The organism is Kitasatospora sp. NPDC059160 (genome assembly GCF_042755465.1).
Classification (GTDB): domain Bacteria; phylum Actinomycetota; class Actinomycetes; order Streptomycetales; family Streptomycetaceae; genus Kitasatospora.
In genome coordinates this window covers 1-115,343 of record NZ_JBHZCN010000003.1, presented here as the reverse complement: position 1 = coordinate 115,343, position 115,343 = coordinate 1, and the positions used below count along the sequence as shown (strand labels likewise).

Sequence of the window (115,343 nt, the reverse complement as noted above, 5' to 3'; positions counted from 1 at the left end):
GCGCGCAGCAGCCGCCAGAACGCCTCCGGCCCGTCCGCCTGCGGGAAGCGGCAGCCGATCCCGACCACCGCGACCGCCCGGGGCGGGAGACCGTCCGCTTCGCGCCCAGCCATGCCCTGCATCGATGCACCCCCGTGAACCCCGGACAGTCGGACCGCAGGCGACCGGGCACGGCACAACGGGCCACTCCCTCAAGTGGCCTGATGTACCGTCACCCGGTCCAGCCCCGGCCCCCGCCGACCCGTTCCCCGTAGTCGGCATGCACCCCTGAGCTGTCTGCGTGATCGACAGAGTATCAGCGTCCTTAGTCGCGTCAACACCTCATCGAGTATCGGAACCGTCAGGAATGGACGCGCCCGGGCCGTCGGGTCGGGGGCCGCCGGGCCGGAAGTCGGCCGCCACCGCACGAATCCGGCCACTGCGTGAACCGACGCTTCCGGGTCCGGGAGACTGGGGATTACCCGAACAGGCGGCTGGTCATGCGGCATTGTAAGGACCGTGCGATCTGTTGAGGCAGACATGTCTATTCGGGAGGGGGCGGTTCCGGTGCTGGATCTGCGCGAGGTACGGACACTGTTGACACTCGGGGAGGAACTGCACTTCGGGCAGGCCGCCAAGAGACTGCGCGTGTCGCAGTCCAGGGTCAGCCAGACGCTGCGGGACGTGGAGCAGCGCATCGGCGGCCAGCTGTTCGAGCGGACCAGCCGTCAGGTCAGGCTGACCAAGCTGGGGGTGGGCCTGGTCGACCGGTTGAAGCCGCTCTACCAGGAGATGACCGCCGCGTACTCCGAGACGGTGGCCCAGGCCTGCGGCGTCGACGGACAGCTGCGGCTGGGCTTCACCGGCGCGGCCGGCGGATCGTACGCGGCGGGCCTGATACGCGCCGGGCAGGCGTACGCGCCGGAGTGCGACATCACCCTGCACGAGGTGGCCTGCAGCGACCTGCTCGGCCCGCTGCGCCGGGGCGAGGTGGACGCCCTGGTGGTGCGGCTGCCGATCGAGGAGCCGGACATCACGGTCGGGCCGGTGATCGGCCTGGAGTCGCGGATGCTGGCGGTCGCCCTGGACCACCCGGTCGCCGGGCGGCAGTCGATCTCGATCGAGGAGATCGCGCGCGAGACGGTGTTCGCCCTGGCGAACACCGCGCCCGACTATTGGCGGGACTTCCACCTGCCGGTGGCGACGCCCTCCGGGCACGTGCTGCGCCGGGGGCAGGAGGTGCAGACCTGCCAGGAGATCCTGTCCCTGGTGGCCGCCGGGAAGGGGGTCGCGCCGCTGGCGGAGTCGGTGGCCCGCTACTACGCCCAGCCGGACGTGGCGTTCGTCGCGATCCACGACCTGCCACCGGCGCCGGTGGCGCTGATCTGGCGCACCGCCGAGGAGAACGCCCGGATCCGGGCGATCGCGGACTGCGCGGCCCGACTGGCGGACGCCACCGTTCCCGGTCAGGTCCGCCGACGGGTCCCGGTCCCCGCGTCGGCCTGACCGGGCTGCGAGGGGCCGGGCCGCGCGGGGCCGGGCTGCGACTCCCCCAGCGGCACCCGACCCGACCGGGGCCGCCCGGGCCGCGCCCGCGCCGCGGGCAGCACCGCGGCCACCGCGACGGCCGACAGCAGGAAGGCCCCACCCACCCCGACCAGCCGGGAGGCGACACCGACCAGGAGGGAGCCGGCCCCGGTGCCCACGTCGTACGCCATGTTCCAGGCGGTGCTGGCCATGCCGCGACGGGCCGGTCCGGTCCGGGCGAACACCAGCACCAGGGTCTCGTTCTGCAACGCCCCGAACCCCGCCCCGCAGACCGCGGCCGCCAGGGCCGCCGGGACCGTCGCCGCAGCGGTGAGCAGCACCGCCGCGGCGATGCCGCCCGTGCCGAGGGCCGCGGCGATCACCGCCGGGACCAGCGTGCGGCCCTCACCGAACCGGTCGGCGAGCCCGCCCGCCGCCAGCCGGCCCAGGATCATCGCGGCGGACAGCGCGAACAGCACCACCGCCGCCGCTCCCGGGGCCGGCAGCGCGAAGGCCACGAACGAGGTGACGCCGCCCACCGCGGCCGCACTCGCGGCCAGCAGCGCCAACAGGCCGACCAGCGGGGCGAATCCGCCGGCCGGCGGGTGCGGTGGAGCCGTCGGCACCGGCCCGGACGCCGCCACCGCCGCGGGCTCCACCCCGGACGGCTCCACCGCAGCAGGCCCGTCGTCAGGCGCCGCAGCGGGCACCACGGCCGGCACCACCAGCGCCCACGCGAGCGGTACCGCGAGCCCGCCCAGCACCGTCGCCCCCAGGAACACCACCGGGAAGCCGAAGGTCTGCGCGCACCACACCCCCAGCGGCAGGCAGACCACCTGCGGGAGCCCCGCGGCGGCCCCGTACCAGCCGACCACCGCGGCCCGCCGGCCCGGCGGGGCCAGTTCGGCGGCCAGCGCGCTGCCCGCCACGGCGGCCATGCCGAACCCCGCGCCCCGGACGGCCGAGACGGCCAGCACCCACCCCAGCGCGGGCGACAGCAGGTAGGCCGCCGTCGGCAGGCTGAGCAGCAGGGAGCCGGTCACCAGCAGCCGGCGCAGACCGAGCGCCGGGACCAGCCGGCCCATGCACAGCTGCACCAGGATGCCCGCGCCCATGGTCACCCCGGTGGCCGCCCCGGCGCCGACGCCCGAGGAGCCCCCGGTCGCGGACCAGAGCGGCACCACCGAGAGCAGCGGCGCGTAGTCGGAGAAGACGGCGAAGGTCGCGGCCAGCAGCAGGGGGAGGTTGCGCGCGCGGGTCACGCCCCGGCGCCCGGCTCCCCCGGCCCCGCGGAGCCGGACAGCGGTGCGGCCGCGTCGGCCGGTTCGCCCGCTTCGGCCGCGTCGCCCGCGTCGGCCGGTTCAACCGCTTCGACCGGCCAGCGGGGCGAGCGTCCGAGCATCGCCAGGATCCGGTCCAGCCGGTCGGTGCTGGCGGTGGCCAGCCCCGGCCGGAAGGAGGACCCGGGCTGGAGCCGGTTGCTCCCGTCCGGCACCTCCTCGACGTACGGGAGCACCGCGTCGAGCAGTTCCGCCTCGTACGCGGCGGGCACCCCGATCGCGGCGGCCACGTCCCAGCCGTGCACCACGTAGTCGACGAAGTGGAAGCCGATCGCCGTACGGGCCGGGAACATCTGTCCGCCGCGCACCTCGGGCAGCCAGAACTCGGTGTCCAGCACGCCCTCCCGGGCGAAGGCCCGGGCGACCCGGGCCGAGGAGTCCCGGAAGGCACCGGCCCAGTCGTCGCCGAACTCGCGGTCCGCCCAGTCGGCGCGCTCGGTCCGCACGCCTTCGGCGGCGGCGGCGAAGCCGTGGTTCTGGCCGATCATGTGGGCCAGCAGCTTGTGCAGCGTCCACTCCGAGCAGGGGGTCGGCCGGTCGAGGTCGGTGGCCTCGACCCGGTCGACGATCTCCTCGGTGATCCGGAGCGCCCGCCGGTCCCAGGGCCGGATGTCGGGTGCGGTGGTGTCGGGCGCGGTGGTGTCGGGCGCGGTGTCGATGGGGATCACCTGTCCTTCGACTGCGGGCCGGACGACGTGACGCGCTGCCCCGGCAGCGACTGGCTCTGGCCGCGGAACTCGGCGATCACCTTGCCGTCCGCCCGGCGCACCGTGACGTCGTAGATCCCGCTGCGGCCGAACCGGGAGCGCTCCACCGCCTCGGCGGCGAGTTCGTCCCCGGCCGAGGCCGGGCGCAGGAAGGTCACCTGGGCCGCCTGGGCCACGGTGGCGACGTCGTGGGTGTTGCAGGCGTAGGCGAAGGCCGCGTCGGCGAGCAGGAACAGGTACCCGCCGTGCGCCGTGCCGTGGCCGTTCACCATGGTGTCGGCGAGCTTGAGGTGCGCGGTGGCGCGGCCGGGGCCGACCTGGTCGATGGTGATGCCGAGCGACTGGCAGGTCCGGTCGTCGGCGTACATGGCCTCCGCGCAGCGCCGGGCGGTGGCCTCCGCCTCCGACGCCGCCGAATCACTGGTCATGGGTGGGCTCCTGGGGCTGTCGGGTCCTGGGCGCGGGTGGGTGCCGGTACCGCGATCGGTACCGGCACCCACCACAGCGATGTGACGATATATCAGTCGCTCGGGGCCGGTCAGCCGGCCGGAGCGATCTCCTCCGCCGCCCGCAGGCCCGAGCGGATCGCGCCCTCCATCAGGCCGAAGAACTCGGTGCTGGTCTCCGTGCCGGCCCAGTGCACCCGGCCGAACGGCTCGGTCAGCTGCGGGCCCTGGGCGAGCCAGTCGCCCGGCCCGAACAGCGCGGCGTAGCAGCCGCGGCTGTACTCCTCGTTGACCCAGTCGGTGACGTGGTAGCCGATCGGCTCGGGCAGCTGCGGGAAGAGCCGCCGGGCCTGGGCCAGGACGGCGCTGCGCTGCTCCTCGGCGGGCAGGGCCGCGAAGGTCTTGGCCTCGCTGCCGGTGACGAAGCCGGTCAGGATGCCGACGCCCTCGCCGGGGGGCGAGTCGTCCACGGTGGACAGCAGCGGCCCGTCGGAGCTGACCGACCAGCCGGACAGCCCGTGGTCGCGCCAGAGCGGCTTGGGGTGGATCAGGTGGACCTTGACGGCGCAGCCCCGCGCGGTGACCTCGCTCGACCGCGGCGCGGGCAGCTCCGGCCGGAACTCGACGGTGTCGGCCAGCAGCGGCGGCAGCGCGATGACCACGCTGTCGCCCTCGTGCACGCCCTGGTCGGTGTGCACCCGGACCCGGTCGCCGATCTGCTCGACCAGGCGCACCGGCCGGGAGAGCAGCACCCGGTCGCCGAGCTTGTCGGCCAGCAGCTCGCTCAGCCGGTGCGCGCCGCCGTCGACCCGCTCCTCCTGGGCGCCGCCCTGGAAGGCGTTGAGGTAGCGGATGCCGCCGCCGGAGTTCAGGTAGAAGGCCATGTGCAGCACCGACACGTCGGCCGGGTCGGCGGCCATCATCTCGCCGAGGAACAGCGGGAAGAACAGCCGGGCGTCGGGGTGCTGGACGTTCTGCTCGATCCACTCGGCCACGGTGAGCCGGTCCAGCCGCTCCGCGTCCGGGGTGAGGTGCGGGGCGTCCGCGCGGACCGCCTTGGTGACCTCGTCCAGCAGGTCGAACATCTCGCCGAGGGCGATCGGGCTGAGCGGCGGGAAGCGGCCGTCGGTGCTCTCCGGGTCGCCGCCCAGGGAGAACCGGCTCTGGCCGACCATGGTGGTGGGCGCGGTGGCCAGGCCGAGGCGCTCGATCAGCGCCTTGAGCTCGGTGTGGCGCTCGCCGAGGTAGGCGGCGCCGGCGTCGGCCCACTGGCCGGGGGCGACCTCGAGGCCGTGGGTGCGGCCGCCGACCCGGTCGCGGGCCTCCAGGACGGTCACCTCGACGCCTCTGGCGGCCAGTTCGGTGGCGGCGGTGAGTCCGGCCAGGCCGGCTCCGACAACGATGACGCTCATCGGGCCGCACCTTCGATCAGCTTGGCCAGGGCGGCCGGGGTCGGGGCGTCGATGAACTCGGCGATGCCGAACTCCGCGCCGAACTCGCGGGCGACCCCGCTGAGCACCCGGGTGGCGAGCAGGGAGTCCCCGCCCAGGTCGAAGAAGTCCGAGTCGGCGGTCACCTGGTCGGATTCCAGGACCCGGCCGAAGATGCCGATCACGCTGTCGACGGTACCAACGGTGGACACGGTCATTCTCCTTGCGTCAGTTGCTGGTTGTGTACATCTGGTGGGTCCGGCGCCGGTCGACCTTGCCGCTCGCGGTGAGGACGAGTTCGGGCACGACGGTGATCCGGGACGGGACGAGGTGGCTCGGTCCCGACGTGCGCAGGTACCGGGCGAGCCCGGCCGCGAGGGTGTCGGCGTCGGCGTGCGGACGGGGTGTCACATAGGCGACCAGGACGGTGTGGTCGCCCAGCGCGGCGCCGGTGGCGGCGGCGGCCGCCACGTCCGGGTGGGCGCAGATCCGGGCCTCGACCTCGCCCGGGCTGACCCGGATGCCGCGGACCTTGAGCTCGTCGTCCAGGCGGCCCTGGTGGACGAGGACGCCGTCCGGCTCCCGGCGGACCCGGTCGCCGGTGCGGAAGTAGCGCCCCGGCGCGCCGGGCAGGTCGAGTTCGGCGAACCGCTCGGCGGTGACCTCCGGCAGGCCCCGGTAGCCGAGCGCCAGCCCGTCCCCGCCGATCAGCAGCTCGCCGTCCTCGCCGATCTGCTCCCGGACGTGCGGCAGCGCCCGGCCGATCGGGACGACCCGGGCGGCCCCCGCGGCGACGGCCGGGCCGGCGAGCGGTCCGTGCAGGTCGATCGCGTGGGTGACCAGGGTGGTCTCGGTGCAGCCGTAGGTGTTGACCAGGCGGACGGCGTCGGCGCCGGGCAGCGCGCACCAGTCGTCGATCCGGGCCGGCCGGGCCGCCTCGCCGCCGATGACGACGGTGCGCAGGCTCTCCGGCAGGGCGGCCCGCTCCTCGGTCAGGTGGTTGACGAACTCGTGCCAGAACGCCGTGGGCAGGTCCAGCAGGGTGATCCGGTGCCGCTCGACCATCCGCAGGAAGCGCGGGAAGGAGGCCGAGTAGGCGTCCGCGTCGAAGACCAGGGTCGCGCCGACGGTGAGCGCGGGCAGGATCTCCTCGAAGCAGGTGTCCCAGTTGAGTGAGGCGAACTGGAGCACCCGGTCACCGGGGGCGACCGCGAACAGGGTGGCCAGCGAGGCCACCGAGGCGCCGATCGCCCGCCGCGGGGTGACCACCGGCTTGGGCTGCCCGGTGGAGCCCGAGGTGAAGAGCAGGTAGGCGGGGGCGGCCGGGTCGGGCTCGGGCAGCCGGCCTTCCGGGAAGCCCTCGGGCTCCTCGCCGCCCGCGGCGTCGGACGGGTCCAGCACCGGCACCCCGGCGGCCGCCAGCAGCGCGGCCGTGCGCTCCGGCGGGAACGCCGGGTCGATCGGGCAGTAGGTGCCGCCGGCCGCGAGCACGCCGAGCAGCGCCGCCACGGTGTCCGCGGAGCGGGAGGTCAGCACGGCCACCGTGCCGCGGTCCGCGCCGAGCCGGGCGGCGATCCGCCGTACCCGGCGCTCCAGTTCGCCGTACGTCACGGTCGACGTGTCGTCGACGACGGCGACGGCGTCCGGGTCGCGCCGGGCGGTGAGCAGGAACCGGCGGAGGACGTCCACCTCGGCCGGGTCGTAGCCGGCCGGCCGGTTGTCGTCAGTCATGGGAAGCACCTCGGGTAGACGTGAACCTGGACGTGAACCTGGACGTGAGCGGGGCGCGTGGACGGTCGGTCAACGGCGCGCCGACCCGGAGACGGGCACCGGCTCGCTCCCGTCGCGCTGCCGGCGCTGCTCCTTGCGCTGCTGCACCTGGAGACCGGCGGTGGCGGCCACCGCGAGCACCATCACGGCGATGCCGTACACCGTCGCGGTGGACTTCAACCCGATGTGGCCCACGGCCACCCCGGCGGCGACGGCCGGCAGGCTGAACCCCAGGTAGCAGACGACGTACATGCTGGCGATCAGTTCGGCGCGGACCTCCGGTCCGGCGAGCGGCCCGACGGTCTGGAAGGCGCTCAGGAAGCCCGTCCCGAAGCCGTACCCGGCGATCACCGTGCCGACGAAGAACAGCGGGGTGGAGGCCGTGGCCAGGGCGCCCAGGGTGGCGCCGACCCCGACGAAGAAGGCCACGAAGCCGAGGGTCATGGTCTGCCGCGGCGGGTGGTTGCGGCGCAGCAGCGAGCCGACCGCCCCCGTCCCGGTCAGCGCGAAGATGACCAGGCCGCCGATGACGTGGTTGGAGATGTGCAGGATGCCGGCCGCGATCGACGGGCCGAGCGACATGTAGAGGCCGCCCAGCGCCCAGACCGCGAACAGGCAGGGCACCACCACCAGGAACATCGGCCTGGCCGCGCGCGGGATGCCCGTCCGCGGCATCAGCGAGGCCACCGCGCCCGGCCGGCGCGGCGAGGTCTCGGCGAGCGCGGGGACGCCCAGCGCGCAGAGCACGAAGGCCGCGAGCAGCAGGGCGTACACCAGGGTCTGCGGGTGCGGCGCGTACTGGACCAGCAGGCCCGCGCCGAGCGCGCCCAGCGCCAGGCCGACGATCGGCGCGGCGCTGTTGACCAACGGGCCGAGCCGGGGCCGGTGCTGCGGGGCGAGGTCCAGCATCGCGGCGCTGGTCGCCCCGGTCGCGGCGCCGGTGGCCAGGCCCTGGGCGATCCGGGCGGCCATCAGCCAGGCGACGCCGTCGGCGCGGATGAACAGCGCCATGCTGGCCACCTCGACGACGAGCGCGCCGAGCAGCACCGGCTTGCGGCCGATGTAGTCGGACAGTCCGCCGACCACGAGCAGCGCGACCAGCAGTGCGATCGCGTAGGCCGCGAACACCTCGGTCAGGGTGATCGAGGAGAAGCCCCACTTCGCCTGGTAGACCACGTAGAGCGGGGACGGCGCGCTGGAGGCGAACAGCAGCAGGCACTGGGTGGTGGCGATCAGCCAGAACGCCACCGGGCCGTGCAGCCCGCGGGGGCGCACCGCCGGGGAGAGGTGGTCACTCATGCTGGCTCCTTCACGCGTGGTTCTCCTGGTGGCGCCGCAGCACGCGGTCCACCAGCTGTTCGGCGGCACCCAGGTAGCCCTCGGGGGCCAGCAGGTCCTGGACGGTGACGCCGGCCGGCAGCTTGGCCACCAGGTCCGAGCGGGCCTCCATCACCTCGGTGAACGAGGCGGTGCCGGAGGCGGACCGGCGGGCGCACTCGGCCAGCAGCTTCTTCGCCTCGGCCTTGCCCAGCAGCGGGGCGAGGGCGACGTTCAGCCGCTCGGAGACGATCGAGCCGCCGGTGAGCGCCAGGTTCTCCCGCATCCGCTCCGGGAAGACCTCCAGGCCCTCGGCGAGCTCCACGGCCGTGTAGGCCGCGCCCGAGGCCAGCCGCAGCGCCTCGCGCAGCGGCTGCCACTCGGCGTGCCAGGCGCCGGGCGCCCGCTCGTCCTCGGCCACCATGCTCTGGGCCAGGATCAGCGCGTGGGCGGGCAGTTGACGCGCGGCCGCCATGATGAGGGTGGCCAGCACCGGGTTGCGCTTCTGGGGCATCGCCGAGGAGACGCCGCGGCCTGCGGCGGCCGGTTCGGCGACCTCGCCGACCTCGGTGCGGGACATCCCCTGGACGTCCAGGGCGAACTTCCCCAGCGTCCCGGTGACGGAACTGAGCACCCAGCCGAGGTCGTTCAGCGGGACGCGCAGGCTGTGCCAGGGGGCGGAGGGCTCGCGCAGGCCGAGTTCGGCGGCGAAGCGCGCCGCGAGCTCGATCCCGTGGCCGGGCCGGTCGGCCGGGGTGGCCCTGGCGTACTCCTGGTAGGCCGCCATCGTGCCGGCCGCGCCGCCCAGTTGGGCCGGCAGCAGGGCGGCGGTGCGGTCGACCCGCTCAAGGGTGTCCAGCACCGAGTCCAGCCAGCCGGCCGCCTTCAACCCGAAGGTGGTGGGCACGGCGTGCTGGGCCAGGGTGCGGGCGGCCATCGGGGTGGTGCGGTGCTCGTCGGCGAGCTTCGCCAGCGCCGCGGCCACCCGGGAGAGGTTCTGCCGGATGTCCGCCAGCACTCTCGCGCCGAGCAGCATCGCGGCCGAGTCCAGGATGTCCTGGCTGGTGCTGCCGAGGTGCACGTACCCGGCGGCGGCGGGGTCGACGGCGGCGACCGCCGCCGTCAGTTCCCGGACCAGGACGACGACCGGGTTGGCGGCGCCGCGGGCCTCGGCGGCCAGCTCGGCGACGTCGATCCGGGCTCTCGCGGCGCCCTCGGCGATCGCTCCCGCCGTGTCGGCGGGTATCACGCCGAGGGACGCCTGGGCACGGGCCAGCGCGACCTCGGTCTCCAGCATCGCGGCGACCCATGCCTCGTCGCCCAGGGTTCGGAGCGCGTCGGTGCCCGCCCAGACCGGTGAGAGCAGTCCGGCGTCGACGCTCACCGGTGCGCGGTCACTGCCGCTCGGTCGGCGTACGGTCGAATCGGACGCGGCCTGTTCGGGCACTGCGCGGTCCTCCTTCTGGATGGTTCAACTCAGGACTTTCTCAAGGAACTTGTCGGTACGACCGGCGGCCGGGGCCACCGGGTGGTGCGGTGGAGCCCGGCGCTCAGAGGGTGACCCGCACCCGCGCCGCCGACGGCGAGCGCTGGCCCGGTTCGGCCGACAGGCAGGCCCGGGCGATCGCGTCGGCGTCGCCGAGGATCACCGAGTCGACCCCGGGCCGGATCCCGGCCGCAGTCGCCCAGTGCACCGTCTCGGTCGGCACCCCGAAGGCGTAGCGGTACGGGTGCACCCGGCCCGCCGCGTCGACCAGCCGGTACGGGCGCTCGGTGACCGTCAGCCCGCCGGTCTCGACGTGCCCGTCGGTGCCGGTGGGGATCAGGTACGGCCGGCAGGCCCGGCGGTCCACCAGGTTGCGGACCAGCGGGTCCTCGGTGGTCCGGATGTCCACCTCGGGCAGCCGCGCCTCGATCAGCGCGGTCACCTCGACCTCCCCGCCCGGGACGGACGTGGAGTCGACGGTGAACCCGGCCCCCGCCGGTGCGGGCGTGACCCGCATGCCGGGGGCGAGCATGGTCACCACGCCCGCCTCGACCAGGGCGATCAGCTCCTCGATCCGTCTGGGCGGCGGACCGATCGAGACGTAGGCGTTGAGCGGGGTGTACCAGGACTGCAGCTCGTCGCGGTAGGACTCGCCGGTGATCCCGGCGTGGTCGACCAGCAGGCGGACCTCGTTGCGCAGGTCGCGCATGACGTCCAGGGCCGCTTTCAGCGCCCCGCCGACGTTGCCGCGCCGGGCCTCCACCAGGTCCTGCCGCAGGTGGCCGAGCAGCCAGTCCTGGAACTCGACCCGGCCGAGGAACTTGCGCTCCCCGTACGGCCGGGCGATCGCGTCCCAGTCCCAGCGGTCGGCCGGCCCGAGGCCGAACCGGCCGAGCAGCTCCTCGTCGTCCGCGCCCGGCGGCCGGTCGCCGTACTCCCGCAGGAAGGCGTCGGCCTGCTCGCCGCCGCGCCGCTCGGAGATCAGCGCGTGGTAGTAGACCCCGGTGACCTCGCGGTCGACCAGCGGCCAGATGTGCCGGGTGAACTCGACCTCCGCGCCCAGCCGGCGCTGCTCGCGCAGCACGTTGATCCGTTCCATGGTGCGGGAGCTCGGCCAGTGGCGGCCGAAGGCGCCCTTCTGGTTCTCGCCGCGCGCGTGGTACGGGATGCCGCGCCGGGAGCCGGCGTACATCAACGGCTCCCGGCCGGACGGGCGGTAGCGCAGCCGCTCGCCCTCCCGGACGAAGGTGCCGCCGCGGCCGGCGGTCAGCAGCGTCAGGTAGTCGAAGAAGTTGAGCCCCAGTCCCCGCAGCGCGACCGGCTGGCCGGGGGCGACGAAGTCCAGGTCCGCCTCGGCCGGGTTGGTCGGCGGCAGGTAGCCGAGGCCCTGGGCCCGGGCGTAGCCCTCCAGGCCCAGTTCGCCGGCGCTCGGCGGCATGTCCAGGTGCCCCTGGGCCAGGACGACGCTGTCCAGCAGCAGTCCGCTGCCGTCGTCCAGGGTGACGATCTGCGAACCGTCCTCGGCCTCGGTCAGGCTGACCGCGGTGTTGCGGTGCAGCCGGATCGAGACGTGGTCGGGGGCCGTGCTGATCAGGCGGTCGAGCACCCAGACCAGGTAGTGGCCGTAGAAGGCCCGGGAGGGGTAGGAGTCCGGGCCGAGCTCCGCGGCCTCCTCGCTCACCCACCCCGGGTACTCGAGGGGCGCCAGCTCGATGTCCAGCTTCGCCCACTCGTACAGGCTCGGTCCCGGACGTATCGGGCCTTCGCAGGTGACGCTCGGGTCGGTGAACATGGTGACCTGCGACGCCACCGTGTTCATCAGCAGTTCGGTCGGCTGCGTGATGTCCCAGACCCGACCGCCGCTGCCGACGAACGGATCCACCACGTGGATCACGACCGGGTGGCCGCCCTCCGTCGCGTTGACGGTTAACCGTTCCACGACGGAGAGCCCCCGGGGACCGGCACCGATGACGCCGATCACACGTGTCTGCTTCTCTCCTGACATAGCTCTTCCTGGTAGCCGTGAAGGAGTGGAGGTGGAGCCGGACTACTGCTGGGCGGCATCGGCCGTCAGCGCGGTGGCGTAGCGGGTGCGCAGCTCGCGCTTGAGCACCTTGCCGGTGGGGCCGGTCGGGAAGTCGCCCTCCTGCTCGGCCACGAAGACCGCGGCCAGCTCGGCCAGGCCGGCCGCCGCCATGGCCTTGTTCGCCGCGTCGAGGATCCTGGCCGGGTCGGTGCCGAGCGCGCCCTGCTGGAGCCGGACCACGGCGATCGGCTGCTGGCCGTCACCGAGCGCGCCGGGCACGCCGATGACCGAACAGTCCATCACCAGGTCCTCGCAGTCGGCGATCAGCACCTCCTCCAGCGGGAGGCTGTAGACCGGGCCCGCGGCGGTGTTGATCACGTCGACCGTGCGGTCCAGGTGGTAGAACCGGCCGTCCTCGGTGCGGCGGGCGATGTCGCCGGTCAGCCAGTAGCCGGCCAGCTCGAAGCTGCTGGTCAGCTCCGGGTCGTTCCAGTAACCGGGGGTGCGGGACGGGGTCTTGACCGCGAGGTAGCCGACCGTGCCGTCCGGCACCTCGTTGCCGTCGTCGTCCAGGACGGCGGCGTGCTCGACCACCTCGACCGGCAGGCCGACGCAGCGGTCGTCGCGGGGCGTCTCCGGGGTGGTGACCTGGCCGAACAGCGCCATGCCCATCTCGGAGGAGCCCAGGCCGTCGACGAACCGGGAGCCGGGCAGCACCGCCTGGCCGGCGGCGCCCTCGGGGAGCAGCCAGGGCTGGATCAGGCCGGAGGGCCGCTCACCGAGCCGCACCAGCCGGCGGATGTGGCCGAAGTGCGCCGAGTCGCCGGTGTTGAACCAGGTGTGCACCTTGGCGGCGGCCTCCACCGGGGCCTCGCCGGTGGCGAGTTCGACGAAGGTGCGGGCGAACGAGGCGACCATGGTGGGCTGGAAGGCCTTCATCACCGGCTCCACCGCGGTGCGCCGCCAGTCGCCCATGGTCAGGGTGGGCAGGCCCAGCAGGATCGTGGTGAGCAGGTAGCTGAGACCGCCGGCGTGGGTGTGCGGCATCAGCGACAGCAGCCGGTCGTACGGCTCGGCCGGGAAGCGCACCATGCGCGTCTCCTTGCCGACCCAGAACTGGCGGTGGGCCACCATGGTGGACTTGGGGGTGCCGGTGGTGCCGGAGGAGTGGATCAGCCCCACCACGTCCTCGGCGGCGTGCCGGAACGGGTAGACGTCCGGGAGCGTGCCCGACTCGGGGTCGTGCGCGCGGATCTCCGCAGACGGCACGATGAACCGGGGCCGCGGCTGCCCGGGCTTGTAGGCCGCCGAGATCAGCCGCGGGTCGTCCGCGACCAGGCCGACCACGCCGACGTGGTCCAGGTAGCGCTTGGCCGTCGCGATCGGCATCGCGTCGTTGACCAGCGCCGGGACGGCGCCGAGCGCGGTGAGCGCCAGGAAGTGCAGGATCGGCTGGAGGCCCTCGGCGATGTAGAGCGCGACCGGCTCGCCGGGCCGCACGCCGTTCGCCCAGTACCAGCGGGCGTACTGGTCGCGGATGGCCGCCAGCTCGTTCAGGCTGTACCCGCGCAGCGCGACCTGCCCGCGCTCGTCCGTCCGGTGGCTGTAGACCAGCGGCACGTCGGTGTTCGGGTTGTACTTGAGGGCGTACTCCAGGAAGTTGCCGGCCCCCAGGTCGGGATCGACCAGGAACTTCTGCCGCACCGGGAGCGGCGCGATGGGGCTGAGGTCACTCATGGGAGCTCCTGGTGCTCGGGACGGTTTCCGACACTGCGACGTGGGAGCGCCACCACTCGCGCCCCGCCTCGCCGAGGGTCTGGATCGGGTCGTAGTACTCGTACGACTTGGCGAGCGCGTACGGGTCGTCCTGTTCCAGTGAGGTCACGTAGTTCTTGGACCAGTACGAGATGCCGCGCTCACGGTCGTAGTGCTCGGTCTGGTGCACCCAGCGCTTGCCGACGAACGGCACGTCGCAGACCAGCCGGGGCGTGGCGAAGCCCGGCAGGTACCCCATGACCGCCTGCTGCAACGCCTGGGTCTCCCACAGGGCGAGGCGCCAGTGCTCGGCGTTCGGGATCATGTCGCAGAGGTAGAAGTAGTACGGCATCACCCCGGCGCCGTCGAGCAGCGCGAAGCACAGGTCGAGCAGCGACTCGGGGGTGTCGTTGACCCCGCGCAGCATGACGCCCTGGTTGCGCACGTCGCGCACGCCGAGGTCGAGCATGCTCCGGGCGGCCCGCGCGTTCAGCGGGGTCACCTGCTGCGCGGAGTTGGTGTGGGTGTGCACGGCCAGGCTGACGCCGCGCTCGCGCGCGGTGGCGGCCAGCCGGCCCATGGTGCGCTGGGCGTCGTCGCTGAGCCAGTGCTGCGGCAGGTCCATCAGCGCCTTGGAGGCCAGCCGGATGTCCCGGATGTGGTCCAGCTCCAGCAGCGCCGAGACGAAGGACTCCAGCCGGGGCCACGGCACGTTGGCCACGTCGCCGCCGGAGACCACCACGTCGCGGACGGACGGCGTCCGGCGCAGGTAGTCCAGCATGGCGTCGTGGCGGTCGGCCTGCTTGACCGTGAACTTCAACTTGAGGATCTGCGGCGTCGAGTTGCCGACCAGGTCCATCCGGGTGCAGTGCCCGCAGTACTGGGGGCAGGTGGAGACCAACTCGGCCAGCACCTTGGTCGGGTAACGGTGGGTCAGTCCCTCGACCACCCACATCTCCGCCTCGTGCAGCGAGTCCCGCGAGGCGTAGGGGTGCGAGGGCCACTCCGGGTCCCGGTCGGAGAACACCGGCAGCATGTGCCGGCGCACCGGGTCCGCGTACATGCTCTCGGCGTCCGGTTCGGCGTGCGGCACCATCATGCTGAGCACGTACGGCGGCAGCAGCAGCGACATGGTCGCCCGCTCCGCCTGGTCGCGCTCCACGTCGAGGTAGAACTCCTCGGACAGCAGGTCGCCGTAGGCCGCCCGGAGCTGGCGGACGTTCTTCACGCAGTGCACACGCTGCCACTGCGGATCGTGCCACTCCTGCTCGGTCACCTCGCGCCAACCGGGGATCCTCCGCCAGTCGGGCTCCACCAGGGCTCTGTACCGATATGAGTAAGGCTGTTGCAACACACTTCCCCCGCAACATCGGTGTAGTGGGAAAAACCGGCGCGGTCGTGACATGGGAAGGAGCGGCCCGAAGCCGCCCGTCGGAAATCCCGTCAGGAAAGTGAGTGAAAGTCGCTCGGAGCCGAGGAGATACGGCTCGCTCAATCCCCCGTGTCACGGCACAGCTCGGTGCCTTGCCGGGATTGATCCTGCGCCGTCCGGGAGCGGCGATCAAGCACGATTCCCGAATCGATCCATCAGCCCACCAGATCGTTGCAGGTCAGCGGTTCTGCGCCGCTCCCCCCTCCGTGAGCGACAGCACATACTGTTCACATTCGCCCACTCCCGCCCTCCCGGGGAGCTCCTGACGGACAGTGCGGCCGCCGCCACCGGGTGGCCTACCCGTTCGGGTACCCCCGTAGTACAGCCCGCCCGGGCGCACCACCGACCTGCCCGAACACGCCTGTTCCGCGCCGTCGGCGACCAGAAGACTCCAGGTGTCAGGTCAACGGCTGGCCGCCGGGTTCGGCGGGGCGGTGAGGAGAGGGCGGCATGGTGACTGCGGGCGGGGCCTGGTGGTCGGACGCGGGCGGCTACGTGCCCGAGGTGCTGGAGGCGCTGGCGGCGCACCCCGACAAGGTGGTGCTGCGCTACCCGGGTACGGAACTGACCGCGGCGGACTACCTGCGGGCCGTCACCGGCACCTACCGCACCCTGCGGGCGAACGGCGTCGGGCGCGGCACCGTGGTCGCCGTGCTCACCGCGCCCAACAGCCCGGACATGCTCGGCGTGCGGCACGCCGCCCACCTGGCCGGCGCCGCGGTCTGCTACCTGCGCTCCACCAACCCGGGCACCAGCACGGCCATGCTGCCGCTCGCCGACCAGCTCGGCATCGTGCGGGACACCGGGGCGAGCGTGCTGTACGCCGACCGGACCAGCGCGGCGCGGGCCGCCGAACTGGCCGAGCGCTCCGGCGCGGTCCTGGTCGGCCCCGGACAGGACGGGTCCGCCGGGACGGCGCCCACCGACGACCCCGGGGCCGTCGCCCCGGCGTGCGGGGAGCCCGACGACCTGGCGGTCATCATGTTCACCAGCGGCAGCACCGGTCGCCCCAAGGGGATCCGCAAGTCGCTGCGGTCCTGGGAGGGCACCGTGCGGATCGCGGTCGACACCCCCGCGGAGGCCCCCGAGATCACGGCGCTGTTCAGCACCCCGCTGAGCCACAGCGCCGGGCTCCTGGTCGACGGCGCCCTGGCGGTGGGCGGCAGCGTCGTGCTGCTGCCGGAGTTCGACGCGCGGCAGGTGGTGCGCGCCGTCGTCGAGCACCGCGTCACCCGCACCTTCATGGCCACCACCCAGCTGTACCGGCTGCTCGACCACATCGACGACCTGGGCCACCGCGACGCCTGGTCGGCCGGACTGGCCGGCCTGCGGAGCCTGAGCTACAGCGGGACGTCGGCGGCGCCCAGCCGCCTCGCCGCCGCGCACGAGGTGTTCGGCCCGATCCTGCTGCAGCTCTACGGCACCACGGAGAGCGGCCGGATCAGCTACCTCGACCCGGCCGGGCACGCCGACGCCGGCCTGGCCGCCACGGTCGGCCGGGTCTTCCCCGAGGTCGAGCTGGAGGTGTGGGACCCGGACACCGGGGTGCGGCTGGCCGACGGCCAGGTCGGCGAGATCCGGATGCGCTCCCCGCAGCTCATGGACGGCTACCTCGACCCGGCCCTGGACGCCGGCGTGCTGCGCGACGGCTGGTACCGCACCGGCGACATCGGCTACCGCGACGACCGCGGCCACCTCCACCTGCTCGACCGGGTCTCCGACGTGGTCAAGGTCGACGGGGTGAAGATCTACCCGGCCGTGGTCGAACGCGAGTTGCTGACCGTCCCCGGCGTCGCCCTCGCGGCCGTCTACGGAGTGCGCGACGCCGACGGCACCGAGCACCTCCACGCCGCCCTGACCTGCCGCCCCGGCACGCCCGTCGACCCCGAGACGGTGCGCAAGCACATCAGCGCCGACCTCTCGCCGGCCCTGGCCCCCGAGCTGGTCCTGGTGCTCGACGAACTCCCCATGAACCCGACCGGCAAGCCCGACAAGGCGCGGCTGCGCGAGTACAGCGCCGCCGCCACCGCCTGAGGCACCGCGCCGGCCCGACTCCCGTACCGGTCAACCCCCGTACTGATCAAGCCACTTTCACGTCGTGTCGAACGAGAGGAACTCCCATGCCCCGGCACCTCGACTACTTCACCCAGCAGCTCACCGAGGAGCAGCGCCGCACCCGCACCTTCCTGGAGATCGGCCGCCGCGCCGGCAACTTCCCCAGCGCCATCGCCCGCACCGCGGACGAGGAGAACGAGATCACCGTCTGGTGCAGCAACGACTACCTCGGGATGGGACAGCACCCCTCCGTCCTGGCCGCCGTCCACGACGCCGTGGCCCGGTTCGGCGCCGGCTCCGGCGGCTCCCGCAACATCGGCGGCACCAACCACCGCCACGTGGAGCTGGAGCGCGAACTCGCGGACTGGCACCGCAAGGACGCGGCACTGCTCTTCGCCTCCGGCTACACCGCCAACGACGGCGCGCTCGCGGTGATCGCGGGCAACCCCAAGGGCACCGTCGTCTTCTCCGACGAGCTGAACCACGCGTCGATGATCGACGGCCTGCGGCGCAGCGGCGCCCAGAAGCGCATCTTCCGCCACAACGACGTCGCGCACCTGGCCGAACTCCTCGCGGAGACCGACCCGGAGGCGCCCAAGCTGATCGTGCTGGAGTCGGTGTACTCCATGTCCGGTGACGTGGCGCCGCTCGCCGAGATCGCCGACCTGGCCGAGCAGTACGGCGCGACCACCTTCCTCGACGAGGTGCACGCCATCGGCATGTACGGCCCCGAGGGCGCGGGCATCGCCGCCCGTGAGGGCATCGCCCACCGGTTCGACGTCATCATGGGCACCCTCGCCAAGGGCCTCGGCACCGCCGGCGGCTACATCGCCGGGCCGCAGGACCTGGTCGACGCGGTGCGCACCATGTCGCGGGCGTTCGTCTTCACCACCTCGCTGCCGCCCGCGACCGCGGCAGGCGCCCTGGCCGCGGTGCGCCACCTGCGCGGCTCCGACGCCGAGCGGGAGAGCCTGGCCCGCAACGCCCAGCTGCTGCACCGGCTGCTCCAGGAGGCCGACGTGCCGTTCCTGTCGCCCGACTCGCACATCGTCTCGGCGCTGGTCGGCGACGACGCCCTGTGCAAGGAGGCCTCGGCGCTCCTCCTGGACCGGCACAAGCTGTACGTCCAGGCCATCAACGCCCCCAGCGTCCGGGCGGGCGAGGAGCTCCTGCGGATCGCCCCGTCGGCGACCCACACGGAGGCCGACGTGGAGAAGTTCGCCGAGGCCCTGGCGGGCATCTGGCAGGAGCTGGGGATCGCCACCGCCTCCGACCGCGCGGCCGGGCACACCACCGCGAAGGAGCTTGTGTGACCCGCTCCCTGGCCGCCGTGCTCGCCGATACGGCGGCACGGCGGCCGGACCGTCCGGCCCTGGTCCAGGACGACACCGTCGTCACCTACGGGCAGCTGTGGGACCGGGCCCGCCAGTACGCCGCGGTGCTGCGCCACCACGGCGTCGGCCCCGGCGACCGGGTGGTCCTGCTCCTGCCCAACTCCCCCCGCTTCCCGGCCGCGTACTACGGGGTCCTGGCCCTGGGCGCGGTCGTGGTGCCGATGAACGCGCAGTCCCGCACCGCCGAGGTGGAGTTCGTCCTCAAGGACTGCGACGCGCGCGCCCTGGTCTGCGAGGGCACCGTCGTCGGGCAGGGCGGGCCGGCCGCCTCGGCCGCCGGGATCGCGCTGTTCACCGTGGCGGACGACCGCTCCGGCGGGATCGACCTGGACGCCCCCCACCCGGGGCAGCCGGTCGACGGGCACGTGGCGGTCGCCCCGGACGACCTGGCGGCGATCCTCTACACCTCGGGCACCACGGGCCGCCCCAAGGGCGCGATGCTCACCCACCGCAACGTCGTCACCAACATCGAGGTGACCGCCGTCTCCCCGTTCGGGGTCCAGGACGACGACGTGCTCTACGGGTGCCTGCCGCTGTCGCACACCTTCGGGCAGGTCTGCGTCATGGGCACCTGCTTCCTGGCCGGCGCCACCCTCGTCCTGGCGCCCCGGTTCGCCGCCGAGCAGGCCCTCCAGGAGATGGCGCGCCACGGCTGCACCGTCTTCATGGGCGTGCCGACCATGTACCACGCGCTGCTGGAGGCGGTGGCCGCGGGCGCGCCCGCGCACCGGCTGCGGCGCGCCTACAGCGGCGGATCCGCCCTGGCCGTGCCCGTCCTCAACCAGGTGCGGACCGTCCTCGGCTGCGAGGTGTACGAGGGGTACGGCCTGACCGAGACCTCGCCCTGCGTCTCGTACAACCACCCGGGGACGCCGCCGCGGCCCGGCACCGTCGGGCTGCCGGTCACCGGTGTGGAGGTGGCCGTCGCCCGCGCCGACCTGGAGGGCCGCGTCGAACTGCTGCCCGTGGGCGAGGTGGGCGAGGTCGTCGTCCGGGGCCACAACGTGATGGCCGGCTACCTCGGCCTGCCGAAGGCCACCGCCGAGGTGCTGGTGGACGGCTGGTTCCGGTCCGGGGACCTCGGGCGCCTGGCACCGGACGGCTACCTCACGCTGGTGGACCGGAAGAAGGACGTGATCATCCAGGGCGGCTACAACGTCTACCCGCGCGAGGTCGAGGACGTGCTGCTGCGCCACCCGGGCGTCGAGCAGATCGCGGTGGTGGGTGTCCCCGATCCGGCCCGCGGCGAACAGGTCTGCGCCGTCGTGGTGCGCCGGGACGGCTTCGGCACCGACCCCGAACTCGTGGACGGACTCGACGAGTTGGCCCGCCGGGAGTTGACCGGCTACAAGCGGCCGCGCCGGGTGGAGTTCGTCGAGCGGCTGCCGCTCGGCCCCAGCGGCAAGGTCCTCAAGCGCGAGCTGGTCACGCTGCTGCTGGCTTCGCCAGCAGGCCGAGTTCCATCGCCCTGACCACGGCGAGGGTGCGGTTGGGGCTGTTGAGCTTGGCGAGGATGTTCCCCATCAGCCGCTTGACACCGTTCTCCGAGATGCCCAGTGCGCGGGCGGCCTGCTTGTTGCTCAGGCCGCCCGCGACCAGTTCCAGGACCTGGGTCTCCCGCGCCGTCAGCGCGACCGCGGGGCCGGGGTCGGCGGGCACCAGCAGGCGCCGCGCCAGGCTCGCCGACACGTGGAAGCGCCCGGCGGACACGTCGGCGACCGCCTCCCGCAGCAGGCTGAGGTGGAGGGCCGACCGGTCCACGAAGCCGTGCACGTGCGGGGCCCAGGCCGGGGTCATCCGCTCCTCGGGGCCGACCAGGACCACCAGCCGCACGTCGTGGTCGCGCAGCCGCCGGGCCGGCGCCGCGTCCGGGGCCTCCGCCAGCTCGGCCGCGGAGGTGAGCAGGAGGTCCGGCGACAGCTTCGGCGCCGCCTCCGCGGCGTCGGCGACGGTCGGGTAGCTGAAGATGCTCGCGATCGACTCCAGGGAGTGCAGCATCCCTTCGAGCCCGTAGCGGTGGATGTCCTTGCGGACCGCCAGGGCCACGGTGAGGCCCGGCGAGGACGGAAGCGTCGGAAGGTGCATGATCTCCTTCTCCTGTGCGTACGAGGGTGGGGCCTCGGGTCGTGCGAGGGTGGCCGCCCCGGACGGGGCGGCCACCCTCCTTGCTTGTCAGGACCGGTCGGTCAGGACCGGCTCGCCCTCGGGCCGGGGAGCGGCCGTCGGGACGCTCTGCGGGACGACGGCCGCGGGGGCCTGCTGCCGCACCAGCCAGAGGCCGGTGAACACGGCGCTCACCAGGGTGACGACCCCGGCGGTGAGGAACGCGGTGTTCAGACCGCTGCTGTAGGAGGCGCCGTGCTCCTGACGCGTGCGCACGATGGCGCCGAGCACCGCGACCCCGAAGACCGCGCCGATCTGCCGCGTGGTGCTGCTGATCCCCGAGGCGAGGCCGCCCTCCTGGACACTGACCGAGGATATGGCCGCCCCGGTCAGCGGGGACATGGTGAGGCCGAAGCCGACACCGGTGACCGCCAGGCGCCACCACACGTTCAGGTACGGCGTGTCCGTGTGCACGGCGGCCATCGTCACCAGCCCGGCCCCGGCCAGGACCAGGCCCACGGTGACGACGCTGCGGAAGCCGAACCGCGCGGCGATCCGGGCGGCGTACGGGCTGCAGACCACCATCGCGAGCGTGCACGGCAGCGTCTCCATCGCCGAGCGCAGCACCGAGTGGCCCTGCACGGTGGCGAAGAACTGGGTGAAGAAGAAGCCCGAGCCCATCAGACCGAAGCCGACCACGATCATCGCCGCGTTGGAGACGGTGAACAGCCGCAGCCGGAACAGGCGCAGCGGCAGCATCGGCCTGGCCGAGCGGGCCTCGACGACCAGGAACAGCACCAGCAGGACGACCGACGCGGCGAAGCAGGACAGGATCAGCGGCGCCGTCCAGCCCTTGTCACCGGCCTCGGTGAGCCCGAAGGCCAGCGTGCCGACGACCAGGAGCGCCAGCACCTGGCCGGGCACGTCGAGCGGGGGTGCTTCGGGGTTGCGCCGGTCCGGAAGGGTGCGCGCGCCCACGATCAGCGTCACCACGCCGATGGGGATGTTGATCAGGAAGATGGCACGCCAGTCGAAGGCCTGCACCAGCAGGCCGCCGGCCGCGGGCCCGACCGCGAGGCCGATGCCGCTGAACGTGGCCCACTGGCCGATCGCCTTCACCCGGTCCCCCGGTGCGGGGTAGCCGGAGGCGAGCAGCGCGAGGCTGGCGGGGCTGAGCGCCGCGGCCCCGATGCCCTGGAGGATGCGGGCGGCCAGCAGCCAGCCGACCGAGGCGGACAGGCAGCACGCCAGCGAGGCGAGCGTGAACACCGCCATGCCGCCCAGGAAGACGCGCTTGCCGCCGAAGCGGTCCGCGAAGACGCCGCCGGCCAGCAGCAGCATCGCCACCGCGAGCACGTAGGCGTTCACGATCCACTGCAGCCCGGTCAGGGTCGTGTCCAGGCGCTTCTGCATGTCCGGCAGCGCCGCGCTGGTGATGGTGTTGTTGAGGAGGACCATGAACTGCCCGATGCAGGTCACGGCGAGTAGGGCGACCCTGTTGTGGGGACGGATCCCGTCGGACACAGGGGTGGCTCCTTATCGAGAGTCGGGGTTCTGGGACGCGGGGAAGGAAGGGTCGGGGTCGGACGGGTGGTCAGGTGCTCGGCCGGTCGGGCGGGGGCGGAGCCGGGTCAGTCCGCGCCGTACATCGACTCGATGGCGTCCGCGTGCAGCTCGGCTATCGCCGTCCGGCGCAGGCTGAGCTTCGGCGTCAGCTCACCGCTCTCCGGCGTCCACGGGCCGGGCAGCAGGCGGTACTTCTTGATCTGTTCGACCCGGGCGAGGACGGCGTTGGCCTCGGCGACGGCCTGGTCGAGGGCGGCCCGGACGGCCGGGTGGCGGGCCGGGTCGGCCAGCTCCGCCGCGTCGACCCCGTTGGCCCGCGCCCAGGTGGGCAGGGCGTCCTCGTCCAGGACGAGCAGCGCGGTGACGTACCGTCGGCGGTCGCCGATGGCGGCGGCCTGGCCGATCAACGGGTGGGCGCGCAGCAGGGATTCCAGTCTGGTCGGGGCGATGTTCTTGCCCCCAGCGGTGATGATCAGCTCCTTCTTGCGGTCGGTGATGGTGACCAGGCCGCGGTCGTCCACGGCGCCGACGTCGCCCGTGGGCAGCCAGCCGTCGGCGTCGGTGGCGGGGTCGAGGCCGCCGTCGGCGCGCAGGTAGCCCGCGCACACCACGGGGCCGCGCAGGAACAGCTCGCCGTCGGCACCGGTCCGGATCTCGATACCGGGCCCCGGACGGCCGACCGCGCCGAGCGCGAAGACCTCCGGCGTACTGACGGTGGCGGCCCCAGTGGTTTCGCTGAGCCCCCACACCTCGTAGACGGAGAGCCCGAGCCCGGCCAGGAACTCGAGCACGGCGGTGGGAATGGGCGCCGCGCCGCTGAGGGCGCGGTGACAGTCGTCGAGCCCGATGGCGGCTCGCAGCGGCTGCAGCACGACATCGTCCAACTTTTCATACTGGGAAGCAAGTTCGTTCGGGACCGACCGCCCGGCCGACCGCAGCCGGTACACCTCGACGGCGGTCTCCCGCGCCTCGTCGACGGCCGCGGCCTCCGCGGGCGGCAGCGCCGCGAGCCGGGCGCGCGCCGCGACCGCCAGCTTCTCCCACACCCGCGGCACGCCGAAGAGCGCGTGCGGGCGCACCGCCCGCAGGGCGGAGGCCAGTTGGGCCGGGTCGTCGCAGATGGTGACGTGGCCCGCGTTACAGATCGGCATGTAGATGCCCAGCACCCGCTCGGCGATGTGCGCCAGCGGCAGGTGGGCGATCGTGCGCGGGTGCGCGGGCACGGGGACGAGGCGGTCCTGCATCATCGACTCGTGGATGACGTTGCGGTGCGAGAGCACCACGCCCTTGGGGTCGCCGGTGGTGCCCGAGGTGTAGACGACGGTCAGGGGCGTGTCGGGCGTCGCGGTGTCGGTCAGCTCGTCGAAGGCGCGCTCGTCGGGCAGTTCGCGGGTCAGCTCGGCGTACGTGACGTACCGCGGGTCACCCGCGGGGACGGCCGCCGGCTCCACCAGCACGACCGCGCGCAGCCCCTGCATCTCCGTCAGCACCGGCTGCCAGCGCCGCAGTTGCTCGGCACCCTCCAGGACCACGACGGTGGCCGCGCTGTGCCGGGCCACGAAGCGCAGCTGTTCGGTGCTCAGCGTGTCGTAGGGGGTGCAGGCCAGCGCGCCGAGGTGGACGGCGGCCAGGTCGGTGATCCAGTGCTCGGGCCGCTTGGACATCGCGATCAGCACCCGCTCGCCGCGGGACAGGCCGAGCCCGGCCAGGCCGTGGGCGAGCGCGGCGGTCTCGGCGCGCAGCTGCGACCAGGTCCGGGTGGTGGCGTCGGGGCCGGTGCCGCCGGTGAGCGCGGGACGGCCGGGGAAGGCGCGGGCGTTGCGGCGCAGCAGCCGGGTGATCGTCAGGTTCCCGGTGTCGACGGACGGTCGGGGCGGTGTCGCCGATGCCACGGCGGGCTCCTTCGGTTGCGGGGGTCGTTCCTGGGTCACTCGGCACCGTCGCGGCCGCGCGGGCGCACCACCAGGGGGAGGCTGCGCGGGTACGGCAGGGAGCTCGTCGCCATCCGGATCCGGGCGCCGGGCGCGATGCGCAGCTGCCAGCGGGCGGCGAGGGTGGCCAGGGCGACGGTCATCGTGGTCGCGGCGAGGTGCTCCCCGATGCAGCGGTGCGCTCCGACGCCCCAGGGGACGTAGGCGCCGGGCGGCGGGGCCTGCTCGGGGTCGGCCGCGGCGCGCTCCGGGTCGAAGCGGTGCGGGTCCGGGTAGACGGCCGGGTTGCGGTGCACGGCGCGCGGGCTGTAGCCGACCTCCGCGCCGGCCGGGACGAGGGTTCCGGCGAGGACGACGTCGTGCCGGGCGCGCCGGGTGGAGAGCATCGGCGCGTGCAGCCGCAGCGTCTCGTCCACGACCTTGCGGGTGTACGAGAGCTCCCTGACCCGGTCGTAGCCGAGCGGCCGACCGTCCAGGACGCGGGCGGCCTCGTCGTGCAGCCGCTGCTGGACCTCGGGCCGGACGGCCGTCTCGAAGACCGCCCAGGTCAGCGTGGTGCTGGTGGTCTCCAGGCCGGCGAAGACCAGGATCAGGGCCTCGCCGCGGATCTCGTGGTCGGTGAAGGGGCGTCCGGTGTCCGGGTGGGTCGCCTTCAGCAGGATGTCGAGCACGTCGGGCACCGGGCCGGGGTTGGCCCGCCGGTCCCGGATCAGCGCGTCGATGACGGCGTGGAAGCGGCCCATGGCGGCCTGGAAGCGCCGGTTGGCTGGGGTCGGCAGGGTCGTCAGGGCCTCGGGGAAGACGGTCCCGGCGAGCAGCTTGCCCGAGATCAGGCTGAGGGTGTGCCGGATGTCGCGCACCACGGCCGGGGCGAGGTCCGCGCCGAACAGGGAGCGCAGCACCACGGCGGCGACGAAGTCGGAGACCTCCTCGTCCGCCCGGACCGGCGTGCCGGGCCGCCAGGCGCCGAAGCGCCGCTGCGCCTCCTCGACGATGGCCCCGGTGTGGTCGCGCACGCTGGTGCGGCTGAACGCGGGCTGGAGGGTGCGCCGCTGGTGCCGGTGGCCCGCGCCGTCGGAGGCGATCGGCGGGTTCCCGAAGTGCCCGGCCAGGACGTCGAAGAAGCGGCCGCGTTCGAAGGCCGCGGTGTCGACCTGGATGCGGTGCACCAGGGCCGGGTCGTTGGCCAGGTACAGGCCGACGGGCCCGAACCCGACCCGCACCAGCGGGTCCCCGGTCCTGGTGGACTCGAAGAAGGACAGCGGCCGGCGCAGCAGTGCGGGCACGTGGCCCAGGACGGGTACCCGGCCGGGGGCCGGCGGGCAGGGGGCGGTGGTGGTCGCTGGCATGGTGCTACGGGCTCCTCGTCGTTGCCTGGGCGGCGGGTTCCGCGGTCAGTGGGAAGCGCCGGGCACGGTGCCGACGGCGAGCACGTTGCCCTCGCTGACGTAGCCGTCGGGGTCGTCCAGCGGGTGGGCGGGGTCGGCCGGGTCGGCGAACCGCCGCCACCCGTCGTCGAGGCCGAGGGCCAGGGCCTGCCCGGCCAGTTGCGCGCACGCGGCCTTGTAGAAGTCCTGGGCGGCGGGGGCCAGGGGGGCGTGGTGCTCGATCAGGACGGTCCGCCCGCGCACCCCGGTGAGCCCGGCGCTCCTGAGGTGCCGCTGGAGCTCGCGGGTGCGCAGGAGTTGCCGGGCGTAGCCGGGGCGCGCGCCCGCGGCGCGGAAGAAGTCGGTGAACAGGTAGGGGTCGGCGGGCCGGGCGGTGATCAGGTGAGCGTCCAGGTCCTTGACCGCGACGGTGCCGCCGGGGCGGACGACCCGGATCAGCTCCGCGAGCGCCCGGTCGAGTTCGTCGTCGTCGAGGTACTGGACGGTGTTGGCGCACCAGACGGCGTCGAAGCCGTCGTCCGGGAAGGGCAGGTCCAGCAGGTCCGCCGTGCGGACCTCGGTGGGGCAGGGCAGCCGCCAGGCGGCCGCGCGCTCGGCGGCGAGCGCGGCGTTCTCCTCGGCCAGGTCGACGGCCGTGATCCGGCCGCCGGCGCCGACCAGCGCGGCCAGGTGCGGCAGGAAGTCGCCGGGGCCGCAGCCCGCGTCCAGGACGTGCTGTCCGGGGCGCAGGCCGGCCCGGCCGAGCAGGTCCAGATAGGTCTCCTCGCAGGCGCGGAAGTGCGCGTCGACGATGGCGTGGTGGGTGAAGCCGAGGCCGGTCGAGGAGGTGTGCCCCCAGGCCTCGTGGTCCTCGGTCAGCACGCCCGGGCCCCGCTCCGGGCGTCCGCCGTGGCGTCGACCTCGGCCAGCAGGCCGCGGAGGGCGTCGGTGACCGCCTCGGGGGCCTCCAGGGGCTGGAGGTGGCCCGTGCGGGTGAGGGTGATCAGGCGCCCCTGCGGCAGCGCGTCCGCGACGTACCGGGACTCCTCCGGGGCGACCAGGGCGTCCTGCGCGCCGGCGATCACCAGGGCGGGCACCCGGGCCGCCCGCAGGACGTCGGTGGAGTCGGGGCGGGCCGCGATCGCCCGCTGGGCCCAGGCCAGCGCGGCGGGGTCGGCGGCGCGCGCGTCGGCGAGGACCCGGGCGAGCAGGTCGGGGCGCTCGGCGCAGGTGGAGTCGGCGAGCAGCAGCGGGGTGACCCGCTCCACCAGCACGGGCCGGTGGGCCGGGTCCTGGACCAGTTCCGCGAAGCGGAGCCGCTGGGCGGCGTCCTCGGGGTCGTCGGCGGTGGCGCGGGCGGAGAGCAGGGCGAGCCCGGCGACCCGGTCGGGGTGGCGGCGCAGGAACGCCATCGCCGCGTAGCCGCCCATGGACGATCCGGCCAGGACGACCCGGTCCAGGCCGTGCCCGTCGAGCGTGCGGGCCAGGTCGTCGGCGACCACGTCGAGCGAGGGCGGGGCGTCGCCGAGCGGGGCCGATCCGAAACCGCGCTGGTCGACGGCCAGGACGGTGCGCCCCAGGGCGCGCAGGGCGCGCTCCTGGGCCGCCCACATCGAGGCGTGCAGGGAGAGCGCGTGCAGCAGGACGACGGGCGTGCGGGCGCCGGGCCTACGGGTGGCGGGTGTCCGGGGGGCGGTCACGGTCACCGGGAGGCCTCCGCCTCGGCCGTGGTGATGAACTCCCGCACGTGGTCGTGGACCTCGGCGCCGCGGACCCACGCCAGGGTGACCGGGGCGGGCGGCAGGTCGTGGATCGGCACCACCGCGATGCCGGGCGGCGCGAGGTCGGCGAGCGAGACCAGCGAGATGTGCACGGCGTCGCCGGCGGCGACCGTGCGCATCATCTCCGGGACGGTGCGCACCCGGCGCACCCGGCGGATGGGCCGCCCGGCGGGCGTGCGCGCCGGGACCACGTCGTCCCACACGTACGCGGGGAAGTCCCCGGGCGGGGCGAAGGCGTCGTAGTCGGCGAGCTCCTCGATGGAGACCGACGCCCGGCCGGCCAGCGGGTGCCCGGAGCCGACGACCACCGCGCGGGCGTCCTCGGTGAGCACCCGGCTGGTGACCAGGTCGGGTTCGTGGATGCCGAACTTCACGATCATCACGTCGAGTTCGCCCGCCCGGACGCCGCGGAACGGGTCGGCGATGTCGTACTCGACCAGCCGCACGTCGGCCCGCTCACGGCCGGCGAGCCGGACGATGCGGTCCACCACCTCGGTGGAGCCGTGGTAGCCGAACCGGACGGTCGGGGGGTTCCCGGCCGTCGGGATCCGCTCGGGGGTGGGGGTCTGCTCAGGCAACGCGTGCCTCCTCGGTCAGTCCGGCGGCCGCCTTGAGCCGTCCGGGAAGGTGCTTCTCGGTGGTCACGCGCACGGTGACCAGGTGCGCGGGGGCCCCGACGATCCGGGGCACCTGGTGCACCACCAGGTGGTCGCCGGGCGCGATGTGGCCGTCCAGGACGGCTTCCGCCAGCACGTGGTTGACGTGCACCAGGGCCTCCGAGATGGTGCACTCCGCGGTGGCGACGTACAGGTCGCGGCGGGCCCGCGGCCGGCCCGGCGGGTGGGGCCCGCCGGGGATCTCGACCAGGGTGTCCGGCCGGTCCGGCAGCCGGGCGGGCGCGTCGAAGGCCTTGAGCAGCCTGCGCAGCGCGGAGGTCCGGGCGGCGGGCCCGGGCGCGGTCCAGGCCGCGGAGCCGTCGGCGGCGGTGTGCGCGAAGCGGAACCGCTCGCGCAACTGCTCCGGGTTGCCGGCGAGGAAGACGGTGCGGGTGAAGGAGGTCCGCCAGTCCGCCGCCTGCCGGGGTTCGACGCCGAGGGCGAAGACGCAGGTGTCGCGCACCCACCGGGCCAGGTCGAAGGCCTTGAGCACCACCACGACCGAACTGCCCGTGTCGCCCTCCGCGGTGATGTCGCCGCGGGCGGCGGTCAGGCCGTCGTACGAGGTCAGGTCGTGCCGGGCGGCGAGGTCGGGACGGGCCGCGCGGATCCGCATCGCCTCCTGTTCGCGCAAGCAGTCCTGCGTGGTGGAGGCGGCCCCGGCGCTCACAGGAACACCGCCCGCAGCAGGTCCTCGGCGGGCGCGGCGCGGCGCCTGCCGAGGAGGTGGGAGGTCAGCCGGTAGGGGTTGACGTACACGTGGTCCTTCCGGTGCTGTGCCAGCTGCTCCCGGAGCGCCGCGGCGTCCGCCTCCGGACCGGCCTCCTCCAGCAGGCGTTCGGCCCGCCGGAGGCACTGCGCCAGCAGGTCGGAGCGGAACGACTGCTGCCGGCCGGGGCCGAGCACGGCGATGAAGTACAGCCGCATGCCCAGGCGTACGGCGTCCTCGTGGTGCTCGGCGCGGGCGGCGTCGATCAGCGTCCCGGCGTGCAGCCCCCGCCAGCCGCCCTGCCGCGCGGAGCGGATCCGGCCCTCGATGGGCACCCGGCCGACCGGCACCCGCCGCACGCGCGGGCCGAACTCGCTCAGCACCCGCTCCAACTGCTGGTAGTCGGAGTCGAGTTCGTGGTCGTAGAGGAGCACCAGCTCGTCGAAGTCCGGGGCGAGCGGGATGAGTTCCCGCAGGGCGCAGGCCAGGTAGTTCGGCCGCCCGTCCGCGGTGACCAGCCGGCGCAGCGGCAGTCCGAAGCGGGTGAGGTCCAGGTAGACGGGGCCGCCGACCTCGCGCTGGTCCAGGCACATGCCGAGCGCGGTGAGCCGGTCGAGGACGGCGTCCAGGCCCAGGCCGGGCGGCTGGTGCCGCAGCAGTCCCGGGTCGTGCAGGCCGAGGGCCGCGTAGTGCCCGGACCACAGCTGGAGGACGCGGGTGCCCACCGGGTGCACCCAGCCGCGTTCGACCGCCTCGGCGTACGGGAGCAGGGCCTGCGCGGGGGCGCGCTCGGCCGCGCGGAAGGCGACGTACAGCTCGCCGATCCGCTCCTCGGTGAGGTCGCCGTAGTCGGTGGCGCCCCGGCTGCGGTCGAGGAACTCCCAGAAGCCCAGGGTCTGTTCGGTGGCGTGGTAGGTGGTGTGGCTGTAGCGGTAGGCGACGTCCGCGAGGGGGCGGGTGGCCCGGTACATCACGTCCGTCCACAGCAGCCCCTTGAGGTGGCTCGGCGTGAGCGGCTTGGACGGGGTGATGGTGACGGGCGCGAGGAGCACCCGGGGGCGGTCCGCCGCGTCCGGTCGCGGGCGGGGGCCCGCCACCGGGAGGGTCGTCGTCATGCGCGAGTCCCTTCTGTCGCGGTGACCCGGCGCAGGAGCTCGTCCCGGCCGGGCGGCGGGGTCGGCGCGGGGCCGGCGGGGGCCGCCTGCCGGACCCGGGCCAGGAACTTGTCGTCGGCGAACAGCTGCGCGGGCGTGCGCAGGGTCATCAGCATCCGGGTGAGCCCCCGCCAGACCGTGCCGTCGGTGCGGGCCGCGGCGGCGATCTCCGCGCCGGAGGGCAGCCCGCCGGTGGGCGGCACCGGCACGGCGGGGCGGCCGTCGACGGCGGCCTGCCAGCGGGCGCTGCGCAGCCGGTCGGCCCCGGCGGCCTGCTCGTACCAGGGCAGGAACAGCTCGTGGGTCATCCGGGCGACGGCCAGGCGCTGCGCGGCGTCGACGTCGGGCTGCTCGGCCAGCAGGTCGGCGAGCCGGAAGGCGTGGTCGAGGGCGAGCGACATGCCGCGGCCGAAGAGCGGGTTGGTGATGCAGGCGGCGTCGCCGACCTGGAAGAGGCCCGGGACCGGGACCTGCCGCGGGCCGGCCGCCCCGCGCAGGGTGTTGGGCGGGCTGGAGATGACCCGTACCGGCGAGATCGGGGAGCTGACGCCCTCCTCCAGCCAGGGGGCGAGGCCCGGGGTGGCGCGGGCGGCCGCGGTGAACCCGGTGCGGGTGCGCAGGCCGGCCTGGAGGACGCGGTCGCCCGGCAGGGAGCCGAGGGCGATGGAGAAGGTGCCGTCGTCGCCGGGGTGCAGCACGCCCGCGTAGTGGTCGTAGACGTCCCCGACGCCGTGGCCGCGGTTGAGCGGCCCCGGCAGGGCACGGCCCCGCAGCCGGTAGAAGCGGGTGTGGCCGACCAGCCCGGACGCGCTGGTGCGGTCGGCGGTCACCGGGATGCCGGCGTGGTGCAGCCAGCGGCGGGACAGCGCCCGGCGCCCGGTCGCGTCCACCACGATGTCGGCGCGCACCCGCTCGCCCGCGCCGGTGACGACGGCCGCCACGCCCCGGTGCCCGGGGTGGAGTTCGAGGCCGGTGACGGTGGTGTCGTGCCGGACGGTGACGTCGGGCGTGTCGCTGACCGTCCGGTGCAGCAGCAGCTCCAGGGTGGAGCGGCGGCAGCCGAGCGCGACCAGGTCGCCGTCGCCGGGCTCCGGGGCGCTGTCGGCGGCGTCGGCGGGCAGCGCCCGGGTGAGGTCGAGGACCGTCGCGCCCGCGGCCCCGGCGTCGGCCAGCAGCCGCGGTGCGCGTTCGCGCAGGACGCGGACGCCGAGCGAGGTGAGGGTGTGCGACTGGAGGCCCTGGGGCGCGGTCGGGCGCCGCCACCCGGAGCCGGGATCCGCGGTGGACCACTGCGGCGGTCCCGGGGCGCGCTCCAGGACCAGCACGCGGTACCCGGTCCCGGACAGGGCGAGCGCGCTCGCCAGCCCGGCGACGCTTCCGCCGACGATCACTGCGGTCGGCATGTCAGCGCCGCCGCCCGTGGACGAAGAAGACCCGCCGCACGTCGCGCTCGCTGCGCGGCGGCACCGGGTCGGGCCAGCGCCCGAAGTCGGCGCCCGCCTCGCCGGGCTGGGTCGCCCGCACGTCGAAGCCGTGCCGGTCGAAGAGCTCCTCCGGCTCGTCCGTGCCGAACAGCCAGGGGCAGCCCCAGCCGCTGAACACGTCGAGCAGGCCGCGCATGTGGGGCAGGGTCAGGGCGGCCGCGTTGACGATGTCGGCGGCGATCCGGCTGCCGGGGGCCGAGATCGCGGCCACCCGCTCCAGGACGCGGTGGGCGTCGGGCGCGGGGACGTAGTAGAGGAGCCCTTCGAGCAGCCAGGTGGAGGGGACGGCGGGGTCGTACCCGGCGGCCTCCAGACGGGCCTCCCAGTCGGGCTCGGTGAGGTCGACGGCGACCGTCCGGTGGTCGGTGCGCGGCTCGGTCGCCCCGAGCCGCTCGGCCTTGTGGGCGAGCACGGCCGGCCGGTCGACCTCGAACCAGCGCACCCGCTCGGGCCAGTCCAGCCGGTAGGCGCGGGAGTCCATGCCGGCCGGGGCCAGCACGATCTGGGTGGTGTCCTGGTCCTCGGCCGCCGCCCGGAGGTAGTCGTCGAAGAACCGGGTGCGGATCGCGTTGTAGTCGGGGGTGCTCGGGACGGTGCGCTCGCGGCCCGGCGGGAAGGTCGCGCGGATCACCTCGGCGAGCAGTTCGGGACCGATGTCCCCGGCGAGGGCGGCGGCGTACGGGTCCTCGTACAGCCGGTCCGGGCGCTTGCTCTCGGCGGCGCGCAGGGCTGCGGTGAGGAGCGCGGTGCGTTCGACGGCGTCCAGTGAAGCGGTCATGTCGGTCCTCCGGTTGGTGGGTGCGCAGGCCCGCGGCGGCTCGTCGCCGGCTCAGGGGGCTGCTGTGCCGTGTCCTTCGGGGCCCTGTCCGGTCAGCCGGGCCCACTCCTGCGGGTCCTGTCTGAACAGCCGGTCCTTGACCTGGGTGGGGCGGATGCCGCTCTCGACCCGGGCCTGCCAGTCGCGCAGGAAGGCGTCGGGGTCGAGCCCCAGGAGGGTCGGGGCGGCCAGCCGGCCCCGGCCGCGCGCCGTGCGGTAGTCGGCCGACTGCCGCTGGAGGGCCCGGTCGAGGAGGTCGGTGAAGCGCTCGGACTCCTCCGGGCGCCACGGGGTGCGCGGGGCGACGGCGAACTCGTAGCCCGGGGAGCGGTGCGGGGCTCCGGCGACCCGGCAGGCGACGTTGCGCAGTTCGAGGCCGGTGGCGTCCAGCGCGCCGTGCAGCGCCCTGGTCACCTGGGCGTCGCGCAGCCGCTCACCGGCGTGGTCGGAGCGGTTCGCCCGGCCGGCGTACTCCAGGCGCGGCACGCCGTCCTGGTGGTCGACGACCCGGACGACGTCGCCCACCGCGTACCGGTAGAGCCCGCCGACGTGGCTGAACACCACGTGGTAGTCGCGGTCCGGCTCCAGTTCGTGCGGCCGGAGGGTGGCGGTGTCGGGACCGAGGTCCCGGTCGGCGTCGGCGAACTCGTACACCGCGGCGTTCGCCACCAGGCTGCCCGCCCGGCCGTGCCGGTCGAGGGCGACGCCCACCGGGCCTTCGGAGGCGGCCACGGGGGCGGGCAGGGCCACCACGCCGGGGCCGTACTCCTCGCGCAGCCGCGGGAGGTACAGCGAGGCCACCCCGGTGGTCCAGCAGAACAGGGCGCGCATCCGGGGCCAGACGTGGCACGGGCGCACGGTGCCGTGCCGGTCGGCGAGGCGCTCCAGTTCGGCGGCCCGGGCGGGGTCGGGGGCGCGGTGCGGCAGGCCGCCGAGGGTGCCGTCCCGGACCTCCCGGACGATCCGGGGCCACCACAGGTTCAGCTGGTACGGCAGGGCGGCGACCATCGCCGGGTTGATGCCGATGACGCAGCGGACGTCGCTCTCCACCGCGAGGCGCAGCCGCAGGTACATCTTCTCCGCGTGCCGGTCCGCCGCGACGGGCACCGGGAGGGTCGCCCAGGGGGCGCCGGTGCCGGGCTCCGCGGACAGCGGCTCCCCGAAGGCGGTCCCGAAGTCGACCTGGCTGGCGCCGACGTGGGGGCGCCCGGAGGCCGTGGTGGGCGGGGCCGCGACGGGGTCGTGCTTGAGGTTCAGCACCGCCCCGGGGGACTCCAGGACCTCCGGGAAGTGCTCGATGAGCGGCGCCCACGCGGCGTAGTAGAAGGGGAAGAAGGTGGTGCGCATGAAGCGGGGGGTGACCGGGATCTTCTTGTGGGCGCCGGTGCTGCCGCTGCTGGTGAAGAACACGGCGGGGTGGTCGGCGGTCAGGACGTTCCGCTCGCCGGCCGCGGCCCGTTCGATCCACGGTTCGAGGTCGGCGTAGGTCTGCACCGGGACGGCCCCGCGGTACTCGTCGAGGGTGCGGATCCGGGCGAAGCCGTGCCGCTTCCCGTACTCCGTGCCCGCGTTGAACTCCAGCAGGTCGGTCAGCACCTGCCGCTGGCTCCCGGCCGGGTCGGTGAACGCGGCCCGCAGGCCCCGCCGTTCGGCGAACACCCGCTCGCGGTAGCGCCGCAGCCGGACGGGGTCGGACCAGGCCTCAGCAGAACTCATAGGTGACCACCTCCCGGATCGCGGCCGCGGTGAGCTCCGGGCGGTCCAGTTCCTCGATGACGGTGACCGGCAGGTCCTGGATCTCGTCCCGCATGACCTTGGCCAGGTCGCTCTGGTACCGCCGGAAGCCGGCCGGGTCCGGCTGCGGGCCGTAGTGCTCCAGGACGTTGAGGTCGGCGCCCTGCCGGCTGCGCTCCCAGGTCGTCCCGGGCGGCACGTCGAGGTAGACCACCCGGATCGGCCGGGGGAAGGTGCGCCACCAGTCGAGCAGGGGGCTGTCCCCCGCTCCGGCGAGGCGGCACTTGGCCAGCAGCTTGTAGTAGTAGGAGTCGACGACGACGGGGGTCCCGGCGTCGGCGCGCAGCAGTTGGTCGCGCAGGTGGACGACGGCGGTCTGCACGAGCGTGGCGAAGAAGTCCGGGGACCAGACGCCCGGGTGCGGCGCCACGTCCTTGACGACGTTGCGGCGCAGCCGGCCGATGAGCTCGTGCTCGGGGGCGAGCCGGGTGTCGTCCACGGAGAGGAACTGCCACCGGGGCTCGGTCCGGGCGAGTCGGTCGAGGGCCGAGGACTTGCCGGAGTAGTCGGGGCCGAGGAGGACGCAGAAGGGCGGGTGCCCGCCGTCGAAGTCGATGGGAGTCCTCCTCGCTACAGGGCCGACAGGAAGGCGTCGACGGCCAGGGAGGCCTGCACCGGGTTGAGCCGGGGGTCGCAGAGGCTGGTGTAGCGCGCCGTCAGGGCCGCCTCGTCCGGCACGTTCGCGCCCACGCACTCGGTGACGTCGTCGGCGGCGGTCTCCAGGTGCAGGCCGCCGGGGCGGATCCCGACGCCGCGCAGGGCGGAGACGAAGCCCCGGATCTCGTCGCAGACGTCGTCCAGGCGCCGGGTCTTGATGCCGTTCGAGGCCTTGTAGGTGTTGCCGTGCATCGGGTCGCAGAGCCAGACGACGGGGTGTCCGGCGTTCTTGACGGCCTGGGCGAGGGCCGGCAGGCGGGTGCGCACGTCGTCCTTGCCGAACCGGGAGATCAGCGTCAGCCGGCCGGGCTCGCGCTCGGGGTCGAGGCGCCCGACCACGTCGAGCAGGTCCTGCACCTCGGCCTTGCCGCTCACCTTGCAGGCCACCGGGTTCATCACGTCGGCCAGCAGGCGCACGTGCGCGCCCTCGCTGTGCCGGGTGCGCTCGCCGATCCACGGGAGGTGGGTGGAGCCCAGGAACCAGCCGCCCGCGGACTCGTCGAACCGCACCAGGGCCGTCTCGTAGTCCATCACCAGGGCTTCGTGGCTGATCCAGGTGCGCCGTCCGATCGCCGGACTGCGGTCGTGCCGCCCCTCGATGGCGTCGGCCACCGTCTTGGCGGCCCGGTAGGCGCGCAGCATGCGCTCGGGGTCGTGTCTGCGGGCCGCCGCGTCCGGGGCCTCGGAGTTGACGATGTGGCCGCGGAAGGCCGGCAGTGGGCGGCCGTCGACGTCCTCGGTGGGCGCGGACCGGGGCTTGGCGAACTGGCCCGCGATCCGGCCGATCCGGACGACCGGGATCCCGGTCGAGACCGCGACGGTGTCGGCGAGGCGCACGAGGGCGCGCTCCTTGCGGACCGCGTGCTCGGCCGTGCACTCCGCGAAGTCCTCCGCGCAGTCGCCGGCCTGGAGCACGTGGGCGTCGCCGGCCGCGACGCCGGCCAGCTCGCGGCGCAGCTGGAGCAGGTCGGGCAGCCGGGTGAGGACGGGACGGCCGGAGAGGTCGGCGCAGACCTCGTCGCGCCGGGCCGGATCGGCCCAGGACGGCTGCTGGGCCGCCCGGTAGAAGCGCCAGCCGGTCTGGTCTCCGGCGTGCGAGTGCGGGGTGCGGGCCGCCTGTTCGGCGGTCGCGAGAGCCTGGGGCATGACAGTTCCTTCGCTGTGGTGAAGGGCGATCAGGCGGTGACGGGTCTCAGTCGTTCGCGAGCTGGACCATGTGCGGGTTGAACTGCTCGTGCACGTAGGCCTGTCCGCCGGCGGCGTAGTGGATGACGTACTCCTTGAAGGCGGAGTCCACCCACTGCTCGGTGAGGCTGTCCCGCCAGCGCATGAGTCCGGTGGACAGCTGTTCGCGGTGCTGGTGCACCTGCTGGTCGCGGAGCTGGAGGCCGATCGGGGTGAGCGCGTCGGGCACGCCCATCCGGCTGCGGGCGGCCCCGTCGAACACCACCCGGTTGATGCTGACCACCTCCTGCTCGGGGGTCACCAGGCAGGAGCGGCGCTCCAGGACGACGGCGGAGTCCGCGAGTCCGAGCGCGGAGCGGATGCCGTCCGGGAGGCGGCCGGCCGGGGTGTCGCCCTGGGCGTCGACCCGGATCGACAGGTCGTGGCCGGTGAGGGCTTGCAGGAGCAGGGTGGTGGAACCGTCGCAGGCCAGCAGCATCCGGGTGCTGGCGCTCAGTTCGGCGGTCGGCTGGAGGGGGCTCATCATCGGTCTCCTGGGCTGTTGTCGGTCTGCCGGAGGGGGGAGCGTCCTGCGGTCGCGCCGGGGCGAGGGGAAGGGAAGGGCGGGGAAGGGAGGGGGTGGCCGCGCCGGGGGGCGTGGCGCGACCACCCCGGTTCAGGGGGGTGGCGCGGGCGTCAGTGCGTCCGCACCGCTTCGGCCGGCCGGCCGTCGGGCTCGGCGCTGCCGGCACCGCCTGCGGCGCCGCTCGGCTGCGCCGGACGGCCGCGCGCGAAGCGCTTCATCAGCGGCTGCTCGACGCCGATGAACAGCAGCCAGGAGAAGAAGACGCTGATCAGCACTTCACTGGCGAGGATCCCGGCCGCGACCGGGGCGCTGTGCGACGCGCTGAGGCCGAAGCGGTCGACGAAGACGTGCACGGTGATGTCGTGGACCAGGTAGAAGGCGAACGAGACCTCACCGAGCCAGACGAAGACCCGCTTGCGCAGGAACGAGGGCCGGCCCGCGATGTCGGTGCTGGCCATCGCGGCGATCAGCAGGGCGACCGGGATCAGCGTCACCGCGCTCATCGCGTACAGCCACGGCACCCACTTCAGCTCGACCACGTAGGCGACGGCGACCAGCGCCAGCGCCGGCAGGACCGGGAACTTGATCCAGCGGCCGGTCATGACGATCCGGGCCATCAGGATGCCCACCGCGAACTCCAGGATCCGGAACGGCGGCAGCTGCCACACGAACCAGTACTGCCACACCGAGGCCTCGAACTTCAGCGGCATGGCCGGGGAGTCCGGCAGGACCGCGTACGCGACGGCGGGGACGGCGACCACGGCGGCGGCCAGGATGCCCACCCACAGCCACAGCCGCTCCGGCCGGATCCGCTGGATCGCCCGGTGCAGCAGCGGGAAGCACAGGTAGAAGACGGCCTCGACGGAGAGCGACCAGGCGGGCGGGTTGATGCTCTGGAAGACCTTGGCGTCCGGGATCCAGGTGTGCAGCAGGAAGAGGTTGGAGATCCCCGCCGTCCAGGTGGCCTTCATGTAGGCGAACAGCGCCAGCGCGATGAAGAAGGTCACCACGTGGTTCGGGTAGATCTTCATGAACCGGCGCCGCCAGAACTGCCGGGGCCTGTCCCCCGGGCGGGCCGACCAGGTCAGCACGAAGCCGCTGAGGACGAAGAAGAACCCGACGCCCAGCCAGCCCGCCTTGCTGACGGCGTGCGTGACGGATACGGCGGTGCCGCCCGTGAACGGCGTGTACGGCGGCAGGGTCGAGTGGAAGAGGAAGACCATGAACGCGGCGAAGAACCGCATGCCGGTCAGGGAGGGCAGCCGTGCGAAGCGCGCGGACGCGGGCACGGGTGTCCCGGTCGGACTGGACATGGTGAAGACTCCCGACGGTGGGGTGGGGGACGGCGGCCGGGTCACCCGGCCGGTGTGACTACGCCCTTGGCGTCCAGCAGGAACTCGGTGTAGTTGCCGTCGTGCGGCATGCCCGGCACCAGCTCCCAGGGGAGGACGGCGCCGTCGGTGATCTTCCGGACGGCCGGGTCGAGCAGCGCCTGTCCGGTGATCGCGGCGTTCTCGGTCAGCAGGTTGAGCACCAGCGAGGGCCGCAGCGGGGCGATGCCGTCGGCCGGGCTCCAGGGGGCGACCACGACGAACGGGAAGGCCAGCTCGGTGCCGACGGCCGGGTGGTCCGCGCGGTCGGCGGCGAGGACCACGGGGCGCGGCAGGAAGGAGCCGTCGCCGAGGTCGACCAGGAAGTCCTCACCGTACAACGGCGTGCTGTGGTCGGTGAGTTCGGTGGCCAGCTTGGCCATCTGCCGGCGCAGCCCGTCGGCGCGCTCGCGCCCGACGACGAGCAGCACGCTCTCCGGGTCGGCGGCGGGCAGCACCGGCAGGTGCGCCAGCCGTCCGGCCAGGGCGGCCGCGGTGTCGTGGACGTCGTTGCTGGTCAGGACGGCCGAGAGGTTGGTGCAGCGGGTCCCGCCGTCGAAGGCCGCACTGGTGGCCAGGTGGTCCAGCAGGGCGTCGGTCAGCGGCAGGTCCAGCAGGGCCCGGGAGCGCCCCGGGCCGCGGGTGGCGACCCGGGCGCGGTCGCTCCAGTCGCTCACCGCCTGCTCGTTGCCGTAGATGATGCCGCGGTCGGCGGCGTTCAGCAGGAACGAGCCGACGGCGTGCGGGCTGGGCAGCAGGGCCAGCTTCTCCGGCGCCAGCCCGGCCGCCAGCAGGGCGGCCGCCAGCCGGCGCGGGGTGAACGGGTCGCGGCTGCCGGGCCGCACGACGACGCTGTAGCCGTGGTGCAGCGGCTGCACCCAAGTGGCGTGCGGCAGCGGGTGGTTGCTGGCCATCACGGCGGTGAAGAGCCGGCCCGCCGGCGCCCGGTGGACGCGGTGGGTCGGCGTCAGCCGGGCGGCGGGCAGCTCCGCCGCGGTGGTGGCGGGCAGTTCCTCGATCTCGGCGGCCATGTCCGCCAGGCCGCGCCGGACGGTGGTGGAGGCGAGGCCGGTGCCGCGCACGGTGTGGCGCACGTACGCGTCGGCGCTCTCGCCGTCCAGTTCGGCGGTGGCGAACAGCCGCGCGGCCGTGCGGAACACCTCCGGCTCGGGGGGCAGGCCGTCGGCGTCGCGGCGCAGCCGGTTGACGGCGGCCTGGGCGGCGAGCCGGGGGGCGAGGCCGACGTCCGCGAGCGGTTCGCCGTGCACGTCGGTCAGGACGGTGCGGTCGGCGCTCGGCCGGTGCTCACCGGCGACCAGCGGGTCGATGACGAGCACTCAGTACACCCCCTCGACGACGTCGGCGTCCTCGAAGGTCGCCACGCTGGTCACCTCCGCGAGGCCGTCGACGCCGCCGTCCGAGGTCGGCCGGACCCGCACGGCGGTGTCCCGCTCCAGCACGTTGGGCAGGAACATCTCCTCGCTGACCAGGTGCAGTCTGACCCGGCCGCGCTCGCCGTAGCCGACCGGCTCGCCGTCCTCGTCCACCAGGTCCAGGCGGGTGGTCTCGGCGAAGGGCTCGAAGACGCAGGCGTGGACGTCCTCGGGCGTCCGGACCCGCTGCGGGGCCACGCCCATCAGGCTGTTCCCGTAGATCCCCACCAGGCGGGCGTCGGGGAAGAAGTCCTCCCGCACCACGCGCAGGCTCTCCGGGCTGAACGAGGTGCCGGCCCAGATGATCGCCCCGACCCGGGAGGCCACCAGTTCGTGCAGCTCCGGCCGGGCGCAGATGGCCTCGATCAGCGGGGGCGTGGTGCTCAGCACCCGCACCGGCTGGCTCAGCAGGACCTCGCGGGCCTGGTCGAGGAGGTGGTCGATGTAGTCGTCGGCCTCCTGCTGCCGGCCGGAGCCGAGCAGGCGCTTGACCCAGCGCGGGTCGAGGTCGACGGTGTAGCACAGGCCGCCGGCGGGCTCGGCGTAGCGGGAGGTGTCGAAGGCCACCACGTGCGGGCCGGTGGGGCCCAGGTGCAGCCAGTCGCCGGTCGCGGGCACGCCGTGCTCGGTCAGCAGCCGCCTGGTCCAGGCGCCCATCCGGGAGCGGTAGTTGCCGTCGACGATCCGCTTGGGGGCGCCGGTGGTGCCGCCGGACTCGTAGACCCGGAAGACCTGGCCCGGTGCGGCGCCCCGGGGTATCAGGTCGGCCGCCGGGACGGTGCGCAGTTCGCGGCTGACGTCGGGGAAGCGGAGCAGGTCGGCCGCGCCGGCGACATCGGTGCGCGGGTCGAAGCCCAGGTCCGCGCGGCGGGCGAGCCAGAACGGCGAGCCGGTGCGGTCGTCGAAGTGCCAGGCCATCAGGGCGCGGACGTGGGCGTCGAAGTCGGCCGCCCCGAGGGGTGGGCGGTGCGGGTCGGGCAGGGGGGCGGGGGTGCTGGTCACGCGTTCGTCCCTTCGGAGCGGTGCGGCGTCAGATCGGCTGGTTGAGCGCGTCGTCCACCTGGTGGGCGACGGCTTCCAGGCCGTTCCGGATGAAGTCGAGCTGCCGGTCCAGGGACGCCTGGTCGGTGGTGTTCATCTCGGACAGGAGGATGTTGCGGGAGGCGTCCTGGGCGATCTTGGCGCGGACGAAGCGGCGGTCCTGGAACTCGGCCAGCAGCTCGCGCAGGTCGCCGTCCCGGCCGAGCGTCTCGCCGAGCACGGCGGCGTCCTCGATGGCCATGGCCGCGCCCTGGGTGCGGTGCGGCGCCATGGCGTGGGCGGCGTCGCCGAGCAGCAGCAGCCCGTCCTGGTACCAGGGCAGCGGGAGGAGCACCTCCTCGATCGGCGCGTACACGATGTCGTCGTCCGGCTTGATGCGGTCGCGCAGTTCGCCGATCAGGCCGGTGTAGCCGGCCAGCCGCTGGGTGAGGTGGCCGTGGAAGTCCTCCCGCGCGTGGCGCGGGTTGCCCGGCTCGGGCGTCACGTGCAGCAGGTACATGACATCCGTATTGAGCGGGAAGAGCCCTGCCTTGGTGCCCATGCCCTGGAAGTACATGTTCCGGGTGACCTCGGGGTGCCGTTCGAGGGCCACCCGCCACACCGAGTAGCCGGTGAACCGGGGCTCGATGCCGAGGGCCGCCTTGCGGAAGGAGGAGCGGATCCCGTCGAACGCGACCACCAGGTCGTAGTGCTCGGTGCTGCCGTCGGTGAGGACGGTCTCGACCCCGCCGTCGGCGGTGGTGCTCATCTTCTCCACCGAGGTGCCGTAGCGGATCACCGTGCCCACGTCGACGCAGGCCTTCTCCAGGATCCGGGCCAGGTCCTTGCGCTGGATGGCGCAGTTGGCGGGCACGCCGTCGACCCCGAGCTTCGACCGCAGCGCGAGCAGCAGCCGGGAGGCGGAGTCGTGGAAGTCGACGCGGTCGAAGGTGAAGCCGTGGCCGAGGACCTCGTCGAGCAGGCCGAGCTGCCTCAGGGCCCGCAGCGCGTTGCCCGGGATGTTGATGCCGACGCCGGCGACGAGGTTCTCCGACTGGATCTCGACGACGGTGGTGTCGATGCCCTGCTGTCCGAGTGCGGCTCCGGCGGCGAGACCGCCGATGCCCCCTCCGATGATCAGGATGCGGCGCTTCACTGTGACTCCTCACGCATGGGTGGACGGTTAGCGGTCACTGGTGCTGTTGCTGGGGCTGGGGCTGGGGCTGGGGCAGGCCCGCCACCCAGCGCGCGTGGTCGCGGACGAGCTGCCGGTCGGGGGCGACGAGCAGCAGCACGCGGTCCGAGGCGATGAACTCCTCGGCGAAGGGGCCGCCCAGGTACTTGCGGGACAGCTCGTCGATGTGCTCGCGGGCCTCGGTGCCGAGGACCTCCTCGACCACCCGGCCGCGGATCTCGGCGAAGTTCAGCGGGTCGTCCTGCTGCCAGATGGTGACGGTGGCCCGCGGGTCGCGGCGCAGGTTGCGCACCTTCTGCCGCCCCACCTCGCTGTTGAGGGCGAGGTACTCACCCCGGGTGGAGACCCAGACGACCTGGGTCTGCGGGGTTCCGTCGCGCATCAGGGTGGTCAGGGCGGCGAAGTTGGGTCCGTCCGCGAGGGCGCGGACCTCCGGGGCGAGGCGGTGACCCGTCTCGACTTCCATCTCCTGGTGAGAAGACATGCTGTGTCCTTCCTGCGGGATGGGGTTCCTTCGTTCGGGACGCGCTTCCTTCGTCGGCGCCCGGCCGCCGGTGGTACGGCGGTGGACGGTGCTGGAGGTACTGGAGGTGATGGACGGCGGTGGACGGCGGTACGGCCGTGGACGGCCGTGGACGGTGCCGCGCGGCGCGGTTCAGCCCCGCAGCGCGGGGCTGGACTCCTCCGCGTCCGTGGGCGCGGCCACCGGCTGCGGGTGCTTGCGGTTGCGGCGCAGCGCTCCCACGCTGACGACGAGGGCGAGGCCGGCCAGCAGCTCGAAGCCGGCCCCGGCCAGGGGGTTCCAGCGGAGCATGTCCGCGTCGGCGAGCAGTCCGCCGACCGCGGCGGCGGTCATCTGGCCCACGTAGACGGCGCTGTTGTTCAGCGCCAGGAGCATGTCGCCGCGGTCCCCGCCGATGCCCAGGGCCCGGTGCAGCAGCAGCGGGAAGCTGGGCCAGTGCACCAGGCCCCACACGCCGACGGCGAGCGCCGCGACCAGCGGCCACTGGAGGGTCGGGGTGAGCACCACGAGCCAGAGGCCCAGCGCGGTGATGGTGATCGAGAGGCCGACGACCGAGCCGAAGCGGTCGGCCAGCCGGCCCCCGACGAAGACCCCGCCGAAGCTGCCGACGCCGAAGAGCAGCAGGACCCAGGACTGCTGGCCGGCCGACAGCCCGGTGACCTGCTCCAGGATGGAGCCGAGGTAGGTGTAGACGGTGAACGTGCCCGCGGTCCACAGCGCCGTCACCAGCAGGTGCGTGGGGGCCTGCGGGATCCGGATCGCGGCCATCCGCTCCCGGACGGTGGCGCCGGGGCCGGTGGGCACGTCCGGCAGGAAGAACTGGATGCCGGCCACGGTCACGGCCGCGAGCACCGCGACCAGGCCGAACGCCCAGCGCCAGGAAGAGAGTTCGCCGATCCAGTTGCCGATCGGCACCCCGAAGGCGATGGCGCTGGTCATGCCCGCGTAGACGATGGCCAGCGCCCGGCCGCGCACCTCGGGCGGGCTGATCCGGGCGGCCACCGCGGAGGCGTTGGCCGAGTACAGGGCGGCGCCCGCGCCGGTGATCACCCGGCTGATCAGCAGCACGGTGAAGTTGGCCGAGACGGCCGACAGGAGGTTGCCGAGGCCGAAGACGAGCATGACCCCGATGAGCAGCGGCTTGCGCCGGAACTTGGCGGTGAGCCCGGCCAGGATCGGCGCTCCCACCGCGTAGGTGGCGGCGAACGCGGTGGACGTCTGGCCCGCGAGTGCCGTCGAGAGGTGCAGGTCCCGCCCCACCGCCGGCAGCAGGCCGGCGACGATGAACAGGTCGGTACCGGTTGCGAACGTTCCCAGCGCGAGCAGCCAGACCCGAGGGTCCACCCGCCCCGCCGAACTCGCCGAGCTCATCGGGGTCCTCCTTCTCCGGAGACGGTTGATCAGATGGCGGTGTCCAGCGCGAGCTCCCGCCAGGTGTCGAGCTCCTTGGCGACGGTCTCGAGCTTGCTCTCGACCCGGGCGACGCAGTCCGCGCCGAGCGGCAGGCGCACCGGGGGCGCGTCCGACGCGGCCACGGTGACGATCGCGCGGGCGGCCTTGACCGGGTCGCCGGGCTGCTGGTGGTTGTTGTCCACCGCCCAGTCGCGGGTCTTGCCGACGGTCTGCGCGTAGTCGTCGATCGGGGTGGTGCTGTGCAGCGAGGAGGCGTCCAGGAAGTCGGTGCGGAAGACCCCGGGCTCGATGATCGTGACGTGGATGCCGAGCGGGGCGAGGTCGGCCCGCAGGGCCTCGCTGAGGCCCTCGACGGCGAACTTGGTGCTGTTGTAGATGCCCCAGCCCGAGCCGGCCGTGAACCCGCCGACGGAGCTGATGTTGAGGATCCGGCCGGACCGCTCCCGGCGCATGTACGGCAGCACCGCCCGGGTGACGGCGAGCAGGCCGAAGACGTTGATGTCGTAGACCGCGCGCGCCTCGGCGTCCGAGGCCTCCTCGACGGCGCCGAGCAGCCCCCGGCCGGCGTTGTTCACCAGGACGTCGATCCGGCCGAAGCGCTCGTACGCGGCCCGCGCGACCTCCTGCGCCTGCTGCTCGTCGGTCACGTCGAGCGGCAGGTACAGCACCTCGCCGCCGGCCTCGCCGAGCGCCGCACGCACGACCTCCGTGTCGCGCGCCGTCGCGACGACCTGGTGACCGCTGGCCAGCGCCTCCCGGGCGATGTGCAGGCCGAGGCCACGGGAGCTGCCGGTGATCAGCCAAACGGACATGAACTTCCTCCAACTATCGGTGTGTTGCGGCGGCCCGACGGGCCGGGACCAGCGGGTGTGGTTCTCAGGTGCCGGTGTGCTGCGCGAGGAACGGGCCGAGCACCGCGGCGAACCCCTCGGGGTCCTCCGCCAGCGCGTTGTGGCCGGTCTCGATCTCCGCGTAGACGGCACCGGGTATGCCCTCGCGCAGCAGCAGCTGCTGGTTGGCTCCGCAGACGCGGTCGTGCACGCTGGCGAACACCAGCGCCGGCGCGACGACGGCGCCGAGCAGCGGACGCAGGTCGACGGTGAGGCCGACCTCGAACTGCCGCGCGGTGCCGGGCTGGAAGTTGTCGGCGATCTGCCGGACGAGCTTCCCGTGCTCCGCCTCGTTCGTCGCCTCCCAGTAGCGGGGGCCGAGGGTGGCCAGCGGGAACATCTGCGGGACCAGCGCGGTGCCCAACTCCGCGTCGGTGCGCAGCAGGTCGAGCGAGTAGCGGAAGTCGGCCGTCATCCGCTCGTCGGTGTACGCCCAGCCGGCGTGCGAGACGACCGAGCGCACCCGCTCGGGGTGCTCGGCCGCGAGGCGCAGCGCCACCACGGCGCCGAGGGAGTGGCCGGCGAGGTGGAAGGTGTCCAGGCCGGCGTGGTCGGCCACCGCCAGCACCTCCGCGACCAGGTCGCCCAGGGTCAGCGGCCCGCCGTGGTCGACCGTGTCACCGGAGCCGGACAGGTCCGGGGTGACGACGGTGAACTTCCCCCTCAGCTCCTCGACCTGCTGGGCCCAGGCGGCTCCGCGGGTTCCGGTGCCGTGCACCAGGACCAGGGCCGGCCCGCTGCCTTCGATGCTGTACGCCACCTCGGCGTCGCCGCCGCTGATCCGTATCCCCGTGCTCGGCATGTCAGGTGCCTCCTCAGGATTGGTCGACTACCGGACAAGATGGGACCATGAGTCGAGGTTGGATGCAAGTATCACTTTTTACTGAAAGCCAAGTAAGCGAGCGATCTGGACCACACCCGGAGGCGCCGCGCGACCGCCCGACGGCGGAGCGGCGCAGGTGAGGGGCCCATTCGGTGGCCAGCGATGCAACTAGGCGGCGCGGGTTCAATCTTGACCTTGCATCAATGATTGAACGACTATCACTTCTGTAGCACCGATGCTTCGCTCGTACATGAAGGCAGGTACGCCCCATGGATCAGCCCGAAGTAGCGTCCGACCGCTCGATCGCCGTCATCGGCCTGGGATGCAGGTTCCCCGGCGCCTCGAACGCCGACGAGTTCTGGGAGCACCTGATCGGCAATGCCGACAGCGTCACGGCGATTCCCGGCGACAGGTACGACGCGGCCGCCCACCACTCCCCCGACCCGGCCACCCCGGGCAAGTCCATCTCCGCGAAGGGCGGGTTCATCGACGACCCCTTCGCCTTCGACCCCGGCTTCTTCGGCATCTCGCCCGCCGAGGCCCGCGCCATCGACCCCCAGCACCGCGTCCTGCTCCAGGTCGTCTGGGAGGCGCTGGAGGACGCCGGCATCCGCCCCTCCGCCCTGGCCGGCAGCCGGACCGGCGTCTTCGTCGGCCAGGCCACCGCCGAGTACGGCGACGAGCACCGGCCGCTGACCGACCAGGACATCTGGCGCACCGTCGGCAGCCAGCTGCGCTCGATGGCCTCCGGGCGCATCTCCTACGCGCTGGACCTGCGCGGCCCCAGCATCGTGCTGGACACCGCCTGCTCCTCCTCCCTGGTCGCGGTGCACATGGCCCGGCAGAGCCTGCTCACCGGGGAGAGCGATCTCGCCGTCGTCGGCGGCGCCAACATCGTCCTCTCCCCCCGGGACGCCGTCGCCTACTCGCAGGCGGGCATGCTCTCGCCGGAGGGGCACTGCGCCTTCGGCGACGCCGACGCCGACGGCTTCGTGCGCAGCGACGGCGTCGGCGTGGTGCTGCTCAAGCGCCTCGCGGACGCCCGGCGCGACGGCGACCCGGTCCTGGCGGTGCTGGCCGGCAGCGCGGTGAACAACGACGGGCGCAGCAGCGGACTGCTGGTCAAGCCCTCCGTCCCGGGCCAGGTCGAGATGGTCCGCGAGGCCTGCCGCAGCGCCGGGATATCCCCGGCCCGCCTCGGCTACGTGGAGGCGCACGGCACCGGCACCGCCGTCGGCGACACGGTGGAACTGTCCGCGCTGGCCGCGGCGGCCGGCCCGGCCCGCGCCCCGGGGCGGCCGCTGCGGACCGGCTCGGTGAAGAGCAACATCGGCCACGCCGAGGCGGCCGCCGGCATGGCGGGGCTGATCAAGACCGTCCTGATCGCCCGCCACGGCGTCATCCCGGCCTCGCTCCACCTGAACAGTCCGCACCCGCTGATCGCCGCCCCGGACTCCCCGGTCCGCGTGGTCACCGAGAACGAACCCCTCGGGGACGGCGACGACACCTACCTCGGGGTCAGCTCCTTCGGCCTGTCGGGGACCAACGCCCATGTCGTCCTGAGCCCGTACCCCGCCGAGGCCGAAGCGTCCGCCGCGACGGCCACCGCGACGGACGGGCGCCCCGAGCCGCTGGTGGACGGACGCCCCGAACTGCTGGTGTTCAGCGCCCGCTCGCAGCGGTCCCTGGAACGGCTCGCGACCGCCTACGCCCGCCACCTGCGGCCCGGCGGCGCGGGCCACCGGGAGCCCCTGCGCGACGTCTGCGCCGCGGCCGCGCTGCGCCGCGACCACCACCCGTACCGGATGTGGGCGATCGGCGACAGCCACGAGCAGCTCGCCGACCGGCTGGAGGCACTGGCGGCCGGCGAGGAGATCGCCGACGGCGGACGCGGCGAGGCCGGCTTCGGCCCGCAGCGGCGGACGGTGTTCGTCCTCCCCGGGCAGGGCGCGCAGTGGCCGGGCATGGGGCGCCGGCTGCTGGCGGACTTCCCCGCCTTCCGCGAGCGCATGGCCGAGTGCGACGCGGCGGTCCGGGCCGAACTGGGCTGGTCCGTCGTCGAGCTGCTGAACCGCGAGCAGGAGGAGTTCCCCACCGACATCGACGTCGTCCAGCCGGCCCTGTGGGCGATGGAGGTGTCGCTGGCCGCCCTCTGGCAGGACCTCGGCGTCAGCCCCTCCGCATGCGTCGGGCACAGCATGGGCGAGGCGGCCGCCGCCGTGATCACCGGCGCCCTGTCGGTGCGCGACGCCGCCGCCGTCATCTGCCGCCGCAGCCGGCTGATGGCCCGACTCGGCGGCCGGGGGCGGATGCTGGCCACCGACCTGTCCCCGGACGAGGCCGAGCGGATCGCCGCCCGCTACCCCGACGCGCTGTGCGTCGCGGTGGAGAACTCGCCGCACTCCACCGTCCTCGCCGGGGATCCGGAGCACCTCGCCAGGCTCGCCGAGGGCCTGACGGAGCGCGGCCGACTGGCCCGGTTCGTCAACGTCAGCGTGGCCTCCCACTCCCCCGACATGGACCCGCTGCGGTCCGAACTGCTCGACGCCCTCGCCGACCTCGCCCCGCGCGGCACCTCGCTGCCGCTGCACTCCACCGTGCGCGCCGAGCCCGTCCCCGGGACGGCCCTCGACGCCGGGTACTGGATGGACAACCTGCGCCGCCCGGTGCGGTTCGCCGGCGCCGTGGCGCGGCTGGCGAAGCAGGACGAGAGCGTCTTCCTGGAGATCAGCCCGCACCCGCTGCTGACCTCGGCCGTGGAGGAGACCCTGGAGGCGCTCGGCGCCCCGGCCTTCACCGTCGCCTCGCTGCGCCGCAGGGAGCACGAGGGCGCCGAACTCGCCCGCGCGGCCGGCCGCCTGCACGCCGCCGGCGCCGGCCTCGACTTCACCCGGTGGTTCCGGGGCGCGGTCCGCCCCGTGCCGCTGCCCCGCTACCCCTGGGACGACGAGCACCTGCGGGACCCGGCCGCCCTCCCGGCGGCCACCGGCTTCACCTACGAACGGCCGCTGGACATCGAGGCGTTGGGGGTATCGTTCCGCGGCACGGCCGTCGTCCCGCCGATGCTGTACGTCGACGCCGTGCTGAGCGCGGCGCGCTCCGAACTCGGCGGGCAGCACCGCCTGGTGGACGTCACCCTGACCGGGGAGCTGGTCGACCGCAGACAGGCACTCGGCGCCACCCTGCGGGTCCGGCTGCGGCCCGAGGGCGCCGACCACCTCGCGACCGTCCAGGTCGTCGGCCCGGGATCGGCCGGCGAACCGGCCCTGACCTGCCTGACGGCCCGCGTCACCTCCTCCCCGCCCGGGGGCGGCGCCTCGCCCCGGAGCCTGGACGCGCTGCTGGCGCAGTGCGGCGAGTACCTGCCCGGGCCGGACTTCTACGACGAGGTCCGGGGGTACGGCTACGACGTCCCCGACGAACTCGCGGGCGTCCGCCGGCTCTGGCGGCGCCCGGGCCTCGCGGTGGCGCGTATGCACCTGCCGGCCCCCGGGCACCCCGCGGCCTGGGAGGTGCCGCTGCAGCCGCTGCTCGCCGTGCTGCCCCGCGGCGGTCCGGACGGCACGAGCCACAGCTACCTGGCCGTCGGCATCGACGCCGTGACGGTGCACGGTGACGCGACCGCCCTGGCGAAGCCGGTGTGGAGCTCGGCCGCGCTCCGGCCGGTGGCGGAGGGCACGGCGTCCGGCGACTCCGTCGTCCGCGCGGACGTCGTGCTGCACACGGACGACGGGGACCACGTGCTGGCGGAGCTGCACGGGGTCCAACTCCTGCGGCTGACCGGCACGGTGGCGCCGGAGGCCGGGCCCGGGCACGCGCCCGCGACCGTACCGGCAGCTGAGGCCACCTCCGTCCCCGCCACCGTTCCTGCCCCCGCGCCGGCCGCCGACCGCGAGGCGGCCGTGCTGACGCACGCCGCGGCGCTGCTCGGCACCACCCCCGAACGCATCGACCGCCGACGGCCGTTGCGCGAGCTGGGCCTCGACTCCATCACCGCCGTCCGGCTGCGGCAGCGCATCCGGACCGCCATGGGCATCGACCTGCCCGTGGGGCGCCTGCTCGGTCAGGAGACCATCGGTCGGCTACTGGAATCGACTGAGGTTTAAACGAATACTACGCATCAAAGTTAACTTCTGGTATAACTCCGCAGAGGAGGACCGGGCCCGGCCGTACGGGCCGCGCTACAGATGGTTACAAGGTCCACTCCCTTGTCGCTGGAGAACGTATGTATGCTGCTGAACCCCCTCTTGCGCCCGTTGCCACGGGCCGCCGCGAACGCAACAAGCAGCGGATGAGGGAACGAATCTTCTCCGCCGCCCTGAGCCTCTTCGCCGAGAAGGGCTTCGAGCAGACGAAGGTCGACGACATCACGGAGCGCGCCGACGTCGCGCGCGGCACGTTCTTCAACCACTTCCAGCACAAGGAAGAGCTCGTCACCACCTGGAGCAGCCAGCGCCAATCGCGATTCGAGGAGAAGATGCGCCAGAGGACGCCCTCGAACGACGAGCTGTGCGTCGCCCTCGGGCGGTGCATGACGGCACTCGTCGAGATCAACGAGGAGGAGGAGCCGGAGTTCAACCGGGTCATGCTCACCTCGTGGGTGCGGGCGGGCCTGCCGATCACCGAGCCGCCGCGCACGGCCGAGGTGTTCGCCGACGTGATCCGGGCCGGACTGGCGGAGGGCAGGATCAGGTCCGGCGTGGACCCGATGCAGGTGGGGTACCTCCTGCGGGACGCCTACCTGGGCGCGCTGTTCCGGTGGTGCCGCGGCGACCTGAAGGACGACGGCCTGGCCGCGGAGCTGCAAAGCATCGTGGACTTCCTGCTGCCCAGCATCGTCCACGACAGCACCGTCGCCGGCCGCGCGAGGTAGCCGTCTGCGCACGACTCACCGATGGGCCCACCCACGACGCCGAAGGCGCCGCCCGATCGCCGGGCGGCGCCTTCGAAGTCGGTGGATCCGAGGTGACGGACCGTCAGTCCGACGCGCCCGTCCCGCGCGGGGCCACGTCCCGGATCAGACAGGTCAGCCGCGAGGTGCAGACCCGGCGGCCCTGGTCGTCGGTGATGACGACCTCGTAGGTCGCCGTGCTGCGGCCGCGGTGGACGGGAGTCGCCGTGCCGGTGACCACCCCCTCGCGCATCCCCCGGTGGTGGGTGCAGCTCAGCTCCACCCCGACCGCCACCCGCTCGGGGCCGGCGTGGAGGGTCGCACCGATCGAGCCCACGTGTTCCGCCAGGACGGCCGAGGCGCCGCCGTGCAGCAGGCCGTAGGGCTGGGTGTTGCCCTCGACCGGCATGGTGGCCACCACCCGGTCGGCGGTGGCCTCGACCAGCACGATGCCCATGCGGTTGCCGAGGTGCCCGGAGGCGAACATCGCCTCCAGGTCCACGCCGCCGTCGGCGAAACGGCTGAGGACCTCAGGCGGGATCGCCGCCGTGCGCGGCATGGTCTGCGTCTGGGTCTGCTCACCCATGGGTGCGGCTCCGATCGGCGATGGGGTCGGGAAAGGGTCGCTCGTAGGACTGTAGTTTGCCCCATCTGTCCATCGCTGCACTGTGATTGACGTCTCGCCGTCAGAAAGTGTGCGGCGCCGCGGCCCCGACCGACATGAACCTGGCATGTGACTCTAAACTTAAATCCTAGTATAAGTTATGCAAGGGCCGACCCAGCCCTCCGCGGGCTCGTTCGGATGCCGTACCGGTGACCGAGGAGCTCCCCACCCGTGGAGCAGGACCTCAGGAACTGACACCCTCACCCCACAGGAGAACGCATGGCCGACGAAGCCTCCGTCGCACTTGTCCCGACGGGCCGCCGGGAGCGCAACAAGCAGCGGATGAGGGAACGTATCTTCTCGGCCGCCCTGAGCCTCTTCGCCGAGAAGGGGTTCGAGCAGACCACGATCGACGACATCACCGAACGCGCCGACGTCGCCCGGGGCACCTTCTTCAACCACTTCCAGCACAAGGAAGAGCTCATCACCACCTGGAGCAACCGCCGCAGAGAGCGGCTGGAGGACAAGCTCCAGCAGGAGGCGCTCGCGGCAGTGGACGTCAGTAGAGCCCTCGCACGGTGCATGACGGCCCTCGTCGACATCAACGACGAGGAGCCGGCCGAACTCAACCAGGTCATGCTGATGTGCTGGGTCCGGGCAGGCCTGCCGATCACCGAACACCCCTACACCGCCGAGGTGTTCGCGGACGTGATCCGGACCGGCCTCGCCAAGGGCCGGATCCGCCCCGGCACCGACCCCCTCCAGGTCGGCCACCTCCTGCGCGACGCCTACCTCGGCGCCCTGTTCCGACTGCGCCGCGACGACCTCAAGGGTACGGACCTGAGGCTCGAACTCCAGCGCGTCCTGGACACGGTCCTCCCCAGCATCCTCACCGACGCCCACTGATCCGTCCCGGCTGATCCGCCCCCGCTGATCCACCGCCGCCGGCCCACCCCCGCCGATCGCGGCGGGTGGTCCGGTCCCCGCCCCGGGCCAGGAGCACGGTCCTGCCCGGGGGCGCCTCCCGGAGCCGACTCCCGGGTTCGGTCTCGTCCTGGGCGCGGACGAACTCCCCCACCTCTGAATGGTCCTCTTGACCCAGGCCGGAAATCACCGGCACGGTCCGTTCAGAGGGGTTCCTCCGTGTACGAGAACACACCGCACAGCCGCGTCCAGCGCTCCCGCCGACCCGGCCGGCACCGGGCGGCCGCGGTCGTGACCGCCGTGGCCGCCGGTGTCCTGGCGGCCGGCGCACTGGCACCGAACGCGGCCTTCGCGGGCGGCAAGCCGGACACCGTCCAGCAGAGCCTGAACTCGCTGGTCAAGGACGACGGCCTGCCCGCCGCACTCGCCTCCGTCAAGGGCCGCGACGGCCGCACCCGCACCTACACCGCCGGCGTCGGCAACCTCGCCACCGGCGCCAAGCCCCCCGTCGACGGCCAGGTGCGCGCCGCCAGCAACACCAAGACCTTCACCGCCGTCGTCGTCCTCCAACTCGTCGCCGAGGGCAAGGTCGGCCTCGACGAGCCCGTCGAGACCTACCTCCCGGGCCTGGTGCGCGGCGACGGCATCGACGGACACACCATCACCGTCCGCCAGCTGCTCCAGCACACCAGCGGCCTGCCCGAGTACGTGGACAAGGGCGCCATCCTCACCAGCCCGAAGCGGTACTACGAACCGCGCGAGCTCCTCGACGCGGCCCTGGCCCAGAAGGCCCACTTCGCCCCGGGCTCCAGCTGGGAGTACTGCAACACCAACTACCTGCTGGCCGGCCTGATCATCCAGAAGGTCACCGGGCGGCCGCTCGGCGAGGAGGTCACCAAGCGCGTCATCGACCGCATCGGCCTGCGCCACACCTACTTCCCCACCCCCGGCGACACCACCGTCCACGAGGCCCACCCCCAGGGCTACAACCGGGAGGCCGACGGCTCGCTCCGCGACTACACGGAGCTGGACCCGTCCTGGGGTTGGGCGGCCGGGGCGATCGTCTCCACCAACACCGACCTCAACTCGTTCTTCTCCGCACTCCTCGGCGGCCGCCTCCTGCCCGCGGCCCAGCTCGCCCAGATGCGCACCACCGTCCCCGCCGAACTCCTCGGCCCGGGCGTCCGCTACGGCCTGGGCCTCCAGAGCAAGCCGCTCCCCTGCGGCGGCCTCGCCTGGGGCCACGGCGGCACCATCCCCGGCTACCGGACCTCCGGGGGCGTCACCGACGACGGCCGCGCCTTCAACATCGCGGTGACGGCGATCCCGGGCGACGAGGCCGGGAAGCACATCGAGGCCACGGTCGACGCGGCCCTCTGCCGCTGACCTCGCACACCCGGCAATTCCCCCCTTCGGCAGAGGAGTTCCCCAGTGAACGAGCACATCCAGCACAGCCACGTCCCACCTTCCCGTCGACCCGGCCGACACCGACCCGGCCGGCACCGGACGATCGCGGTCGTGACGGCCGTGGCCGCCGGCGCCCTGGCGGCCGGCGCGCTGGCACCCAGCGCGGCCTTCGCGAGCGGCAAGCCGGACACCGTCCAGCAGAGCCTCAACGCCCTGGTCAAGGACGACGGCCTGCCCGCCGCACTCGCCTCCGTCAAGGGCCGCGACGGCCGCACCCGCACCTACACCGCCGGCACCGGCAACCTCGCCACCGGCGCCAAGCCCCCCGTCGACGGCCAGATCCGCGCCGGCAGCAACACCAAGACCTTCACAGCCGTCGTCGTCCTCCAACTCGTCGCCGAGGGGAAGATCGGCCTCGACGAACCCGTCGAGACCTACCTCCCGGGCCTGCTCCGCGGCGACGGCATCGACGGACACACCATCACCGTCCGGCAGTTGCTCCAGCACACCAGCGGCCTGCCCGAGTACATGGCCGCCCCGGCCCTCGCGGACTTCATCCCCATCCAGTTCCGCTACTTCGAGCCCCGCGAGCTCCTCGACGGCGCCCTCGCCCAGAAGGCCCACTTCGCTCCGGGCACCAGCTTCGAGTACAACAACACCAACTACCTGGTCGCCGGGCTCCTCGTCCAGAAGGTCACCGGACGACCCGTCGGCGAGGAGATCACCAAGCGCGTCATCGACCGCATCGGCCTGCGCCACACCTACTTCCCCACCCCCGGCGACACCACCGTCCACGAGGCCCACCCCCACGGCTACCTCAGCCTGCCGGACGCGCCCCCGGTCGACTACACCGACATGGACACCTCCATGGCCTGGGCGGCCGGAGCGATCGTCTCCACCAACACCGACCTCAACACCTTCTTCACCGCCCTCCTCGCCGGCCGCCTCCTCCCCCCGGCCCAACTCGCCCAGATGCGCACCACCGTCCCCGCCGACCCCCTCGGCCCGGGCGTCCGCTACGGCCTCGGCCTCCAGAGCCGCCCCCTCTCCTGCGGCGGCCTCGCCTGGGGCCACGGCGGCACCATCGTCGGCTACCGCTCCCGCGGCGCCGTCACCGACGACGGCCGCGCCGCCAACATCACCGTCACCACCGTCCCCTCCGACGACGCCGCCCACCACATGTCCACCGCCCTGGACACAGCCCTCTGCCACTGACCCACCCCGGCCTAACTCCCCCGGCCGCCCGGTTCACCAATTACCGGTGATCGGAGTCCAGCCCGGCTTGCCGACCTTCGCCGAACCCAGCGTCGCGCCCCGCTGGTTGCCCTCGCAGAAGGCCGCCGGTGCCCGGGTCGTACGCGCCGATCGAGCTCGGCTTCTTGTCGTCGACGATGTTCTTGTACCGCAGGCCGGTGTCGTAGCTGGTGGGCCAGCCTGGTGAGGGGCGCTGCTCGGCCGCCGCCGGTGTGGCGCTCAGGCAGGCGGTGAGGTTGCTCAGGGTGGCCCGGTCGTCGGCCGCCGCCAGGGCGCCGGCTCCGGGGGTTCCTGCGGGAATCGCGGACTGCGGGGCGGGCTTCCAGCCGTGCGGGAGCCCCGACGGGGGCTCCCGCGCGAACACCCATGGCGCCCGGATTCCGCACACTCGCACCCGATGGCGCGCCTGTTCACCGAACCACGGGTAGGCGGATCACCGCCGCCGCCCTGCGAAACGCAACGCACTGGGACGAGGTGGTGGTCACGCTCGACTTCGAGCACCTGCGCCGCCACGACCTCCAGCGGTTTTCGACCGGAGCGGCACGGCGACGAGCTGACAGTTCGCCAATGTTTACTTTGGACACGGACGCTCCGGGCCCACCGAAATCGGCAGGGGCTGCCCCCTGTTCTCCCGCACAGGTTCCCGCCGGTCTGCGTCCGCCGGCCGGGAATGCACGGCGGCTCGCCTGGCGGGCTGCGGGAAGCGGAAAGCCGCCGGCCCGACGGTTACGTCGGCCCGGCGGCTTGGTGGCCGCGGCGTCAGCTGGCGGGCTGCGGGTCAGCTTCCTCGACCGGGGCCTGCGCCTGCGCCACCTGGTCGGGCTCGTTGCGGCGGGACCACGGCAGCGACAGCAGGGCGGTCAGGCCTAGCAACGCGGCCCCGCACCACAACGGGGCTCGCAGTCCCAAGTGGGCGGCCAGCAGGCCGCCGCCGAGTGACCCCACCAGCAGTCCGAGCAGGCTGAAGGTGCGGGTGGCCCCGGTCACCCGGCCGATCAGCTCGCCCGGGATCAGGCTCTGGCGCAGTGAGGAGACCGTGATCGTCCACACGGTGGTGTAGAAGAAGTAGACCGCCAGCATCGCGGTGACCACCAGGGCCGAGTCGGTGACGGCCATCACCAGGTAGGCCACGGCGCCCAGCAACAGGGTCGCGCCGACGGTGCGCCCGGTGCCGAGCAGTCGGCGCACTGCCGGGGCCACGAAGCTGCCGACCAAGCTGCCCGCCGCCGAGACGGTCAGCGCCAGGCCGTACTCGGCCGGGCTCAGTCCCAGGGTGTTGGTGGCGAAGAGCACCAGCACCGAGAACGGCAGCATGTATGCCAGGTTGGTGACCACCGACATCAGCGCCAGGGTGCGCAACAGCCGGTGCCCGGCCAGGTAGCGTAGGCCCTCACCAATCTGCGCAAGGGCGTTCGGTCGCGGCTCCCCGGGGCCGTCGGCGGCCTCCCCGGTGGCGGCTGGTCCGGGGGTGAAGTCGCCCTTCAGCCACCAGAAGCAACACGCAGCGAGCACGAAGGACGAGGCATCCAGTAGCACCGGCAGGATCGCGGCGATGCCGAACAGCAGGCCGCCCAGCGGCGGCCCGGCGATCTCGTCGCAGACGGTCTGCGCGGCCGCCAGCCGTCCGTTGGCACGGTCCAGGTGCCTGGGGGCGACCACGGTGGGCAGCACCGAGAAGGACGAGACGTCGGCGAGCGTCTCGAACAGACCGAGCACGACGAAGACGCCGTAGAGCGCCCAGATCGAGGCCAGGCCCAGCCAGACCAGCAGTCCGAGCACTGCGAGCACCGCACCGCGGACCAGGTTCACGCCGACCAGCAGCCGACGCCTGTCGAAGCGGTCCACGGCGACGCCGCTCAGTACCGCCACCAGTAGCCGTGGCACCGCGTAGGCGGTGGACAACCCGGCCACCAGCTCCGGACGGTCGGTCAGGGACGAGGCGAGCAGCGGGACCGCAACGAAGCTCGCCCCATCGCCGAGGTTGGAGACCGCACTTCCCAGCCACAACTTGCCGAACTCCGGCCCCAGCCCCGTCACCGCGCGCCCGCGGAGTCCGCGCCGTGCGTCGGACGCCGTTTCCACCATGTATCTATCTCCTCCGCGATTCGCCGGACCCGGGGCCGGGTCATGACGCTGAAGTGGTCCCCCGGAACCAGACGGACGGTCAGCCCGGCGGACAGGGCGGTCTCCCAGGGCACCCAACGACGGTCGGCGACGTCCCGCTCGGCAGCCAGGTAGAGCACCTCGCCGTCGTACCCGGGTACCCCGGGGCGGGCCAGCACGCCGACGTTGGTCCGGAACACCTCGACCATCGCGCCGAAGCGGCTCTCGTCCAGCTCAGGGCCGATGATGCCCTGCTGCCGCACCCAGGCCCACAGCGCCCCGTCGTCGGGACACTCGACCTTGGTGGTGCCCACCGAACCGATGTGGCCCGCCGCGGCGGCCAGGTAGCGGCTGAACTCGGCGGTCAGGTCGGCGTCCTCGTCGCCGGGGCCGGGCATCGGGGTGTCGATCAGCACCACCTCGGGTCGCGGGCCGGTGGCGGCCAGCCGGTGCGCCATCTCCACGGCGACCACCCCGCCCAGCGACCAGCCGACCAGGGTGACCGGCCCGGCAACTCCCCCGGCGGCCAGCAGGCCGAGGAAGTGCTCGGCCAGTTCACCGGCGGTGCGCAGCGGGGCGCGGTCGTCGTGCAGGCCTGGGACGGCGGCTGCGTACACCGGCCGGTCGGTGTCGAGCGCGCCGGCCAGCGCGGCGTAGCACAGGATGTCCCCGCCGATCGGCGGCAGGCACAGCACCGCCGGGCCACTGCCGGGCCGGATGGTGCGCAGGGTCCCGGGGCCGGCGCCGATCCCGGGGCCCGTGCTCTCGCCGAGCAGCCGAGCGAATGACTCAACTGTGGGGGCCTCGAAGAGTTCGACCGGGTGGAGGTCGGTGCCGCAGATCTCGTTGAGCCGTGCGACGGCCTGCAGGGCGACCAGTGAGCGGCCGCCGAGTTCGAAGAAGTCGTCGTCCAGGTACACCTCGGGGCGCTCCAGCATGGCGGCCCAGGTGTCTGCGACGGTGCGCTCCAGTGCGGTCACCGGTGGCCGGCCGGTGCGCTTCCCCGGCTCCGCGCCCACGGCCTCGGGTCCGGCCGCCACATCAGGAAGCGCCTCGCGCAGCCGGGGGGCCAGCGATTCGACGGTCGCGGACAGATCGGCCGCCGCCGTGCCCAGCAGCCGGAGCAGGTCGTCGGCCAGGCGCTCGGCGGTGGTCGGGGCGACGCGGTCGGTCGCGTAGGTCAGGTCGATCCGCAAGCCGCCGTCGCGGCGCTCGCCGATCCAGAGGCTCAGGTCGAACCAGGCGGTGGCCGAGTGCGCCTCCACGTCCTCGCCCGCCAGGCCGCCCAGCCGGACGGGCCGTTCGGAGAAGCCCTCCACCGACAGGAAGGCCGAGAACAGCGGGTTGCGCCCGGGTTCCCGGCGCACCCCCAGCCGGTCCACGAGCCAGTCGAAGGGCACGTCCTGGTGCGCGTAGGCCCGTAGCGCCGAGCCTCGCACGGCCGACATCAACTCCTGGAAGGAAGAGTCCCCGTCGGGCCGGACCCGGAACACCGTCGTGTTGACGAACAGGCCCACCACCTCGGACCACTCCGCCTGCGCTCGCCCGGAGACCGGGCTGCCGATCACCAGGTCCGCCCGGCCGGTGTGCCGGCGCAGGACCGCCGCGTAGGCGGCGAGCATCACCATGAACAGCGTCGCGCCCTCGGCCCGGCCGAGCTCGCGCAGCGCACCGGTCACCGTCCCGGACAGCTCCCGGGAGACCACCGCGCCCTCGCCGGGCCGGCGCGCCGGGTCCACCTCGTCGGCGGGAAGCCCCAGGTCGGCCGGAGCGGAGGCGAGTTCGGTGCGCCAGAAGGCCAGGCTGCGCTCCGCGTCCGGACCGTCCAGCCACTCCCGTTGGCCGGCCGCGTACCCGGGGTAGCTGGCGGTCGGCACCGGCTCGGGGGCCGGACCGCCGGCCAGGTGGGCGTCGTACCGGGACTCCAGCTCGCCGTACAGGAGGTCCAGTGACCAGCCGTCGGCGATGCTGTGGTGCAGGTTGAGAAGCAGGACGTGGTCGTCCTGGGCCAGCCGCAGCACGGAGGCCCGCACCAGCGGGCCCCCGGCCAGCAGGAACGGCGTGCGCGCGTCCGCCTCGGTGTGCCGCAGCAGTTCGGCCTCGCGCTCGGCGGCGGCCAGGTCGCTCAGGTCGACCAGCGGGCACTCCAGCGGTGCGCCGGAAGGCAGTTGCAGCGGTTCGCCCAGCACCTCGACGTAGCGGATCCGCAGCATCTCGTGCCGCTGCGCCAGCTCGGCCAGCGCACGGCGCAGCGCGGACACGCTGAACCGCCCGCGGAAGCGGTGCGCCGACGGCAGGTTGTAGAGCGCGCCGCCGTCGGTGAGGCGCTCCAGGAACCAGAATCGCCGCTGGGCCTCCGAGAGCCGGAGCCGGGCGGCCGCCGCGGGGTTGGCCGCGGCGCGCGCCAGGAAGGTCTGCCGCTGCTGCGCGGTCAGCTGGGTGAAGCGTTCGAATCCGCCGGTTGCCATGCCGTTCCTCGAGACGTCGTCAGACTGCGGTCAGGGCGTCCGGCGCAGTGATCCGGGGCCAGTTGCGCCGGTCCTCGCCATGCGCGTGGACCAGGGCGAGGGCGATCCGCTCCAGGCCGAAGGCCACGCAGGAGCTGTGCGCGGCGTCCTCTCCGTGGCGGATGTCGAACCGGCGGCCCAGGTGGTCCCGGTGCCGGTTGGCCGAGGCGATCGCCGTCCCCGGGTCGGTGTCGGTGAGCTTGGCCACGAACTCGTACTTGAGCCCCTGTTCGAGCTGGGTGGAACGCATCAGCCGCCCGCCCGGACCGAAGAACGGGTCGGTCGCGGAGACCACCCGGACGTCCAGGCCCAGCCCGCCGAGGAACGTCTCGCAGCGCGGTATCCAGGAGTCCCGCCAGTCGGCGGCCTGCTCGGCCGAGCCGACGGTGACGAACTCGCGCATCCGGAAGCTGCGGAAGCGACCGGTCTCGCTGGTCGCCTCGTGCCGGTAGCAGTAGCCGGCCGCGTCGAGGACGACCTGGTCGTCCAGCTGCTGGCCCGCCAGTTCGGCGTAAAGGTTGTAGCAGACCGCCGGGGCGAGCACGACATCGGTGGCCGGGCGCTCGTCGGCCGGTCCGCCGCGCTGGTCGGACCGGTCGGACGCGTAGGCGTGCACGGTGCCGAGCAGGTGCGGGAAGGACTCCGCGTACTCGGCCCGCTCGATCCGTGCGGCGCTCATCAGCGGCGGGTACCAGACCGGACCGTGGCCGGTCCCGGCCGTGGCGGTGAGCGCGTCCTGGAGCTCGGCGACGGTCCGCTCGAACGCGGGCCCGAGCGCGGGCGCTCCGGGGATTCCGGTGTCCTTCACAGCTGAAACGCCCTTTCGCCGAGGAGCAGCAGGTCGGAGGTGGCCAGGTCGATCTGCCGGTTGGAGACCATCAGCCGGGCCGAATGGAGGTCACGGATGTGCCGGGCGACGGAGTAGGGGCCGTCTTCGGTGTAACCGGCCATGCCGCAGATCTCCAGGGCCGCCTCGGCGATCCGGGCGGCCTCGACGGAGACCGAGGTCTTCAGGGCGTTGGCCCGGGTGGTGACGGTGTGTTCACCGTCCGCGTCGCCGTCCCAGCGGGCGTAGTCCGCGGCGAAGCTGCGGACCGCGCCCTGCAGCAGGGCCAGTCGGGCGTGCACCTCGCCGAGGCGCTCATCGGCGAAGGTCCCGCCGTTGCCGAGCGCGGCCCGCGCCCGGGCGCGGGTGAAGCGCGCCGCGCGGCGCACCGCGTCGCCCGCCACGCCTGTCCAGACGCCGGCCCACAGCACGTGCGAGAGCGGCACCATGCAGCGGGTGGCGGTGGTGCCGAAGGGCTCGGCGAGCACCTGGTCGGCCGGGACGGCGGCCCGCACCAGGAACGGCGGGCTGACGGTGCCGCGCATGCCGAGGGTGTTCCACCCGCCGGTCTGCTCCAGCTCCAGCTGGTCGCGCCGGGCCAGCACCAGGACCTGGTCGGTGGCCGCGGCCTGCTCGTCCCGGCGGACGGTGATCAGGAAGGCGTCCGCGACCGACCCGTACGAGACGGTGGTGGCCCGCTTCTCCAGGCGCAGCAACCCGCCGTCCGGGACGAGCGCCGCCCGGCTGGTGCGCAGGTTGCCGCCGATGCCCGCCTCGGAGGTGACCGAGGCGATCAGGTGCTGCTCGCGGGCCGCCTCGGTCAGGTACCCGGCGAGCGCCGGGGAGGCGGCGGCCGAGCGGGCCAGGCAGGCGACCTGGAGCTGGTGCATTGCCCAGATCATCGCGGAAGCGGCGCAGTGCCCGCCGAGCCGGGAGCCGATCCGGGTGAGCTGCTCGACGCCCAGGCCGGGGCCTCCGTACTCGACGGGCACCGCCGCGGACCACAGGCCCGCCTCGCGCAGGGCGGCGATGCTCGCAGCCGGGACGGTGGCGGTGCGGTCGGCGCGGACTGCCTCGCGTTCGAGCAGTTCGGCGCGGACTGCGATCGCGGCGAGCGCCGCCTCCTCGGTCAGCGTCGCGGCTCCGGCCGGCCGGGCGGGTGCCGGCACGGTATCCAGGTCGGTCGTCACCGTGCGGCTCCCTCGGTCTCCAGCACCTCGACGCAGGCGTCGGTGAGCCGGTCGATGCTCGCGAACAGGGCCCGAGTGAGCATCCGCTCCGGGAACTCGATCGCCAACGCGCCCTCCACGGCCAGCATCACCCGGGCGGAGGCGAGCGAGGTCAGGCCGTGGTCGTACAGGTCGTCGGTGACCGCCAGCAGGTCGGCGGAGGGCTCCACCTCGGCGTTGCGGGCCAGCGCGTCCCGGACGGCGCGCTCGCAGCGCTCTCGGGTGGTGGTCATTGGTCCTCCTCGTGGTTCCGGTGGATCGCCGAGAGCAGCTCGGCCGCGGCCCGCCGCTGCTCCTGGTCGCGCTCGCCGAGGTCGCGGACCAGCCGCAGCTGGCGCTGCGGCGGGACGCCGCCGGACTCCAGCGCGATGGTGTGGGCCAGGTACCAGCGGCGTTCCAGGGCGGCCAGGCCCTCGGCGACCGGCCGCAGTTCGGGCAGCGGGCGGGCCAGCGCGGCCAGGAACCGGGCGAGGTACATCCGCTCGGCGGCGACCCCGCTGACGTCCGGGGCTCCGGTGGCATCAGCCGCCAGGTGGTCGGCGAGCGCGGCGGCGTCCTGCTCGTCGTGCGCGCGCAGCTGTTCGCCGAGTTGCCGGGCGAGGGCGACCGGCCCGGGGCGCCGGGTGGGCCCCGATCGGACCAGCAGAAGCCGGGAGTCCTGGGCGCTCGGCCCGGAGCGCAGCCGCGCCCAGTCGACCGGGCGGTACCGGACCGGCTCGGGGTTGTTCATCGGGTCGACGACGACCACCCCATCGGCGTCCGCAGCGACCGCGATCACGCAGTGGGTGATGTGCTGCTTGCCCTCGAACGGGGAGGGCAGGTGGAAGGCGTCCACGGCGGCGGCCACCGGCACGCCGGCCGCCAGGCTCTCCCGCTCGTACGCGCCCGCCTGCTCCGGGTCGGCGAACCGCAGGTCGGCCACGTCGAGGCCGTACCCGGCGCCGGCCGCCGCGAGCCAGCGGCCGCTGCCGTCCAAGGCCGCACCGCCGGGCCGAGAGAAGCCCCAGCTCATGCCGACGGCCTCCTCGGCGGCGGGCACGCCCTGCCAGTCGAGCAGGTTGGCGACGCACTGCTGGTAGCAACTGCCGTACAGCGCGAGGCCGGTGAAGCGCGGTGCGAGGTCAGGCACGGGCGGCCGCCGGTTCGTCCGCGTCCTGGCCGTACACCTCGGCGGCGACCGCGACGATCGCGGCGAAGTCGGGCACCCGGTCGGCCTGGTCGCGCACCAGCGCGGCCAGGCCGGCGAGCGTCGCGTCCTCGAACAACCGGGCCAGGCGCAGTTCGACGCCGATGACCGCCTCGATCCGGGAGAGCACCCGCACCGCGCGCAGCGAACTGCCGCCCAGGGCGAAGAAGTCCGCCTCGACGGTGCCGACCGGCCGCTCCAGCACGTCGGCCCAGACACCCGCCAGCCAGCACTCGACGTCGTCGGCGGGCGCGGTTCCGGTGCCGGCCGACTCGTCGGACCCGGTCGGGGCGGGGGCCGCGGCCGGCAGCGCGCGGCGGTCGATCTTGCCGTTGGCGAGCCGGGGCAGTTCGGCCACCGCCGTGAACCGGACCGGCACATGGGAGGCCGGCAGCAGCGTGGCGACGTGGGCGCGCAGTTCGGCGGCGAGCGGCGCCGGGGCGCCGTCGGCCGGGACGTAGTAGGCGACCAACTCGTGCGGCGCCGTCTCCCGGTCGGACGTCCCGGTCGGGGACAGCAGCCGTTCCAGCTCGGCCAGCTGGTCCTCGGTCAGGTCATCAAGGCTGGGCAGCATGGGGGTGTCTTCCTCTCTCACCGGGTTCAGCGGGTGGCCGTGACGACCGTCATGCGGTCCGTCCACCAGTACTGGCAGTCCGCGGGCGGGACGAGCCCGTCCACGACCTCCACCGAGAACGAGCTGAAATACCGCAGCAGACTGCGCTGGTGGCGCCGGCTGAGCGAGTCACGCTCGTTGGTGTAGTAGGTGAACACCCCGCCGGGCCTCAGGTGGGCGGCAGCCTCGGAGAAGAACGCCTCGGCCACCGTGCTGTCCCGCAGGACGTACTGGTCGAACTCGTCCTCACTGGTGGGGAAGGCGTCCCAGAAGATCCCGTCGAAGTCGCCCAGGGTGGGCATGACGGACTGCCAGTTGCCCTGGATCAGCTCGATGTCGGAGTCCGGGCGCCGAGCGCGCCAGGCCTTGGCCACCTCCAGCACCTGGTCGTTGAACTCGACGATGGTGTGCGAGCGGACGCCCTGCTCCTCGATGAAGGTCGCGGAGAGGCCGAGGCCGAAGCCGATCTCCAGGATGTCGCCGTGGCCGGCGCCGACCCGTTCGGCCATCCGGCGCATCAGCGCGGCCTCCCAGTCCTGCATCACCTGCTGGCCCTCGATGATCAGCGAGCCGTCGTGGTAGTCGGCCTCGCTGTCGTGCCATTCGGCGTTGATCTCGCCGCGGGTGGTGCCGTCCACGAACTCCGGGGCGATCACGTCGAGGTGGCGCAACTGCTCGGCCAGCTCGTCCACGGCCCGGTGCACGACCCAGCGCTGCTGCTCGGCACGCGGGGCGGCGATGAACGAGCCGCGGTGCAGCCCCACTTCGATGGAGAAGTCCTTGTAGCGACGCAGCATGGTCAGTGCTCCGGATCTGTGGTGGTGGTCGGGGCGATGCCGGCGCGGGTGACGCGTTGCCAGGCGGCGGCGGCCAGTTCGGCCGGCGCGGCAGCGAGCAGGGCGGCGACCCGCTCCCTGGTCCGGTCGCCGGCGCCGGCGACGGGCGCCGCGAGGACGGCAACCTGGGCGACCCCGGGGTGGGCCTCCAGGGCGGCGACGACCTCGGCGGGTTCGACCCGGACACCGCGGATCTTGATCTGCTCATCGGCGCGGCCCCGGAACTCCACCTCGCCGTCGGGCCGCACCCGGGCCAGGTCACCGGTGCGGTAGAGCCTGGTGCCGGGAAGGTCGCCGGCGAAGCGGTTCTCCACGAACCGGCGCCGGGTCTCGCCGGCGTTGTCGAGGTAGCCGAGGCCGACGCAGTCGCCGGCCAAGTACAGCTCGCCGACCACGTTGACCGGGACGAGTTGGCGGCGTTCGTCCAGGACGACCGCGCCGGTGCCGTCGATCGGCCGGCCGATCAGCACCCGGCCCCGGTCACCGCCGGTGACCCGGTGGAACATCGAGCCGATGCTGGCCTCGGTCGGGCCGTACAGGTTGTACAGCCGGGCGGGCAGGCCGAGTTCCTCGAAGCGACGGGCCACGCCCCGGCCGAGTTCCTCGCCGCCGACGATGGCGACCCGCAGCGAACCCAGCGCCTCGACCGCCTCGGGGCGGCCGACCGCGTGCCGCACCAGGCCGTCCAGCATGGCCGGGACCAGGTCGATGGTGCGCACCCGGTGAGCGGCGATGACCTCCAGCAGCCGCTCCGGCGAGGCCTGGAGGGTCGGCCCGGACAGCACCGCACGTCCGCCGAGGGTGAGCGGCCACAGGTACTCCCACACGCAGCTGTCGTACACCGGCGGGGTGGTCTGCAGCACGGTGTCGGCCGCCTCGGCGCCGAACTCGCGGTTCATCCAGGCGATCCGGTTGGCGACGCCGAGGTGGTGGACCACCGCGCCCTTGGGGCGTCCGGTGGAACCCGAGGTGTAGATCGCGTACATCGGCCGGTCGCCGTGCTCCGGGGCGAGCTGCCACGGGGTCGGGGCGTGCTCGCCGACCGGCGCCGAGGGCGCCCGCACTGTCCGGACGGCCCGGACCGCGGACTGCGCCGCCTCGTCCGCGGCGACCACCGCGAGCGGGTTGCCCAGCTCGGCGAGGATGTCCGTGATGCGCTGGGCGGGCCAGTCCGGGTCGACCGGGACGAAGGCCGCGCCGAGGCTGTTGACCGCGACCATGGCGGCCAGCATCGCCGACCCACCGGGCAGCACCAGCGGGACGAACTCCGGCACCGGTCCGGCCGCGAGCAGCCGACCGCGGATGTCGTCGACCAGCGCCAGCAGATCCTGGTAGGTCAGGCTCGCGCCGTCGGCGACCACGGCGGTCCGCTCGGGGTACCGGCGGGCGGTCTCGGCGATCTGCAGGGCGAGCGGCGCGCGGGGCCCGGCGGCGGGCTCGCCGACGGTCAGCGCCCGGGCCCCGGCCGGAACGAAGGGGATGTCCTTGACCTTGAGGTCGGGGTCGGCGACGACCCGGTCGACCAGGGCGAGGAAGGTCTCGACCAGCCGGTCCGCGCTCTCCTCGTCGAACAGGTCGGCGGAGTACCAGAGCCGGCCCTCCATCCGTCCGTCGTACTCGCCGAGGATCAGCGTCAGGTCGAGCGTCGAGGTCCGGGCCGGCAGTTCCAGCGTGGTGACCCGGGTGCCCACCAGGTCGAGGTCGACCCGCTCCTCGTCCATCAGGAACATGGTGCGGAAGATCGGGTTCTCGCCGGGCGTGCCGGGCCGGCCGGTGGCCCGCGCGATCTCGTCCAGCGGCAGGTCGGCGGCCCCCTGCGCGGCCAGCGTGCTGTGGCTGAGCCGCTGGACGGCCTCGGCGAAGCGCGGGTTGTCGGTCAGGTCGGCCCGCACCGGCAGGGTGTTGACGAACAGTCCGATCAGCCGCTCCAACTCCTCCGAGCCGCGGTTGGCGGTGGGCACGCCGATCGCCAGGTCGTACTGGTCGGCGTGCCTGGCCAGGAACACCGCATACAGGGTGAGCAGGGCGTGGTAACGGGTGACGCCCTCGCGCTGGGCGAGCGCGGTGAGGGCCGCGGTCTGCCGCGGGCCGACGGTGAAGGCCCGGGCCCCGCCGGCACCGCTGGGCTCGCGCGGCGCCTCCCGGTCGGCCGGCAGCGGCAGGCTCTGCGGCAGCCCGTCCAGGTACTCGCGCCAGAAGCCGTGCAGGCCCTCGGCGTGTGCCCGGAACTCGGAGCCGGCCTGCCAGGCACTGAGATCGAGGTAGCGGGCGCCGAGCGGCGGCAGGGCCGGCTCGGCCCCGCGGGCGGTGGCCGCGTAGGCGGCGCCCAGCTCGGCGACGAACAGCCCCGAGGACCACTCGTCGAACGCGGAGTGGTGCACCGCGAAGGCCAACAGCCGGTTCCCGTCCGCGCAGTCCAGCAGCGCCGCGCGCAGCAGCGCGCCGGCGGCCAGATCGAACGGGCGGGCCACGAAGGCGGCCAACAGCCCGTCGGCGGCCCGCAGTTCCTCCGCCGAGGTGGCGGCGGTGACGGCGGTCTCGATCCGGACGGCGACCGGGCGGACGGACTGCACCAGGCGGCCGTCCTCGAACCGGATCGCGGTGCGCAGCGGCTCGTGCCGCTCCAGCACGGTGTGCAGCGCCCGCTCCAGGGCGCCGAGGTCGAGCGGGCCGGACACCTCGAAGACCAGCGGCAGGTTGTAGGCGGCTGACTCGGGGGCGAGGCGGTTCAGGAACCACATCCGCTCCTGACCGGACCAGGCCGGTCCCTGCTCGGCGCCGGTGCGCGGCAGTTCGCGCGGGGTGAGCACGACCGGGCCGGTCTGCCCGGTCACCGGGGCGTCGGCGGCGACCACGGCGGCCACCACCGCGGCCACGGTCGGCGCGGCGAAGAACTCGGCGAAGCCCAGCTCCACCCCGAGCCGGCTGCGCAGCCGGGTGACCAGCTGGGTGACCATCAGCGAGTTGCCGCCGAGGTCCAGGAAGCTGTCGTGCGGGCCGATCTCCTGCGCGCCGAGCAGCTCTTGCCACAGCGCAGTGACGGCCGCGACGGCGGCCGGGTGGCCGAGGTCCTCCGGCGCGGACCCGGCCGCGGCGCGGGCGGCGGCCGGGCGCAGGGTGCGCGGCTCGTCCGCGTCGTCGGTGTGAACGGTGTAGCGCTGTGGCTGCGCCGGGGCGGGCAGCCGCTCGGCGGTCGCGGCGGTGAGGGCGGCGACCAGCCGCTCGACCTCGCCGCCGGGGACGGTCGCGAACACCTCGGCGACCACGCGGTCCCGGCCGTCCGGGCCCGGCTCGGCCGCGACCACGGCCTTGGCCACGCCGGGCACGCCCAGTAGGACCAGCTCGACCTCGCGCGGCTGCACGGTGAAGCCGCGGACCTTCAACCGGTCGTCGATGCGGCCGGCGAAGCGGAAGCTGCCGTCGGTGAGGGCCACGGCGCGGTCGCCGGTGGCGTACATCCGGGCGCCGGGCTCCTCCGCGAACGGGTCGGGCCGGAACCGGGCGGCGGTGCGGGCGGGCTGGCCGGTGTAGCCGCGGGCGACGGCCAGGCCTCCGACGTACAGCTCGCCGGGCGCCCCCGGCGGGACCGGCCGCCGGTCGCCGTCCAGGACGTACGCTCGGACGCCGGGCAGCGGGGTGCCGATGACACCAGTGCCGATCGGATCGCCCGGGGCGATCGGGCCGGCCACGATCGAGGTGATCGCCTGCTCGGTGGAGCCGTACATGTTGTAGACCGCGCCGTACGGGCCGGCCACCGCGTGCCAGCGGGCGATCTCGTCGGAGCCGACCTCCTCGCTGCCGACCGCGACGACCCGCACGGTGGCGGGCGGCGGCGGGACGTCCCCGGCCTCGACGGCGGCGAGCCAGGTCGACCAGAAGGAGGTGGGCAGGTCGAGCGCGCTGACCCGGTGTTCGGCCAGGAAGGCGGTGAAGGCGGCGAGGTCAGCGCCGACGGCCGGGTCCATCAGGACCAGCGCTGCCCCGGCCACCCAGGCCGAGAACGCCTCCTCCAGGGTGATGTCCACGCCGAGCGTGGTGAACTGGAGCACCCGGTCGTCCTCGGTCAGCCCCCAGCGTGCGGCGATGCCCGCGCAGTTGTTGAGCAGCGCGGCGTGCTCGGTCAGCACGCCCTTGGGCCGACCGGTCGATCCGGAGGTGAAGACCACGTAGGCGAGATCGGCCGCGGAACCGTCCCGGCGCACGGCGGGCGCGGGCGGCTCGGCGACGGCGAGCACCTCGTCGACGTGGACGACGTCGGCAAGGCCGGCCGCGGCCGCCACGGCCGCGTGCGCCCCGTCGACGAACACCCGGGCCAGGCCGGACTCCTCGGCCACCTCGGCGATCCGCGCGGCGGGCCAGGCCGGGTCCAGCGGCACGTAGGCCGCGCCGCTGCCCAGCACTCCCAGCACCACGGCCAGGAAGCGCTGGTCACGGGCGCCCAGGTAGCCGACCCTGGCTTCCCGGCCGGCGGGCACGGCGGTGGCCACCCGGTCGGCCAGCAGGCCGAGTTGCTCGTACGACCAGTCGCCGTAGCTGCCGGTCACCGCGGGGGCGTGCGGCCGTTCGGCCCGTTGCGCCGCGAATGCCTCGATCACCGATGTCCAGTCTGTGGGCACCGCCACCGTCGTCTCCCCGTTCACCGTCGTCCCCGTGCTCGCCGTTCCAGTGGGCGCCGTGCCAGCGGCGGCCGTATCAGTGCTCATTGCCGTCCAGAATCTGTCGTGCGCCCGCGGCCCGGGCGGGCCAGCTGCGGCGCAGGTCCCGACTCACCGACATCCGCTTGAGCCAGCGGTCGCGGCCGTCGTAGTTCGCCCGGAAGGGCTTGCGCCCGTGCACGGCACGGTGGTTGTCCACGACCAGGATGTCGCCGGGCACCAGCACCACTTGCTGCAGCGCCGCCTCGACCACCGCGTAGAAGTCACGCAGGACCGCCGCCACCACCGGGTCGGCGGGCTGCTCCAGGAAGTACGGGTCCACGCAGACGAAGGGGTGGGCCCGGTCGCCGGTGAGCAGCGCGCGGGGCTTGACCGGTTCGGCGGCGTCAGCGTGCGACTCGTCCGGGCGGTGCCGGAACCGCTCCTCGAAGAGCAGGTCGTACTTCGGGTCCGACAGGTCCCAGTCGGCGGCGCAGCTGACCGTGGTGGCCGCCCGCTGCGGGTTGCGCAGGCACAGCAGCCCGACGTAGTCGGGGCGGTGGCTGTGGAACGCGTCCTCGGTGTGCCACCAGATCGGTTCCTGGCTGGCGAAGTTGATCTGGGTGTTCTCGAACTCGCGCATCGGCAGCACGTCGTGGATCATGGCGCCGCCCTGCTGGGTGTTCCAGCCGAACAGCTCTCCGAACACCGACCCCACCAGGGCGAGTTGGCTCTCGTACCGGTCGGTGCGGCGGACCGCCGCCGGGTCGCGCCAGGTGTCCGGGGTGTCGCCGAGCGCCTCGTCGTCCACCGGCAGGCCGGTGACCAGGGCGAAGGCGGTGTCCTCGCGCTGGCGCATGCCGGTCAGCGCAGCGCGCAGCCGGTGCGGCAGCTGCTGGGCCAGGACGGGCGCCTCGCGGAAGAAGGCGTGCGCCTGCGGCCCGATCGCGGCACCGGCGTGCGCGGCGGCCAGCTCGGCCAGCTGCCGGCGCTCCTCCGGCTCCAGGGCCAGGGTGAGGCCGGGGCTGAGGGGTCCGGCGCTGAGGGGTCCGGCGCTGAGGGATTCAGCCATCGAGCCCTCCGACGGTCTGGGCACGGCGGGCGGCGAGCGGGCGCAGGTCGGTCCAGTGCTCGGCAATGTACGCCAGGCACTCCTCCTCGCTCGCCGGCCGGCCGAGCACCGCCCATCCGAGCGGAGGCTGCCGGTCGGCAGGCCAGAGCGAGTACTGCTGCTGCTCGTTGACCACGACGGTGTGCGAGCCGGTCGCGGCGGGTGCTGAGCTCATGGGGTGGTTCTTCCTTCCGTGGGCGGCGCGGCTACTGCGCCGGGCCCAGCAGGTCGTCGAAGAGGTCGTCGAGGTGTTGGCGTGCGCGCTGCTCGGCCGTGGCGGCACCGGCCGCGTCCCCGTCCGAGGCGTCGGCGGCAGGGTCCGGGTGGGGGGCCGGAGCGACGTTGCGCACCAGTTCGGCCAGCCCGGCCACGGTGGGCCGCCCGTAGAAGTCGGCGAGCGGAAACTCGACGCGGTGGCGGGCCTGAACGGCCCACAGCAGCTTGGTGGCGAGCAGGGAGTGGCCGCCGAGCTGGAAGAAGTCGTCGTCGCGGCCGACCCGTTCGGCGCCGAGCAGGTCGGCGAGCTCGGCGGCGAGCTCCCGCTCCAGCGCGTCCCTCGGCTCGGCTTCCGGCCCGCTGCCAATCGTGAACTCTGGCGCGGGCAAGCGCCGTTGGTCGACCTTGCCGTTGACGGTGAGCGGGAAACGCTCGAGCGCAACGAACGCGGCCGGGACCATGTAGTCCGGCAGCCTGCGGCGCAGGAACTCCCGCAGCTCGGCCGGTCCGGGCGCCGGGCCGTCCTGCGGGACGACGTAGGCGACCAGGCGGCGCTCCGCCGAGCCCTGCCCCTCCACCTTGACGAAGGCCGAGCGCACCGCCGGGTGCGCGTCCAGGCCGGCCTGGACCTCGCCCAGCTCGACCCGGAAGCCGCGGATCTTGACCTGGCCGTCCGCGCGGCCGAGGAACTCCAACTCGCCGTCCGGCAGATGGCGGGCGATGTCGCCGGTCCGGTAGAGCCGGGCACCGGGCCGGTCGGAGTACGGGTCCGGCACGAAGGCGAGGGCGGTCAGCTCCGGCCGTCCCAGGTAGCCGTGGGCAAGCCCCGTGCCACCGATGTACACCTCGCCGCGCGCTCCCACCGGTACCGGCCGGCGCGCAGCGTCGAGCACGTACACCCGGGAGTTGGCGATCGGGCGCCCGATCGGCGCCCAGCCGGTCCACTCCGCGGGGTCGGCCGGCAGGTGGTGGGCGGTGGTGACGTGGGTCTCGGACGGACCGTACTCATTGTGCAGCCGGCCGTTCGGCAGGTCGGTGAACAGCTGACGCAGGTCCTCGGTGACCACCAGCTGCTCGGAACCCGCGATCACCGTCTCCAGCGTGTGCGGCAGCCGACCGCCCCGGCGGTAGCCCTCGGCCACCTGCTGGAGCGCCACGGCCGGGATGAACAGCCGCTGGACGCGGTGCCGGTTCAGCAGGTCGACCAGGCCGTGCACGTCGCGCCGCTCGTCCTCGGTGATCAGCACCAGGGTGCCGCCCGCGCCGAGGGTGGAGAAGATCTCCTGGAACGAGACGTCGAAGCTGAGCGAGGCGAACTGCAGGGTCCGGTGACCGGGCTGCCGGTGCCGGTAGCGGTCCAGCTGCCAGGCGACCAGGTTGCTGACCGCCCGGTGCGGCATCAGGATGCCCTTCGGGCGTCCGGTGGAACCGGAGGTGTACGTCACGTACGCGACCGACTCCGGGTCAGCGGGGACGGCCGGCCGGGCCGGACCGCCGGCTCCGGGTGCGGCGGGTAGCGCGCCGACGTCGATCAGCAGGGCGCCGGTCGCGGGCAGCCGGTCGGGCGTCCCCGCGGCGACCAGGACGACCGACGGAGCGGTGTCCTCCAGCAGCAGCGCGATCCGCTCCGACGGGTGACTCAGGTCCAGCGGCACGTACGCCGCACCGGTCCTGAGGGTACCCAGGACGGCGGCCAGCATCGCGACCGAGCGGGGCACCGCGATGCCGACGAACGCGCCCGCGCCCACGCCGGCCTCCGCCAGCGCTCGGGTCACCGCCTCGGCCCGCCGGTCGAGCTCGGCGTAGGAGACCCGCTCGTCACCGGCCTCGACCGCGATCGCGTCCGGCGTCCGGGCGGCCTGCCGCTCGAACCAGTGGTGGGCCAGCGGCTCGGCGCCCAGATCGGCGGCGGTGTCGTTCCAGGTCCGCAGGACCAGCTCGCGCTCGGCGGGGTCCAGCAGCTCGTGGTCGGTCAGCGGGCGGTCCGGGGCGTCGGCGAGCGAGCGGACCAGCCGGGCCAGCTGCCGGCCGAGCTGCTCCACCGTCGCGTCGTCGAACAGTGCGCCGTCGTACTCCAGGACGAGCTCGGTGTCGGCGGCCCGCCGGGCGGCGAACAGGGCCAGATCGAACTTGGCCCGGCCGCCCTCGGCCTCCAGGGGGGTGCAGACCGTCCCGGGCAGATCCAGCCCGGCGGCGCCGACCTCGTCGGCGGCGAACCACACCTGGAACAGCGGGTGCCGACCGCCGGAGCGGTCGGGTCGCAGTGCTTCCACCACCTCGTCGAAGGGCACCTCGGCCCGGTCGTACGCCTCGGCGACGACCGTTCGCATCCGGCCGAGCAGGGTCCGGAAGGTCGGCGTCCCGGTCAGGTCCGCGCGCAGCGCGAGGGTGTTGAGGAAGAAGCCGATCAGCTCGTGCGTCCAGGCCGGGCCGCGCTGGGCGTACGGCGTGCCGATCACCAGGTCGTCCTGCCCGCCGACCCGGTGCAGCAGGGCCGCCCAGGCGGCCAGCAGGACGGTGACCGAGGTGCAGCCCTCGGCGCGGCCGAGCTCCTCCAACCGGGCCAGGTCCGCCGGGTCGACCGGCACGGCGAGCTGGCGGGCCGGGCCGGGCCCGGACTCCTGCCCCGGGCGGGCGGGGAGGTTCACGGTGGTCGGCGCGCCCTCCAGCCGTTCGCGCCAGTGGGCGAGCTGCTCGGCACGGCCCTCGGTCGGCTCGTGCTGCCGGGCGGCCCAGTCGAGGTAGTGCGCCTTCGTCGGCCCGAGTTCCCCGCCACCGCCGGTGGCCCGGCGGTACAGCGCGGCCAGGTCGTGCTGGAGGACGCCGGAGGACCAATCGTCGAACAGGATGTGGTGGACGGTCAGGGTGAGCGTCCACCGCCGGGCACCGTGCGGGTCGCCGTGTCGGTGCAGGCGCAGCCGCACCGGCGGCTGCGCTCCGGCGAGGTCGAAGGGTTCGTCCGCCTCTGCCCTGACGGCCGCTTCGACCGCGGCCTCGCGTGCTCCCCCGGGGAGCGTGCCGTGGTCCACGATCTCGACGACGGGCGCCTCGGCGAGCACGGTCTGTCCGGGCTCGCCCTGGGCGTCCACCGTGATCCGGGTACGCAGCGCGGCGTGCCGCAGGCACAGCGCGCGCAGGCTCTCCAGCAACGCGGCCTCGTCGAGGTAGCCCTCGATCCGCCAGGCCATCGGCACGTTGTACTCGGCGCTGCCCGGGTGCAGCCGATCGAGAAGCCAGAGCCGCCGCTGACCCGGGGAGAGCGGCCCCTCGACGCGCGCGTCCGGACCTCCGGGGCCGGTCGGGGCAGGGGCGCGCAGGCCGCGCCGGGCCAGTAGTTCCTCGATCCGCCGCTCGCGGGAGCCGGTCACGCCCGCCCCGCAGCGGCGTGCGGGAGGGCGAGCAGGGCGTCGTCGGCGACCGTGCCGAGCGGAGTGAAGTCGCGGGAGGCGAGGAACTCCGGCCGGGGTGCGGGCACCTCGCCCAGCCGGTTGCGGACGCCGTTGTAGCTGATCAGCACCAGGGTGCGGTTGTTCGGCGACATGTTGGGCACCGATCCGTGCAGGATGTTGCTGTGGAACAGCAGAACGCTGCCCGACTCCCCCTTGGGCGCGACGATGCCGCGCTCGCGGGTGGCCCGGGCGAGGGTCTCGGCGGTCAGGGAGTACTTCATCTTCGCGGAGAGCGTCCGGCTCCAGTCCGCGTCCTCCTGCACGGTGGTCTCGTACACGCCCTCCCGGTGCGAGCCGGGAACCACCATGAGCGGGCCGTTGAACTCGTCGACCCGGTCCATGAAGACGGCCGCGCTCAGCGCGTGCGGCGCGGGCATGCCGTCCTCGTCGCGCCAGAAGCGGAAGTCCTGGTGCCACTCCCAGACCTCGCCGACCAGTGCCAGCTTGGCGTTGATCTTGAACTGGTGGACGTAGACCTCGTCGTCGAGCAACTGCCGGGCCGGCTCCACCAGCCGGGGCAGCCGGGCCAGCGCGCCGAACAGCGGGTGGGTCGCGTGCACGCCGTGCACCCCGCGCACCACACCGGTGCCGGCCTCCAGCACGCGGTGCGGGCCGAGTTCTGCGAATACCTCGGAAAGGCCGCCGCGAAGCGCCTCCAGCTCTGCAGAGTCGAAGACGTCAGGAATCAGGATGAACCCGTCCTCGCCGAATAGCCGGATTTGTTCTTCGGTCAGCATGTCGTCAATCAGTCCTCTCCGATGGGGCTGCGGCCAGGCCGATGTCCAAGGCATTCGACCGCCACCTTCACCCACCCCCGGGTCCCGGGCGAGTCACTGCAACTGGTGACTTGACATGCTCACCAGCTTGTGTTTTACGAGGGCCCGCGGGCCGCAGTTGACAGGGTGTAGCGATGTTCGCAGGATGCTCTCCGACCTGCCCCTCAAGCCTGTGACTCGACAAAACCCGGTGGTAGCCTGACGACTCGGCGGCGGGTGGGGCCCCTTGTGGTGAACGCCGGTCGCCGCGCAATGGTCGATAGTTCAGACGGGGGCGGTCATGGACCTGGATTACGTGAATGATTTCTCACCACGCGAGCGCGAGGTTCTGCATCAAATAGCCGGCGGCTGCACCTACGAGCAGGTCGCCCGCCGCCTCGGAATAAGTGTCCACACGGTCAACACCTACCTCCGCCGAATTCGGGCCAAGGCACCCGCCGGCACCCACGCCGACCTGGTCCGGCTGAGCCTGCGGGTCAACGGCCAAGCGGGCAAAGGGCAGGCGGGCAACGACTGGATCGACAAGGCGGTCGCGTGATGGTCGGGCAGCCGACGGGCAACCCCACCGTCAGCGCCGCCGAGGCGCTGGCCTACTACGCCAACGGCTGGTACGCCGGCGGCGACACCCGCAAGCCACAGGCACCCCTCGCGTGGGAGAACCCCGAGGCCCGCTGCATCATCGACGTCCGGGGCAGCACCTGGACCCGCTACCTGCGCCGGGCCCGCCGGAAGGTCGAGGCCGGCGGCTTCGAACTGCGCTGGAACACCGCCTTCGACGAGGTGCTCGCCTCCTGCGCGGTGGGTCGCAAACCCGGCGAGGGCACCTGGATCGACTCCTCGATGTCCACGCTCTACCGGGAGCTGCACCACGTAGGCGCCGCCCACTCCGCCGAGGCCTGGCTGGACAACCGACTCGTCGGCGGCGTCGTCGGCATGGGCATCGGCCGCTGGCTCTCCATGGAGACCACTTTCCACTCCGCCCCCGACGCCGGACACGCCGCCGTCGCAGCCATGGCGGAACTGATGGACCGCCGCGGCTGTCTACTCGTCGACGTCCAGCAACTCCACTCCTTCACCCGCAAGTTGGGTGGCGTCGAGATACCCCGCGACAGCTACCTGCGACTGCTACGGGCCGCCCTCGACCCCACCCTCGCCCCACCCCCGCCGGCGGCCAGCTCCCCGACCCTTATCCACGACGCCCCACCAGGAGCTACTCCTGGCCGGCCGCCAGGGCATCACGGAGGACCTGCTCAATAGGAGATCAAGAGCGGACGTGTTCGGTCACGTCCGCTGGAGTGGCGTATCGACGGCCACTCGGTCATTCGCTAACACGCCATGCGGTGAGGGATGTTGGGGTCCTGTCGAAGCCGGTTTCTCCCTCGATGAGGTGAACGCAGCAGCGGCCGAGGATCTCGGGTCCCATGTAGCGGCGCCGTTCAGCCCACTCGGCACTCTGCTCGGCGAGCAACGCGCCCACGAGCCGGATGACGGCCGTACGGTCGGGGAAGATACCGACCACGTCGGTGCGGCGGCGGATCTCCTTGTTCAGCCGGACGAATCAGGGTGGTCGACGCCACCCGCTTGTCCACTCCGACTACCACCGCCATAGCGGTGTGCGAGCGGGCCCCGGCGTCCGGAGCCCGCTCGCCGATGGTCGCTGGTCAGGGCCGGCGCCGGCAGCTCCGCTTGGCGGTGACGCCGTTCGGGCTGGAGAGCACTATGCCGAAGCCCTCGTCATCGACGCTGTACATGGCCATGGTCTCGGTTGCGCCCGCCTTGCGCTGCAGTAGGAGGCCTCTGCGTTGCCGTCGACAGCGGCACGCTGCCACTGGATCTCGCACTCCTGCAGCTGTCCTCGGTCGCGCAGCAACAGGCCCAGCGCGTACGGGACGTCCTCGTACCCAAGATCCGCAGCGCGGTGCAGCAGGCCCTCAGACTTCGCCTGACCCCCTTGCTGGGACCGCAGGAGGGCGACGCGAAACAGTGCATCCGCGTTCCCGGAGTCGGCTAGTGGGCGCCATATGGACTCGGCGACGTCGTCTTCTCCGAACGCTGCCGCGAGCACTCCCACGAGGTACAGATGGAAGTCGTGCCGGATGTACCTACGGACGATGTCCCAGGTGTCCCGGTGGACAGGCTGCTCGCCCCGGGAGAAGTGCTCCACGAGGTAGTCGAAGGGTTTGCGACGGAGTCGATTCCCACCGGGTTGATCATTCCCGTCGCCCCGTAGTGGACCCGGGTCGCCCAGGTGAACGCATCTGCGGCCGGTTCCGGCCGTGCGCCCGGGGTTCCCTCCACGTAAGTGAGATGCAGCTCCTCGATGGCAATGAAGGGAATCTCCAGCAGACCCGCACGGTGCAGGTCAACTGCGGCCCTGACATAGGCGTATCCTCGCAGACTTCCGCCAGCCCGGCAGGCCCGGTTCATCTCGTCCAGCAGCGCCGGCCCTGCGCCCAGGTACTCAGCGATCCCGCAGTCGCCCCGGTGTCTCAGGGCCTCCTCCAACCCAAGGTCATCCACCTCCTCATGCCGGGTGGCATTGGGCCCGCCGGAGCGGCGGAGAAGTAGTTGTTCTGCGTCCCCGAGACCTGTGTCGGTCCGTCGATGCGGTTGCCGTGCACATCGAAGGAGATGCGCTCGTTGTCAATTCCGGTGTCTCAGCCGTGGTTGTTCTGGACACCCTTCAGCTGGACCGGTCCGTGGAAGGTATTGTGGTGGACCTCCAGATGGTCCCGATCGCGAGCGGCACTTGCGCTCCGGGCCCGCTCGAAGTCAGCCAGGATGAGCCGCAGTTCGGCCGCCGCTGCTGGGGCCTCCAGGAGGGAAGAGTCGGAGACGGTCCCGCCATGCCTGTTCCACATGAGCCATGCGGTCGAGGTCACCTGCCGCGTCGGCGGCAGTCAGCGGTTACAGGCAAGAGGAGCCCGGAGTGACGGGTCCGTCTGTCGCACGAAGTCAAAAAGCGGTGCTGAACGGTGAGCTGCGCAAGGTGTACGAGGACAGCCGCATCACGGCGGCGAGCCTCCTGCGGAAACAGCTCGCCGCGAGGGAGGAAGTCGGAGTCTTTACTCGTTCTGCCATCGGGCTTGTCGGACACGCCGACGACTCGGTTGAACTCCCCAACCCCCTCGTCGGCGTGTCCGCCCTCAGCTTCTGCAGAAGCGCCCCTACTCGAGATCGTCGAAGAGCTCAACCTCGTAGATCCGCTGGGCCGTCGGACGGACCGGCCGCAGCCGGCCCGGGTGCGTCGTAGCAGCACCCTGCTGCGGCGCCGGTACCGGCTTCGGGCGGGGCTGGCGCTTCCGGCGGGGCGGGATCGTCGCCTTGGGCCGACGAGTGGTCGCCGGGCGCGTGCTGCGCTGCCGGCTCTTGCGCTGAGTCGTAGTCATAGTCGTCTCTTGAGTAGTTCGTTGGATACCGATGAGCCCGAGCCGCTTCACCGGATGGATTCCGGTCACCGGCCAGGATGACCGCGGCTCGATGGCGCACCGGGCGGCCACCATCGAGCTCGGGCCGATGACGCAGCAGCGTGGCAGATACCGCGGCAGACCATCAACTCTGAGGCGTTAACCGAACGTTAAAGGCCTCTCGGAGCCTCGTGCGATGCTGTCTCAGGCGAGGATGCCAGAGCCAATTCACGCTTCGACATTGGGGATTGACATGAAGTTCCGCCTGCTCGGACAGCTGGTCGCGCTAGAGAACGAACAATCGGTCATCATTCCGTCAGGAAAGACCCGTGAGCTCCTGGCCCTTCTGCTGCTGACCCCCGGCGAGCCAGTGTCCCATCGCAAGGTTTTTCGATTCCTATGGTCGGACGAGGACGTGAAACCCTCGAACATCCGGCAGTACTCCCTCAGATTGCGCCGCGCCGTAGGGCTGCAGGTAGGAAACAGCGGCGGCTTCTCCCATATCCAGGTCGACCCCGCCAGCGTCGACCTGGTCCGCTTCCGGAGCCAATACGCCAGCGCGCTCCACACGGGGAGTCCACAGCACCGGCGCAGCGCGTTGGTGGCCTCGCTGGCCGAATGGCGCGGAGCCACCCCGCTGGAAAGCCTGCCGGGTGAAGCCTTCGCCCAGCAGCGAACCCGGATCCTCCGCGAGCTGCACGACGCGTTCGCGGAGTGCGTGCGCACCGACTTGGAGTGCGCCGAGCCCCACATCGCGCTCGAGCGGGCCGACAGCGGGCTTGTGCACTGGCCCGACAGCGAGACCCTGCTCGGCCTCAAAGTCCAGTCGTTGGGTGCGCTGGGCCGCTACCACGAGATCGACCCGCTGCTCGCTGCCTGGAAGCGCCGGTTCAACCAGCCGATCGCCCACCTGCTGCTGGCAAGGACGAGCAAGGACGTCATCACCCCCCGCGTCACCTCCCCGGATCCGGCGCTCCCGGAGCGGCCGAACCAGCTGCCAGCCCAGCAGGAACGGCTGATCGGCCGCCGATCAGAGCTGAGTCTCCTCACCGACGTCGTGCTGGGCAGGGAGCCCACGACGGGGCGGATCGCTGCCGTGGCGGGCCTGGCGGGCGTCGGGAAGACCTTTCTCGCGGTGGCCGCGGCCCAGCAGCTCGCACCACACTTCCCGGACGGGATCCTGTACATCGACCTCAGGGGATTTTCCGTCATCGAGCCCGAGGAAGTCGCTTCCGTCCTCGCCCGGTTCCTGAACGACCTGCGGACGACCCCGGCCACCGTTAACCTCGACGGGCTGGTATCGGCTTACCGTTCCGCGCTGTCGGGCCGCCGAGTACTGGTCCTCCTGGACAACGCCAGAAACGAGGCGCAGGTCCGACCGCTGCTGCCCGGGCCGGGCCGAAGCGCCGCAATCGTCACCAGCCGTCGACGGTTGGAGGGGCTGGTCGTCAAGGAAGGTGTGAAGCTGATCGATCTCACGCCACTGGACCGCCCCGAGGCAGCCGAGTTGCTGGAAGCATCTCTGGGAGAGGAACGGATGGGCCTTGCCAGACCAATCGCAGGTTCCTTGCTCGACTACTGCTCCGGATTGCCGATCGCACTGCGCATCGTGTCTGCCCAGATCACCCGCCGTCGGCCCCGGGACCTGCCTGGGGTCGTCCGCAGACTGTTGGAGGAGAGTTCTGGGCTGCGCCCCCTCAACCTGCGTACCGATGAGTTGAACGTCGGCTCCCTGCTGGAGAACTCGTACCGACTCTTGCCTGCCCCTGCCGCCAAGCTGCTGTGGCAGCTCTCCGTGCATCCCGGCCCGACGATCAGCTGGCGTGCGGTTCAGGCACTGGGGCACGGCCGTGTCGCAGTCGACGGTTCGCTGGATGACCTGATCGATATGAGCCTGGTGACCGAACCGACCTTCGAGCGCTATGCGATGCACGACCTGGTGCGCATCTACGCTGCGCAGCTGGCCGAGCAGCAAGATCCTGGAGATCGCGATGAGAGCCTCTCGCGGGTACTGGAGTTCCTCCTGCAGAACGCATGGTCCTGTGATCGGGTGCTCGACCCGGACCGGCGGCTGCCGATCACCGCGGACGGCGAGTTCGGAACAGTCTCGCCCCCCGACCACGCGGCGGCGACGGCCTGGTTCGACGCCGAGTACGCCACCCTGACCGCTGCGCTCCGCCTCGCCGGGAAGCTCCGACTCGACCGGTACACCTGGCTCCTGGCACTCACGGTGCTGACCTACCAGTGGCGGTCCAACCGGTACCTGGACGCCCTCGGCCACCTCACCGACGCCCTCCCCGCAGCCGAACGGATCGCAAGCCCGGGAGACGTGGCCATGATTCGGCGCTTGCTCGCCGGAACCCACCGTGGACTCGGCGATCGTGTGCGGGCCATGGCGGAACTGCGCGGGGCGGTCCGCACCAGCCAGGACCACGGCGACCTGACGGGCACCACACTGGGCCGCTACAGCCTGGGTGTCCTGATGCACGAGGACGGCGACACCGACCAGGCGATGGTGGAACTCGGAGCCGCTCTGGCAGGCTTCGAAGCTCTGGACGACCGGCTCGGACAGGGAGCCGCGCTCGACGGGCTCGCCAACGTCCACCACCGGGCCGGCGACCGTTTCTCGGCCCTCGAGTACTGCCGCCGGTCATTGGCCCTGCTGAACGGCACTGCAGATCTCAATGGTCAAGCACACGGCTCGTTCACCATGGGCCGGATCCGGGCTGCGATCGGCGAGCACGACGCGGCCGCCGCCGCCTACCGCCACGCGCTCATGCTCTACAGCTCGATGGCGTACCCGAGCCGGGAGGCCCGGACGCTGGTCTGGCTGGCCGACTCGCTCAGCGCACTGGGCCGCGACCAGGACGCGGAACTGGCCGTCGAAGACGCCCGTGCGCTCCTGGCGAGGCTCGGCGAGGAAGACCTCGACGCCGCGGTGGAGCGTCAGCGGCAACTCTCGTGACCCTCCATCCCGGGCTCACCGGCCCGGCTCGACCAGCCGGAAGTACGTCGAGGGGTCGGGGCGGGGGGCCTTCGGGCCTCGAGAGGAGTCGAACGCCGGCAGCCAGGGGCGGAGGTAGCCGCGGACCTCCGAAACGCTGGGACGTTCGCGCGGGTCGACGGCGACCATGGCGAGGCCGAGGCTCCGCAGCTTTTCGGGCATATGCGCGTCGAGTCCGTTCGGGAAGGCCGGCTCCGTCCCGCGGGGCGGGCCGTCGACACTGCCGTAAGGAAGTTCCGAGGTCATCATCTCGAAGAGCAGGGCGCCGAGGGCGAAGACGTCGGACTTCGCAGTGGGCTCGGAGTTCAGCACGTACTGCTCGGGAGCGGCGTACTTGGGCGTCCCGCGGGGGTCGTAGTTCCGGGTCCCGTAATCCGTGGAATTTCCCACATCGAGGAGTCGAATCCGCCCGTCTGGTTGGATCATCGCATTGTTCGGTGTCACGTCCCGGTGGACGTAGTGCGCGTGCACCAGCGCCAGGGTGTCGCAGAGCTGGGCCACCACACAGGCCGCGTCGGTGGCGAGCACCGGCTGATGTCGGCCCATCCAGGATCGAAGGGTGGAACCGTCGATCAGTTCCATCACGATGTACCGGCGCTCGCCCCAACCGGAGTGCCAGCCGTCGTCCAGTACGCGGGGAATCCCGGGCACCGATTCCATGAACCGTAGCCGATCCAGTTCGTCCCCGAGAGGTTCGGCAAGTTCGGCGTACTCGGTCAGTGATTGACCGAAGCGTCGAAACTGTGCCTTGACAGCAACATCCCGGCGGTCGTATTCATCACGGGCGACGAAGAGTTCACCTTCGCCACCTTGGCCGAGTTCCCGCAGGATCCGATAGCGGTTGTTGAGGAGAGTGCCAGGAAGCAAGACGCGAACTCCAGGACCAGATCCGCCCGGTACTCGGGTTCGGAGAGCGATGAACGAGAAGTGGGGGACAGTATGACAGGAACCCGGCCACCCGAAGGCCTGATCGGACGAACTTCCGTGATCGACATCCGCTTGGGGATGTTCGGACCGGAACGCTATCGATGCCCGGCGTCAGATGCGCTCAAGGCTCGGGGAATGCGACCGGCTCGGCCGACCGCATGGAAGCCCGAGGCATTGGAAACATTCACCAACGGCCCGTTCATGGCCGCACTCGACCGGATCGAACTTCCGGACGACGAGACTGAGTCGAGCAGGCCCTCCAAACCCGCCCACGACGGGGTGCGCCAATGGACCCGACATGCCCTCCGGATGTACGAGACGGCGTTCGCCGGTAGCTCGGAACTCCGGCCGGCCCCGCGCCACTGGAGCTACCGGCACCGCGGCTCGCGAGGCGACGGGTCCCCGAACACGGAGTACCGGATCAGCGCCTGGGGGCGGTGCTTCGAATCGGTGGACGGCCGGCTGAGGGAGCTGCGGCTTCCGGTGAACCGCCTGCGGAAGCGCACGGACGCCGAGCGGGCGATCGCGGCCCTGGTCGCGGCGGAAGGCGATCCCGACGAGCGGCTGGAGCGCATCCGGGTGACGCAGTTCGCACTCTTGGACGGTCGGACCGAGAAGCTGTTCGACGGCACACGGGCAGAAGCCCTGGCCCTCTATCGGGAGAACGGCGCGCCCGCGATCCGAGGACTCTTGGACCGTCCGGAGTACCTGCCCGGGTCGGCCTGCGCGTCCTGCCGGGTGGCACCTGTGTGCCCTGCCCTGCCGCGGGCCCCGGGGCTGCTCGGGATAGCCGATCGCACCCGGCCGCGCCGGAGTTGGTCGCCGACCACGGGCCGCGGGCACAGCTCCTGCCCGGCGCGCGGCTACCTCCGCAGCCTGCGGCTCCCGGTGGACGACTCCGTCGAACGCAGTGCCGCGGCCGAGCGCGGGCGCGCCGTCCACGCCTTCCTCTCCGCTCGGCACGGCCAGGAAGAGCGGACGCCGTGCACTTCCGACGTACCCGCCGACTGGGTACCGGACGGCTACCGGCTACCGCAGTCCGAGCTCCTCCTCGGTACCCGCCTCCTGCGCCACCACGCCGAGGTGTGCCCGCTCCGCATCGCCGATCCGGAGTCCGACAGGACACCGGAACCCCTCCTGGTGTTCGATGATCCCGCAGCCGATCTGCTGGTGCTGACGGAGCCCGATCTGCTGTACCGCGAGGGCGGCTCATGGGTGTGGCGCGAGACCAAGACCTCCGGCAGCAGAAGGATGCCGCGCGACCTGCTCGCGGGCTACCCCCAGCTGGCACTGGCGGTACGGATCATCGCCAAGGGCCTGCTGGCCGCCGACCGGGTGGAGCTCGAACTGCTGCGCCCCGATGGTGTGGACCTCCGGAGCCTCGACCCGTTCGCGCCGGAGACCGCGGCGGCAGCCGAAGCAGTGCTGCGCAACCAGGTCGTCGGATGGCACCAGGAACGACTTTTCGAAGCAGTCCCGGGCGCGGAGTGCGGCAGCTGCGAGATGGCACGCTGGTGCTCGGCCCGCCGACCGCCGGAGCCTTCACGGGAGGCGGCGACGTGAGCCCAGACTTCGAACTGCTGGCGGCGGTAGCTCGCGGGGTGCTGGACCTGAGTGATGTGACCCGTCCGACAGCACTCCGACTCCCGTACCCAGCGAGCACTCAACTCGCCTTCGACCGCGTCGTGTTGGCATACGTCCGGCAGGACCAGCCGGCCCCCTTGAGCGTTCCCGATCTGCTGTCGCGCTGCCGGGACCGCCTCACGACGTGGCCGCTGGCCCTCCCACCCGACGTGCTGACCGATGACGCCCGGCTGATCGACCGCAGCTCGGCCGAGCCGACCCGCACCTGCGCCGAACTCGCCTCGTACGGTCGGCTCGGCAACGTGGAGCAAGGCGGAGCCCAGGTGGTCGCCGATCTCGCCGACGCTTGCGGGACCCCCGAGCGGTTCGCCGCCTGTCGGGACTTCCTGATCACGCATCCCGTCATCCTGCACCCTGACATCTCCAAGCTCATGCGTCCGACCACCATCCGCACCTGGCGGCTGGTCCGGGAGCTGTACGAGCCGGTGCCCGAGCACTTCTCGATCGACCGCGTGGTCTCCACCTGCGCCGAGTGCCGGCTGTTCGCCAAGCCGACAGAGGGCGACGGGACATGGTGCGAGGGAGGATGCACGAAGCGGCGCGGAGGGCTCGAAAGGGTGGAGGAGCCCAAGCATCCGATCGCCCTCCCCCGCGCGGTTCGACTCTTCCTCGCCCTCCCCGGCCACACCGAACTCGTTCTGCGCAAAAGGCTGTCCGACGGGCCCCGGCTGGTCCCAACGGAGACGGGCGGCCTTCGGCTCGTCCACGAGGGCGGGGCGGGCCGGACCGTCCGGGTCCTCGACCGCGAACAGCCAGCGCTGGCCGCCTTCAGGGCTGCCGAGTTGGCTGCCCTCGAAGACTCCCCGCTCGATGTCGTGATGCCTGACGCGGTCGTCGACCGACCGGGCTACCGAAAGGCCTTCGACCGCAACCTTCCCAACGGCGCCCAGGTGCGGCTCAGCTCCGTCAGCGAATTCACAGCTCCGTACCGGAGCGACCGATCCGGGAGGACTCGTGCGTAGCACCGCCAAAGCCCTGCACCAGGTGGTGCGGGAGCTCCGTTCGACCGGCTCGGAACTGCCGCGCCGCAAACTGGTCGACCTGTGCGAGATCGAACTGGGCCTGTTCCTCCAAGAGCAGCTCACCCCTGGTGCTCCGGCCTCGGAGGGCTGGACCCTGTTCAGCGGCTACCCGTTCGCCCGCGAGCGCGACGACATTACCGACCGGCAGGAGCGCATCCGTCGCACCGCTCGCTATGCCCTCTGGACCTGGGGGCGCCGACTCGCCTGGTCCGAGGCGTTGAAGGATTACCAGCAGCAAGACCGCCAGCTCAGGGCCTTCGACGTACCCGACCTGGACGCCCCCGCCATCCGTCGTCCGTCACTCTCGGTGGCGGAGGACCGTTGGGCCTCCTACGAGCGCCTGCTGGACCAAGCACCGCCGTTCACCGGCGAGCCGGCAGCCTTCGCCGGCCCCGGCCGGTACGCCTTTCCGATCGGTCGACACCTGACCACGGTGCTGTTGCCTGAGCACGCAGCTCCCACACCGCCGGGTCACGACCTCGGACGGCTGCCGGTCCACGAGGGGAGGCCGCTGACCTTCAAGTGGAAGAAACTGATGATCACGGCCGCGGCCATGGACGCCCGGAAGCCGGCCGGCTGGGCCGCCCGGCTGAAGGCGATCCGGCTGTCCACACGCCGCCGCCGGGGCTTCCGTCCCGCCCGCAGCTTCTCCGTTTCCGGCATCGAGCACCTGCTGGGGATCGTCGGCGCCGGCAAGAGCACGCTGCGGGACGTTCTGACCGTGCACCTCGCCAAGCAGGGCCGGAACGTGACGGTGGTGGTCGGTGACGTCGCGGAGCAGCTCAAACTGGTCGAGCTCTACAACACCCACGTTCCCGGTTCCGCCGCACCCGTCCTCGGCGCGACGGGCCGCCAGCAGCACGCCGAACGGCTCCACCGCAGGATCGCAGGACGCGGCGAGCCCAACCTGCTCGCCCATCTGGACTCCAACTTCCAGTACCTGAGCACCTCCTGTGCGTTGAACGCGCTGCGCCACGCCGACGGCCACTCCGCCGACGACCTGCTGGGCTTCGGCGAGGCACCGTGCACCAGGCTCCAACCACCCAAGAAGCGCGAGAAGGACCCCGACGACCCGTGGACCTCGTACCGAACGGCCTGTCCGTTCTGGTCCCAGTGCCCGCGCCACCACGGGCCACGATCCCTGGTCGACGCGACGGTCTGGGTCTCCACCCCGCCCAGCCTGGTGGATTCCCGTGTCCCACACCCGCAGAACCCGGAGCGCATCCGCTACCTCGAACTCGCCTGCCGACGCAGCGATCTGGTGATCGTCGACGAGGTGGACCGGGTGCAGATACAACTTGACCGCATGTTCGCACCTGCCATTCCGCTGCTCGGCGGTGGCCCTGACACCCGCTCGTTCCTCGACGAGGTCAATCAGCACCGCATCCGGGAGCTGGCCAACGCCGGACGGGTGCAACTGTCCGATCGCGACGTGGAGAACTGGTCGGCGGCAGTGAACACCACCCAGGCGGCCGCCGATCGACTGGTGGCGATGCTGGTCCGCGACTTCGACCTGCGCACATGGGTCCGAACCGGCTACTTCAGCGCCGGAACGCTCCAACTGCGCCTGCTGGAGGAACGGTTCCCCCTCCCGGAGGACCACGACGGCCAGGCCGGTCCCACCGTCGAGCACCCGCACCGGGAACCGCGGAAGCACCTGATGGAACTCCTGGACGCCTTCCGGGACAACCCGTTCGGCGACCGGCGTCCACCCAAGGACGACACCCTGCCACTTCTCGGGTTGCTCGGCGAACTGCTCCACACCAACTACCGCGAGCACACCCGTGCCCGGCTGCGGGACGTGGTGTGCGACCTCTTCGACCTCGCCCCGCTCCTGGGGGAGGAACAGAAGAACCAGGACCGGTACCACAAGCTCAGAGCCCTGGTGAACGGGGACCGGGACACGTCGGCCGGGCAGCAGGAGAGTGCCGTCAAGCACACGAAACGACGCCGGCGCCCTTCCCTGCCCGAGGACTCGGACGACTGGCTGGAGGCCCTGCTCGACCGGTTCGAGTTCACCCTGCTGCTCAGTGCCCTGGAACCCAAGCTCGCGCTGATCAACACCATGTGGCCGCGGGTCGCAGACGCACTCAGCCTCGGTTTCAACGAGATGTACCGTCGTCCCCTCGACTACGCCCCGATGGTCCCCGAGTCCCCGATGGGCAATGTGATCGGGTTCCAGTTCATCCTGGAGGGACGGGACGAGGGCGGTGTCCGAACGGGCGAGCTCCGCTTCTTCCGCTGCAGCGGAGTGGGCCGGGAACTGCTGCGAGCCATGCCGGACCTACCGACGGTAGACGGTCGGCCCAGGACCAATGTCCTGCTGATGTCAGGCAGCAGTTGGGCCGACAAGTCCAGCCGTTACCACGTTCCGGTACCGATCGGCACGCTGATCGAACCCGACCCTGCGGAACTGGAACGGATCGCCCGCCAGAGCGAGTTCCGTTTCGAGTTCGTCCGGGAGGCCTGCGACTGCGCGACACGATGCACCTGCGACACTCCCCGCGAGGCCCTGCGGCTGTCCGGAGTGCCGATCGACCGGCGCGAAGACGTGTTGCGCCGGATGGCCACCGAACTCGGCCGCAACGACCGCGGCCAAGGACGGCTCCTGCGGGAACTACACCGGCTACCGGAACCCCGTCGGCATATCCTGCTCCTGGTCGGCAGTTACGACGAAGCCGCGCTGGTGGCAGACACGCTGCACACTCTCAACGACCGTTGGCGTGGCAAGGTCCGTCGGCTGGTGTCCGACGACGACCCGGACGCCGCTGCCCGTCCACTGGACGACGAGCACCACGCTCCGGTGCTGCGCCGGGGCGATGTCGAGACGCTCGCCGCCACGGACGCCGAGATCCTGGTGGCGCCACTGCTCGCGGTGGAGCGTGGGCACAACATCCTCGCCATCGGCAGCAAGGAGGCCGCGATCGGCTCGGTTTACTTCCTGGCCCGGCCCAACCCCCGCCCTGACGACCTCGGCCTCGCGGTGCACGCGATCAACGACTGGACCGTCCGGCTCATGGACGGCACAGAATTCTCCGATCTGGTGCGCGGCGCACCCACGCTCGGTCTGGGCGCGCGCAAGTTCCGCGACGCCGCCCGGTCCAAGTGGTTCCACGTCCTCGCCAGGAGCATGGCCTGGAGCCACCTCGGCGAGGAGGACCGTACCCAGGTCACCTGGGACATGCTGGTGCTGATCTGGCAGGTCATCGGCCGATCCGTCCGGGGTGCCGTTCCCACCCGGGTCGCCTTTGTCGATGCGGCGTTCGCCCCCCGCCTCGCGGCTGCCGACCCGGCCGGGCCCACCGATACACCGCAAACGAGCCTGCTGCACAGCATCCGCGCCGTGCTCACCCCCTACTTCGGCCCGGACAGCACCGCACCGAAGGCCGAGCGCCGCATCGTCCAGGCCCTCTATCGGCCGCTGTGGACCGCACTCGACCGCTGCCTGACCGAGACCACTGAAGAACGAGGCCCCGCGTGTACCCACTGATCCACCACACCGCCTACGAGCCCGATCCCGACCACGGGCCGTGGTTCGAGCAGTTCCGTGTCATGCACTTCCCCGAGGAGTGGCGTACCGAATTCCTGGGCCTCTACCAGCGCCGGTGGCGCCGCCGGGACCAGCCCCCAGGCCTGCCGATCCGCAGGCTCAATGCCCTTCTGAGGGCCACCGCGCCCGGTGTGATGGCGACCGGCCGGGGAGCGGGATCCAGCTCCGAGGTACCGTGGTTCTACGCCACCGAGGACCAGCCGGCCGAGTTGGTGGCCCCACTGCTGGCGTCCTGGGTGATGACCTTGCCCCCTGGCACGGACAAGGATCCGGTCCGGGCCGCCGGACACGAGGCCGCACTGGACCGGGCGCTCGCCCTGATCGACGATGAAACCCCTGGCTGGCGCCACGAGTCCGTCGACCTCACCGCCACGGAACTCTCCGCAGGCGGCACCGCCGAACCCGACCGACGGCTCTACCACCTGCTCCCGGAGCGGATCGGCGCGCTGCTCGCGGCCCGGCCGCTGCTGATGGACGGCATCGAACTGCGTTTCCGTCAGGTCACCCGGGATCAAGGGGTGGAGCTGGTCAGCTGGCCACCGCGCACCTACACCAAGTACAAGCGCACCTGGTACTACTCGGCGCTGGTGACGGTCACCGTGCAGACCGTGCCCTTCACCGATCGCTTCCGGGTACACGTCTCGTACGGCGTGCGGCGCTGGGCCACCGGTTCTCCGGTGAAACTGCAGAACGGCAGCGGGGCAACCGTCCTACTCGACGCACCGATGCCCTGGTCCGAGACTTCCGAGCCGCGCCACCGGCTCGCCGTCAACTCGATCTTCCTCGACCGGACCCTCGGCACACCCGTGTGGAGCAGGCAGAGCCTGGTCGACCTCTTGCCGGAGCTGGACATCCAGCACGTGTACCCGAAGCCCGCCGAGCTGACCGCCGAGGCGGCCGGCTGGCTGGCCGGCCGTGGCGGAATAGCCGCCGGCATCCTCCACGACACCGCCTTCGGCAAGCACGGGGTCGGCGCCGGCCTGATGCCGCTGGAGCGCATGCTCCTCGACCGGTGGGTCGAGGAGGGCGTCCGCCCGTTCCTGCGCCGGATTCCGGCCCTCGAACGAGTGCACCGTCGGTCGAACCCCAGACTGCTCGCCGCCTCCCACACCAAGGATCCGGGAAAGCTCGCCGAACGCTCCCGGCGGCGCGTCGACGCCCGGCGCGCCGCCATCCGCGCGGTACTCGACGGACAACCGCTGTCCGTCGACGTGCTCTGGCAGACCGAGGAGACCCGGGACGGACTCGTCGCGGCACTGCGCCAGTGGCTCGACCTCCCGCCTGCCGTCCCCGATGCGGACGGCACGTACGAGTGGCACGCCGACGGGTTGCTCGTGGTGCTCCGTGCCCGTCCGCTGAAGTTCCTCGGCAGTGCCCTCCGGCTGGTCCGGGAGACCGGCCTCTCACGTGCCCAGGCGGTGGCGACGGCCGTTCGGGAGCGCGCGGCCCGGATGACCGCCAGGCTCGGCACGCACCAGGAGACAGTCGGGATCGCATTCGTGGAAATCCTCGGACGCGACCGTTTCCCCGTTACCGAGACCGACCCCAAGTCGGCACTGCGTCTCGGGTGCGCTGGAGCCGGGCGGGTGAGTCAGTTCATCGTCGTCCCGGAGGACGCCGACGGCCCGCTGCTCGAGAGGGCCGGCTCGGCCGTCGCGGACGGAATACGCCAACTCGGTGCGATGGTCCCTCCTGAACAGAAGCTCGACGAAGCCCTGACCGACGACATGCAGTACCTGGCGCTCTGGCACGTCCGCCATCAGGCTGGCGGCTCCACCCGGCAGGCCGGCCGCCGCCTCGTCGCACTCCGCATCCGCCCGCGCGACACGGTGCACCCGGTCCGGGGCTGGGACGAGGCCAAGAAGAGCTGGGTCCCGTACGCCCGACTGCTGCTCACCATCGCCGCCTCCGGCGCCGCTCCGGTTCACCAAAAGGAAGCGGACCAGGCTGGCACAACTGCAGTGGAAGCCCGCTACGAGGCTGAACGGCAGATCAGGTCACTGCTGTACCAGGTCCGGGACCGCCCCACCCTGTTGCTCGCCAACAGCGGCAACCTGCGCAAGGTCTGGCCCGGCCTGAACAATGGCCAACTGGTCAAGGACAGCCTGGTCTTCCACGGAGAACAACCCGCCCGGCTCTCGCTGTTCGGCGCCGACCTGCGCGTGGTCCTGCTCCGGGACGCCAACAGTCGTGAGGAGACCGCCGAGTGGTACGCCCCAGGGGCCCAGGAGGACGACACCCCAGGGGTGTCCATCGGACTGTGGGCGCCCCGGGGGGCCGATCCGGACAACCGGGTCTTCACCAGCACGGTCGGGAAGCCGCCGACCGCCGGAACGGTCCGTACCGACCTGCGCAAGCTCGTCCCGACCACGCGCTGGCCACACGCCCCCGCCGCCACCGCCTGGAACCCACAGGCACTCGAACTCACCGTGCTCGGCTGCCTCTCCGTACAGGCGCTGGCGCAGGCCCGCCGAACCGACTGGCCTGCGGACCGGCCCGCGCTGCTGGCCGCTGCCGTGCACCAGTTGCGCCTCCACGACGAGTATCATCCGCTCTCCCGGCCGCTGCCGCTCCACCTCGCCAAGCTGGCCGAGCAATACCTCCTGCCTCTCGCCGCAGAGGCACCGTCGACGGCCGAGGCGGCAACCAGCGACGACGTCGAAGCCAGTAGTCCGTCAGTGGAGCAATAGCACCCGTAGGTCCGTCGCCGTCCCTGCTTCTGGGCAACCGCCCTGCGAGCATCCGGAAGCAGGGGCCGCGCTTGCCTTGATGCGTGCGATCTGGGGGAGGCCAACCGAACGCTCATGATGAGCAGCGGAGGTTCGGCGTCTGGTCAGCGGATGATTGGAATCGACCGGCACAACTACCCTCACCGGATGAATCCGGCACAGGTTCCCCTTCCTGCGCCGCCTGGCACCCATCGGATGAACCTCAAGAGGCGTAAGGATCGCGAAGGGGCCGCGGTTCCCGTACGCCTCGAACGATGGGTTCGGGAAGGTCCGAGCCTGCAGTGCAGTAGCGGCCCTGCGCCTCGCCTTGGGCTGCAAGCGAGCCGGCGCGGACGAGTTCGCGGATGTCGCGTTGGGCCTGCTGTTCGCTGAGTTCGGCGTCGGCCTGGTAGGTGGCGCGGCGTAGGTGGTTGCCCATGGCCGCGGGATCGAGGGCGTAGAGCGTGCGGTCGGGCCAACCACGTTGTTCGATGGCTTCGTCGAGGGCGGTCCAGACCTCGCGGGTGGTGTTCACCTGGCGCTCGACGCTCTGGGCCTGCTGGCGGTGGGCGCGCAGGGCAGAACCGGATCCAGGGCAGGGTGTCGCGGTCGGGTCCAGACGAGGCCACCGACCTCGGCGAGAATGTCGTATTAGCGGTAGGTGTTGCGGGCTCGGCCGATCCATTCCTTGATGCCGGAGAACTCCGGCGCCATGCTCCCTTCGCGAGCCAGGACCAGGGTGTGCAGGGCACGATCCACCTGCGGTCCGACGGCAACGGGCGGATGTCCCGCGCTCTCGCGCTTCACCTTGAGATCGAAGAGCAATCCGCACGCCAGCTACCGGAGCAACGGGTGGCGACGCACTCGCGGCCAAACCTGGGGACCATTTTGGGACCACCCGGGACCAAAGAACGAGCCCCAAAAACCAGCAAGAGCGGGCACCTGGTTTCCCAAGTACCCGCTTTCACAAGCGACATCACTGTCGGGACGACAGGATTTGAACCTGCGACCCCTTGACCCCCAGTCAAGTGCGCTACCAAGCTGCGCCACGTCCCGTGGTCTCGGTGCCTTGCGGTGGGGCCTGGGGGGCCTTGCCGGTTGGCTTCTCGACCTTGTCTCCGGTTGTTGTCCCGGCGACGTGGAAAACAATACAGCACGTCGGGGGGTGCTCGCTGCCAGGTTTCGGGGGTGGGGCGGGGAGGGGGTCAGGGGGTGGGGCGGCGGGCGTCGTAGGTGAGGAAGGCGGGGCGGCGGGCGGCGAGGAGGAGGACGCAGGCGACGCAGGCGAGGCCGCCGGTGATGACGGAGGTGGCGGGGTTGGTGAGGGCGGAGACGGCGCCGGATTCGAAGTCGCCGAGGCGGGGGCCGCCGGCCACGACGACGATGAAGATGCCCTGGAGGCGGCCGCGCATCTCGTCGGGGGCGGCGACCTGCATCATCGTGTTGCGGAAGATCATGCTGACGGTGTCCGCGCAGCCGGCCACGGCGAGCAGGAGGAGGCCGAGCCAGAGGTTGTGGAGGGCGCCGAAGGCGGCGATGGCGAGGCCCCAGGCGGAGACGGCGGCGAGGATCGCGACGCCCTGGCGGTGGACCCGCCCGACCCAGCCGGAGAAGAGAGCGCCGATCAGGGCGCCGACGGCCGGGGCGGAGACGAGCAGGCCGACGGTGCGGGCGTCGCCGGCGTAGAAGGTGACGGCGATCGCCGGGAAGAGGGCCCGGGGCATGCCGAAGATCATCGCGGCGAGGTCGGCGAGGAAGCTGGTGCGCAGGTTGGGCTGATCGCGCAGGAAGCGCAGGCCGTCGAGGACGGAGGCGCGGCCCTTGCGCTCGCCCTCCGGCCGCATGGCGGGCAGGCGCCACACGGCGTACAGGGTGCCGGCGAAGGCGACGGTGTCGACGAGGTAGGCGGCCTGGGCGCCGAAGGCGCCGATCAGGACGCCGCCGAGCATCGGGCCGACGGTGAGGCCGAGGTTCATGCTGACGGTGTTCAGCGCGTTCGCGGCCGGGAGCTGGTGGGCGGGGACGAGCCGGGGGATCATCGCCGAGCGGGCGGGCGAGCTGATCGCGAAGAACCCGGCCTGGAGGGCGACGGCGGCGTAGAGGAAAGCCACCAGATGGAAGCCCGCCAGGGCCTGGGCGGCGAGCAGGGCGGAGACCACGGCCAGGCCGGCCGAGCCGATCAGGCCCAGCTTGCGGCGGTCGACGGTGTCGGCGATCGCGCCGCCGTACAGGCCGAAGGCGACCAGCGGGACGAGCGAGAACAGGCCCACCAGGCCGGTGGCGAAGGCGGAGCCGGTCAGGTCGTAGACCTGGACGGAGACGGCCACCGCGGTCATCTGCTGGCCTATGGAGGACACGGCCTGCCCGGACCAGACCCGGCGGTAGTCGGCGTTCTCGCGCAGGGGGCTGAGGTCGGCGAAGGCCCGTCGGTACCAGGGCACCTGCACCGGTACGGCCGGAGCAGCGGTGGTGGCAGGAGCAGCCGTGGCAGCAGGAGCGGCGTCGGCAGGAACGGCGTCGGCGGCAGGGGCGGCGGCGGTCGGGGTATCAGGGGGTTGGTTGGCGGTCACAACAGTCCATGGTTGCCCCGGCCTCCACCGCAGCCGACACCGGGGCCCCTGTACGCCCGCCCGCACTACCTGGTGAGCACCTGCTTCTCCCCCGCCTCCACGGCGAAGTCCAGCCGGTTGCCCGGCGGCGGGAACGGGCAGATGAAGTGGTCGGCGAAGGCGCAGGGCGGCAGGTAGGCCCGGTTGAGGTCGAGGACCGTCCGGCCCTCGTCGTCCGGCGCCGGCAGGGTGATGAAGCGGAAGCGGTAGGTGTCGATGCCGCTGGTGGCGTCGGCGATGACGCCGGTGAGGTTGTGGCCCGAGCGGCCGACGGTCAGGGTGCGGTGCTCGCCGGCGACGGTGAACTCGATCCGCCCGGTGACCGCAAGCGGCCGGTCCTTGCCGTCCGCGTTCGGGACGAGCACCGACTGCCCCTCCTCCTCGAACGGGGTGTAGACGGCGGGGACGGCCCACTCGGGCGCGTACGGGTAGGCGGCGATGCCCGCGAAGCCGGTGCGGGTCGGCGCGGCCGGGTCGAAGACCCGCAGGGCGAGCTCGCCCTCCCGCTCGATCGGGACGAGCAGCAGGTCGCCCAGGGTGGCGGTGCCGGCGGCCGGGTCGGTGTCCGGGCGGAGCAGTACCTCGCCGTCGATCGGCCCGTCGGCGCCGTCGACGGTGATGCCGTCGCCGGCGGCGGCCCGTACCCGGACGCCCTCGGTGTCGGCCCACCAGAGGCCGGGCAGGCCCGGGACCTCGGCCGGCTCGGGCTCCAGCCAGTGCGTGCCGGTGAGTGCGAGCTGTCCGTGCAGCGCGCTCACCGACGCCGCCCGCCCGTCACTCCAGTGCTTCCAGTCCTCCGCGGCCGTCGCCGTCATCGGTCAACCCTCCCGGTCCGGTCCGCGGACGGCCCGCTGTTCGGGCCGTCCGTATCGGTCATCCTGCACAACACCGCCCGCCGGTGCGGATCATTCCCGGCTTACGGCAAGCCGCCGGACCCGTAAGGAGACTGCAATGCCGCGGCAACAGAGGGCGGCCGGGAGCCCGCTCCTCCGACGACCGTCACCACCACCGCCACGACAAGCGCCACCGCCACGACGAGCGCCACCACCACCAGCGGTCAGCCCTTCAACGGCCGGAACAGCCCCTCCTGCACCACCGACACCACCAGCTGCCCGCTCCGGTCGTAGATCTGCCCGCGGGCCAGGCCGCGCGCGCCGTGGGCGATCGGGGACTCCTGCTGGTAGAGCAGCCAGTCGTCGGTCCGGAACGGCCGGTGGAACCACATCGCGTGGTCGAGCGAGGCCATGTCGAAGTGCCGGGTGCCCCAGAGCGGCTCGACGGGGGCTCGGACGGCGTCCAGCAGCGTCATGTCGCTGGCGTAGGTGAGGGCGCAGACGTGGATCAGCGGATCGTCCGGCAGCGGGCCGTTGGTGCGCAGCCACACACCGCTGCGCGCCTCGACGTCGACCAGGTCCTCCTTGTTCCAGCGCAGCCGCTCGACGTAGCGGATGTCGAAGGGCTGGCGACGGCTGATGAACGGGGGGAGCTCGCCGAGCCGGGAGCCGACCTCGTCCAGGGCGCTGGGCAGGCCTTCGGGGGCCGGGACCTCCGGCATCGGGTACTGGTGCTCGATGCTGCCCTCCTCCGGTCTGTGGAAGTCGGCGGTGAGCGAGAAGATCGACCGGCCGCCCTGGATGGCGAGCACCCGGCGGGTGCTGAACGAGCGGCCGTCGCGGATCCGGTCGACCTGGTACACGATCGGCACGCCGGGCACCCCGGGGCGCAGGAAGTACGCGTGCAGCGAGTGGACGGGGCGCGCGTCGTCGATCGTGCGCCCCGCCGCGACCAGTGCCTGCCCGGCGACCTGACCGCCGAAGGTGCGCTGCAGGGCCTCCTCGGGGCTGCGCCCGCGGAAGATGTTCAGTTCGATCTGCTCCAGGTCGAGCAGATCGACGAGGTCGTCGACGGGGGTACCCATGCGCGCGCTCCCTCTCGTAATGGTGTTCGGTTCTCCAGCTCACTCGAATTGTCCGGCGACCCGGGGCATTCCCGCTCACCGACCCCCACCCACCGATTCACTCGAACGAGTAAGCGAACCGCCCGGGCTACGTCGCCAGCCCCGACTGCCGCACCGTGATGTTCAGCCGCCCGGCCAGCTCCAGCCCCGAGCCCGGATCCGCCGTCCCCGGCAGCGTCCGCACCACCCCGTGGTACGCGAACCGGGCCGGCCCGCCGAACACCAGCAGGTCCCCGCTGCGCAGCTCCAGGTCCGTCCACGGCCTGGTCCGGGTCTCCGTGTTGCCGAGCCGGAAGACACAGGTGTCGCCGAGCGAGAGCGAGACCACCGGCGCGTCCGCGCGCTCGTCGCGGTCCTGGTGGAGGCCCATCTTCGCGCCGTGGGGGTAGTGGTTGACGATCGCGGTGTCGGGCTCGTAGTCCGCCGCGCCCGCGATCCCGCCGACCGCTCCGCCGTACGCGTCCGCCACCGCCCGCCGGGCGAGGTCCCCCAGCAGGGGCGGGAACGGCTTGACGGGGGTGCCGTCCTCGGCGGTCCGCGCGTACCCGTAGGGGTACCAGTGCCAGCCGAGGCTCACCATCCGCACCGACATGAGCCCGCCGGTGGGCATCCGCACGCTGTGCAGCCCGGCCGGCGGGCGGGCCCACTCCCGACAGGCGGCGACCAGCCGCTGCTGCGCGGCACGGTCCAGCCAGCCGGGCAGCAGCACGGCGCCGGGAGCCGGTTCGGACCGCTCCCGGACGGCCTGCTCGCCGGACGGCTCCCCGAACAGCTCACCCTGGATCACCCCACCATCCTCCCGCAGCCCCCACCCCGGCACGAGCCGCTCCCCCGCCACCGGACTCCGACTACGGCTCCGGCTCCGGCTCCGATGTCGACCCCGGCCCCGGCCCCGGCCCCGATGTCGGACCCGCCCCCGGCCCAGGCCCGATCATCCCCAGCTCCCGCGCACAGGTCGGCCACGCCTCCCACCCCTGCTGCCGCAGGATCTCCTCCCCGACGGTGGTCTGCTCCCGCCGGCTCCCGTGGTCGGGCCGGTCGGCGAGGCGCAGCCCGCCCGCCTCCGCCCAGGTGGTCGGCCGGATCTGCAGACCTCCGTAGAAGCCGTTGCCGGTGTCCGCGTGCCAGTCGCCGCCGCTCTCGCAGTCGGCGAGCTCGTCCCAGACGAGGTCCGCGACCCGCGTCGCCGCACCGGCCCGTACGTCGCCCGCGACCACGGCCAGCACCACCGCCACGGCGGCGCCCGCCCGGATCACGGCCCGGGCTGTCCGACCATCACACCGCCCCGGCCACCCCTGCCCCGGCCCCGGCCCCCGTCCGCACCCGCACCCGCACCCGCACCGGACCTCGACCCCGCACGACACGGCACCCCCGCACGACACGTCAGACGAATGCGGCACAGCAGCCGACCCTAGGGAGCCCGGACCTCACCCCACCCCGCCACGCCGGGAACGCCGACGGCCGCTCCCCCGCGTGGCGGAGGAGCGGCCGTGACGAACAACCGAGCACCCAGAGACGACCGGAGGCGACCAGAGGTCAGCTCAGCATGCTTCAGAGCCTCAGATGCTCAGGGTCTGACCCGGGAAGATCAGGTCGGGGTTGCCACCGACGACCTTGGCGTTGTTCTTGTACAGGTCGTGCCAGTCCAGGCCCTGCGCGGCGGCGATAGAGCTCAGGGTGTCACCGGACTTGACGGTGTAGTTGCCCTTGGCCGGCTTGGCGTCGTTGGAGGTGTTCCAGGACTTGGCACCGTTCGAGGACTTCGCGGCGTCCTTCTTCGACGGGGCGTCGGTCTTCGGCGCGGCGTCGGCCTTGGGCGCGGCGGCCTTCGGGGCCACGTCGGCCTTCGGCGCGGCTGCGGCCTTCGGGGTGGCCGTCTTCGGCGCGGGGGTCTGCGCCGGCTTGGCGGCGGAGGTGCCGGCCGAGGTGTCGACGGCGGCCGGGGCGCCGCCCTTGGTGAGGCCCGCCTTGACGGAGCACACCGGCCAGGCGCCGGGGCCCTGCGAGGCGAGGACCTTCTCGGCGACGGAGATCTGCTGCGCCTTGGTGGCCTGGTTGGCCTGCGCGGCGTAGGCGGTGCCGCCGAAGGCGGCCCAGGTGCTGGAGGTGAACTGCAGACCGCCGTAGAAACCGTTGCCGGTGTTGATGGCCCAGTTGCCGCCGCTCTCGCACTGGGCGACGGAGTCCCAGGTGGAGACGGGGGCGGCGGAGGCCGAGGTGGCCGTGACGAGGCCGGCCACCGGCAGGGCCGCGACAGCGGCGCCCGCCACGACGGCCATCCGAACGCGGTTGCGCTTGGTGGCGGCGGTGGTGGTGGCAGCGGCGTTCTCGTTACGGAAGGTCATGGGGTTCCTCTCGACAGCCCCGGGCGGGCATGCGGAACCAGACCCTGGGGAGGGTCGCGTTTCGCTTGCCGCGTCCGTCGGACGGCCGTGCACGTGTCGGACGTGCCTCTGCCGCCCTGGCCACCCAGCCGCTCGCCGGCGACCTGTTCGAGCGATCGCGTCGGCGGGCACCTGCCGCGCCCGGCCGGAGCCGGGGAGCGGTGCGTCGGGGGTGAACCCGGGTGGCGCTCGTTGCGCCGCCAAGAAAGCTAGGGGTCGGTCGGCGGGGAAACCAAAACACCACCGGTCTTCCCAGCTCAGCAAAGGGTTACCGGCGGTAATGGCCACACATTCTTGCCCGAAATGTCCGCTTTGGCCATCGATTCCTAGATCAAACATCAAGTCGGCGTGACTCACCTCACCGTTTCATTCCGGCAGTCCTGGCACCGACATCGACAGATTGCGACCACGAGAACACGCGGCGCGGTCGGATCCGGGGCAATTCCCGTCAGCCTCACCGGGCACCCGTGACGCCTGACACAAGGGCCCGTTGGGCATGGCGACCTCCCCATGCCCCGCCCCATGCCCGCCCCGTGCCCCGCCCCGGGCCCGCCCCCGTGCCCGCCCTTGACCCACCCGCACCCATCCGAGGAGAACCCGTGCCGCGCATGCTCGACGTCAGCGACGAGGTCCGGTCCGAGATCGGCGACGACGAGGCCGACCGCCTGCTCGGCGGCGACCGCGCCCCCGACAGCTACGAATGCACCTCCTGCCGCACCCCCGGCGACACCCACGTGGAGCCCACCAGCACCGTGCTGTTCGTCGGCGACGAGACGGCGGTCCTGGCCTTCGCCCACGCCCGGTGCATCCCCTCCCAGGTGGTGCCGGTCGCCGAGGAGCAGCTGGTCGGCGCCGTCCGCAGCATCAACCAGTCGCAGCCCGCCGCGCCCGGCCTCACCGTCCCGGCCCCGGACCTCACCGCGCCCTCCCCGGACCTCGCCCTCCCCGCGCCGGCCGCCCCCCAGCCGCCCGCCCCCGGCCAGGCCGCCATCCTCGGCATCACCTGCGGGCTCGTCCTGCACGGCAAGGTCGGCCACGCCTCCCTCGTGGTCGAGCCCACCGGCCCGGTCGGCCGGCCCGGCAGCACCACCGGCGAGGACGAGTTCCTCGACCTGCTCCAGGACGCGGGCTTCCAGCCGGTCACCGACCTCGACGAGACCCCGGAGCAGCTGCCCGGCTGGTCGGTCCTGGTCGCCATGGGCAAGCTGCACGCGATCCTCCAGCCCGCCGCGGCCGGCGGCAGCACCGGCTGGTGGCAGGCCCACCAGCCGCTCCAGGTCACCGACGCCTGGCGGATGGCCGCCAGCCAGCTCTCCGAGGTGACCATGTACGCCGTCCCGGCCGGGATGGTCGGCCGCCAGCCCCGCGAGGACCTGCTGCGCCAGGCGCTGGAGCGGGCGGTCGCGCTGGGCCAGGTGGTCGCCGCCTCCCTCCCGCTCGCCGGCACCTGATCCCGCCGCTCCGGCCCACCGGGTGCGGCGGAAGGGCGGACGGCCCGCCGCCCTTCCGCCGCACCCGGCAGGCACGGCACGTCCGCAGCACCCGGCGAGCCCGCCCCTCCCCCCGGTACGCCGAACGCCCCCGCATCCCCGCCGCCTCTCACTCGTTGGCCCCTACGTGTACAGCTACGACGTCTCCGCACCCGCCGGACGGTCGGCCACCGCCCCCCGCTCGATCCCGGGCATGCGCCCGTCGTACGACGCGGAGCACCCGCACTCGACGACCCCGATCTACGACGAGCTGTACTCCGAGTACCGACGGCTGTTCCGCGCCCTGCCCGGCGACCGCTCGGGCGAGGAGGATCTGAGGTTCACCGGCTTCGCGGTCCGCGACGGCCACCCGCTGCTCGGCGAGCAGCGCCCGTACCCGTCGGCGCAGCAGCAGGCCTTCCACACCTACGCGGGCCAGCCCTCCGGCCTCCCCCAGTTCATGCCGACGCAGTCGCACCACACCCCCACCCAGCACCACATCCCCCAGCACCACGCGCACACCCAGCACCACGCCCCCCAGCACCACGCCCCCCAGCACCACGCGCACGTCCACCCCCAGCACCAGCACCAGCACCACCCCCAGCACCAGCCGACCCCCCACCCCGAGCCCATGGCCGCCATGGCCGCCACCGCCGCCACCAGCGACGGCCACGGCCAGGCCGGCCCCCCGGCTCCCCAGTTCACCAACGGCCAGGGCTGGGTCGCCGCCGGCTACCTCGGCGCGGTCCAGCACACCGTGCCCGCCCCGCCGCCGGCCCCGTCCCCGCTGCTGGGCACGGCCACCGGCCTCGCCACGGCCCCCGCCCCGACCGGCGGCCGCCACCGCCAGATGCTTTCGCTCCCCCCTGGCCGCACCGGCGACCACCACTGACGGGCGACCCCCGCCCGGCCCCCGCCCGTCCCCGACCGGCCCCCGCCCGTCCCCGACCGCGGCCTGAGCAAGCAGCCGAACCGTCGGTCGGCGCACACCACCGGCAGCGGAAACGCCCGAGGGCCCCGCCACCACCGGTGACGGAGCCCTCCAGCTCGTACAGCTACAGCTGCGACCTACTTCTTCTTGTTGTTGCGCTTCTCCCGCACCCGCACCGAGATCGAGATCGGCGTCCCGACGAAGCCGAACTCCTCCCGCAGACGACGCTCGATGAAGCGCCGGTACCCCGCCTCCAGGAAGCCCGAGGCGAACAGCACGAAGCGCGGCGGACGGATGCCCGCCTGGGTGCCGAACAGGATGCGCGGCTGCTTGCCGCCGCGGATCGGGTGCGGGTGGGCGGCGACCAGCTCGCCGAGGAAGGCGTTCAGGCGCGCGGTGGTGATGCGGGTCTCCCAGCCGTCCAGCGCGGTCTCGATCGCCGGGACGAGCTTCTCCATGTGCCGGCCGGTCTTGGCCGAGACGTTGACCCGCGGGGCCCACTGCACCTGGACGAGGTCGCGCTCGATCTCGCGCTCCAGGTAGTAGCGGCGCTCCTCGTCGAGCTGGTCCCACTTGTTGTAGGCGACGACGACGGCACGCCCGGCCTCGACGGCCATCGAGATGATCCGGGTGTCCTGCTCGGCCAGGGTCTCGCTGGCGTCGATCAGGACGACCGCGACCTCGGCCTTCTCCAGCGCGGCGGAGGTGCGCAGCGAGGCGTAGAAGTCGGCGCCGGCGGTCAGGTGGACCCGGCGGCGGATACCGGCGGTGTCCACGAACTTCCAGGTCTTGCCGCCGAGTTCGATCATCTCGTCGACCGGGTCACGGGTGGTGCCGGCCAGCTCGTTGACGACCACCCGCTCCTCGCCGGCGACCTTGTTCAGCAGGCTGGACTTGCCGACGTTGGGCCGGCCGATCAGCGCGATCCGGCGCGGGCCGCCGGGGGCGGCGTCGCCGAAGGTCTGCGCCGGGGCCTCGGGCAGCGCGTCCATGACGGCGTCCAGCAGGTCACCGGAGCCGCGGCCGTGCAGGGCGGAGACCGGGAAGGGCTCGCCCAGGCCCAGCGACCACAGGTAGGCCGCCTCGGCCTCGGTGGACGGGCCGTCGACCTTGTTGGCGCACAGGACGGTCGGCTTGCCGGCCCGGCGGATGAGCTTGATCAGGGCCTCGTCGGTGTCGGTGGCGCCGACGGTGGCGTCCACGACGAACAGGACCGCGTCGGCCTGCTCGATGCCCAGCTCGGCCTGCGCGGCGACCATGGCGTCGATGCCGAGGACGTCGATCTCCCAGCCGCCGGTGTCGACGACCTTGAAGCGGCGGCCGTTCCAGCTGGCCTCGTAGGTGACCCGGTCACGGGTGACGCCCGGCTTGTCCTCGACGACGGCCTCGCGGCGGCCGATGATGCGGTTCACCAGGGTCGACTTGCCGACGTTCGGGCGGCCGACGACGGCCAGCACCGGCAGCCGGACGAGCTCGGCGCCGTCCACGCCGTCGAAGCCGTCGAGGTCGAAGCCCTCTTCGGCGGCCAGGGCCATGTACTCGGCGTAGTCGGCGGCATCCAGCTCGCCGGGGCCGGCGGAGTGCTCTGCGGTCATGTTCGTCTGTTCCGTTTCCCGGCCCGGCCCTTCCCAGGGGCGTGCCGTGCGTACCTGCCCCGCTGGGGCAGCGCGATGGTTTCGTCCGCGGCGCCTGACGGCCCGCGGTTCGTTCAATGATCGGCCGGTCGGCCGATACGATCAAAAATGGTCAGCTGGTCAGACCGAAATGGTCGGCCGGCCGGACCGGAAGGCCAGCCGGTCAGACCGACGACAGCCCGGCCCGCTCCTCCACCAGGGCGGTGATCCGGCCGATCACCTGCTCCAGGGTGAGCTCGCTGGTGTCCACCAGCACCGCGTCCGCGGCCTGGGTCAGCGGCGCCGTCTCCCGGGAGGAGTCGGCCGCGTCGCGGCGCGCGAGGTCGGCGGCCATCGCGGTGATGGTCGCCTCGTCCACGCCCTTGGCCCGCAGCTCGGCCGCCCGGCGCGCGGCCCGGGCCGACTCGGAGGCGGTCAGGAACACCTTGACGGTGGCCTGCGGGAACACCACGGTCCCCATGTCCCGGCCCTCGGCGACGATGCCGCGCTCGGCGACCTCGGCGCAGCCGCGCTGCAGCTCCACCAGCCGGGCCCGCACGGCCGGCACCGCGGCGACCGCGCTGACCTGCGCCGTCACCTCGGGGCCCCGGATCGGGCCGGAGACGTCCTGACCGTCCACCGTGATGGTCGGCCCGTCGGCGTCCGTACCGGACACGATGACGGGCTTGCCGCACGCGACGGCCACCGCCTCCGGGTCGTCGACGTCCACGTCGTTGGCCTGCATCCACCAGGTCATCGCCCGGTACATGGCGCCGGTGTCCAGGAAGCTCAGGCCCAGCCGGGCGGCGACCGCCCGCGAGACGGTCGACTTGCCGGAGCCGGAGGGTCCGTCGATGGCGACGACGACCGGGGCGTGCGCTCGGTCGGCAGTGTCCACGGGGCGAACCTCTCTCTGAGCATGCTGAGAACACGGGAGCCGGACGCCTGTGGGGGCGGACGGCCGGGGATTGTCTCCCTCAAGGTTAATGGACCGCGGCCGGACCCCGTCCCGGGCCGATCACCAGTACTCCGCCCCCGCCAACGCACCCGCCAGATCCGGCCCGCGCGACCTCCCCAACTGCACCGTGCCGTCCGGCAGCGGCAAGGCGGCGTACCAATCGTCGTCGCCCGCGCACCGGACCAAGCAGAAGTGGCTGAAGCGGATGAGTGCGACCGCACCCACGGGCCCGCCCTCCCGTCTCTCGACGGTGACGCCGTCCGCCCTCACCAGCTTGGCCCACGGGGACCCGCTGACCTCCCGCACCCGCTCGACCGTCCACCCCGGCGGCAGCTGCGCCGCCGCCAGCGCCGCCTGCTCGTTCGCCGGGTCGACGGGCTCCCGCTGCACCTCCAGCACGGCGTTCCCGAGCCGGGGCCGTACGTACTCGCCGTCCCGCTCGATGCCGAGCACCCCGCCGAGGAAGGCCATCTTCCGGATCCCGGCCGGGGTCTCCCACTGGAACGGCACCTTCGACACGTGCGAGGGGAAGGCGTTCTCCCGGAACCGCCCCCGCCCGTCCCGCCAGCGGAAGTCCGTACGCGGCTCGGGCCCCGAGAGTGTCTGGGTGTGGGCGAAAAAGACGGTGATCCAGCCGGAGACGAAGTCCCCGCCGGACTCCGACTCCCACTTGTACAGCGAACGCCAGAACCCCTCGTCCGCCGGCCCGCCGGCCGCCGTCGCCGCGATCTCCGCCAGCACCGGCCGCAGCCCCGCGAACCAGGGCCCGAGCGCCTCGGGCGACCCGAACCACTCCGCCAGCTCCCCGGCCCTCGCCGCCAGCAGCGCCCAGTCCTCGGCCGTGCCTTCCAGCCGGATCCGCGGGATGCCGCACAGCGTGAGCCAGCGGAATTCGTAGTACGGGCTGACCACGTCCATCAGCGCGACCAGCACCGCGGAGACGTCGTCCGGCGTGGTGGTCGAGAAGGTCGGCTGGAACAGCTCCACCAGCTCGGGCCCGATCTCCTTCGCCAGCGGCCCCCGGACCAGCCTGATCGACCGCGCCCAGTCCGCGTCGGCGCCCAGCAGGCTGTCGTCCCTGACTTCGATGGTCCGCTTCTCACCGGGGGTGGCGCTGAACAGCCCCTCGTACTGCTGAGCGTTCAGCCGTACGTGCAGCGCGATCTCGTGCACCACCGCGTACCAGAGCACGTCCGGCGACAGGCTCAGCGGCAGGTGCTCCGCGAAGGCGGTATGGGCGGCGCGCAGCAGCAGGCTCCAGGTCGGCTCGGGCTCGCCCTCGGGCCGCCGCTCCTCCGGACTGGCCAGCAGCGTCCCGGTGCTGCGGTGCAGCAGCTCGAACTCCCCGCCGACCACCGCCGCCAGGAACCCGTCGTTCCCGGCCTCCGTCAACTCCCCCACATCGCCCGGTACTTGGCCCTCACCGAGCGGAACGTCCACGATCATCGCGACTCCCCCGTCTCCAGCACCGCGTGCCCCAGCCGGGGCCGCAGGAACTCCCCGTCCCGCTCGATCCCGAGCACCCCGCCGACCAGCACCATGGACCGCTCGACGCCCAGGAGGTCCCAGACGAACGGCACCGTGGACAGGTGCGAGGGGAAGTCGTTCACCGCGAAGGCGTCCCGGTGGTACGAGGTGCCCGCGGCCTCGCGCCAGCAGAAGGTCTGCCGCAGCCGGGGCCCGTCCGGGGTCTGGGTGTGGGCGAAGAAGGCGGTGAGCCAGCCGGTCACCAGCGGGCCGCCGGACACCGACTCCCACTTGTACAGCGAACGCCAGAAGCCCTCGTCCACCGGGCCGCCCGCCGCCGTCGCGGCGATCTGCGCCAGCACCGGGCGCAGCCCGTCGAACCACGGCACCAGCCAGTCGAAGCGCTCCGCCAGCGCGTCCACCCGGCCTGCGAGCAGCGCCCAGTCCCCGGCGGTGCCCTCCAGCCGGATCCGCGGGATGCCGCAGCGGGTCTCCCAGCGGAAGTCGTAGTAGGGGCTGACCACGTCCATCAGCGCGACCAGGGCCGAGGCCTCGTCGTCCGGCGTGGTGGTGGAGAAGGCCGGCCGGAACAGCTCGACCACCTCCGCGCCGAGGGCCGCCACCAGGGGCTCCCGGACCAGCCGGACCGACCGGGCCCAGTCGGCGCCCCCGCCCAGCAGCGAGTCGTCCCGCACCACGAGCGCCCGCGAGCGGTCCGCCGCGCCGAACAGCGCCCGGTAGCGCGGCGGGTACATCCGTACGTGCACCGCGACCTCGTGCACCACCGCGTACCAGAGCACGTCCGGCGACAGGCTCAGCGGCAGGTGGTCGGCGAAGGCCGTGTGGGCGGCGCGCAGCAGCAGGCTCCAGGTCGGCTCGGGCTCGCCGGGCTCCGGTGCGGAGAACTCCGGCCGGACCGGCTGCGGCCGGGGCCGCTCGACCATCGCCGCCACGCTGCGGTGACGGACCAGGAAGTCCCCGCCCACCACCGCCCGCAGGAAGCGCTCGTTCCCGAGGTCCACCGGCTCGCCCGCGAACCCGTGCCGGGTCTCCCCCAGCGGCAACTCGATGATCACGCCCACTCCCCCTCCCCGCCCGCTCCCCCGTACCACCCCGACCCGAACCACCAGGCCCCGGACACGGCCCCGACCCGAACAGCGCCCCGCCCGGACACCGCCCCACCCGGACACCGCCCGGGAGCGTCAGTCCCGGACGCTCCACCCGCTCGCGCGCAGCGCCGCCGTGAGCCGCTTGACCGCCGTCGGCGCCACCGACAGCTGGACGAAGCCGACCTGCTGCCCGTCCGAGTGCTCGATCAGGACGTCCTCGATGTTGACCCCGGCCTCGCCGACCTCCCCGAACAGCCGGCCCAGCTCGCCCGGCTGGTCGCCGAGGACGACCGCGACGGTCTCGTACCGGGTGGGCGGGGCGCCGTGCTTGCCGGGGATGCGGGCCTGGCCGGTGTTGCCGCGCCGCATGACCGCCTCGATGCCCTCGGCACCGGAGCGGCGCATACCCTCCTCCTCGGCCTCCAGGGCACGCAGCGCGGTGACGGTCTCGCCGAGGTCGTTGGCGACCTCGGCGAGCACGTCGGCGACCGCGCCCGCGTTGGCCGACAGGATGTCGACCCACATCCCGGGGTTCGAGGCGGCGATCCGGGTCACGTCGCGCACGCCCTGGCCGGAGAGCCTTATGGCCGTCTCGTCGGCGTGCTCCAGCCGGGCCGCGACCAGCGAGGAGACCAGCTGCGGGGCGTGCGAGACCAGGGCCACGGCCCGGTCGTGGGCCTCGGCGTCCATCACGATCGGCACCGCGCCGCACAGCGCGACCAGCTCCAGCGCGGCGTTGAGCGTGTCGGTGTCGGTGTCGGCGGTCGGGGTGAGCACCCAGGGGCGGCCCTCGAACAGGTCGGCGCGGGCGGCCAGCGGGCCGGAGCGCTCGCGGCCGGCCATCGGGTGGCTGCCGATGTAGTGGACGGTGTCCAGGCCCAGCGTGGCGATCTCGCTGCCCGGGCCGGACTTCACGCTGGCCACGTCGGTGTACCAGTGCGCCAGGTTGCGGCGCTGGCAGTCCGCGAGGACCTTGCCGACCAGGGCCGGCGGGACGGCGATGATCGCCAGGTCGACCGGGCCCTCGGCCGGTTCGGTGATGCCGGCGCCGAGCGACTCGGCGGTGCGGGCGGCGTCCGGGTCCGCGTCCTCCAGATGGACGGTCAGCCCGCGTGCGGCCAGGGCCAGGGCTGCGGAGGTGCCGATCAGTCCGGTGCCGACGACGACGGCAGTGCGCATGGCGGGTGGCTCTCCTCGATCACGGTTTCTCGACGGGACGGTTCACACGGGCGGTGCTCGACGAACGGGCGGTGCTCAGCGGGTGCCGGAGGGCGCGACGAAGTACCGGAGCCGACCGGGCGCGCCCGCGCCCCATCCTCCCACCCGACGCCCCCCGCCGACCCCCGACCCCGCCAACCGTCACGCCCCGGCAACCAACGCCCCCGCTGACCGCCACGCCCCGGCAACCGCCACCCACCCGGCAACCACCGCGCCCCGCGCCCCGTCCCACCCAGTGCACACGCCGTGCCCCGGGAAATCCGGCGACGCCCGGCCCCCGGCGGGGCAGACTGGCCGCCCGGGGGACAGGCGGGGCGAGCCGCGGCACACCGGTCCACGGGACCACCGGGCCACGGGACTCCCGGGCCTCGGGACCACCGGACGCGAACGAAGGGGATGCGCATGGACGATCGACACAGCAGCCACACCGGGCCGTCGAAACGGCCGGCCGTACCGGCCCACCCGTCGGCCCTCGACTCCGTCGTGGTGTACGCCGAGGGCGCGGTGTGCCGGCGCCGGGCCACCGTCCCCCTCCCCCCGGACGGACGGCTGCGGCTGACCGGCCTGCCCGACTCGCTGCGCGCCGATTCGCTGCGCGCCCGGGTGCTGTCCGGACCGGCCGGCACCACGGTGGTCGAGGCCCGCCTCGAAACGCTCGCCGAGCTCCACGAGCCCGATGAACTCCCGCAGATGCAGCGCGAGTTGGACGAGGCCATGGAACACCAGGGCGCCCTGAACGAGCGCCACCGGCTGGTCCTGGCCGCGATCGCCGAGACCGCCGCGCTGCGCGCCGTCCCGCCCCAGCGCCGCCCCGACGAGCCGCTGCGCCGCACCCCGGCGGACGCCTGGCTGGAGCTCGCCGACTTCGTCGACGAACGGCTGGCCCGGCTCCAGGAGCGCTCCGAGCAGCTCACCCGGGAGATCGAACTCGCGGACCACGAGCGCCAGTTGGCCGCCGACCGGCTGGACCGCGCGTCCACCGCCGACCGCACCGAGCCGGTCGGCACCACCAGAACCGTCCTGCTCACCCTCACCACCGGCACCCCCGACGCCAACGCCCCCGAAACCGCCTCCGAAACCACCGCCCCCGACCGGATCGAACTGGAGCTGGAGCTGGAGTACGGCGTCCCCACCGCCCGCTGGGTGCCCGCCTACCGGCTCAGCCACCGCACCGGTGCCGACACCGCCCAGCTGGTCCTGCGCGCCGCCGTCGCCCAGCACACCGGCGAGGACTGGACGGGCGTCCGGCTCGCCCTGTCCACCGCCGACCTCGACCGCCGCACCGACCTCCCCCGACTCGCCTCCCTCCGGATCGGGCGCAGCCAGCCCGCCCCGCCGCCCTCCGGCTGGCGCGAGCCCCCGGCCGGCCTGTCCGACCTCTTCACTGGCTACGACGCGGCCACGGCCGACCGCCCCGCCCGCCGCCCTCGCCGCCGCAAGGTCCCGCTCCCGGTCCCGCCCGGCGCACCCGGGCCCGGCCGCCGCTTCTCGGCCCGGCGCGGCGGCGCCCGCCCGGACGGGCCCCGCGCCGAGTTCCTCGCGGACGAGGCGGCGCCCGCCGGCCCGTCCGGCGGCGGAATGCTCAGCGTCCCGGAGCCGCCCTCCGCCCCGGCGTTCTCCGCCCCCGCCCCCGTGCCCATGCCCCCCGCACCCCCCGCCCCCGTGGCGCCCGGCTTCGCCGGCTACGGCGGCCCACCCGCCCCCGGCGCCCCGGCCCCCGCCGGCGCCCCGATGCCGCAGGCCTTCGGCGGCGCCCCGCCGGCCGAGGCCCTCCGCTCCGCGCGCCGCCGCGGCGCGACCCCACCGCCCGACACCGGCTTCGTCCCGGCGGCCGACCTGCTCGACTACCCCGACCTCCAGCTGGCCGGCCCCGACGCCCCCGCCGACCGGCGCGGCACCCTGCGCCCCGACCCGGCCCGGCTCGAACACGAAACCTGGCAGCAGATCCACCCGGGCATCCGCCTGACCGGCCTCGCCCTCCCCCGCCACGCCGTCCCGCCCCGCGTCTCGGCCGGCTCCTTCGACCACCGCTTCGACGCCGCCGCCCCCGCCGACGTCCCCTCCGACGGCACCTGGCACACCGTCACGGTGGACGAGATCCCGCTCTCCGTCAGCCCCGAGTACGTCACCGTCCCGGCCGTCGAGGAGAAGGTGTACGCGACCCTGGTGCTCGCCAACCGCACCGACCGCGCCGTGCTGACCGGCCCGGTCGAGGTCACCGTGGACGACGAGTTCCTGCTCACCGCCGCCCTGCCGACCCTCGCCCCGGGCGGCACCCGGAGCCTGGGCATCGGCGTCACCGAGAGCGTCGAGGTGGCGCGCCGCACCGAGCTGCGCGAGTCCGCCACCGGCATGCTGAAGGGCAACAGCACCGTGCTCGACCACCGGGTGCACGTCCACCTGGCGAACCGCCTTGGCCGCCCCGTCACGGTCGAGGTCCGCGAGCGCGTGCCGGTCGCCTCGGACACCGAGATCCGGATCGAGGAGCGCGCGGACTGGCAGGCCCCGGCCGTCCCCACCCCGGAGTGCCCGGTCGGCACCCGGCTCTGGCGGGTCGAGCTGGCGCCGGGTGGCCGCACCGAGCTGGACGGCGGCTACCAGATCAAGATCCCGGCCGGAAAGGCCATCGTCGGCGGAAACCGGAGGAACTGACCAGATGACCGAAGAGACCGTTCCCCTCCCCCTCCCAGCTGCCCTCCCCGTTCCCACCGCCCCCGTTCCCCCCTCTCTCCCCGTCACCGCCGCCCTCCCCGTCACCGCCGTCACCTGCCTGGAGGACCGGGCCCAGGTCGAGCGCTCGGTGACCGTCCGACTCACCGCGGGCGTCCAGCGGCTGCGGCTGGGCCCGCTCACCGCCCTCGCCGTGGACCGCACCCTGCGCGCCGAGTCCGCCACCCCCGGCACCCGGGTGCTGGAGGCCCGGCTGGTGCGCTCCTGGTCCCCGCGCGCGCCGCTGCCGCCCGGCCCGGCGGACTCCGCGCTGCGCCACCGCCTGCACGGGCTGGAGGCCGAGTACCGCCTCGCGGACCGGACCCGCGCCCGACTGGAGGCCCGGCTCGCCCTGCTCGCCCAGCTGACCGCGGACCTGCTGCGCGAGGTCGGCGAGGGCGCCGGCGTCGGCGAGATCGAGCGCACCCGCTGGGCCCGCGAGCTGGACCGGGTGGACGCCGAGCGCGAGCGCCACGGCGAGGAGCTGCGCGCGACCCGTTCCAGGCTGCGCCGCCTGGACGAGGAGCGCTCCCAGGCCCTGCTGGCCCTGGACGAGGCCGAGGAGGAGCCCGCCGAGCTGCACGCCCACCTGGAGCTCACGGTCGAGGCCGAGCACCCCGGCCCGGCCGAGCTGACCGTCCACCACCTGGTGCCCTGCGCGCTGTGGCGCCCCTCCTACCGCGCCACGCTGGACTCCGACGGCCTGCGCCTGGAGTCGGAGGCGGTGGTCTGGCAGCGCACCGGCGAGGACTGGACCGGCGCCCGGCTGACCTTCTCCACCGCCCGCTCCGCCCTGGCCACCGACCCGCCGGTGCTCGCCGAGGACCTGCTGGTCCTGCGCGAGCGCACCGACGAGGAGCGCCGCACGGTCGAGGTCGAGCTGCGCGAGGAGGAGGTCAGCACCCTGGGCCCGGACGCCGCAGTCCCCGGCCTGGACGACGGCGGCGAGGTCCGGGTGCTGCCCGCCCCCGCCCCGGCCACCGTCCCCTCCGACGGCCGCGCCCACCGGGTCCCGCTGGGCGCCTTCACCGGCCCGGCGAGCAGCGAGTTCGCCTGCGCCCCGGAGCTGTCCCCGCTGGTCACCCAGGTGGTCCGGTTCCGCAACGCGGCCGGGCACCCGCTGCTGGCCGGCCCGGTCGAGCTGGTCCGCGGCAGCGGCTTCACCGGCCGCGGCGAGCTGCGCTTCACCGCCGCCGGCGCCGACGCCGAACTGTCCTTCGGCAGTACGGACGGCTACCGGGTGGTCCGCGAGACCGAGGAGCGCAGCGGCACCACCGCCCTGAGCGGCCGCCGGACCACCACCCGGACCGTCCGGCTGCACCTGTCCCGCTTCTCCGGCCCGGAGGAGCACGACGAGCAGCTGGTCACGGTCCGCGAGCGGGTGCCGGTCTCCGAGGTCGCCGAGGTCGAGGTGCGGCTGCGCAAGGAGGAGTGCTCCCCGGCTCCGGACGCCTTCGACGCCGAGGGCATCGTCCGCTGGGACGTCCCGCTCGGCCCGGGCGCCCGCCGCAGCCTCACCCTGGTGTACGAGGTGTCCGCCGCCGCCAAGGTGGCCGGGCTGTGACGCCGGAGGCCCCGTGACGACCGCTCAGGACCGGAAAGCGGGTACAAAAGGAACATGATCCTCCATCTCGCCCCCCTGGACGACTGGCTGTCCGACCCCGGCCGCCCGTACGCCACCGCGTCGCTGCTCACCGACGGGTTCATCCACTGCTCGGCGGACGAGCGGACGGCGCTCGCGGTGGCCAACTCCTTCTTCGCCGACACCCCGGACCCGCTGATGGTGCTGCTGATCGAGGAGGCACTGGTGGAGCCGATGGTCAAGTGGGAGGCCGCCCACGGCGCCCCGCCGCCCGGCGCCACCCCCGGCGTGCTGTTCCCGCACATCTACGGGCGGCTGAACCGGTCCGCCGTGGTCGGGCTGGAGAAGGTCGACCGCGGCCCGGACGGCCACTGGGCCTCGCTCAGCCCCTGGAGCTGAGCGGCCGACCCGCCCCACAGCCACCCCGGATCACAGCCGACCCGCCTCACAGCCACCCCCGCTCCCGGGCCGCCATCCCGGCCTGGAAGCGGGTGGTGGCGCCCAGCGAGCGCATCAGGGCCTGCAACCGCCGCTGGGTGGTCCGGGCGCTCCAGCCCAGCGAACGGGCGATCGACTCGTCGGTCAGCCCGGCGGCCAGCAGCCCCAGCAGCTTGCGGTGGTCGGCGTCCGGCTCCGGCGAGGCGTCCCCGGTGCCGATCGCGGCCTGCAACTGCACGGCCCGCTCCCACTCGGCCTCGAACAGCGTGTCCAGTGCCTGGAGCAGCGCCGAGGGGTGGATCACGTAGGCCGCGTCCAGCACGCTGTCGCCGACGCTGATCGGGATGATCGCCATCCGGTCGTCCGAGATGATCATCTTCATCGGCAGCGTCGGCCGCACCCGCGCCTCCTCACCGTCCGCGACGCCGACCAGGATGTTCCGCTCCAGGCGGCCGGGCCAGGCCACCGCCTCCCGGTCGTAGATCGTCCGGAACCGCAGGCCCTCCCGCAGCCGCCGCCGCTGCAACGGCATCGCCGAAACCGGGTCCTGGATGTACGGCGGGCGGTCGAAGCCGCGGACCTGGTACTGGCTGCTCCCGGTGATGTGCTCCAGCCGCTGGGCGATCGCCTCGCCGCCGGTCAGCACCTCCACCGAGTGCGCCGGGTCGGTGTACCGCGAGGCCTCCCGGAAGGCGTCCATCAGCCGGTGCATCTCGGCCCGGGCGCTGCGCAGCTCGGACTCCCGGTGGCCGATCAGGGTCCCTATCGCCACGTCCGGGGCGACCGGCAGGTAGCGCTCCCGGTCCACCGGGGCCCGGGTGGCCATCCCCTGCTGCGCCAACCGGTCCAGCGCGCGCACGCCCTGCTGGAGCGTCAGGCCGCAGCTCTCGGCCAGCTCCTCCGCCGTGGACTGCGGGTTGGCGACCAGTGCCGCGTACACCTGCCCGTCCGGCTCGGCCAGTCCCAACGGGCCGAGCGCGTGTCCGGCGGACCGCCCCAGTGCTGCATCGGACACGACGCCGTCTCCCCCTGCTCGCTCCGGAACACCCCTCCGGCCGCCCGTACTGGCGCGGTCCCGCCACGCGGCGGGGCGGTGGTCCGGTGGCCATCCTCGGCCACGGATCATGGCGCTGACAAGGCCGTGACCAGCGGTTGCGTCCCGGCTCACACACGTCGGAGGGTCCCCCGCCACCACGGGCGGGGGACCCTCCGACGAACGACGGCCGTACGGCCGGGGTCCTACAGGCCGACCTCGCGCATCAGCTGGCCGACCTCGGGGTTGGTCAGGCGGCGCAGCCAGCCCGACTTCTGGTCGCCCAGGGCGATCGGACCGAAGTGGGTGCGCACCAGCTTCTCGACCGGGAAGCCGACCTCGGACAGCATCCGGCGGACGATGTGCTTGCGACCCTCGTGCAGGGTCACCTCGACCAGGTAGTTCTTGCCGACGTTGGAGATCACCTTGAAGCTGTCGGCGCGCGCGTAGCCGTCCTCCAGCTCCACGCCCTTGGCCAGCTGCTTGCCCAGGTCACGCGGGATCGGGCCCTGGATGGCGGCCAGGTAGGTCTTGGTCACGCCGTACTTCGGGTGGGTGAGGCGGTGGGCCAGCTCGCCGTGGTTGGTGAGCAGGATGATGCCCTCGGTCTCGGTGTCCAGCCGGCCGACGTGGAACAGCCGGGTCTCCCGGTTGGTCACGTAGTCGCCCAGGCACTGGCGGCCGTCCGGGTCCTCCATGGTGGAGACCACACCGGCCGGCTTGTTGAGCGCGAAGAACAGGTAGGACTGGGTGGCGACGGTCAGGCCGTCGACCTTGATCTCGTCCTTCTCCGGGTCGACCCGCTTGCCCTGCTCGGTGACCTGCTTGCCGTTGACCGAGACCCGCCCCTGCTCGATCAGCTCCTCGCAGGCGCGCCGGCTGCCGACGCCGGCCCGGGCCAGCACCTTCTGAAGGCGCTCGCCCTCGGGCTCGCCGAAGGTCTTGGGCAGCTTGACGGCCGGCTTGTCGTGCCGGGCCAGCACGGCGTCCTCGATCCTGGCCTGGAGCTCGCGCGAGCGCTGCGGCTGGCGGCGCGGGTCGCCCGGGGCGCCCTGGCCCTCCCGGCGCGGGCGCGGAGCCGGGCCGGGACGCCGGCCGGTGAAGCCGCCGCGGGCCGGGGTGGCGTTCGGGCCGCCACCGAACTCGGGGCGGTCGTACTTGCGCTCCTCGGGCCGCAGCGGGCGGTCCGGGAAGCGGCGGTCGTCACGCCGGTCGTCGCGCCGGTCGTCCCGACGGCCGCCGTCGCGCCCGTAGGAACCGCCGCGCGAGCCCGAACCCGAACCCGAACCGCCGCCGTACGAGCCGCCGCCGCGCGAACCCGAACCCGAGCCGCCGCCGTACGAACCGCCGCGCGAACCCGAACCGGAACCCGAGCCGCCACCGTACGAGCCACCGCCGTACGAACCGCCGCGCGAACCCGAACCGGAACCCGAGCCGCCACCGTACGAGCCACCGCCGTACGAACCGCCGCGCGAACCCGAGCCCGAGCCCGAACCGCCGCGACCGCCGCCGCTGCCGCCGCCGTAGGAGCCGCCCCGACCCCCGCCCTGTCCGCCGCGACCGCTACCGCCGCCGCTGCCGTTCCTGCCGTTGCCACTGCTACGCATCAAAGTGTCCGTACGTCGTTCCGTCTGGGATGTGCGGTCGTCTCGGCCGACCTCACCTCCCCCTACCGATCAGGCGTTGCCCGATCGGCCTCGCCACTGCCGTCCGCGGCCTGCGCGGCAGCGGCGGAGACCGCCTCCGCGATCATCGTGCCCTCCAGGGACTCCGCTTCCACGTCGTCGACCTCGGGCAGGAAGGGAGCGAGCTCCGGCAGCTCGTCCAAGCCGCGGAGCCCCATCCGTTCCAGGAAGTAGTTCGTCGTCCGATACAGGATCGCACCTGTTTCGGGCTCGGATCCGGCCTCTTCCGCCAGTCCTCGCTGTACCAGGGTACGCATCACGCCGTCACAGTTCACACCGCGGACGGCGGAAACCCGTGATCTGGACACCGGCTGCCGGTAGGCGACCACCGCCAGGGTCTCCAGCGCGGCCTGGCTGAGCCGGGCCTGCTGGCCGTCCAGCAGGAAGCGGTCGACCGCCTCTGCGCAGGTCTCCCGGCTGTAGAACCGCCAGCCGCCGGCCACCAGCCGCAGGTCGAAGCCGCGCCCCTGGGCGGTGTACTCGGCGGCCAGGCCGCGCAGCGCAGCGCCCACCTCGGCCCGCGACCTTTCCAGCACCCCGGCCAGCCGCTCCTCGCCGACCGGCTCGTCGACGACCATCAGGATCGCCTCCAGCTCGGCCCGCAGCCCCGGCCCGACCGCTCCGGGCCCCAACGGATCCGTTCCGACCGCCTCCGCGCCGGTCGGCTCCGTTCCGGTCGGCTCCGTTCCAGTCGACTCCGTCGCACCGGAAGTCAGCGGGCCCGACTTCTGGTGCACCACCCGGGGCCCGCCGTCCCCCGACTCCGCGGCGGCACCCGGCGGCGCCACCGGGGCTTCCTGAGCTGCCTGCGCCACCGGAGCCGCCACCGGCTCCGGCAGCAGCTCGAAGGCCGGCTCCAGCCACTCCTCCGCCCGCGGCTGCCCCGGCAGCCCGAGCGGGCGCCGCACCGGCCTCCCGACGCCCTTCCCGACGCCCTCGCCACCACTCATCGCCGCCCGTCCTCCTCCTCGGCCCGCTCCGCACCGTCGGCGGGCCGGTCGAACTCGTCCGTCACCTCGACCGGGCCCCGGCCCTCCTCGGCCACCCAGCGCACCCGCAGCTCCCCGAGCGCCTCCGGCTGCTCGAAGTCCAGCGCCCGCTCCCGGTACAGCTCCAACAGCGCCAGGAACCGGGCGACCACCACCAGGGTGTCCGGCGCGTCCGCGACCAGCTGCTGGAAGGAGGCCTCGCCGAGCTCGGTGAGCAGCCCGACCACCAGCGCGGCCTGCTCGCGCACGCTGACCGGCGGGGCGTGGATGTGGTCCACGTACACCACCGGCTCGGGCTTGGGCTCCATCGCCTTGGCCGCCAGCTGGGCGAGCCGCTCCGCGCCGACGGTGATGACCACCTCGGGCAGCAGCTCCGCGTGCCGGGGCTCCAGCCCGACGGCCCGGGGGCGGCGCAGCAGCTCGGCCGCCCAGCGCTCGCCGAACAGCGCGGCCGCCCGCTTGTACGCCCGGTACTGCAACAGCCGTGCGAACAGCAGGTCACGTGCCTCCAGCAGGGCGAGGTCCGCCTCGTCCTCGACCTCGGCCACCGGCAGCAGCCGGGCGGCCTTGAGGTCGAGCAGGGTGGCGGCCACCACCAGGAACTCGGTCGCCGCGTCCAGGTCCCAGTCCGGGCCCATCGCCCGGATGTGCGCCAGGAACTCGTCCGTCACGGTGGCCAGGGCCACCTCGGTGACGTCCAGCTTGTGCTTGGCGATCAGGCCGAGCAGCAGGTCGAAGGGGCCCTCGAAGTTGTCCAGCCGTACCCGGAAGCCGCCCCGGGGCTCCTCCTCGGTGGCCTTCACGGCGCTGGCGGCTGGTTCGACGGTGCTCGGCATGGCGGTCCATCTTCACCCGCCCGCACCGGCCGTCCGGCCACGGGCCCGGCGACACGCCGCCGACCGGCCCGCCACGGACCCGCGGCACGCCGCCACCGGCGGCCGGGGCAGGCCCGACGGACGGCCCCGGGAAACAGACCTGGGCAACAGGCCCTAACGGCCGCGCAGCCGCCGGACCAGGATCGAGGCCTCGCCGCGCTGCTCCAGGTCCGCCAGGACGACCGCGATCGCCTCCCGGACGATCCGCCCGCGGTCCACAGCCAGGCCGTGCTCGCCGCGCAGCACCAGCCGGGTGTGCTCCAGGTCCATGAGCTCCTCGGCGGACACGTACACGGTGATCTTCTCGTCGTGCCGCTCGCGCCCGCTCGGGCGGCGCGGCGCGCGGCCGCGCGGCCGGGCGCGTCCGGCGGCGCCGGCCTGCTCCTCGG

87 protein-coding genes, 1 tRNA gene and 3 pseudogenes (1 of these 91 running past the window's edge) are annotated in these 115,343 nt (G+C 73.2%); 21 read left to right on the top strand and 70 right to left on the bottom strand.

What is annotated here, in order from left to right:
* A pseudogene (locus ACFXOZ_RS02250) lies at positions 1-113 on the bottom strand (type I polyketide synthase); its annotated part reaches 11,178 nt to the left of the window's first position; the annotation flags it as partial.
* A 406-nt stretch (positions 114-519) separates the two neighbouring features.
* Between ACFXOZ_RS02250 and ACFXOZ_RS02245 the strand changes: the two are divergent.
* A complete protein-coding gene (locus tag ACFXOZ_RS02245; protein WP_375887250.1) occupies positions 520-1,485 on the top strand; it encodes a LysR family transcriptional regulator in 966 nt (321 codons plus the stop codon).
* On the opposite strand, the gene ACFXOZ_RS02240 is transcribed toward ACFXOZ_RS02245, so the two are convergent.
* The 11 genes from ACFXOZ_RS02240 to ACFXOZ_RS02190 form a co-directional block, all read right to left on the bottom strand.
* On the bottom strand, positions 1,446-2,768 hold the full coding sequence (locus ACFXOZ_RS02240; RefSeq protein WP_380586688.1) for an MFS transporter: 1,323 nt from the start codon (positions 2,766-2,768) through the stop codon (positions 1,446-1,448). The genes ACFXOZ_RS02245 and ACFXOZ_RS02240 overlap by 40 nt on opposite strands.
* Positions 2,765-3,514: a TIGR03086 family metal-binding protein gene (locus tag ACFXOZ_RS02235; RefSeq protein WP_380586685.1), complete on the bottom strand. Its 750-nt coding sequence runs from the start codon at positions 3,512-3,514 to the stop codon at positions 2,765-2,767. Before ACFXOZ_RS02235 ends, ACFXOZ_RS02240 begins: the two co-directional genes overlap by 4 nt.
* Positions 3,511-3,981: a hydroxyphenylacetyl-CoA thioesterase PaaI gene (gene paaI / locus ACFXOZ_RS02230; protein WP_380396569.1), complete on the bottom strand. Its 471-nt coding sequence runs from the start codon at positions 3,979-3,981 to the stop codon at positions 3,511-3,513. Before paaI ends, ACFXOZ_RS02235 begins: the two co-directional genes overlap by 4 nt.
* A 110-nt stretch (positions 3,982-4,091) precedes the next feature.
* A complete protein-coding gene (locus tag ACFXOZ_RS02225; protein ID WP_380523194.1) occupies positions 4,092-5,411 on the bottom strand; it encodes a flavin monoamine oxidase family protein in 1,320 nt (439 codons plus the stop codon).
* On the bottom strand, positions 5,408-5,641 hold the full coding sequence (locus ACFXOZ_RS02220) for a phosphopantetheine-binding protein (protein ID WP_360237721.1): 234 nt from the start codon (positions 5,639-5,641) through the stop codon (positions 5,408-5,410). Before ACFXOZ_RS02220 ends, ACFXOZ_RS02225 begins: the two co-directional genes overlap by 4 nt.
* A 16-nt stretch (positions 5,642-5,657) precedes the next feature.
* Positions 5,658-7,160 (bottom strand): amino acid adenylation domain-containing protein, encoded by a 1,503-nt coding sequence (locus ACFXOZ_RS02215; RefSeq protein ID WP_380586682.1) that lies wholly within the window; start codon positions 7,158-7,160, stop codon positions 5,658-5,660.
* A 69-nt stretch (positions 7,161-7,229) separates the two neighbouring features.
* On the bottom strand, positions 7,230-8,498 hold the full coding sequence (locus ACFXOZ_RS02210; protein WP_380586679.1) for an MFS transporter: 1,269 nt from the start codon (positions 8,496-8,498) through the stop codon (positions 7,230-7,232).
* Positions 8,499-8,508: 10 nt separating this feature from the next.
* Complete coding sequence (locus tag ACFXOZ_RS02205; RefSeq protein ID WP_380586676.1) at positions 8,509-9,900, bottom strand: adenylosuccinate lyase family protein; 1,392 nt, start codon at positions 9,898-9,900, stop codon at positions 8,509-8,511.
* 166 nt (positions 9,901-10,066) lie between these two features.
* Positions 10,067-12,007 (bottom strand): FAD/NAD(P)-binding protein, encoded by a 1,941-nt coding sequence (locus ACFXOZ_RS02200; RefSeq protein WP_380586673.1) that lies wholly within the window; start codon positions 12,005-12,007, stop codon positions 10,067-10,069.
* Positions 12,008-12,049: 42 nt separating this feature from the next.
* A complete protein-coding gene (locus ACFXOZ_RS02195) occupies positions 12,050-13,765 on the bottom strand; it encodes a class I adenylate-forming enzyme family protein (protein ID WP_380523200.1) in 1,716 nt (571 codons plus the stop codon).
* Complete coding sequence (locus tag ACFXOZ_RS02190; protein ID WP_375887229.1) at positions 13,758-15,098, bottom strand: KamA family radical SAM protein; 1,341 nt, start codon at positions 15,096-15,098, stop codon at positions 13,758-13,760. Before ACFXOZ_RS02190 ends, ACFXOZ_RS02195 begins: the two co-directional genes overlap by 8 nt.
* Before the next feature lie 567 nt (positions 15,099-15,665).
* Here ACFXOZ_RS02190 and ACFXOZ_RS02185 point away from each other — a divergent pair.
* The 3 genes from ACFXOZ_RS02185 (at position 15,666) to ACFXOZ_RS02175 (ending at position 20,136) form a co-directional block, all read left to right on the top strand.
* Complete coding sequence (locus tag ACFXOZ_RS02185) at positions 15,666-17,249, top strand: class I adenylate-forming enzyme family protein (protein WP_380523201.1); 1,584 nt, start codon at positions 15,666-15,668, stop codon at positions 17,247-17,249.
* Positions 17,250-17,335: 86 nt separating this feature from the next.
* Positions 17,336-18,583, top strand: a complete 1,248-nt coding sequence (hemA, locus tag ACFXOZ_RS02180; RefSeq protein WP_380523202.1) for a 5-aminolevulinate synthase — start codon at positions 17,336-17,338, stop codon at positions 18,581-18,583.
* On the top strand, positions 18,580-20,136 hold the full coding sequence (locus tag ACFXOZ_RS02175) for a long-chain fatty acid--CoA ligase (protein WP_380586670.1): 1,557 nt from the start codon (positions 18,580-18,582) through the stop codon (positions 20,134-20,136). Before hemA ends, ACFXOZ_RS02175 begins: the two co-directional genes overlap by 4 nt.
* Here ACFXOZ_RS02175 and ACFXOZ_RS02170 read toward each other — a convergent pair.
* The 23 genes from ACFXOZ_RS02170 to ACFXOZ_RS02060 form a co-directional block, all read right to left on the bottom strand.
* Entirely contained in the window at positions 20,090-20,749 is a 660-nt protein-coding gene (locus ACFXOZ_RS02170) for a LuxR C-terminal-related transcriptional regulator (RefSeq protein WP_375887218.1), read from the bottom strand. The two genes, ACFXOZ_RS02175 and ACFXOZ_RS02170, sit on opposite strands and share 47 nt — an antisense overlap.
* Before the next feature lie 87 nt (positions 20,750-20,836).
* Positions 20,837-22,225, bottom strand: coding sequence for an MFS transporter (locus ACFXOZ_RS02165; protein WP_380586733.1), 1,389 nt, complete (start codon positions 22,223-22,225; stop codon positions 20,837-20,839).
* Positions 22,226-22,398: 173 nt separating this feature from the next.
* Entirely contained in the window at positions 22,399-24,225 is a 1,827-nt protein-coding gene (locus ACFXOZ_RS02160) for an AMP-dependent synthetase/ligase (RefSeq protein WP_380586667.1), read from the bottom strand.
* 35 nt (positions 24,226-24,260) lie between these two features.
* Positions 24,261-25,613, bottom strand: coding sequence for a cytochrome P450 (locus tag ACFXOZ_RS02155; protein ID WP_380523206.1), 1,353 nt, complete (start codon positions 25,611-25,613; stop codon positions 24,261-24,263).
* Between the two features lie 45 nt (positions 25,614-25,658).
* Entirely contained in the window at positions 25,659-26,513 is an 855-nt protein-coding gene (locus tag ACFXOZ_RS02150) for a class I SAM-dependent methyltransferase (protein WP_375887209.1), read from the bottom strand.
* Positions 26,507-27,337 (bottom strand): alpha/beta fold hydrolase, encoded by an 831-nt coding sequence (locus tag ACFXOZ_RS02145; RefSeq protein WP_375887207.1) that lies wholly within the window; start codon positions 27,335-27,337, stop codon positions 26,507-26,509. The genes ACFXOZ_RS02150 and ACFXOZ_RS02145 overlap by 7 nt, the downstream gene beginning before the upstream one ends.
* A complete protein-coding gene (locus ACFXOZ_RS02140) occupies positions 27,334-27,990 on the bottom strand; it encodes a LysR substrate-binding domain-containing protein (RefSeq protein ID WP_375887204.1) in 657 nt (218 codons plus the stop codon). The genes ACFXOZ_RS02145 and ACFXOZ_RS02140 overlap by 4 nt, the downstream gene beginning before the upstream one ends.
* On the bottom strand, positions 27,983-28,702 hold the full coding sequence (locus ACFXOZ_RS02135) for a DUF6182 family protein (RefSeq protein ID WP_375887202.1): 720 nt from the start codon (positions 28,700-28,702) through the stop codon (positions 27,983-27,985). Before ACFXOZ_RS02135 ends, ACFXOZ_RS02140 begins: the two co-directional genes overlap by 8 nt.
* A 32-nt stretch (positions 28,703-28,734) precedes the next feature.
* Positions 28,735-29,892: a hypothetical protein gene (locus ACFXOZ_RS02130; protein ID WP_375887200.1), complete on the bottom strand. Its 1,158-nt coding sequence runs from the start codon at positions 29,890-29,892 to the stop codon at positions 28,735-28,737.
* Complete coding sequence (locus ACFXOZ_RS02125; protein WP_380586664.1) at positions 29,889-31,334, bottom strand: FAD-dependent oxidoreductase; 1,446 nt, start codon at positions 31,332-31,334, stop codon at positions 29,889-29,891. The genes ACFXOZ_RS02130 and ACFXOZ_RS02125 overlap by 4 nt, the downstream gene beginning before the upstream one ends.
* Before the next feature lies 1 nt (position 31,335).
* On the bottom strand, positions 31,336-32,193 hold the full coding sequence (locus ACFXOZ_RS02120; protein ID WP_380586661.1) for a class I SAM-dependent methyltransferase: 858 nt from the start codon (positions 32,191-32,193) through the stop codon (positions 31,336-31,338).
* Positions 32,194-32,244: 51 nt separating this feature from the next.
* Positions 32,245-33,948 (bottom strand): GH3 auxin-responsive promoter family protein, encoded by a 1,704-nt coding sequence (locus ACFXOZ_RS02115; protein WP_380523210.1) that lies wholly within the window; start codon positions 33,946-33,948, stop codon positions 32,245-32,247.
* On the bottom strand, positions 33,935-34,465 hold the full coding sequence (locus tag ACFXOZ_RS02110) for a hypothetical protein (protein ID WP_375887188.1): 531 nt from the start codon (positions 34,463-34,465) through the stop codon (positions 33,935-33,937). The genes ACFXOZ_RS02115 and ACFXOZ_RS02110 overlap by 14 nt, the downstream gene beginning before the upstream one ends.
* Positions 34,466-34,596: 131 nt before the next feature.
* Entirely contained in the window at positions 34,597-35,829 is a 1,233-nt protein-coding gene (locus tag ACFXOZ_RS02105; protein ID WP_380523211.1) for a 3-deoxy-7-phosphoheptulonate synthase, read from the bottom strand.
* A gap of 46 nt (positions 35,830-35,875) precedes the next feature.
* Positions 35,876-36,391 (bottom strand): hypothetical protein, encoded by a 516-nt coding sequence (locus ACFXOZ_RS02100; protein WP_380586659.1) that lies wholly within the window; start codon positions 36,389-36,391, stop codon positions 35,876-35,878.
* Positions 36,392-36,543: 152 nt separating this feature from the next.
* Positions 36,544-37,746, bottom strand: a complete 1,203-nt coding sequence (locus ACFXOZ_RS02095) for an acyltransferase family protein (protein ID WP_380586656.1) — start codon at positions 37,744-37,746, stop codon at positions 36,544-36,546.
* Between the two features lie 41 nt (positions 37,747-37,787).
* A complete protein-coding gene (locus tag ACFXOZ_RS02090; protein WP_380586653.1) occupies positions 37,788-39,140 on the bottom strand; it encodes an aldehyde dehydrogenase family protein in 1,353 nt (450 codons plus the stop codon).
* Positions 39,141-40,238: a phenazine biosynthesis protein gene (locus ACFXOZ_RS02085; RefSeq protein ID WP_380523215.1), complete on the bottom strand. Its 1,098-nt coding sequence runs from the start codon at positions 40,236-40,238 to the stop codon at positions 39,141-39,143. It lies immediately after the preceding gene.
* Positions 40,239-40,266: 28 nt separating this feature from the next.
* Positions 40,267-41,412 (bottom strand): FAD-dependent monooxygenase, encoded by a 1,146-nt coding sequence (locus ACFXOZ_RS02080; protein WP_375887173.1) that lies wholly within the window; start codon positions 41,410-41,412, stop codon positions 40,267-40,269.
* A 34-nt stretch (positions 41,413-41,446) separates the two neighbouring features.
* Entirely contained in the window at positions 41,447-41,935 is a 489-nt protein-coding gene (locus tag ACFXOZ_RS02075; protein WP_380586650.1) for a PPOX class F420-dependent oxidoreductase, read from the bottom strand.
* Between the two features lie 171 nt (positions 41,936-42,106).
* Entirely contained in the window at positions 42,107-43,345 is a 1,239-nt protein-coding gene (locus ACFXOZ_RS02070; protein ID WP_380586647.1) for an MFS transporter, read from the bottom strand.
* A 29-nt stretch (positions 43,346-43,374) separates the two neighbouring features.
* Positions 43,375-44,199, bottom strand: coding sequence for an oxidoreductase (locus ACFXOZ_RS02065; protein WP_380586645.1), 825 nt, complete (start codon positions 44,197-44,199; stop codon positions 43,375-43,377).
* 64 nt (positions 44,200-44,263) lie between these two features.
* Positions 44,264-45,079 carry an alpha/beta fold hydrolase gene (locus ACFXOZ_RS02060; RefSeq protein WP_380523218.1) on the bottom strand — a complete coding sequence of 272 codons (816 nt, stop codon included), beginning with the start codon at positions 45,077-45,079 and terminating at the stop codon, positions 44,264-44,266.
* A 290-nt stretch (positions 45,080-45,369) separates the two neighbouring features.
* On the opposite strand from ACFXOZ_RS02060, the gene ACFXOZ_RS02055 reads away from it, so the two are divergent.
* Both ACFXOZ_RS02055 and ACFXOZ_RS02050 read left to right on the top strand, forming a co-directional pair.
* Complete coding sequence (locus ACFXOZ_RS02055; protein WP_380586642.1) at positions 45,370-49,206, top strand: type I polyketide synthase; 3,837 nt, start codon at positions 45,370-45,372, stop codon at positions 49,204-49,206.
* A gap of 185 nt (positions 49,207-49,391) precedes the next feature.
* Positions 49,392-49,973, top strand: a complete 582-nt coding sequence (locus ACFXOZ_RS02050) for a TetR/AcrR family transcriptional regulator (protein ID WP_380586639.1) — start codon at positions 49,392-49,394, stop codon at positions 49,971-49,973.
* A gap of 103 nt (positions 49,974-50,076) precedes the next feature.
* Here the strand turns inward: ACFXOZ_RS02050 and ACFXOZ_RS02045 are convergent, their stop codons facing one another.
* Positions 50,077-50,577, bottom strand: a complete 501-nt coding sequence (locus ACFXOZ_RS02045) for a PaaI family thioesterase (protein WP_375887157.1) — start codon at positions 50,575-50,577, stop codon at positions 50,077-50,079.
* A gap of 297 nt (positions 50,578-50,874) precedes the next feature.
* Between ACFXOZ_RS02045 and ACFXOZ_RS02040 the strand changes: the two genes are divergently transcribed.
* From ACFXOZ_RS02040 to ACFXOZ_RS02030, 3 genes are all read left to right on the top strand, one after another.
* Entirely contained in the window at positions 50,875-51,501 is a 627-nt protein-coding gene (locus tag ACFXOZ_RS02040; RefSeq protein WP_380586636.1) for a TetR/AcrR family transcriptional regulator, read from the top strand.
* Between the two features lie 237 nt (positions 51,502-51,738).
* Positions 51,739-52,905 (top strand): serine hydrolase domain-containing protein, encoded by a 1,167-nt coding sequence (locus ACFXOZ_RS02035; RefSeq protein WP_380532895.1) that lies wholly within the window; start codon positions 51,739-51,741, stop codon positions 52,903-52,905.
* Between the two features lie 123 nt (positions 52,906-53,028).
* Complete coding sequence (locus tag ACFXOZ_RS02030) at positions 53,029-54,141, top strand: serine hydrolase domain-containing protein (protein WP_380586730.1); 1,113 nt, start codon at positions 53,029-53,031, stop codon at positions 54,139-54,141.
* 40 nt (positions 54,142-54,181) lie between these two features.
* Here the strand turns inward: ACFXOZ_RS02030 and ACFXOZ_RS02025 are convergent, their stop codons facing one another.
* The 14 genes from ACFXOZ_RS02025 to ACFXOZ_RS01960 form a co-directional block, all read right to left on the bottom strand.
* Complete coding sequence (locus tag ACFXOZ_RS02025; protein ID WP_380586633.1) at positions 54,182-54,544, bottom strand: hypothetical protein; 363 nt, start codon at positions 54,542-54,544, stop codon at positions 54,182-54,184.
* A 395-nt stretch (positions 54,545-54,939) separates the two neighbouring features.
* Positions 54,940-56,265 carry an MFS transporter gene (locus ACFXOZ_RS02020; RefSeq protein WP_380586630.1) on the bottom strand — a complete coding sequence of 442 codons (1,326 nt, stop codon included), beginning with the start codon at positions 56,263-56,265 and terminating at the stop codon, positions 54,940-54,942.
* Complete coding sequence (locus ACFXOZ_RS02015) at positions 56,214-58,751, bottom strand: alpha/beta fold hydrolase (protein ID WP_380586627.1); 2,538 nt, start codon at positions 58,749-58,751, stop codon at positions 56,214-56,216. The genes ACFXOZ_RS02020 and ACFXOZ_RS02015 overlap by 52 nt, the downstream gene beginning before the upstream one ends.
* 19 nt (positions 58,752-58,770) lie before the next feature.
* Positions 58,771-59,598 (bottom strand): aminoacyl--tRNA ligase-related protein, encoded by an 828-nt coding sequence (locus ACFXOZ_RS02010; protein ID WP_380586624.1) that lies wholly within the window; start codon positions 59,596-59,598, stop codon positions 58,771-58,773.
* Positions 59,595-60,806: an acyl-CoA dehydrogenase family protein gene (locus ACFXOZ_RS02005; RefSeq protein WP_380586621.1), complete on the bottom strand. Its 1,212-nt coding sequence runs from the start codon at positions 60,804-60,806 to the stop codon at positions 59,595-59,597. Before ACFXOZ_RS02005 ends, ACFXOZ_RS02010 begins: the two co-directional genes overlap by 4 nt.
* The gene (locus ACFXOZ_RS02000) at positions 60,803-61,078 is read right to left on the bottom strand and encodes an acyl carrier protein (protein ID WP_380586618.1); all 276 of its coding nucleotides are present in this window, start codon (positions 61,076-61,078) and stop codon (positions 60,803-60,805) included. Before ACFXOZ_RS02000 ends, ACFXOZ_RS02005 begins: the two co-directional genes overlap by 4 nt.
* Complete coding sequence (locus tag ACFXOZ_RS01995) at positions 61,075-61,974, bottom strand: hypothetical protein (protein WP_380586615.1); 900 nt, start codon at positions 61,972-61,974, stop codon at positions 61,075-61,077. The genes ACFXOZ_RS02000 and ACFXOZ_RS01995 overlap by 4 nt, the downstream gene beginning before the upstream one ends.
* Positions 61,967-62,605: a phosphopantetheine-binding protein gene (locus tag ACFXOZ_RS01990; RefSeq protein WP_380586612.1), complete on the bottom strand. Its 639-nt coding sequence runs from the start codon at positions 62,603-62,605 to the stop codon at positions 61,967-61,969. Before ACFXOZ_RS01990 ends, ACFXOZ_RS01995 begins: the two co-directional genes overlap by 8 nt.
* Positions 62,606-62,631: 26 nt before the next feature.
* Positions 62,632-63,441, bottom strand: coding sequence for a class I SAM-dependent methyltransferase (locus ACFXOZ_RS01985; RefSeq protein WP_380586610.1), 810 nt, complete (start codon positions 63,439-63,441; stop codon positions 62,632-62,634).
* A gap of 2 nt (positions 63,442-63,443) precedes the next feature.
* Positions 63,444-68,075: an amino acid adenylation domain-containing protein gene (locus tag ACFXOZ_RS01980; RefSeq protein WP_380586607.1), complete on the bottom strand. Its 4,632-nt coding sequence runs from the start codon at positions 68,073-68,075 to the stop codon at positions 63,444-63,446.
* 97 nt (positions 68,076-68,172) lie between these two features.
* Positions 68,173-69,186 (bottom strand): guanitoxin biosynthesis L-enduracididine beta-hydroxylase GntD, encoded by a 1,014-nt coding sequence (gntD, locus tag ACFXOZ_RS01975; RefSeq protein WP_380586604.1) that lies wholly within the window; start codon positions 69,184-69,186, stop codon positions 68,173-68,175.
* A complete protein-coding gene (locus ACFXOZ_RS01970) occupies positions 69,179-69,400 on the bottom strand; it encodes an MbtH family protein (RefSeq protein WP_380586601.1) in 222 nt (73 codons plus the stop codon). Before ACFXOZ_RS01970 ends, gntD begins: the two co-directional genes overlap by 8 nt.
* A 31-nt stretch (positions 69,401-69,431) precedes the next feature.
* Positions 69,432-72,809 carry an amino acid adenylation domain-containing protein gene (locus ACFXOZ_RS01965; protein ID WP_380586598.1) on the bottom strand — a complete coding sequence of 1,126 codons (3,378 nt, stop codon included), beginning with the start codon at positions 72,807-72,809 and terminating at the stop codon, positions 69,432-69,434.
* Positions 72,806-73,627, bottom strand: a complete 822-nt coding sequence (locus ACFXOZ_RS01960; protein ID WP_380586595.1) for a phytanoyl-CoA dioxygenase family protein — start codon at positions 73,625-73,627, stop codon at positions 72,806-72,808. Before ACFXOZ_RS01960 ends, ACFXOZ_RS01965 begins: the two co-directional genes overlap by 4 nt.
* Before the next feature lie 319 nt (positions 73,628-73,946).
* Here ACFXOZ_RS01960 and ACFXOZ_RS01955 point away from each other — a divergent pair, with 319 nt between their 5' ends.
* Both ACFXOZ_RS01955 and ACFXOZ_RS01950 read left to right on the top strand, forming a co-directional pair.
* Positions 73,947-74,204, top strand: coding sequence for a helix-turn-helix transcriptional regulator (locus tag ACFXOZ_RS01955; protein ID WP_380586592.1), 258 nt, complete (start codon positions 73,947-73,949; stop codon positions 74,202-74,204).
* Complete coding sequence (locus ACFXOZ_RS01950; protein ID WP_380586589.1) at positions 74,204-74,923, top strand: hypothetical protein; 720 nt, start codon at positions 74,204-74,206, stop codon at positions 74,921-74,923. Before ACFXOZ_RS01955 ends, ACFXOZ_RS01950 begins: the two co-directional genes overlap by 1 nt.
* A gap of 61 nt (positions 74,924-74,984) precedes the next feature.
* On the opposite strand, the pseudogene ACFXOZ_RS01945 reads toward ACFXOZ_RS01950, so the two are convergent.
* Positions 74,985-75,218: pseudogene (locus ACFXOZ_RS01945) on the bottom strand (transposase); the annotation flags it as partial.
* A gap of 2,108 nt (positions 75,219-77,326) precedes the next feature.
* Between ACFXOZ_RS01945 and ACFXOZ_RS01940 the strand changes: the two are divergent.
* The gene (locus ACFXOZ_RS01940; protein WP_380586586.1) at positions 77,327-80,038 is read left to right on the top strand and encodes an NB-ARC domain-containing protein; all 2,712 of its coding nucleotides are present in this window, start codon (positions 77,327-77,329) and stop codon (positions 80,036-80,038) included.
* A gap of 15 nt (positions 80,039-80,053) precedes the next feature.
* Here the strand turns inward: ACFXOZ_RS01940 and ACFXOZ_RS01935 are convergent, their stop codons facing one another.
* Positions 80,054-80,944, bottom strand: coding sequence for a serine/threonine-protein kinase (locus ACFXOZ_RS01935; RefSeq protein WP_380586583.1), 891 nt, complete (start codon positions 80,942-80,944; stop codon positions 80,054-80,056).
* Between the two features lie 117 nt (positions 80,945-81,061).
* Between ACFXOZ_RS01935 and ACFXOZ_RS01930 the strand changes: the two genes are divergently transcribed.
* From ACFXOZ_RS01930 to ACFXOZ_RS01915, 4 genes are read left to right on the top strand one after another with little or no spacing between them, the layout of a single operon-like run.
* Positions 81,062-82,567 (top strand): PD-(D/E)XK nuclease family protein, encoded by a 1,506-nt coding sequence (locus ACFXOZ_RS01930; protein ID WP_380586581.1) that lies wholly within the window; start codon positions 81,062-81,064, stop codon positions 82,565-82,567.
* Positions 82,564-83,610 (top strand): hypothetical protein, encoded by a 1,047-nt coding sequence (locus tag ACFXOZ_RS01925; protein WP_380586578.1) that lies wholly within the window; start codon positions 82,564-82,566, stop codon positions 83,608-83,610. Before ACFXOZ_RS01930 ends, ACFXOZ_RS01925 begins: the two co-directional genes overlap by 4 nt.
* Positions 83,603-87,160 (top strand): hypothetical protein, encoded by a 3,558-nt coding sequence (locus ACFXOZ_RS01920; RefSeq protein WP_380586575.1) that lies wholly within the window; start codon positions 83,603-83,605, stop codon positions 87,158-87,160. Before ACFXOZ_RS01925 ends, ACFXOZ_RS01920 begins: the two co-directional genes overlap by 8 nt.
* Positions 87,148-89,910, top strand: coding sequence for a pPIWI_RE module domain-containing protein (locus ACFXOZ_RS01915; protein ID WP_380586572.1), 2,763 nt, complete (start codon positions 87,148-87,150; stop codon positions 89,908-89,910). Before ACFXOZ_RS01920 ends, ACFXOZ_RS01915 begins: the two co-directional genes overlap by 13 nt.
* 241 nt (positions 89,911-90,151) lie before the next feature.
* Here the strand turns inward: ACFXOZ_RS01915 and ACFXOZ_RS01910 are convergent, their stop codons facing one another.
* From ACFXOZ_RS01910 to ACFXOZ_RS01875, 8 genes are all read right to left on the bottom strand, one after another.
* On the bottom strand, positions 90,152-90,463 hold the full coding sequence (locus ACFXOZ_RS01910) for a hypothetical protein (RefSeq protein WP_380586569.1): 312 nt from the start codon (positions 90,461-90,463) through the stop codon (positions 90,152-90,154).
* 447 nt (positions 90,464-90,910) lie between these two features.
* A tRNA-Pro gene (locus ACFXOZ_RS01905) sits at positions 90,911-90,984 on the bottom strand.
* Between the two features lie 149 nt (positions 90,985-91,133).
* Entirely contained in the window at positions 91,134-92,498 is a 1,365-nt protein-coding gene (locus ACFXOZ_RS01900) for an MFS transporter (RefSeq protein WP_380531306.1), read from the bottom strand.
* A gap of 65 nt (positions 92,499-92,563) precedes the next feature.
* Positions 92,564-93,352, bottom strand: coding sequence for a DUF1684 domain-containing protein (locus ACFXOZ_RS01895; RefSeq protein ID WP_380586566.1), 789 nt, complete (start codon positions 93,350-93,352; stop codon positions 92,564-92,566).
* A gap of 242 nt (positions 93,353-93,594) precedes the next feature.
* Complete coding sequence (locus tag ACFXOZ_RS01890; protein WP_375887124.1) at positions 93,595-94,455, bottom strand: acyl-CoA thioesterase; 861 nt, start codon at positions 94,453-94,455, stop codon at positions 93,595-93,597.
* A gap of 127 nt (positions 94,456-94,582) precedes the next feature.
* Positions 94,583-95,278, bottom strand: coding sequence for an alpha-ketoglutarate-dependent dioxygenase AlkB (locus ACFXOZ_RS01885; RefSeq protein ID WP_375887354.1), 696 nt, complete (start codon positions 95,276-95,278; stop codon positions 94,583-94,585).
* A gap of 64 nt (positions 95,279-95,342) precedes the next feature.
* Entirely contained in the window at positions 95,343-95,750 is a 408-nt protein-coding gene (locus ACFXOZ_RS01880; protein WP_380586563.1) for a transglycosylase family protein, read from the bottom strand.
* Positions 95,751-96,053: 303 nt separating this feature from the next.
* The gene (locus ACFXOZ_RS01875; RefSeq protein WP_380586560.1) at positions 96,054-96,839 is read right to left on the bottom strand and encodes a transglycosylase family protein; all 786 of its coding nucleotides are present in this window, start codon (positions 96,837-96,839) and stop codon (positions 96,054-96,056) included.
* 638 nt (positions 96,840-97,477) lie between these two features.
* Here ACFXOZ_RS01875 and ACFXOZ_RS01870 point away from each other — a divergent pair.
* Together ACFXOZ_RS01870 and ACFXOZ_RS01865 are read left to right on the top strand one after the other, a co-directional pair.
* Positions 97,478-98,329, top strand: coding sequence for a hypothetical protein (locus ACFXOZ_RS01870; RefSeq protein ID WP_375887117.1), 852 nt, complete (start codon positions 97,478-97,480; stop codon positions 98,327-98,329).
* Between the two features lie 166 nt (positions 98,330-98,495).
* On the top strand, positions 98,496-99,239 hold the full coding sequence (locus ACFXOZ_RS01865; protein ID WP_380586556.1) for a hypothetical protein: 744 nt from the start codon (positions 98,496-98,498) through the stop codon (positions 99,237-99,239).
* A 176-nt stretch (positions 99,240-99,415) separates the two neighbouring features.
* Here the strand turns inward: ACFXOZ_RS01865 and der are convergent, their stop codons facing one another.
* The 5 genes from der to ACFXOZ_RS01840 all read right to left on the bottom strand — a co-directional run bounded on the left by der (position 99,416) and on the right by ACFXOZ_RS01840 (position 105,604).
* Positions 99,416-100,873 (bottom strand): ribosome biogenesis GTPase Der, encoded by a 1,458-nt coding sequence (gene der / locus ACFXOZ_RS01860; RefSeq protein WP_380531292.1) that lies wholly within the window; start codon positions 100,871-100,873, stop codon positions 99,416-99,418.
* A gap of 202 nt (positions 100,874-101,075) precedes the next feature.
* The gene (gene cmk, locus ACFXOZ_RS01855; protein WP_380531289.1) at positions 101,076-101,789 is read right to left on the bottom strand and encodes a (d)CMP kinase; all 714 of its coding nucleotides are present in this window, start codon (positions 101,787-101,789) and stop codon (positions 101,076-101,078) included.
* Positions 101,790-101,909: 120 nt separating this feature from the next.
* Positions 101,910-103,295, bottom strand: a complete 1,386-nt coding sequence (locus ACFXOZ_RS01850; RefSeq protein ID WP_380586554.1) for a DUF4419 domain-containing protein — start codon at positions 103,293-103,295, stop codon at positions 101,910-101,912.
* Positions 103,292-104,392 carry a DUF4419 domain-containing protein gene (locus ACFXOZ_RS01845; protein WP_380531283.1) on the bottom strand — a complete coding sequence of 367 codons (1,101 nt, stop codon included), beginning with the start codon at positions 104,390-104,392 and terminating at the stop codon, positions 103,292-103,294. Before ACFXOZ_RS01845 ends, ACFXOZ_RS01850 begins: the two co-directional genes overlap by 4 nt.
* 126 nt (positions 104,393-104,518) lie before the next feature.
* Entirely contained in the window at positions 104,519-105,604 is a 1,086-nt protein-coding gene (locus tag ACFXOZ_RS01840) for a prephenate dehydrogenase (protein WP_380586551.1), read from the bottom strand.
* Between the two features lie 441 nt (positions 105,605-106,045).
* Between ACFXOZ_RS01840 and ACFXOZ_RS01835 the strand changes: the two genes are divergently transcribed.
* From ACFXOZ_RS01835 to ACFXOZ_RS01825, 3 genes are read left to right on the top strand one after another with little or no spacing between them, the layout of a single operon-like run.
* Complete coding sequence (locus tag ACFXOZ_RS01835) at positions 106,046-108,295, top strand: DUF4139 domain-containing protein (RefSeq protein WP_380586548.1); 2,250 nt, start codon at positions 106,046-106,048, stop codon at positions 108,293-108,295.
* A 4-nt stretch (positions 108,296-108,299) separates the two neighbouring features.
* Positions 108,300-109,916 carry a DUF4139 domain-containing protein gene (locus ACFXOZ_RS01830; protein WP_380586545.1) on the top strand — a complete coding sequence of 539 codons (1,617 nt, stop codon included), beginning with the start codon at positions 108,300-108,302 and terminating at the stop codon, positions 109,914-109,916.
* A 54-nt stretch (positions 109,917-109,970) separates the two neighbouring features.
* Positions 109,971-110,333 carry a DUF952 domain-containing protein gene (locus tag ACFXOZ_RS01825; RefSeq protein ID WP_375887095.1) on the top strand — a complete coding sequence of 121 codons (363 nt, stop codon included), beginning with the start codon at positions 109,971-109,973 and terminating at the stop codon, positions 110,331-110,333.
* A gap of 46 nt (positions 110,334-110,379) precedes the next feature.
* On the opposite strand, the gene ACFXOZ_RS01820 is transcribed toward ACFXOZ_RS01825, so the two are convergent.
* From ACFXOZ_RS01820 to ACFXOZ_RS01800, 5 genes and pseudogenes are all read right to left on the bottom strand, one after another.
* Positions 110,380-111,387, bottom strand: coding sequence for a helix-turn-helix domain-containing protein (locus ACFXOZ_RS01820; protein ID WP_375887094.1), 1,008 nt, complete (start codon positions 111,385-111,387; stop codon positions 110,380-110,382).
* Between the two features lie 224 nt (positions 111,388-111,611).
* Positions 111,612-113,012, bottom strand: a complete 1,401-nt coding sequence (locus tag ACFXOZ_RS01815) for a pseudouridine synthase (protein WP_380586542.1) — start codon at positions 113,010-113,012, stop codon at positions 111,612-111,614.
* A gap of 62 nt (positions 113,013-113,074) precedes the next feature.
* Positions 113,075-113,668 (bottom strand): SMC-Scp complex subunit ScpB, encoded by a 594-nt coding sequence (locus tag ACFXOZ_RS01810; protein WP_380408390.1) that lies wholly within the window; start codon positions 113,666-113,668, stop codon positions 113,075-113,077.
* A gap of 368 nt (positions 113,669-114,036) precedes the next feature.
* Positions 114,037-114,915: a segregation and condensation protein A gene (locus ACFXOZ_RS01805; RefSeq protein ID WP_380527702.1), complete on the bottom strand. Its 879-nt coding sequence runs from the start codon at positions 114,913-114,915 to the stop codon at positions 114,037-114,039.
* Positions 114,916-115,068: 153 nt separating this feature from the next.
* Positions 115,069-115,343: pseudogene (locus tag ACFXOZ_RS01800) on the bottom strand (hypothetical protein); the annotation flags it as partial.

What these genes read in the sequence shown, in the direction of transcription:
- ACFXOZ_RS02055 (WP_380586642.1), top strand. Translation starts at nt 45,370, where the DNA reads ATGGATCAGCCCGAAGTAGCGTCCGACCGCTCGATCGCCGTCATCGGC.
- ACFXOZ_RS02170 (WP_375887218.1), bottom strand. Translation starts at nt 20,749, where the DNA reads ATGCACCTTCCGACGCTTCCGTCCTCGCCGGGCCTCACCGTGGCCCTG.
- ACFXOZ_RS02050 (WP_380586639.1), top strand. Translation starts at nt 49,392, where the DNA reads ATGAGGGAACGAATCTTCTCCGCCGCCCTGAGCCTCTTCGCCGAGAAG.
- ACFXOZ_RS01895 (WP_380586566.1), bottom strand. Translation starts at nt 93,352, where the DNA reads ATGACGGCGACGGCCGCGGAGGACTGGAAGCACTGGAGTGACGGGCGG.
- ACFXOZ_RS01840 (WP_380586551.1), bottom strand. Translation starts at nt 105,604, where the DNA reads ATGCGCACTGCCGTCGTCGTCGGCACCGGACTGATCGGCACCTCCGCA.
- ACFXOZ_RS01835 (WP_380586548.1), top strand. Translation starts at nt 106,046, where the DNA reads ATGGACGATCGACACAGCAGCCACACCGGGCCGTCGAAACGGCCGGCC.
- der (WP_380531292.1), bottom strand. Translation starts at nt 100,873, where the DNA reads ATGACCGCAGAGCACTCCGCCGGCCCCGGCGAGCTGGATGCCGCCGAC.
- ACFXOZ_RS02165 (WP_380586733.1), bottom strand. Translation starts at nt 22,225, where the DNA reads ATGGTCCTCCTCAACAACACCATCACCAGCGCGGCGCTGCCGGACATG.
- ACFXOZ_RS02015 (WP_380586627.1), bottom strand. Translation starts at nt 58,751, where the DNA reads ATGGCAACCGGCGGATTCGAACGCTTCACCCAGCTGACCGCGCAGCAG.
- paaI (WP_380396569.1), bottom strand. Translation starts at nt 3,981, where the DNA reads ATGACCAGTGATTCGGCGGCGTCGGAGGCGGAGGCCACCGCCCGGCGC.
- ACFXOZ_RS02075 (WP_380586650.1), bottom strand. Translation starts at nt 41,935, where the DNA reads ATGTCTTCTCACCAGGAGATGGAAGTCGAGACGGGTCACCGCCTCGCC.
- ACFXOZ_RS02095 (WP_380586656.1), bottom strand. Translation starts at nt 37,746, where the DNA reads ATGTCCAGTCCGACCGGGACACCCGTGCCCGCGTCCGCGCGCTTCGCA.
- ACFXOZ_RS02130 (WP_375887200.1), bottom strand. Translation starts at nt 29,892, where the DNA reads ATGACGACGACCCTCCCGGTGGCGGGCCCCCGCCCGCGACCGGACGCG.
- ACFXOZ_RS02045 (WP_375887157.1), bottom strand. Translation starts at nt 50,577, where the DNA reads ATGGGTGAGCAGACCCAGACGCAGACCATGCCGCGCACGGCGGCGATC.
- ACFXOZ_RS01875 (WP_380586560.1), bottom strand. Translation starts at nt 96,839, where the DNA reads ATGACCTTCCGTAACGAGAACGCCGCTGCCACCACCACCGCCGCCACC.
- ACFXOZ_RS02040 (WP_380586636.1), top strand. Translation starts at nt 50,875, where the DNA reads ATGGCCGACGAAGCCTCCGTCGCACTTGTCCCGACGGGCCGCCGGGAG.
- ACFXOZ_RS02105 (WP_380523211.1), bottom strand. Translation starts at nt 35,829, where the DNA reads ATGCCCCAGGCTCTCGCGACCGCCGAACAGGCGGCCCGCACCCCGCAC.
- gntD (WP_380586604.1), bottom strand. Translation starts at nt 69,186, where the DNA reads ATGGCTGAATCCCTCAGCGCCGGACCCCTCAGCGCCGGACCCCTCAGC.
- ACFXOZ_RS02225 (WP_380523194.1), bottom strand. Translation starts at nt 5,411, where the DNA reads ATGAGCGTCATCGTTGTCGGAGCCGGCCTGGCCGGACTCACCGCCGCC.
- ACFXOZ_RS01970 (WP_380586601.1), bottom strand. Translation starts at nt 69,400, where the DNA reads ATGAGCTCAGCACCCGCCGCGACCGGCTCGCACACCGTCGTGGTCAAC.
- ACFXOZ_RS02195 (WP_380523200.1), bottom strand. Translation starts at nt 13,765, where the DNA reads ATGAGTGACCTCAGCCCCATCGCGCCGCTCCCGGTGCGGCAGAAGTTC.
- ACFXOZ_RS02210 (WP_380586679.1), bottom strand. Translation starts at nt 8,498, where the DNA reads ATGAGTGACCACCTCTCCCCGGCGGTGCGCCCCCGCGGGCTGCACGGC.
- ACFXOZ_RS02245 (WP_375887250.1), top strand. Translation starts at nt 520, where the DNA reads ATGTCTATTCGGGAGGGGGCGGTTCCGGTGCTGGATCTGCGCGAGGTA.
- ACFXOZ_RS02120 (WP_380586661.1), bottom strand. Translation starts at nt 32,193, where the DNA reads ATGACCGCTTCACTGGACGCCGTCGAACGCACCGCGCTCCTCACCGCA.
- ACFXOZ_RS02115 (WP_380523210.1), bottom strand. Translation starts at nt 33,948, where the DNA reads ATGAGTTCTGCTGAGGCCTGGTCCGACCCCGTCCGGCTGCGGCGCTAC.
- ACFXOZ_RS02155 (WP_380523206.1), bottom strand. Translation starts at nt 25,613, where the DNA reads ATGCCAGCGACCACCACCGCCCCCTGCCCGCCGGCCCCCGGCCGGGTA.
- ACFXOZ_RS01805 (WP_380527702.1), bottom strand. Translation starts at nt 114,915, where the DNA reads ATGCCGAGCACCGTCGAACCAGCCGCCAGCGCCGTGAAGGCCACCGAG.
- ACFXOZ_RS02065 (WP_380586645.1), bottom strand. Translation starts at nt 44,199, where the DNA reads ATGTCCGTTTGGCTGATCACCGGCAGCTCCCGTGGCCTCGGCCTGCAC.
- ACFXOZ_RS02100 (WP_380586659.1), bottom strand. Translation starts at nt 36,391, where the DNA reads ATGAGCCCCCTCCAGCCGACCGCCGAACTGAGCGCCAGCACCCGGATG.
- ACFXOZ_RS01890 (WP_375887124.1), bottom strand. Translation starts at nt 94,455, where the DNA reads ATGGGTACCCCCGTCGACGACCTCGTCGATCTGCTCGACCTGGAGCAG.
- ACFXOZ_RS01990 (WP_380586612.1), bottom strand. Translation starts at nt 62,605, where the DNA reads ATGCTGCCCAGCCTTGATGACCTGACCGAGGACCAGCTGGCCGAGCTG.
- ACFXOZ_RS02000 (WP_380586618.1), bottom strand. Translation starts at nt 61,078, where the DNA reads ATGACCACCACCCGAGAGCGCTGCGAGCGCGCCGTCCGGGACGCGCTG.
- ACFXOZ_RS01830 (WP_380586545.1), top strand. Translation starts at nt 108,300, where the DNA reads ATGACCGAAGAGACCGTTCCCCTCCCCCTCCCAGCTGCCCTCCCCGTT.
- ACFXOZ_RS01850 (WP_380586554.1), bottom strand. Translation starts at nt 103,295, where the DNA reads ATGATCGTGGACGTTCCGCTCGGTGAGGGCCAAGTACCGGGCGATGTG.
- ACFXOZ_RS02125 (WP_380586664.1), bottom strand. Translation starts at nt 31,334, where the DNA reads ATGCCGACCGCAGTGATCGTCGGCGGAAGCGTCGCCGGGCTGGCGAGC.
- ACFXOZ_RS01950 (WP_380586589.1), top strand. Translation starts at nt 74,204, where the DNA reads ATGGTCGGGCAGCCGACGGGCAACCCCACCGTCAGCGCCGCCGAGGCG.
- ACFXOZ_RS02020 (WP_380586630.1), bottom strand. Translation starts at nt 56,265, where the DNA reads ATGGTGGAAACGGCGTCCGACGCACGGCGCGGACTCCGCGGGCGCGCG.
- ACFXOZ_RS02200 (WP_380586673.1), bottom strand. Translation starts at nt 12,007, where the DNA reads ATGTCAGGAGAGAAGCAGACACGTGTGATCGGCGTCATCGGTGCCGGT.
- ACFXOZ_RS01810 (WP_380408390.1), bottom strand. Translation starts at nt 113,668, where the DNA reads ATGGTCGTCGACGAGCCGGTCGGCGAGGAGCGGCTGGCCGGGGTGCTG.
- ACFXOZ_RS02215 (WP_380586682.1), bottom strand. Translation starts at nt 7,160, where the DNA reads ATGACTGACGACAACCGGCCGGCCGGCTACGACCCGGCCGAGGTGGAC.
- ACFXOZ_RS02185 (WP_380523201.1), top strand. Translation starts at nt 15,666, where the DNA reads ATGGTGACTGCGGGCGGGGCCTGGTGGTCGGACGCGGGCGGCTACGTG.
- ACFXOZ_RS01815 (WP_380586542.1), bottom strand. Translation starts at nt 113,012, where the DNA reads ATGCGTAGCAGTGGCAACGGCAGGAACGGCAGCGGCGGCGGTAGCGGT.
- ACFXOZ_RS01940 (WP_380586586.1), top strand. Translation starts at nt 77,327, where the DNA reads ATGAAGTTCCGCCTGCTCGGACAGCTGGTCGCGCTAGAGAACGAACAA.
- ACFXOZ_RS01955 (WP_380586592.1), top strand. Translation starts at nt 73,947, where the DNA reads ATGGACCTGGATTACGTGAATGATTTCTCACCACGCGAGCGCGAGGTT.
- ACFXOZ_RS02060 (WP_380523218.1), bottom strand. Translation starts at nt 45,079, where the DNA reads ATGCCGAGCACGGGGATACGGATCAGCGGCGGCGACGCCGAGGTGGCG.
- hemA (WP_380523202.1), top strand. Translation starts at nt 17,336, where the DNA reads ATGCCCCGGCACCTCGACTACTTCACCCAGCAGCTCACCGAGGAGCAG.
- ACFXOZ_RS01985 (WP_380586610.1), bottom strand. Translation starts at nt 63,441, where the DNA reads ATGCTGCGTCGCTACAAGGACTTCTCCATCGAAGTGGGGCTGCACCGC.
- ACFXOZ_RS02070 (WP_380586647.1), bottom strand. Translation starts at nt 43,345, where the DNA reads ATGAGCTCGGCGAGTTCGGCGGGGCGGGTGGACCCTCGGGTCTGGCTG.
- ACFXOZ_RS01960 (WP_380586595.1), bottom strand. Translation starts at nt 73,627, where the DNA reads ATGCTGACCGAAGAACAAATCCGGCTATTCGGCGAGGACGGGTTCATC.
- ACFXOZ_RS01825 (WP_375887095.1), top strand. Translation starts at nt 109,971, where the DNA reads ATGATCCTCCATCTCGCCCCCCTGGACGACTGGCTGTCCGACCCCGGC.